Raw genomic sequence first — 112,916 nt, 5'->3', positions numbered from 1 at the left:
GCGGGCCCGGAACCAGATGAGCGGATCGAACGGCGCGAGCAGGGCCCGTCCGGTGACGCGTCGCGGCAGCCGGGCGTCGGGCGGGCGATAGGCCGGCGCAGGCCAGCCCTCGACGTCCACCCGCACCAGCTCGCCGGCGTCGACCAGCTCCGCGACCGCCGCCTGGCTCTCGGCGGGCGGCAGGCGGTGGTGGTCGCGCAGATCGGGCTCGGTGGCGACGCCCAGCGTCGTGGCGGCGCGGCGGATCAGGGCGCGCATCGACTCGTCGCGCTCCGGCCGGAGGGCGTGGACCTCCGGCGGGAGCACCCGCTCGGAGAGCTCGTAGGCCCGGCGGAAGCCGCGGCGCGTGCCCGTGGTGAGCACCCCGGTGGCGAAGAGGTGCTCGCAGGCCACCTTGACGTCCGAGCGCTGCCACCAGCCGCCGTGGGCGCGGGCCACGCGGTCGCCGGCGTCGCCGAGCACCCGTGCGACCTCGCTCGCCTCGAGCGGGCCGTGGGCCTCGATCACCTCGTGGACGGCGTCGAGGATGTCGGGCCGGTGGTCGAGCGCGTTGCCGAGCCAGCGGCTCTGCCGCTTCTCGTTGTCGCGCATCCGCCACCGGAACAGCGGCCAGTCCTCCACCGGCAGCAGGCTCGCCTCGTGGACCCAGTACTCGACCATCGTGCGGCGCCGTCGCTGCGCGGCCGTCTGCGGCCAGGCGAGCGCGTCGAGCGCGTCGCGGTCGTACGGGCCGAGCCGGGCGAACAGCGGCGCGTAGTGCGCGCGCACGGCGACGTTGACCGAGTCGAGCTGCAGCAGGCCGAGGTGGCGCGCCGTCGCCGCGAGGGTGGCGCGGCTCGGACGTCCCCTGCGGGTGGCGCCGCCGAAGCCCTGGGCGGCGACGGCCGCGCGCCGCGCCTGGGCGGCCGACATCTGCTCCACGTTCCCGATCCTGCACCAGCCCCCCGACAACCCCGGAATCAACCGGCCCGCACCGGCGTTGACCAGGGAAAAGAGTTCTGAGGAGGATCCATGGTCGGGGACCGTGTGGAGATCGTCGTCGACGCCGGTGGCACGACGAGGACGTGGGACGTGGAGGCGACGCGGGCCGGACGGCGCGTGGAGATCGCGCACGGCCGCGGGGTCGTGGAGGTCAGCGAGGTGACCCGCGGCGGGACGCCGGTGCGGACCGCCCGCTTCATGTCCTCGCGGGTGCTCGCCCTCGTCGAGCACCCGGCGCGGCAGGTCCGGCTGGTCGACGACGAGCCGCCCCCGTTACCGCTGCCGCGCCCGGCCTGACGCACCCGGCGTGACCGGCCGGTGCCGGACGGCGATCGTGCTGGTCAGGGCCGCCCCGGGGGCCCAGGATCTCCCCCGTGGCCTCCGTGACCGAGATGATCGCCGCCGCTCGGCGCCCCGCCGACGCCGTCCTCGAGCACGTCGGACCGGGGTCGCAGATCGTCGTCAACGGGTACAACGGCGAACCGGCGACGGTGCTCGACGCCCTCGAGGCGGCGGGCGACCGGCTGACCGACGTCCGCCTGCACCAGATGCTCGCGCCGCGCCCACGGCCCTCGATCGACGGCACGATCCCGGGACTGCGCCACGTCTCGTGGTTCCTGTCCCCCGCGACGCGCGAGGCGTTCCACGCCGGCCACTGCGATCTGGTGCCCAACAACTTCAGCGACGTGCCGCGCCTGTTGCGCCGCTCGGTGCGCCCGGACCTGGTCGTCGCGTCGGTGTCGCCGCCCGACCGGCACGGCTACTTCTCCCTGGGCACCGTCGCCACCTACGCCGCGGCCTTCATCGGTGAGCTCCCGTTCTTCGTCGAGGTCAACGCGCAGATGCCGCGCACCTACGGCGGCAACCAGCTCCACATCAGCGACATCGTCGGCTGGTGCGAGGCCGACCGACCGCTGGTCCTGGCCCCGCCTCCCGAACCCACCCCGCGCGACCGCACGATCGCCGCGCTCGTCGCCGACCGCATCCCCGACGGCGCCACCCTGCAGGCCGGGATCGGCGCGGTCCCGGACATGGTGCTCGCCGCCCTCGGCGACCACCGCGAGCTGGGTGTGCACAGCGAGGTGTTCGGCACCGGCTTCGTCGACCTCGTCGACCGGGGTGTCGTCACCGGCACCCGGAAGGCCACGCACCGAGGCAAGATCATCACGACGGCGGCGATGGGCGACGGGACCCTCCACGACTTCGTCGCCGACAACCCCGGGGTCGAGTTCCACCCCGTGGACTACACCAACGACCCGTGGGTGATCGCCCGCGAACCGCTGTTCCGTGCGGTGAACGCGGCGCTCGAGGTCGACTTCCTCGGGCAGTGCGCCTCGGAGTCGCTGGGCAGCCACTACTTCTCGTCGTCCGGTGGCCAGCCCGACTTCGCGCGCGGCGCGATCATGTCCGAGCACGGCGCGGCGTTCATCGTCCTGCACTCGGCCACCCACGACGACACGGTGTCGCGGATCGTCCCGCAGCTGCAGCCGGGCGCCGCGGTCACCACGTTCAAGAACATCGTCGACAACGTCGTCACCGAGTACGGGGTCGCCGAGCTGCGCGGCGCCACGATCGCCGAGCGCACCCGGCGCCTCATCGCGATCGCCCACCCGGACTTCCGCGACGAGCTGACCGCGCAGGCCCGCACGCTGGGGTACGTGTGAGCGCCCCGACGGAGCCGGAGTACGTGCCGCTGAGCGACGAGGACCGCGCCATCCTCGACCTCGAGTGCGCCACCGTCGTCGGGCACGTCCTGCACGGCGCGATGCTCGACGGCGCCCCGGTGGACGCCGCCGCGCTGCGCGCGCGGATCGCGGCCCGCCTGCCCGCTGCGCCCGAGCTGCGCTACCGCCTCGACGAGCGCGCCGGCGCGCCCGTGTGGGTGCCCGACGGCCGGCTCGACCTCGAGCACCACGTCGTCGACGCCCCCGACGGCCCGTACGACGACGAGGCCCTGCGCGCGCTGGTGGCCGACCGCTTCGCCCAGCACCTCGACCGGGCCCGACCGCTGTGGACGATCGACGTGGCGCCGCGGGCGGGCGGCGGTACCGCCCTGCTCTGGCGCGTCCACCACGCCCTCGCCGACGGCGCGACGATGACGCGCCTGTCGCACACCGTGCTCTACGACGAGGGTCCCGTCGACGACACCGGCCGCCCGGTCACCGGGACGGCGGTGTCCCCGCCCGCCACCGTGCGCGCCGACCACGAACGCCGTCGTGCCCACCTCGTGGGGGTCCTGCGGCGGGAGTTCACGATCGGGCCGGCACGGTCGCCGTTCGACGGTGCGATCTCGGCACGGCGCGACGTCGCGTTCCTCGACACCGACCTGGCGGCCCTGCACGCGTCCGCCCGCTCGGCCGGGGCGACGGTCAACGACGCCTTCCTCGCCGTGCTGGCGGGAGGGCTGCGACGCTGGGTCGACCACCACGCGGGCAGGGTCACCGACCTGCGTGTCCGCGTGCCGGTGAGCCTGCCCCGCGAGGACCCGTCCGCCGGCAACCGCGACTCGGCCTTCGACCTGCCGCTGCCGGTGCACGTCACCGACCCCCTCGAGCGCCTGCACGCGGTGCACGAGCTGACGACCCGCCGCAAGGACGCCGCCGACGCCGCGCTGCTCGACGACCTCCTGCACCGCCTGGCCGAGGTCTCCCCGCCGCTGCGCCACGTCGTCGACCGGCTGCGCGCGACCGCCCGTGCGTTCACGGTCAGCGTCTCCGACGTGCCCGGGCCCCGCACGCCCGTGGCGGTCCTGGGTCGTCGCGTCCACGCGACCTGGCCGCTGGCCGAGATCGGCTTCCACCACGCGCTGCGGGTCACCGCGGCGTCGATGGTCGACGTCCTGTCCTTCGGGGTGTGCGTCGACCCGGGCCTCGTCCCGGACGTCGACGTGCTCGCCGACGGCCTGCGCGCGGAGGCCGACCTGCTGGTGACGGCCTGTCAGACCAGGCCGGAGAGCCGCGCAGCGACCTCGCGGTAGCGGCTGACGGCGACGAGGTGGATGCCGTCGACGCCCGCGTCGCGCAGGGCCAGGGCGTGCTCGCAGGCGGCGTCGACGCCGGCCGTGTCGTCCTCCTCGAGCGCGCCGACGAGCCCGTCGGGGAGCTCGAGGTCCATCCCCTCGGCCACCCCCCGGGCCATGTCCGGCCCCGTGGGCACGAGCACGCCGGCCCGGACGGGCACGGTGAGGTCGCCGTGGCGCTCGCGCCACTCGGCAACCGCCGGGAGCGAGAACGTGGGCGTGAGCCACACGACGTCGGCGTCGCGCTTCCAGCCGGGCAGGTCGCGACCCGGGGCGGCGACGACGCCGACCGTCAGCGGGGCGTCGTGCTCCTCGGCCAGCGCCCGGGCCTCGCGCAACATCGTCCCGACCGTCAGTGGGCCGTCCTCGGCATCGGACTCCGGCGTGTCCCCCCGCAGCAGCAGCACCTCGTGCACCCCGAGCGCGAGCAGCCCGAGCAGGTCGCGGCGCAGGCCGAGGGTGTTGCGGTCGCGGGCGTTGAGCACGGCGACGGTCTCGTGATCGTGGCGCCGCACCTCGGCCGCGACCACCAGCCCCGCCACCGCGGCCCGCGCCGTCGCGTTGTCGGGGACGAGGAAGCGCGCCGCGACCGGCGCGAGCGCCTCGAGCTGGCGACCGACCGGCGCGAGGTCCGGGCGGTGGGGGACGTCGAGCTCGGCCGTCACGTCCAGCGTCATGACACCTCGGTCAGCGACCCGGTGTCGACGTCGTAGACGAACCCGCGGACGGCGTCGGTGTGCACGAGGAACGGGCAGTCGCGCACGGCGGCGAGGGAGTCGCGGACGTCCTGCTCGGTGTCCGGGAACGTGCCGGGGACCCAGGTGGGCCTCTGGCCGGTGTCGGCCTCGAGCTCGGCGACGAAGTCGTCGTCGGTGAACGTCGCCATCCCGCACTTCGTGTGGTGGATCAGCACGACCTCGCGGGTGGCGAGTTTGCGCTGGCTGACCGCGAGGGAGCGCAGCACGTCGTCGGTGACCACGCCGCCGGCGTTGCGGATGACGTGGGCCTCGCCGTTGCCGAGACCGAGTACCCGGTAGACGTCCAGCCGGGCGTCCATGCAGGCCACGACGGCGACGCCGCGCGAGGGGGGGCCGGGCAGACCGGGCGTCGAGAACCCCTCCGCGAAGGACTCGTTGGCGGTCAGCAGCTCGTCCGTCGTGCTCATGTGTCCTCCTGGGTGTCGCGGCGAGGCCACGCTGCCCGTCCGTCCTGTCCGGTTGCCGCCCGCATCCTGGCGGTCCCGCGCCGACGGTGCACCGCGTGGTGATCGGGACGACAGCGGGTCTCTAGGGTCGTGGGCATGGCGCTCGCCTCCGTCCGCCCCGCCACCGCCGCCGACGCGGACGCGGTGGCGCAGGTCCAGCGCACGGTGTGGACCTCGGCGTACGCCGAGCTGCTCCCGCCGGGGGCGGTGGACGGGTTCGACACCGACGCCGTCGCCCGGGCCTGGGCGGACCCGATCGCCGCGGGGGCGGTGCGGATCGCCGTCGAGAGCGACGCGGTGGTCGGCTTCTGCGCGGCGGGCCCGGCGTCGACCGAGGACCTCGCGGACGCCGCCGGTGCGGTGCCCGACGACGCGTCCTCGGTGGGCCTGGTCGCCGCGCTGCTCGTCGAACCGCGCTGGGGTCGCCGCGGGCACGGCGGGCGCCTGCTCGTCGAGACCGCCTCCGCCCTGCGCGCCGGGGGTGCGACGCGGGCGATCGCGTGGGTGCCCGAGCGGGACGTCGCCTCGCGCCGCTTCTACGAGCGCGCGGGCTGGGACCCCGACGGCACGGTGCGCACCCTCGACGCCGGCGGGCGCCCGCTGCGTGAGATCCGCGTCGGCGGCACCCTGGACCTGGAGTTCCGGCCCGAGCCGTCGCTCGACGACCTGGACCTGCCCCTGCTGCCCTGAAGTGAGCTGGGGGGCTTTTCTGACGTTGGACGTCAGCGTGGCCCCCAGGCTCGCACTCAGTCCAGGTCGAGGAGGGCGTCGAGGCCGACGGTGAGGCCGGGGTGGTCGGCGACGCCGCGGACGGCGAGCAGGACGCCCGGCATGAACGAGCTGCGGTGCAGGGAGTCGTGGCGGATCGTGAGGGTCTCGCCCTCCGAACCCAGCAGGACCTCCTGGTGCGCGACGAGCCCCGCCATCCGCACCGCGTGCACGGGGATGCCGTCCACCGTCGCGCCGCGGGCGCCGTCGGGGTCGTGCGTGGTGGCGTCCGGACCCGGTCCGACGCCGGCCTCCGCCCGGGCGGCAGCGATCATCTGCGCGGTCCGGGTGGCGGTGCCCGAGGGGGCGTCGGCCTTGCGCGGGTGGTGCAGCTCGACGACCTCGACGGAGTCGTAGAACCGGGCCGCCTGGGCGGCGAAGCGCATCATGAGCACCGCGCCGATGCCGAAGTTCGGGACGACGAGCACGCCCTGGCCGGGCTTCAGGCGGCCGCGGACGTCGTCGAGGAGCTCCTCCCCGACGCCGCTCGTGCCGACCACGACGTGCAGGCCGGCGTCGACGCACCAGCGCAGGTTGTCGGCCACCGCCGAGGGATGCGTGAAGTCGACGACGACGTCGGCGGCCTCCAGCGCCTCGCGCGCATCGCCCACGTCCACGCGGGCGACGAGCTCGAGGTCGTCGGCCCCGTCGACGGCGGCACAGGCCTCGGAGCCCATGCGTCCGGCGGCACCCAGCACCCCGACCTTGATCACGGCGACACCATCTCCCGCACCTCGTCCGGCAGCTCGTCGGCGTCACCGTAGGGGCCGACGACCGCGGCCGCGCGGGGCCCCGTGAGCAGCTCGGACGCGAGCGAGGCGACGTCGTCGGCGCCGACCCCGTCGATCCGGTCGAGGGTCGAGGCGAGGTCGGTGGCGCGGTCGAGACCGCCGTGGTCGAGCTCGCGGCGCCCGAGGCGGGTCATGCGGGACGAGGTCTCCTCGAGCCCGAGCACCAGCTCGCCGCGCAGCTGCCCGCGCGCCCGCGTCAGCTCCGCGTCGGTGATGCCGTGCGCCGCGAGGTCGCCCATCTCGTCGCGGACGACCGACGCCGCGGCACCGAGGCGCTCGGGCGCGCAGCCCACGTAGACCGCGAGGGTGCCGGCGTCGGTGTAGCCCGTCGTCGACGAGTACACGGAGTACGCGAGACCCCGCTGCTCGCGGACCTGCTGGAACAGCCGCGAGCTCATGCCGCCGCCGAGCACGGTGGACAGCACCTGCAGCGCCGGCCAACGGGGATCCGCCCGGCGCAGCGAGGGCACGCCGAGCATGAGGTGGGCCTGCTCGGTGTCCTCGTCGCGCACGGCGAGCCGCTCGTACGAGGTCGTCGGCGTCTCGCCGGCGGTCCGGTGCCACGGCTGCGCCGGGCCGTCGAGACGCGACCCGTAGGCCGCCTCGACCGCGGCGAGCACCTCGGCGTGCGCGACGTTGCCGGCCACCGCGAGCACGGAGCGCGCCGGGACGTAGTGGCGCGCGTGGAAGTCCGCGAGACGGTCGCGGGTCATGCCCGTGACCGTCTCCTCGGTGCCGATCACCGGCAGGCCGAGCGGGTGCGCGCCGAAGAGCAGCGCGTCGAAGTCGTCGGCCAGAAGGTCCTCGGGGTCCTCGTCGCGGCCAGCGATCTCGGAGAGCACGACGTCCCGTTCGAGCTCGACGTCGGGCGCGGCCATCACGGCGTCGAGCACCACGTCGCCGAGCACGTCGACCGCGAGCGGCATGTCGCGGTCGAGGACGTGCGCGTAGAAGCAGGTGCTCTCCTTGCCGGTGAACGCGTTGAGGTCGCCGCCGACGGCGTCGATCTCCTCCGCGATCGCCCGCGCCGAGCGGCGCCGCGTCCCCTTGAACAGCAGGTGCTCGAGGAAGTGCGCGGCGCCGTGCGCGCCGGTGCCGACGGCGGGCTCGTCGCGCGAGCCCACGTCGACCCAGAGCCCGACCGAGGCCGAACGGGCCCCGGCGACGTGCTCGGTGACCACCCGCAGGCCCCCGGGCAGCACGGTGCGTGCGACTCCGGGGGCCGGGTGTTCGGTCGCACCGGTTCCCGCGTGGGAGGTACCGAGAGCCGTCACTCCGGCGACGAACCCCCGATGGCGCCGGTGACGGCACCGGAGGTCGCGGCGGCCGGGGCCGACCCGGCCTCGGCCGGGGCCTCGGAGCCCGTGGCGTCGGACCCGCCGTCGCCGTTGGTGGCGGCGGCCGCGTCCTCCTCCTGGACCGGGATCAGGCTGATCTTGCCGCGGTTGTCGATGTCGGTGATCTCGACGCGCAGCTTGTCGCCGACGTTGACGACGTCCTCGACCTTGCCGATCCGCTTGCCGCCGCCGAGCTTCGAGATGTGCACCAGGCCGTCGCGGCCGGGCAGCAGCGAGACGAACGCGCCGAACGCGGCGGTCTTGACCACCGTGCCGAGGAAGCGCTCGCCGATCTTCGGCAGCTGCGGGTTGGCGATGGCGTTGATCCGGTCGATCGCGGCCTGGGCGCTGGGCCCGTCCGCCGCACCGACGTAGATCGTGCCGTCGTCCTCGATGGAGATGTCGGCGCCGGTCTCCTCGGTGATCGAGTTGATCATCTTGCCCTTCGGGCCGATGACCTCGCCGATCTTGTCGACGGGCACCTTCACCGTGGTGATGCGCGGGGCGAACTCGCTCATCTCGTCGGGCGCGTCGATGGCCTCGGCCATGACGTCGAGGATCGCGAGGCGGGCGCCGCGGGCCTGCGTCAGCGCCTTGCCCAGCACCTCGGAGGGGATGCCGTCGAGCTTGGTGTCGAGCTGGAGCGCGGTCACGAAGTCCTTCGTGCCGGCGACCTTGAAGTCCATGTCACCGAACGCGTCCTCGGCACCGAGGATGTCGGTCAGCGCGACGAACTTCTGCTCGCCGTCGACCTCGCCCGAGACGAGGCCCATGGCGATGCCGGCGACCGGGGCCTTCAGCGGCACACCGGCGTTGAGCAGCGACATCGTCGAGGCGCAGACCGAGCCCATCGAGGTGGACCCGTTGGAGCCCAGGGCCTCGGAGACCTGCCGGATCGCGTAGGGGAACTCCTCGCGGGTGGGCAGCACCGGCACGAGCGCCCGCTCGGCGAGCGCGCCGTGACCGATCTCGCGGCGCTTGGGCGAGCCCACGCGGCCGGTCTCGCCGGTGGAGAACGGCGGGAAGTTGTAGTGGTGCATGTACCGCTTGGTGGTCTCCGGGCCGAGCGAGTCGATGTTCTGCTCGAGCCGGAGCATGTTCAGCGTGGTGACGCCCAGGATCTGGGTCTCACCGCGCTCGAACAGCGCCGAGCCGTGGGCCCGCGGGATCACCTCGACCTCGGCGGCCAGCGGGCGGATGTCCGTGGTGCCGCGGCCGTCGATGCGGAAGCCGTCGGTGAGGATCCGCTTGCGGACCGTCGACTTGTTCAGCGAGCGGAACGCCTCGCCGATCTCCTTCTCGCGGCCCTCGAACTTGGGCCCGAGCTCGGTGACCAGGCGGTCCTTGAGGGCGTCCTGGGCGTCGTCACGCTCGTGCTTGCCGGCGATGGACATCGTCTTGTCGAGCTCGTCGCCGACCGCCGACGTGACCGCGGAGAGGACGTCGTCCTGGTACGCCGGGAAGGTCGGGTAGTCCTTCGTCGTCGTCCCGGTGACCCGGTAGAGCTCCTTCTGGGCCTCGCACAGGGTGCGGATGAACGGCTTCGCCGCCTCCATGCCCTGGGCGACGATCTCCTCGGTGGGCGCCGGGGCGCCCTCGCCGATGAGGCCGATGGCGTGGTCGGTGGCCTCGGCCTCGACCATCGCGATGGCGACGTCGCCGCCGTCGGCCGTGATCGAGCCGGCGATGACCATGTCGAACACGGCGCTCTTGAGCTGCTCCCAGGTCGGGAACGCGACCCACTGGCCGTTGATCAGGGCCACCCGGGTGGCGCCGATCGGGCCGTCGAACGGCAGGCCCGAGATCTGGGTCGACGCCGACGCGGCGTTGATCGCCAGGACGTCGTAGGGGTCCTTCGGGTCCAGGCTCTGGACCGTGATGACGACCTGGACCTCGTTGCGCAGGTTGCCGACGAAGGTCGGGCGCAACGGACGGTCGATGAGCCGGCAGGTGAGGATCGCGTCCGTGGACGGGCGGCCCTCGCGGCGGAAGAACGAGCCGGGGATCCGGCCCGCGGCGTACATGCGCTCCTCGACGTCGACCGTCAGCGGGAAGAAGTCGAAGTTGTCCTTCGGCCGCTTCGAGGCGGTCGTCGCGGAGAGCAGCATCGTGTCGTCGTCGAGGTAGGCGACGACGGCGCCGGCCGCCTGGCGGGCCAGGCGGCCCGTCTCGAAGCGGACGGTGCGGGTGCCGTAGGCACCGTTGTCCAGCACCGCGGTGGTCTCGTGGACTCCGTCGGTGGATGTTGCGGTCGTGGATGTTGCGGGCTGGGTCATGAGGGTTCCTCCTCGTGGCCCCACCACGTCCCGCCCCCGGCTCTCTCCGCGACGCGGTCGGCGAGCGAGCGGTCATCGATCGAAGCCCCCGGGCTCCGCCCCAGTACTGAGGACTGAGGACGATTCCGGGGGCCACTACCGAGGACCGGCCGACGCGCGGGCGTCCCGGATGCGCGGGCGGTGGTGGTCGGGCCGAGATGTGGTGCGCACGCCTGCGCGCCGACCGGCATCGTGGCCGGTCGGCGCGGAGCGGGCGCGGGATTCAGGGCAGCCTCGTCAGCGACGCAGCCCCAGCCGCTCGATCAGCGAGCGGTAGCGGGCGACGTCGACGGAGGCGACGTACTTGAGCAGGCGCCGGCGGCGGCCGACCAGCAGCAGCAGCCCGCGACGCGAGTGGTGGTCGTGCTTGTGCATCTTGAGGTGCTCGGTGAGCCGCACGATGCGCTGCGTCAGCAGCGCGACCTGCGCTTCGGGCGACCCGGTGTCGGTCTCGTGCACGCCGTACTCGGCGAGCGTCGACTTCTTCTGCTCGGTGGTCAGTGCCACGGGGGCGGTGCTCCTTCTGTGCCATCGGTGCCGTGACGATCGGCGGCATCCGCCACGACGAGCTCGTCGGGGGATGTCGCACGCTCTCGGGGGACGGGCACGCCCGGTCCACCCGCCGCCCGGCCACCACGGACCGCAGCCAGGCGAATCGTCATCGAGTGTACCGACGACCCCGACACCGGCTGCTGCGGGCCCGCCGCGCCCACGTCGCGGCCCGGCTCACCCGCCGGCGGCGGCCCGGCGGAGCAGCCCGGCCAGCGACGGGAAGCCGGGATCGAGCGTCGCTGCGGCGGCGGCGAGCTCCTCGGGTCCGGCGACGGTGCGCAGCAGGTCGTAGTCGTTGCGGAGCTCCGCCTCCCGGACCTCGGAGAGCAGTCGGGCGACCGCCTCCGGGCCGCTCCCCGCGTCGCCGGCGGCGACCCGCTGCTCGAGCAGGAGGAGCCGGCCCAGGACCGCGGGCGACCCGATCTTGACCCGCCGGCCGCTCATGAGCTGGGAGAGCATCGGGGAGCTCACCCCGAGCGCCGCGGCCAGCACCGCCTGGGAGACGTCGAGCGCGCCCAGGAGACGACGCAGGCGGTCGCCCAGCGGCTCGCCGTAGAAGCGGCGCTGCAGCTCCCGGTTGCGCCGCACGGCGTCCGTCCCGCCCACCTGCCCGCCCAACCCGCCACCCTCCGGCTCTCCCCTGCGCGGCGATGGTGACAGCCGGGCCGCGGCGGTGGGTGCCGTTCGGGGAAACCGGGCTCAGACGCCCAGGACCTCGCGGGTGCGCACGACGTCGCGGTCCATCGTGGCGATGAGCTCGTCGATCGAGTCGAAGCGGTCCATCCCCCGGATGCGCTCGACGAAGTCGACCGCGACGCGGGCCCCGTAGAGGTCCTCGTCGGTGTCGAGCACGAACGCCTCGACGGTGCGCTCACGGCCCGAGAACGTCGGGTTGGTGCCCACCGACGTCGCCGCCGCGCGCCTGCGCCCGCGATGGTGGAACCAGCACGCGTACACCCCGTCCGCGGGGATCGCGGCGTGCTCGCCGCAGTCGACGTTCGCGGTCGGGTAGCCCAGCTCGCGGCCCCGCTGGTCGCCGCGTACGACGACGCCCTCGAGGCGGTGCGGCCGGCCGAGCGCCTCGGCGGCGGCCCGGACGTCGCCGGCGCTGATGCAGGCGCGCACGTAGGTCGACGAGAACGTCACCGGCGACCCGGTCAGCGCGACCGAGGGGTCGGCGACGAGGTCGACGCCCTCGGCGGCGAAGCCGAAGCGCTGGCCCAGGCGCTCGAGCTCGGTGACGTCCCCCGCGGCGCGGTAGCCGTAGGTGAAGTTGCGTCCGACGACCACCATCGCCGCGTGCAGCCGGTCGACGAGCAGCTCGTGCACGAACTCGTCCGGCGCCACGCGGGCGAGGTCCGGCGTGAACGGCAGCACCCAGAAGGCGTCGATCCCGAGCTCGGCGACCAGCTCGGCGCGCCGGGCCAGCGACGTCAGCCGGGCCGGGTGGGTGCCGGGGCGCAGCACCGAGGCGGGGTGCGGGTCGAACGTGATCAGCACGGTCGGCAGGCCCAGCTCGCGTCCGTGGGCCACCGCGCGGGCGATGAGCTGCTGGTGGCCGCGGTGCACGCCGTCGAAGACGCCGATCGTCACCACGCATCGACCCCAGCCCGACGGCACACCGTCGAGTCCCCGCCAGCGTTGCACGGCGGCGAGCCTACGGGCGGGGCCCGCACGGGCGCCGTGTCGGGCGCGCGTCGGTGATCAGTCCCGGCGATCACGTCCCGGCGATCACGTCCCGGCGATCACGGCCCGGCGGTCACTCCCGGAGCTCACGTCCCGGCCGGCGCGAGCACCAGGACGGGGCGGGCGGCGCCGCGGTCGTCGGCGACGAGCCCGACGACGTGCCCGTCGGGGCCGAAGACCCCCACCGTCCCGGGCCTGCCCGCGGCCGCGAGCGGGCGGCCGTGCGCCAGGCTCGCGGCCTCCTCGGTGTCCGCGTCGCGGCGCGGGAAGGCCGTGGCGACGGCGGCGTCGAGGTCCAGCGACAGGGCCGCGCGGCCCTGCTGCTCCTCCTCGCCGGCCAGGGTCTCCAGGGTGCGGGCGTGGGCGAGCGTGAACGGGCCGACCCGCGTGCGCCGCAGCGCTGTGAGGTGCCCACCGACGCCGAGCCCGGCGCCCAGGTCGCGGGCCAGGGCGCGGACGTAGGTGCCCGACGAGCAGTCGACGAGGACGTCGAGGTCGCGGAACGGGCCCTCGGTGCGCGCCGCGAGCACGTCGAAGCGTCCGACCGTCACCGGCCGGGCGTCGAGGCGGACCTCCTCGCCGGCGCGGGCGCGCTCGTAGGCCCGACGACCGTCGACCTTGATCGCCGACACGCTGCTCGGCACCTGCTGGATCTCACCCGTCAGGGCCGCCACGCCCTCGGCCACCGCGTCGTCGCCGATCCCGGTGGCGTCGACCGGATGGCCGATCGGCTCACCCTCGGCGTCGTCGGTGTCGGTCGCCAGGCCGAGCCGGATCGTGGCGAGGTAGGTCTTGGTGTCGAGCGCCAGGTGCCCGAGGAGCTTGGTGGCCCTCTCGACGCCCAGCACCAGGACGCCGGTGGCCATGGGGTCGAGCGTGCCCGCGTGCCCGACCTTGCGCGTGCCCACCAGCCGCCGCGCCCGTCCCACGACGTCGTGGGACGTCCAGCCCGCCGGCTTGTCCACCACGAGCAGCCCCGGCGGCGGGGGCTCCCGTCGCTCACGGCGTTCTCGGGGCGCTCCCCCACCACGTCCGGACACGGCGGGCCATCATGCCCGTCGTCACGGGCGCCGATCAGGCCGCCCGGGAGTTCAGCAGGCATCCTGGAGCCGTGAGCACCCCGACGCGTACCGACGTCCTCGTCGTGGGCGCCGGTCCCGCCGGCTCGGCCGCCGCGGCCTGGGCGGCCGACGCCGGCCACGACGTCGTCCTCGCCGACGCCGCGGTCTTCCCGCGCGACAAGGCGTGCGGCGACGGCCTGACCCCGCGGGCCATCGCCGAGCTGGAGCACCTGGGCCTGGGCGACTGGGTGCGCGGGCGGGGCCAGAACCGCGGCCTGCGCGCCGCCGGGTTCGGGCAGCTGCTGACCCTGCCGTGGCCGGGCGGCTCGCTGCCGGCGCACGGCGGCGCGGTGGCGCGCACCGAGCTCGACGCCCGCATCCGGTCCGTGGCCCTGGAGCGGGGCGCGCAGCCGGTGGAGGGCGCCCGCGCGGTGGACGTCGAGCGCGACGGCGACCGGGTGTCCGGCGTGGTGTTCGACACCGCCGAGGGCCCGCGGACCATCGCGTGCCGCCGCCTCGTGGTGGCCGACGGCGCGCGGTCGACCCTCGGGCGGGTGCTCGGGCGGGTGTGGCACCGCGACACGGCCTACGGGGTCGCCGCCCGCGCCTACGTCCGCTCGGGCCGTCACGACGACGAGTGGATCTCGTCGCACCTGGAGCTGCGCGGCACCGACGACGAGGTGCTCTCCGGCTACGGCTGGGTGTTCCCGCTGCACGACGGGCACGTGAACATCGGCGTCGGGACCCTCGCCACCGAGGCCCGCCCCGCCAACGTGCGGCTGCGCTCGCTGATCGCGCACTACGCCGCCCAGCGCCGCGAGGACTGGCAGCTCGAGGGCGAGGTGCGCGACGTCGCGTCGGCCCTGCTGCCGATGGGTGGCGCCGTGTCCGGCGTCGCCGGCCCCAATTGGGCGCTGGTGGGCGACGCCGCCGGCCTGGTGAACCCGCTCAACGGGGAGGGCATCGACTACGGCCTGGAGAGCGGGCGGACCATCGCGGGCCTGCTCGGCGACGAGGGTGACGGCGGGGACCTCTCCCTCGCCTGGCCGGCGACGCTGCGCCGCCAGTACGGCTCGGCGTTCTCCATCGCCCGCCGCCTCGCCGGGCTGCTGACCGTGCCCCGCCTGCTCCCGCTCGCAGGCCCGGTGGGCATGCGCTCGCGGATGCTGATGACCGTGGCCCTGCGGGTCATGGGCAACCTCGTCACCGAGGAGGACGCCGACCTCGTCGCCCGCGCCTGGCGCGGCGCGGGCCGGGCGTCCCTGCGTGCCGACGAGCTGCCGCCCTTCCCCGCCGCCGACCTGCGCACCCCGCTCGCGGCGAGCTGAACCCCACGATCCGTCGTCAGGCACGGCCGGCCCCCGACCGCGGGACCACGACGATCGGCTCGCGCGGGCGCGGGACGTCGCCGGGCCCGTGGTGCCAGACCGGCGTGATCGCGAGCCACGGCGGCGAGCCGGGCGGACCCGCGTAGGGCACACCGAGCCAGCCCGCCGTCGTCCCGCCGACGGGGTCCCCTGCCCAGACCAGCACGAGGTGGCGCAGGCCCTCGGGGTCGTCCACGGCGCCCGGGACGAGGCCGGGCCACCACGTCTGGCCGTCTGGTGCTCGACGCACGGCTCGTACCGCCGCGCGTTGTCCTCCGCGGCGAGCCTGCGGACGTCGCTGGCGACGTCCCACCGGATGCCCGACCAGTCGTGCTCGTCGTCCTCCTCGGGGTGCAGCCGGCGGTCGGCGACCTTCATCAGCAGCACCCGGCGCACGCCGATCCGCAGGACGAGGGCCTGCTGCACCGAGGTGGCCACCACCCCGCGCGCGGCCCACCGCTCGTGGTCGACCCGCAGCAGCAGCGTGCGGATGTTCTCCGACGCCGTGATCCCGAGCGAGGTGGCGGTGTCGCCCGCGACGACGGGGTCGAACCGGTCGACGTTGCGCTCCCACACGTCGGCCACGGTGGTCTCGACGAGCTCCGCCAGCCCGGTGTCGCGGATCGCCGCGAGCACGTCGTCCAGCCACCCGCTCACCTGCGCGTCCCACCTCATGGGGACATGCCATCACCGACCCCTGACAGTGCTCCGGTGAAGGCGCCGGTGAAGTCTCCCGAGAATCTCCCGGGATCGTTCGGCGATCCTGTGTCGAGAACCGGGCGGTGGCTCCGTCCCAGGGGTACGAGCGGCCGAGGAGGGTCGCCACGACGAAGGAGAGCGACCGTGAAGTACCTGATGCTGAAGCACTACCGCGGCGGTCCGGCCCCGGCCGTGGACTCCCCGCCCATGGACCAGTGGACGCCGGAGGAGGTCGACGCCCACATGACGTACATGAGCGACTTCGCGAAGCGCCTGGTGGAGACCGGCGAGTTCGTCGACAGCCAGGCCCTCTCGGCCGAGGGCGCCTTCGTCCGCCACGACGGCGAGGGGCGCCCGCCGGTCACCGACGGCCCGTTCGCGGAGACCAAGGACCTCATCGCCGGCTGGATGATCATCGACGTGGAGTCCTGGGACCGCGCGCTCGAGCTCGCCGGCGAGCTGTCCGCCGCGCCCGGGGCCGGAGGCGAGCCGATCCACGAGTGGCTCGAGGTCCGGCCGTTCCTCACCGGCGTGCCGGGGAACACCGAATGATCGCGGACGGGCTGTGATCACCGACGGGCTCCGGGAGCTCGTCCCCGCGGTGATCGGCGTCCTCGTCCGGCGCGGAGCAGACTTCGCGTCGGCCGAGGACGCCGTCCAGGAGGCCCTGATCCGGGCGCTCGAGACCTGGCCCGACGACCCGCCGCGCGACCCGAAGGCGTGGCTCGTCGCCGCGTCGTGGCGCAAGTTCCTCGACGCGGTCCGGTCGGACTCGTCGCGCCAGGGACGGGAGCTCGCGGTCGACCTCGAGCCGCCCGCGGGCCCGGTGGCCGGCGCCGACGACACGCTGCGCCTGTACTTCCTGTGCGCGCACCCGACGCTGCCGCCGGCGTCGGCCGTCGCGCTGACGCTGCGCGCGGTCGGGGGCCTGACGACGCGGCAGATCGCGACCGCCTACCTGGTCCCCGAGGCGACGATGGCGCAGCGGATCAGCCGGGCGAAGAAGCGGATCGAGGGTCTGGCGCTCGACCGGCCCGGCGACCTCGGCACCGTGCTCCGGGTGCTCTACCTCGTGTTCAACGAGGGCTACGGCGCCGACGGCACCGAGCACACCGACCTGGCGGGTGAGGCGATCCGGATCGCCCGCCAGCTCGCCGCGCTCACCGACGACCCCGAGGTCGCGGGGCTGCTCGCGCTCATGCTGCTGCACCACGCGCGCCGCGCCACGCGCACCGGACCTGGCGGACGCCTGATCCCCCTCGCCGAGCAGGACCGGTCGCGCTGGGACACCGGCATGATCGCCGAGGGGGTGGCGATCCTGCAGGCGGCGCTGGCCCGCGACCGCCTCGGTGACTACCAGGCCCAGGCGGCGATCGCGGCGCTGCACGCGGACGCCCCGAGCACCGCGGAGACGGACTGGGTGCAGATCGTGGAGTGGTACGACGAGCTGCTGGCGCTCACCGACAGCCCCGTGGTGCGGCTCAACCGTGCGGTGGCGGTCGGCGAGGCCGACGGCGCCCGGGCCGGCCTCGCGGCGCTGGCCGACGTCGATCCCGGCCTGCCCCGCCGTGCCGCCGTGGCCGCGCACCTCCACGAGCGGGCCGGCGATCTCGCGCGCGCCGCCGAGCTCTACGCCGAGGCCTCCCGGACCGCCACGAGCGTGCCCGAGCGCGACCACCTCACCCGCGAGACGGCACGGGTGAGGCAGCTGCTGCGGCCGTGACCTGCGGCGATCGGGTGCCGCGCCCGCCGAGTGGTGTCCGGAGCTCGAGAACCTGATCGCTTCCACGACCTGACTCGGCCGGCCCTCGACGGTGCCGTCGATCACGAAGCCGCGGCCTCGAGCCGGGCGACCGTGACGGCCCGCGCGGCGACGGTGCGGTCACGACCGCCGAGACGGAGGTGCGCGGTGGCGCCCTCGAGGACGAGGAACAGCTCCTCGGTGACGATCGGGTCGGCGTCCGGGACGGCGTCGGCCACGAGCTCGGCGAGGCGCGCGAGGACGGCGTCCTTGTGCTCCCGCACCACGGTCATCCCGGGATGGTCGGCAGGCAGCTCGGCGGCGGCGTTGAGGAACGCGCAGCCGCGGCTGACGTCGAGGTCCGGGTGGTCGAGGTAGGCGTCGAAGAGGACCAGCGGTCCCGGCTCGGACGCCTGCGCGAGGCGCTGCTCGAGGTGTGACCACCACCGGTCGTGGCGGCGCCGCAGGTAGCTGACGATCAGGTTCGCCTTGGAGCCGAAGCAGTCGTAGAGGGTCTTCTTGGTGACGCCCGCGGTGTCGGCGATCAGGGCGACGCCGACGGTGTTGATGCCGTCGCGATAGAAGAGCTCGCTCGCCACGTCCAGTACCCGGGTGCCCGCCGGGGTCAGCGCCTTCTCGTTCCTCACCACCCCGACTATACCGACCGGTGGGTTGACATTCCACTCCGCCGGGCACACGGTAGCTATACCGGTCGGGTTACTAAAGGGGTGCGGACATGACGTGCGTGGAAGCGACGACGAGGCCGGCATCGGCACACGCGGGCGAGCGGGCCGGGACGGTGCCGCTGGCGCTGAGCGGCCTGCTGTTGATCGCGGTGTGCTACGGCCTGGCGCGGTTCGCCTACGGACTGTTCGTGCCGGTGTTCCGGACGGAGTTCGCGCTCGACGCCGCGACCGTCGGCGCCATCGCCTCGAGCAGCTACGTGGGCTACTGCGTCGCGATCGTCGCCTCGACCGCCGCAGCCGCGCGGTGGGGCGCGCGGGCAGTGGCGGTCGCCGCGGGTCTGTGCGCCGCCACCGGCACCGGGCTCATCGCGCTCGCCGCGAACACCACCGTGCTCACGATCGGCGTCGTGGTCGCCGGGTCGAGCACCGGTCTGGCGTCGCCGCCGCTGGCCCAGGCCATCGCCCACCGGGTCCCGGCCGGGCGTGCGGACCGGGTGCAGACGGTGGTCAACGCCGGCACCGGCCTCGGGGTCCTCGTCTCGGGGCCGGTCGCGCTGCTGCTGGCCGACACCTGGCGATGGGCGTGGGCGGCGTTCGGCCTCGCCGCCCTCGGTGTCACCGTCGCGGTCGCGGTCACGGTGCCGCGGGCGATCGCCTCACGGCCCGTCGGCGGTGGGACCTTGCCCGCACGTCCGCGGGCGTGGCGACGGCGCCTCGGCACCGCCCGGCTGCTCGCGGCCGCCGTGGTCCTCGGTGCCGGCAGCTCGGCGGTGTGGACCTTCGGCCGCGACGTCGTCAGCAGCGCCGGCGCGAGCGAGCTCGTCTCCACCGGCTCCTGGATCGTGCTCGGAGCCGCCGGCCTGCTCGGCGCTCTCGCCGGCGACGCCGTCGCCCGCCTCGGGCTCGCGCGGGCCTGGAGCGCGGCGATGCTGCTGGTCGCGGCGGCCACCCTCGCGCTCGGCCTGGCCGCCTCGACGACCGTGGCGGTCTTTGCCGGCGCAGCGGTCTTCGGCGGGGTCTACATCGCCCTGAGCGGCATGCTGCTGCTGTGGGGCACGCGCGTGTTCCCGGACCGCCCGGTGCTCGGGGTGGGCGCCGGCTTCCTGCTCCTCGCCCTGGGTCAGGCCCTCGGCGCCCCGCTGCTCGGCCTGCTGGCCGACCACCTCAGCCTCGCGGGCGCGTTCCTCGCCGCGACGGCCCTCCTCGTCCTGGGCGCGGCGGTGCGTCCCCGGCCCGAGCAGCGATGAGCCCCAGCACCGATGAACCGGGTGTCACGTCCCCGTCACCGCCCAGGCCTCGCCGCGGACCCGCAGCCCGACGGCCACGGCACGGGCGACGATGAACAGCGACAGGCCGGCCCAGATGCCGGCGAGCCCCCAGCCGAGCACCAGCGAGAGCCAGATCGTCGGCAGGAACGCGCCGAGCGCGGAGCCGACGGTGATCCGGCGCAGGAAGGCCGCGTCGCCGGCCCCGAGCAGCACCCCGTCGAGCGCGAAGACGTACGCGGCGATCGGCTGCAGCGCGACGAAGAACCACCAGGCCTGCGGCACGACGTCCCGCACCGCCGGGTCGGGGGTGAACACGCCCGGCAGCACCCCCGCCGTCGCCGCGAACACCAGACCGGCGACGACGCCCAGCACGAGGCCGTAACGGGTGACCCGCCCGCTCACGCGCCGCGCGACCCCCACCGACGCCGCCCCCAGCGCCGCCCCCACCAGCGACTGCGCCGCGATGGCCAGCGCGTCGAGCACGGTGACCATGAACGTCCAGAGCTGCAGCACGATCTGGTGGGCCGCCACCGACGGTGCCCCGAAACGCGCCGCCACGGCCGTCGCCGACAGGAAGCAGGCCTGGAACGCCGCGCTGCGCAGCAGAAGGTCGCGGCCGAGCCCGAACTGCGCCCGCATGTCGGCGACGTGCGGGCGCAGCGCGACGCGTTCGAGGACCAGCGCGCCGACGAACAACAGGCCCACCGTCGCCTGCGCCCCGACGTTCGCCCACGCCGAGCCCTCGAGCCCCAGAGCCGGGAAGGGGCCGATCCCGTACACCAGCAGCGGGCACAGCACCGCCGAGAGCCCGTTGCCGGCGAGCACCACGACGATGGGGCGGCGCGTGTACTGCACCCCGCGCATCCACCCGTGGCCGGCGAGCGCGACGAGGATGCCCGGCGCGCCCCACACCGCGATCCGCAGCCAGCCGGTGGCCGCGTCGCTCACCGCTCCCCCGCCGCCGAGCAGGTCGGCCACCCAGGGGGCCGCGAGCCAGACGACCGCCACCACCAGCAGCCCGACGAGCACCGCGATCCAGGTCGCCGCCACCCCCTCGGCGACGGCGGCGGCCCGGTTCCCGGCGCCGTGGTGGCGCGCGGCCCGGGCGGTGGTGCCGTAGGCGAGGAACGTGCCCAGGCTCGCCACCTGCGCCAGCACGACCCCGCCCACGGCGAGTCCCGCCAGCGGGACCGCGCCCAGGTGGCCGACGACGGCGGTGTCGACGAGCAGGTAGAGGGGCTCGGCGACCAGGACCACCAGCGCCGACGACGCCAGTGCGAGGACCCGCCGCGCCCCCGGGTCGGTGTCGGGAGGAGCTGTGGTCATCCCAGCAGGGGGGCGTCGGCGAGCGCGCGCCGGACGCGGTCGAGGATCGCGGGGGCGTCCCCGTCGAGGGTGAAGCCGGAGGCCACGCGGTGCCCGCCGCCCCCCAGCGCGGAGGCCGCGGCGGCGACGTCGATGCCGCCCTTGGAGCGCATGTTGGCCGTCCACCGCCGCTCGCCGACCTGCTTGAGCACGACGGCGACCTCGGCCTCGGCGGTGGTGCGCAGGACGTCGATGACGCTCTCGACCTCCTCCTGCCGGCCGAGGTCGACGTGCTCGCGCTCGACCAGGGCGTGCACGAGACCGAGCCCGCGCGCCTCACCGGCCTCGAGGCGGGCGGTGGCCAGGACCGCCGAGAGCATCGCGAGCCAGGAGAACGGGTGGGTGTCGAGCAGGGGACGTGTCACGGCCTCGGCGTCGACGCCCGCGACGAGCAGGCGGGCGGCCATCGCGTGGGTGTCCGGCGAGGCGGCCCGGAAGTTGCGGGTATCGGTGACCAGGCCCGCGTAGAGGCAGCGGGCGGTCGGCAGGTCGACGGGCGCCTCCATGGCGTCGAGCAGGTGCAGCACCATGACGGCGGTCGCCTCGGCCCGCGGGTCGACGTAGTAGTGGGTGCCGAAGCCCGAGTTGGACACGTGGTGGTCGATCACCAGGGTCGAGCCCGCGGTGGCGGCGCGATCGGCGAGCGGGCCGAGACGGTCGACGCTGCCGGTGTCGAGGACGACGAGCAGCTCGGGGGCCGCCACGACCTCGTCGGCGGTGACCACGAGCCCGTCCACGTCGAGGTCGCGCAACGACTCGGCGGGCCGTTCGGGCGCGCCGAACGACACCTGGACCTCGGTCCCGCGCCGGTGCAGCGCGAGCCCGAGGGCCAGCGCGCTGCCGAGCGCGTCGGCGTCCGGGTTGACGTGGGCGAGCAGCACCACCTGGCGGGCGGCGGTGAGCACGCCCACCGCCTCCTCGAGACGAACGGGCCGGCTCGCGCCGCCCTCGCGCGCGTCGTCGACCGCCACCATGGCCGGTGGATACCCCTTCGCGTCCCTGCCCGTCGCGTGCCCGGTCAGCCCGTCGGGCGGGACGGCTCCTCGTCGCCGACCGGGACGTCGTCGAGGTCGTCCTCGTCGTCGCCGTCCTCGCGGGGCTTGCGGTACGGGTCGGCCTCGCCGGCGTAGGAGGCGCCGACGGCGAGCGTCGCGACCTCGGCGTCGGCCTGGCGGACGCCCTCGAGCACCTCGTCGAGGCGGGCGGCGCCCTCGGGGATCACGTCGGGGACGAACTCCAGGGTCGGCGTGAACCGCACGCCGGTCTGGCGCCCGACGGCGCTGCGCACGACGCCCTTGGCGCTGGCCAGGGCGGCGGCCGACCCGGTGCGCTCCTGCTCACCGCCGTAGACGGTGTAGTACACCGTGGCGTCGCGGAGGTCCGGGGTGATGCGGGTGTCGGTGATCGTCACCATCGCCAGGCGCGGGTCCTTGACCTCGTGCTCCAGCGTGGAGGCGACGATCTGGGAGATCCGCTTGGCGAGCCTGCGGGCCCGTGGCGCGTCGGCCATGGCGTCCTCCAGGGGTGTCGTCGGGGGGTCACCGGGGCGGAGCCCCCGTGGGTGGGTCAGTCGTCGTGCGGGCCCAGCCAGCGGGTCCGCGCGGAGAGCACCTGGAACTCGGGGTGGGCGGCCACCAGGCGCTCGCAGTGGTCGAGCACGTCGGTGACGTGCCCGGGGTCGGCAGCCACCGCCGCGACCCCGATGAGGGCACGGCGGTGCAGGTCGAGATGGCCGGCCTCGGCGACCGAGACGGCATACCGCCGCTTGAGCTCCGCCACCACGGGCCGGACCACCGAGCGCTTCTGCTTGATCGAGCCGACCTCCCCGAGGAGCAGGTCGAGCTCGAGCGCACCCACGTACACCTTTGGCCTCCGGCCTTGTGAGTGGTTGTCCGTGCCGGGGCACGGACAACCACTCACGAGCGCTCAGCGCACCTACTCGCGGGGCTTCTCCCGCATCTCGTAGGTCATGATCTTGTCGTCGACCTTGATGTCGTTGAACGACCCGAGCGTGAGACCACACTCGTAGCCGTCGCGGACCTCGGTCGCGTCGTCCTTGAACCTCTTCAGCGAGCTGATGGTGAGGTTCTCGGCGATCACGGCACCGTCGCGCACCAGGCGGGCCTTGGCGTTGCGGCGGATGATCCCGTCGGTCACGAGGCAACCGGCGATCGTGCCCACCTTCGAGGAGCGGAAGACGTCGCGGATCTCCGCGGTGCCGAGCTCGACCTCCTCGTAGATCGGCTTGAGCATGCCCTTGAGGGCCTGCTCGATCTCGTCGATGGCCTGGTAGATGACCGAGTAGTAGCGGATGTCGACGCCCTCGCGGGTCGCCAGCTCCGTGGCCTTGCCCTCGGCCCGGACGTTGAAGCCCAGGACGATGACGTCGGAGGCGATCGCGAGGTTGATGTCGCCCTCGGTGATCGCACCGACGCCGCGGTGCAGCACCCGCAGCTGGACCTCCTCGCCCACGTCGATCTTCATGAGCGCGTCCTCGAGAGCCTCGACGGTTCCCGAGTTGTCACCCTTGATGATCAGGTTGAGCTCGTTGGTCTCCTTCAGCGCCGCATCGAGGTCCTCGAGGCTGACGCGCTTGCGACGGCTCGCCAGCTGCGCGTTGCGCTCGCGGGCACGACGACGGTCGGCGATCTGGCGCGCCACGCGGTCCTCGTCGACGACGAGGAACGTGTCGCCCGCGCCCGGCACCGACGTGAAGCCGATGACCTGCACCGGGCGGGAGGGCAGCGCCTCCTTCACGTCCGCGCCGAACTCGTCGAGCATCCGCCGCACGCGGCCCGAGGCGTCGCCGGCGACGACCGAGTCGCCGACGTGCAGCGTGCCGCGCTGGACCAGCACCGTGGCCACCGGGCCGCGGCCGCGGTCGAGGTGCGCCTCGATCGCGACACCCTGGGCCTCCATGTCCGGGTTGGCCCGGAGGTCCAGCGAGGCGTCCGCGGTGAGCAGCACGGCCTCGAGGAGGCCGTCGATGTTGATGTTCTGCCGCGCGGAGATGTCGACGAACATCGTGTCGCCACCGAACTCCTCGGCGACGAGGTTGTACTCGGTGAGCTGCTGCCGGATCTTGGCCGGGTTGGCACCCTCCTTGTCGATCTTGTTGACCGCCACCACGATCGGCACGTCGGCCGCCTGCGCGTGGTTGATCGCCTCGATCGTCTGGGGCATGACGCCGTCGTCGGCCGCGACCACGATCACCGCGATGTCCGTGGACTTCGCGCCCCGGGCACGCATGGCGGTGAACGCCTCGTGACCCGGGGTGTCGATGAAGGTGATCTTCCGCTCGACGCCCTCGAGCTCGGTGTCGACCTGGTACGCGCCGATGTGCTGGGTGATGCCACCCGCCTCGCCCTCGGCCACCTTCGTCTTGCGGATGGTGTCGAGGAGGCGCGTCTTGCCGTGGTCGACGTGACCCATGACCGTGACGACCGGCGGGCGGGCCTCGAGGTCCTCGTCGCCGCCGTCGTCCGACCCGTAGGTCAGCGAGAACGACTCGAGCAGCTCGCGGTCCTCCTCCTCGGGGGAGACGACCTGGACGTCGTAGTTCATCTCGCCGCCGAGCAGCTCGAGGACGTCGTCGGACACCGACTGGGTGGCCGTGACCATCTCACCGAGGTGGAACAGCACCTGCACGAGCGACGCCGGGTTCGCGTCGATCTTCTCCGCGAAGTCGGTCAGCGAGGCACCACGCGGGAGCCGGACCGTCTCGCCCTTGCCCTTCGGCAGGCGAACGCCGCCGACCGAGGGGGCCTGCATGTTGTCGAATTCCTGACGCTTCTGGCGCTTCGACTTGCGTCCACGACGGACCGGGCCACCGGCGCGCCCGAAGGCACCCGCGGCACCGCCGCCACGACCACGGCCGCCGGGACCACCCGGACGGCCACCGCCGCCACCGGGACGGAAACCGCCACCGGCCGGGGCACCTCCGCCACCGCCACCGGGACGGAAGCCACCGCCGCCACCACCGGGACCGCCGCGACCGGGCGGGCCACCGCGGCCGCCGCCGGGACCACCCGGACGGGCGCCGCCGGGGCCGCCACGGCCGGGAGGACCGGCCGGACGGGCCGGCATCATGCCGGGATTCGGGCGCGGGGGCATGTTGCCGGGCGTCGCACTGCCGCCACCGGGACGGGGCGGACGGTCGGCCGCGGCCGGACGCTCGCCGTCACGCGGGGGGCGCGGCGCGGGGGCGTCGCCGTCACGCGGCGGACGCGGACCCTGACCCTGACCCGGCGCCTGGCCGGGTGCCTGCCCCGGGGCCTGGCCGGGCTGCTGCTGACGCTGGGGGCGCGGCGGGGCACCGGAGCCCACGCCGAAGGGGTTGTTGCCGACGCGCGGCGACTTCGGGCCGGGCTTCGGCGCCGCCGGACGGGGCGGCACGGTCGACGCATCGCCGCCGGCCTGGCCCTCGGCCGCCGCGGCGGCCGGGCGCTGAGGCTGCGGGCCGGGACGGCCGCCCTGACGCTGATCGCCGCCGCCACCCTGACGGTCCGCACCGGGACGCGGGATGCCGCCCGGACGCGGCCGGTCGCCGCCCGTGGGACGGGGCGCGCTCTGCTCCGACGGGCCGGCCGTGCCGGTCGTGCCCGTGCTCGCCGCCGCGGCCGGAGCCGCGGGAGCGGAGGGCGCCGGCGTCTCCGCGGCCGCCGGAGCGGCCTCGGGCCGGGGGCCGGGGGTCGCGCCGGGGCGCGGCGCGGGAGGCCCGGGGCGCGGGCCGCCACCGTTGCCGCCCGAGGATCCGGCGCCGGGGCGCGGGCCGGGCGTGGCACCGGAACCCGCACCGGGGCGCGGTGCGCCGCCGGTCGACCCCGAGGAGTCGCCGCCGGACGGGCCGGGACGCGGTCCGCCACCGGGGCGGGGGCCGGGGGCGGCGCCCGGTCGGGGCCGACGGCTACCGCCGCCGTTGCCACCACCGGACATGGAGTCGCGCAGCTTGCGCGCGACCGGGGCCTCGACCGTCGAGGACGCCGACTTGACGAACTCGCCGAGAGACTCGAGCTGTGTGAGTACCTGCTTGCTGGTGACGCCGAGCTCCTTCGCGAGCTCGTGCACCCGGGCCTTGCCTGCCACTGATCTCCTCATCCTCGAGGTCAGCGGGGGCCCGCGACCTCGTGTCTACGCCTGTGCCTTCATCGGAAGGGCTTCACGGCTGGCTCATGGGGGTCGACCTGCTTCCTCATCCGCACGCGACGGTCGTCGCGGTGGTCCTGCAACCCGGTGGGAGTGGCGCCGGGGTCCTGGTCGAGCAGTGCGTGCAGTGCTCCGGTGTCGAGCGGCCCCGGGACGCGCAGCGCCCTGGGGAACGCCGACCGGCGCTCCGCGCGGTGCAGGCAGCTCGTCTCGGGGTGCACCCACGCACCTCGACCGGGCTTCCGACGCCGCGGGTCGGGATCGACGATCCCGTCCGCGGCCACCACTCGTAGGAGTTCCGACGCCGAGACCCGCTGACGACATCCGAGACAGGTACGCACCGGGCCGAGATCATCACCCCGACGATCACGATCCGGCGGCACCCCACGGCTGGGCTCGCGGGTTCGGGCCACCGGTCACTCTACCGCGCCACTCGAGGAGGACTCGACCCCGCCACCGGGGACACCGAGGGCGTCCCGCGGATCACCGGTCGGAGCAGCGTCGGGGGTGTCCACCGATCCGGGCGCCTCCTCGACCGACTCCTCCGGGGCCGTCGGCTCCGGCGGCGGCTCCGCGTCGGACCGGATGTCGATCCGCCATCCGGTGAGTCGCGCGGCCAACCGGGCGTTCTGTCCCTCCTTGCCGATGGCGAGGGAGAGCTGGAAGTCCGGGACGACGACCCGCGCGGTGCGCGCCTTCAGGTCGACCACCGTCACCGACACGACCTTCGACGGGGAGAGGGCGTTGCCGACGTACTCGGCCGGGTCCTCCGCCCAGTCGATGATGTCGATCTTCTCGCCGTTGAGCTCGCTCATCACGCCGCGCACCCGCGCGCCCATCGGGCCGATGCACGCGCCCTTCGCGCCGAGACCCGGCACGGTCGACCGCACGGCGATCTTGGAGCGGTGCCCGGCCTCGCGGGCCACCGAGACGATCTCCACGTGGCCGGCGGCGATCTCGGGCACCTCGAAGGCGAAGAGCCGGCGCACGAGGTTCGGGTGGGTGCGCGAGAGGGTCACCTGCACGCCCCGCGCCCCGCGGACGACGCCGACGACGTAGCACCGCAGGCGCGCACCGTGCTCGTAGCGCTCGCCGGGCACCTGCTCGGCAGCCGGCAGCACGCCTTCGATGGATCCGATCTCGACGACGACGACGCCGCGGGCGTTGGCCCGCGCGTCACGCTGGACGACGCCGGCGACGACCTCGCCCTCCTTGGCGGAGAACTCGCCGAACGTCCGCTCGTGCTCCGCGTCGCGCAGTCGCTGGACGACCACCTGGCGCGCGGTCGCCGCGGCGATCCGGCCGAAACCCTCGGGGGTGTCGTCGTACTCCGCGAGCGTCTCGCCGTCCTCGCCGGTCTCCGGGACGAGCACGCTCACCTCGCCGCTCTTGCGGTCCACCTCGACCCGGGCCTTCGGGTGCTCGCCGCCGTTCTGCTTGTAGGCGGTCAGCAGGGCGGTCTCGATCGCGGAGAGCACGGTCTCGAACGGGATCTCCTTGTCCCGCTCGATGGCGCGCAGCGCGGCGATGTCGACCTTCACGGCCGTCCTCCCTGTCCGTGCGTCTCCGCACCCTTTCCCGAACCCTGCTCCAGAGCGGCCGCCACCAGGGCGTCCACCTCGGACGAGGGCGCCGGCTTGAACTCGACCTCCACGACGGCCTGGCGGACCTCGGCCAGCGGGAGCCGGTGCAGGACCGGCCCGCGCGGCGTGCCCTCCGCCAGGGTCACCGTCCCCGTGGCCACGTCGCCCGGGTCCTCGCCGTCGGTCCCGTCGACCGGACCCACGCGCGCGGTGAGCGTGCCGCCGTCGGTGCGCGTCACCGCCACCCGGCGCAGCCACGCCCGCCGCCAGTGGTGCGGGCGGACCAGCGGTCGGTCGGTGCCCGGTGTCGTCACCTCGAGCGTGTACTCGCCCTCCGGGGCCTCGATCGTGCCGCTGCTCTCCGACTCGTCCAGGACCCGGGACAGCTCACGGCTGACCCCGGCGACGGCGTCGAGGTCCGGCCCGGGCGCCGGCGGGTCGTGCGGACCGGGCACCTCGGCGGTGTCCACCACGACGCGCACGACCTGGCGCCGCCCGGCCGGGCGCACCTCCAGGTCGTCGAGCACGAAGCCGGCGGCCTCGACCACGTCGACGACGGCCGGGCGCAGGCGCTCGGCGGCCTGCGCAGGGGACGTCCCAGGGGACAACGGGGCTCCTCACGGGCGGGGCCCGCCGCGGGCGCCGGTGGCACTCGTGCGCGGCGTGGGCGGGCGGGAACGGGACGGCGCCCGGGGAGCGGGCGCGCAGTGGTCCAGCCTAGCGCTCCCCCTCCGGGCCGCCCCCGGCCGCGGCGGCGCGGCGGGACGCGCGACGCGGGGCGGCTGGCAGACTGGCCCGTCGTGGTCGTCCCCGTCGTCACCGTCGCCCGAGCCCGTGCCGGGACACCCCGCCGTGCGGTGCTCCGGGGTGCGGGTGCGCTCGCCGGACTCGTCGCAGCCGGCTCGCTCGCCGCCGGGTGCGCTCGGCCGGAGGGCCCCGACCCCCTCGAGGAGCCGCTCGCCGCGGCGCGCGACGACGCCGTCTCGGCCGCCGCGGCCGCCGCCGCCCACCCCGAGCTCGCCAGCCGCCTCACCCCGCTGTCCCGGGCCCGCCGGGCCCACGCCGACGCCCTCGCCGCCGAGATCCGCCGCGCGCGCCCCGACCGGACGGCGACCGTCGACGCCGCCGCCGGCGCCACCCCCGCGCCGGCCCGCCCGGCCGAGAGCGCGGCCGCCGCGGTGACCGCGCTGCGGCGCTCGCTGGGGACCGCCCGCGACGGCGCCGGGGCCCTCGCCCTGGCCGCGGAGCCGTCCCGCTGCGGCCTGCTGACCTCCGTCGCGGCGAGCTGCGCGGGCTACGTGACGGTGCTGGGGTGACGGCTCGGATGACGCCCCCTCTCGACGACGGCGACCTCCGGGCGATGCTGCTCACCGCGCTGGGCACCGAGCACGCCGCGATCTGGGTGTACGGGCTGGTGTCGGCGTTCCTGCCCGCCTCGGCGGCGACGGGCCTGGCCGCCGCGTCGCTGGCCCATCGGGAACGCCGCGACGCGGTGGTCGCCCTGCTCGCCCGCGACGGGATCGCCGCGCCGCCCGCGGCCGCGGCCTACCGCCCGCCCTCGCCGGTCACCGACGCCGCGTCGGCGGCCGGGCTCGCGGCCGTGGCCGAGGACGACGTCGCGGCGGCCTGGCGGGCCGTCGCCGAGCGCACGGAGGCCGCGACCGGCGGCGAGCTGCGCCGGCTCGCGCTCGAGGCGGTGACGGCGGCCGCGACGGTGTCGGTCACCTGGCGCGGCCTGGCCGGGCGTACCCCGCTCGTCGCCCCGTTCCCCGGGGACGGCTCGGAGACCTGAGCCCACCCCGCTGGATCTGCTCAGCGCAGGGCGAGCCCCGCGCGGGAGATGCGGTCGAGGGCGTCGCCGTCGGTGAAGTCGGGGTCGATGCCGTCGGCCTCCGCCACCGCCACGCGGTCGCCCAGCTGGGCCGACGCGTAGCCCTGGCCGGTGAGCTGCTCAGGGGCGCCGGGGTAGCCGCGCTGCTCGCGCAGGAGGTCGCTGATGTTGCCCGTCCCGTTGCTGTCGACCAGTGAGCGGAACGCGCCCGCCGTCGTCGTGTCGGGCATCTGGACGGTCGCCACCGCCACGACGACCTCGCGGCCCTCGGCGTTCCCCGACCACAGGGAGCGGTCGAGGTGCAGGCACCCGCGCTCGCGCAGGAACGCCGCGGCCTGGCCGTAGGCGTGGCCCTCGCAGGACGTGTCGGTGGTCGCGACCTGGCGGGTGAAGGTGATGCCGTCCACGGTGCGCGTGGCCGCGGGGTCGGGCTCGCCGCCCCCGGTCGCCGCGCGGCCCACGAGGAACGCGAGCCCGAGCGCGACCAGGAAGGCGGCGACGGCGGCGAGGATGAGGCCGCGCCAGCCCCAGACCCAGTCGGGCAGCGCGCCGCCGTAGCGCCCGCGCGCCGCGCGGCCGGCGCGGCGCGGTCCGGCGAGCAGTCCGCCGATCGCGCCGCCCGGGCGCGGGCCGGACGAGCCGGAAACCGACGACTCGGAAGGGGCGACGGACGTCGCGGGCGACGACGCGAGCCGCCCGGTGGCCGGCAGCGGCGTCCGGGCCGCGGGGACCGGCGAGGACGCGTCGGCGGGGACGGGGACGGGCGTGGTCTCGGGCGAGGCGCCCGCCTGCAGGGCCGGCGTCTCGGGGGCGAGGAAGCCCACCTCGGCGAGGCGCGCGGTGTCGGGGACGTGGTCGCCCAGCCGGAACGCGAGGAGCAGCCGGCGCAGGTCCTCGACGTCGATCACCCGGAACGAGCCGACCGGCGCCTTGAGCGCCGCGCGGGCGGCGCCGGCCCCGGCGTCCACGTCGTCCTCGCCGAGCGTGCCGAGGACACGGCGCGGCGCGGTGCACGGGGGGTCGGGCAGACCCAGGAGGCGGTCGAGCTCGTCGGCGGCCTGACGGGCCGACGGCCCGGAGCCGGCGTCGATCGACGGCGCCGAGCCGGTGGGGTCGGCGCCGCGCGGCCCGCGCCCGCCGCCGGCGGCGACGGCCTCGCGGGCGTTCTCGCGCTCGCCCGCGCTCAGCGGGGCGAGGCCCAGCACGCCGTCGGGACGCAGCACCACGGCGTCGAGGACGCCGTCGGCCCCGCCGGGCAGCGCCACGACGAGACCGGGCACCCGCGCGCCCGGTGAGCCCTCCTCGAGCAGGGCGCGCACGCGCGAGACCCGCTCCGGAGCGATTCCGAGGCGCGGATCGGGGGCCAGCACCAGCATCCGATCCTCCACGTTCGGGGGACATGGACCGCGCTCAACGTAGCCGAGAGGGTCACGTTCCGATCACGACCCCTAGGTCGGCGCGTCGCTCACTGAGACGAACGGCCGTCAACGCGACAGACGGCGCCGCTCTCCCAGCCGAGCCACGAACGGGACAGCGACGCGCGCCATCCCCGGCAGCGCCGCCGAGGAACGCTGCAGGGCAGCGCGCCAGGCGGGAACGGTACGCAACGCCCGCCGGCCCCCGAGCATCCCCATCGCCGCATCCACGACCTCGTCGACCGACAGCAGGCGGGTGCCGGTGAACAGCAGCGCCGAGCTCGGCCGGTGCGCGACCCTGCTGACCAGCGAGGTGTCGACGACGTCGGGGCACAGCGCCCGCACCCGGACCGGTCGGCGCGCCGCGGCCAGCTCGATGTCGAGGGCCTGCGTGTAGCTCAGCGCCGCGGCCTTGCTCGCGCCGTAGGTGGCGAAGCCGGGCGTGGGCCCGAGCCCCGAGAGCGAGACGATGTTGAGGATGTCGCCGCGGCGCATGACGTCGACCGCCGCCCGCGAGCCGTGCACGGTGCCGAGGGTGTTGACCTCGAAGGTCGAGGTGACCTCGTCGTCGGTCGCCTCCCAGGCCGGGGCGGTCGAGAGCACGCCGGCGTTGTTCACCCAGACCGTGACGTCGCCCAGCCCCGCCGCGGCGAGGGCCACGGCGCGGTGGGCCGAGGCGTCGCGGACGTCGAGGGGCATCGCCGTCGCGGGGCCGTCGAGGGCCTCGGCGGTCGCCTGCGCCGCGGCCGCGTCCACGTCGGTGACGACGAGGTGGTGACCGCGCGCCGAGAGCGCCGCGGCGATCCCCGCCCCGATCCCGCGGCCCGCGCCGGTCACGACCGCGACGGCCACTCGTCCTTGTCCGGAATCGGGGTGCACGGCCGGCATTCTGGACCCTCCGCACGCGCGACCGGAGGCCCCTACCCTCGCCCGGGTGTACAGCGAGGAGATCGAGGTCCGGACCGGCGAGCGGGAGACCGTCCGCGACATCACCGGGGAGTGCCGCAGGTTCGTGGAGGGCGCCGGGTCGCCGGACGGTCTGCTGCACGTCTTCGTCCCCCACGCGACGGCCGGGGTGGCGATCATCGAGACCGGCGCGGGCAGCGACGGCGACCTCCTGACCCAGCTCCGGGAGCTGCTGCCCGCCGACGACCGCTGGTCGCACCGCCACGGCTCGCCCGGCCACGGTCGCGACCACGTGCTGCCCGCCCTGGTCGCGCCCTCGATGTCCGTGCCGGTGCTCGGCGGCGCGCTGGCGCTGGGCACGTGGCAGTCGGTGTGCCTGGTCGACACCAACACCGACAACCCCACCCGGAAGGTGCGCCTGAGCCTGCTGGCGGGTTGACCCTGATGTCAGCGGCGTGGCGTCGCAGACACCGGATGTCCGTATCGCCACGCACTCGCCGGGATCACGCCTCGCAGAACTCCGCCAGGCCCTCCGGACTCGTGGCGTGGTCGAGCGCCAGGGCCGCGGCGCCGCGCAGGGCCCCGTCGTCGCCGTGCACCGCGTCCAGCACGGGCACCGGGTCGGCGCGCCGGAACGCCATGAGCGCGCGCTCGTAGGCCTCGTCGAACGCCGACGACGCCCGGAGGCCGCGGGCCAGCCCGCCGAGCACGACGACGTCCGGATCGTGGACGTGCACCAGGCCGGCCACGCCCCGGGCCAGGTGGGCGGCCACGGCCCCGACGGCGGCCACCGCGTCCTCCTCGCCGCCCGCGGCCCGCATCAGCACCGCCTCGGCGTAGGAACGGGGGTCCGCGGGTGCCGGCGCGCCCAGGTGGCGGGCGAGCGCCCGACCGTCGACCTCCGGTCCCCAGCACCCCGTCGCCCCGCACGGGCAGGGCCGCGCCGGGTCGCCGAAGGGGAGGTGGCCGTACTCCCCCGCCGCACCGTGCGCCCCCAGGTGCGGGCGGCCGTCGAGCAGCAGCGCCCCGCCGAGCCCGACCTCGACGGTGAGGTAGAGCGCGGTGCCCGACCCCGCGGCGGCGCCGGTGCGGGCCTCGGCCACCCCGGCGAACGTCGCGTCGTTACCGACCTGCAGCGGCACCGGGTCGGGGCCGAGCGCGGCGGTGACCGAGCCGAGGTCGACGGCGTCCCAGGCCAGCTCGGTGGCCCGCACGAGGCCGTCGTCGGACACGGGCGCGGGGGCGGCGAGGCCGACGGCCACGACGCGGTGTCCCGCGGCGACCTCGGCGACGGCGGCCCGCACGGTGTCCGCCACGGCCGACGGGTCGCGGCCGTGGCGGGCGCCGACGACGTCGGTGACCTCGCCGTCGAGCCCCGCGAGACCCACCCGCCAGTCCTCGTGGCGCACGTCCACGGCGACCACGCGCGGACCGTCGGGGCAGGCGTCCAGGCAGGTCGTGGGCCGCCCGCGGCCCTGCACGGGCGCGCGGCACTCGGTGATCCAGCCGGCCTCCCGCAGGCGCGCCACGGTCTCGGTGACCGACGCGCTGGACAGCGACAGGCGGCGCGCGAGCTCGACGCGGGTCAGGCCTGGCGAGCGCCGGACCTCGGCGAGCACCTCCGCCTTGGTGCGCCACCGGTCGACGCGGGCGCGACCCGGCTCACGTCCGGTCTCCGTTGACGCCGTCATGGTGACGATTATGCTCGGAGAGCGAGAATATTCAACGTGCAGGAAGGAACCGCCGTGACGCTGCAGCCTGCGGTGCTCGACCGGCCGGCAGACGGGGCAGGCGGGACCGCCGAGACCTTCGCGGCCGTGCTGCTGGACATGGACGGCACCCTGGTCGACTCGGACGCCGCCGTCGAGCGCTCCTGGCGCACCTGGGCGCGCCGCTGGGGTGCCGACCCGGCTGCGGTGCTCGCCGTCATGACCGGTCACCCCGCCGAGAGCACGGTCCGCCGGGTCCGCCCCGACCTCGACGAGGCCCTGGTCGCCGCGGCCACCCGCGACCACCTCGAGCACGAGTACGTCGACCTCGCCGATGTCGTCGCCGCCCCCGGCGCGCACGAGCTGATCGACCGCCTCGAGGCCACGTTCACGCCCTGGGCGGTCGTGACCAGCGCCGACACCCGGCTCGCCCGGGGGCGCCTCGGCGCCGCCGGACTCCGGTTCCCGGTGCTCGTCCCCCGCGACATGGTGAGCAACGGCAAGCCGGACCCCGAGGGCTACCTGCGGGCCGCCGACTTCCTCGGCGTCGACATCACCGACTGCCTCGTCGTCGAGGACTCCGCCGTCGGAGTCCAGGCCGGCCGTGCTGCCGGCGCGACCGTCGCCGGCCTGCGCGGCGAGCCCGCCGACCTGGCCGTCGACACCCTCCACGACCTCCTGCCCCTGGTCCCCCGGGAGGTGACCGCGTGACCCCGCCCACCGCGACCGAGACGCCCACGACCGAGACGCCCACGACCGAGACGCAGGAGGAGCGCCCCACGCGGCTGTCCCGCGTCCCCGCCGGCGTCAGCCTGGCCGCGCTCGCGCTGGGCGGGCTCGCGATCGGCACCACCGAGTTCGCCAGCATGGGCGTGCTGCCCGGCTTCGCGTCCGACCTCGGGGTCTCGGTGCCCACCGCCGGCATCGCCATCAGCGCCTACGCGCTCGGTGTGGTCGTCGGCGCCCCGCTCATCACGCTCATCGGGGCCCGCTGGCCGCGCAAGCAGATGGTGGTGGTGCTGGCGGTCGCCCTCGTCGTCTTCAACGCCCTGTCGGCGATCGCGCCGTCGTTCCTGCCCTTCGTGGGCCTGCGCTTCCTCTCCGGGCTGCCGCACGGCGCCTACTTCGGCGCCGCCGCCGTCCTCGGGTCGGCCCTCGTGCCCCCGGCGAAGCGCGCCCGTGCCCTCGCGACCGTGATGCTCGGGCTGACGATCGCGAACATCATCGGCGTGCCCGCCGCGACGTGGCTGGGCGAGATGTTCGGCTGGCGCAGCGCCTACGTCGCCGTGACGGTCGTCGCCCTGATCACCGTGCTCGCCGTCGTCACCCTCGTGCCGAGCCCGGCCGGCGACCGCGGCGGGAGCCTGGGCGGCGAGCTCACCGCGCTGCGCAGGCCCCAGGTCTGGCTGACCCTCGGCGTCATCGCCGCCGGCTTCGGCGGCCTGTTCGCGGTGTACAGCTACATCAGCCCGATCCTGACCAACCAGGCCGGGGTCTCCCCGACGACCATCCCGCTGCTGCTCGGCGCCCTCGGTGTCGGCATGACGATCGGCAACATCGCCGGCGGCCGCTTCGCCGAGAAGGCCCCGCGGGCGACGATCGCGATCGCCCTCGTGGCCTACGCGGCCGTGCTGGTGGCCTTCACGGTGGCCGCGCACGACGCGGTCACCGCGACGATCGGGCTCTTCGCGCTGGGCTTCGTCGGGATGTCGGCCGGACCGGCCCTCATGGGCCGGCTCATCGACTTCGCCGCCGAGGGCCCGTCCCTGGCGGCCGCGAGCTTCCACTCGGCGTTCAACGTGGCCAACGCGGTGGGCGCGGCCCTGGGCGGCGTCGTGCTCGCGGCCGGGCTGGGCTACGACGCCCCGGCCGCGGTGGGCGCGGTGCTGCCGTTGATCGGTCTCGGCGTGCTCGCGGTGTCCGTCAGTCTGGAGCGACGCACAGCCGCTCGGTAGGCGCGCCCGTAGCGTGCCCGGGGTGGGTCACGGCGCCGTGCGGGAGTCCGTTGCGGTGTTCAGCGGCCTGCGGACCGAGCCCGGCGCCTGGAACAGCCTCGTCGTGCCGGAGGCCGTCCGGGTGTTCGGCTACCAGGACCGGGCGGTCACCGTGCTCCCGACGGGAACCCGGCTGCTGCGCTTCGAGGTGGAACGCTTCCTGCGGACCCGTCCGGGCTCGGTCGCCACGGTGCTCGACGGTGCCGGGCCGCGGACCCTGGGGCCGCTCCCGGCGGGGCCGACGCCGGCCGAGCGCATCGCGCTCTTCCGGCCTCTCGTCCCGCCCGGGACCCCCGGCTGCTGAGCGTCAGGCCCGCCCGGTGAGCCCGGCGAGCTCCGCGACGACGTCGTCGACCGGGACCTCACGCCGCTCGCCCGAGGCCCGGTCGGTGACCTCGACGACCCCGTTCGCGAGGCCCCGCCCGACGGTCAGGGTGGTCGGCATGCCGAGCAGCTCGGCGTCGGCGAACTTCACGCCCGGCGAGGCCTTGCGGTCGTCGAGCAACACCTCGAGGCCCGCGTCGGCGAGCCCGGTCGCGATCCGGTCGGCCGCCTCGGCCTGGGCCGGGTCCTTGCCGGCGATGACGAGGTGCACGGCGTACGGCGCGACCTCCGCGGGCCACACCAGGCCCTTGTCGTCGGCGTGCTGCTCGGTGATCGCCGCGACCGCGCGGGTCACGCCGACGCCGTAGGAGCCCATGGTGATCGTGGTCGGCTTGCCGTCGGCGCCCTGCACGGACAGCCCGAGCGCCTCGGCGTACTTGCGGCCGAGCTGGAAGATGTGGCCCATCTCGATGCCGCGCGCGGCGACCAGCGGGCCGCCGCCGTCGGGCGAGGGGTCACCCTCGCGCACCTCGGCGGCCTCGATCGTGCCGTCGGGGGTGAAGTCGCGGCCCGCGACGAGGTCGACGACGTGGCGCCCGGGCTCGTCGGCACCCGTGACCCACGCGGTGCCGGTGACGATCCGGGGGTCGACGAGGTAGCGCACGCCGTTCTTCGCGAGCCCGACCGGCCCGATGTAGCCCTTGGTGAGGAAGGGGTTCGCGGCGAAGTCCGCGTCCTCGAGCAGCGCGACCTCCGCCGGCGACACCGACGCCTCGAGGCGCTTCATGTCCACCTCGCGGTCGCCGGGGACGCCGACACCGAGCAGCGTCCACTCCGTCGACCCGGGCAGGCGCGTCTTGACCATGACGTTCTTGAGGGTGTCGGCGGCGGTGAAGGTCCGCCCCAGCCCCAGGCCGTTGACGTGCGCGACCAGCGTCTCGATGGTCGGCGTGTCCGGGGTGTCGTACACGACCGCCTCGGGCTTGTCCTCGGTCGACTGCTCCGGCGGCGCGGGGGTGGTCACGGCCTCGACGTTGGCGGCGTAGCCCGTGGCGGGCGCGCGCACGTAGGTGTCCTCGCCCGACGCACAGGGCGCGAGGAACTCCTCGGACGCCGAGCCGCCCATGGCCCCCGACATCGCCGACACGATCTGCACCTCGAGCCCGAGCCGGGCGAAGATGCGCTGGTAGGCCTCGCGGTGCGCGTCGTAGGACGCCTGCAGGGCCTCGTCGGAGAGGTCGAACGAGTACGAGTCCTTCATCGTGAACTCGCGCCCGCGCAGGATGCCGGCGCGCGGGCGCTCCTCGTCGCGGTACTTGGTCTGGACCTGGTAGAGGATCACCGGGAAGTCGCGGTAGGAGCTCGTCTCCCCCTTGACCATGAGGGTGAACATCTCCTCGTGCGTGGGACCGAGGAGGTAGTCGGCCTTCTTGCGGTCCTTGAGGCGGAAGAGCGCGTCGCCGTACTCGGTCCAGCGTCCGGTGGCCTCGTAGGGATCCTTCGGCAGCAGCGCCGGGAAGTGCACCTCCTGACCGCCGATCGCGTCCATCTCCTCGCGGATGATCGCCTCGACCCGGGCCAGCACCTTCATGCCCAACGGCAACCACGAGTAGATGCCCGGAGCGACGCGACGGACGTACCCGGCGCGCACGAGCAGCTTGTGGCTGATCACCTCGGCGTCGGCCGGGTCCTCGCGCAGCGTGTGCAGGAACAGACCCGACATTCGTGTGACGCCTCGTGCCATGGACCGAGCGTAACGACGCGCGGGAAGTGGGTTGCGCCCGGCGGTGACGGACGCGGGACGATCACGGCGTGGACCCCGAGGCCGCCCGGGTGCTGATCGCCGACGAGCCCCATGACGAGATCGCCTTCGGCGAGGGACGGGCGTGCTGGCTGTACGGGACGAACGTGCTGGGCTCCGACCGCGACCGCCACACCCGCTGGCACGGGGCACTCGCCGCGACGGCCTGGCGAGTGTGAGCTCGGCAGTCGCACCTCTTCTCGTCGCGATGCTTCGGTTTCCGAAGCGTCTTGCTGACGTGACGCGTGCTCCGGGACCGCGCCCGGCGGTCGAGGACCTGACGGGCGTGAGCTCGCGTCGCGACTCCGTCCGGAGATGCTTCGGTTTCCGAAGCATCTGTGGCGTCGGGGCCGCGACCGCTCCGGCGAGGAGCACCCGCGGCGCCCTGGGACGCGGTCAGCGGTAGAGGACGACGTCCGGGGCCGGGTCGGCGGCCAGCAGTTCGGTGGGCGACGCGCCACCCGGCGGGAGGACCACCCCGCGCGGCGCGGACCCCTGCTCCCCGTCGGTGGCGACGAGGGCGAGCTCGGACGGCGCGCCGGTCGCGGCGCCCGGGACGACGACGAGCTTCTGCGGCAGGTTGCCGGTGCGCACGAGGTCGGCGAGCCAGCCGATGACGGCCCCGAGCTCCTCGGGCGCGAGCGGCGGGGAGTCGAGGGCGAGGCCGACGTCGGGCTCGCGCAGCAGACGCTCCCAGGGCTCGAGGGTGTCCCGGACGGCGGTCGGTCCGGTGGGCACCGCGAGCACCAGGAGCTGGCGGTGGGCCCGCGTCAGCGCGAGCCGTTGCCACGCCGTCGGGGCGTCGGCGACGTCGCGCACCGGCAGCTCCAGGGCCGGCAGGACCTCGCGGTCGGCGGTGCCGAACGGGACGGCGACGGCGTCGAGACGGTCCGCGCTCGCCTCGCTCGGGCCGCTTCCCGGGGCCTCGCGCAGGGCGACCACCCGCTGTGCGGGCAGGATCGTCGACCCGCCCCGGGGGAGCTCGGCGAGCGGGCCGGCCACCGCGGCCACGGGCGCGGCCGCGACGTTCGGCGGGGGCTCCGGCGCAGGTCCGACCCCGAGCGCGCCGGCGAGCGCGAGCACCAGGGCGATGAGCCGCGGGATGATCCACACGGCCGCCACCGCGAGGGCCGCCACCAGGAAGATCGCGAGCACCCGACGGCGGCGACGCTTCCGGTTCGCCTTCGACGCCTCGCGCGCCGCGGCCTCGCGAGCCGCCGCCTCGCGCGCCAGGGGCGGCGGGACCGTCTCGGCACCGGGCAGCGTCGACACGAGGTCCTGCGCCGCGGTCTCCTCACGCTCGAGGCGCTCGCGTTCGGCCTGTTCACGGGCCTCGCGTTCGAGGCGCTCGCGCTCGGCCTGCTCGCGGGCGCGACGCTCGGCGGTCTCGCGCGCCTGGCGTTCGGCCTGCTCGCGCGCCTGACGCTCGGCGGTCTCGCGCGCCTGGCGTTCGGCCTGCTCACGGGCCTGACGCTCGGCGGTCTCGCGCGCCTCGCGTTCGGCCTGCTCCCGCGCCTCACGCTCCGCCTGCTCCCGCGCCTCACGCTCGGCGGTCTCCCGTGCCTCACGCTCGGCGGTCTCCCGCGCCTCACGCTCGGCGGTCTCCCGCGCCTCACGCTCGGCGGTCTCCCGCGCCTCACGCTCGGCGGTCTCCCGCGCCTCGCGCTCGGCGGTCTCCCGTGCCTCGCGGCGGTCGTCCTCGGTCGAGGTACGCGGGTCGGGGGCGACGGTCACGTCGTCCGGGCCACCCCACGCGTCGTTGTCCTCCTCGGACTCGACACGGCGCCACCAGCGGGTGCCGACACCCATGACGCCACCTCCCCTCCGCCGCCGGGGCCTCACGAGGCCTCCACCGGCGCGCGGACCCACGGTAGGTCGACACCCGGTCGGAGACGGCGCGCCGCGCCCGGACACGCGGGAGGTGTTCACCGGGACACGCTGGCGCGATCAGGCCAGACCGAGCACCGCGAGGGCCGCGCGGGCGGCCTCCCCGCCCTCGTCCTCGGCCACCGCGAGCGCGCCGGGCACGTCGAGGTCGTCGAGCAGGCGTTCCATCACGGCGTCCGCCGCCGCGACGCCCCGACCCTGCCGGGCGGCCGCGGCGTAGAGCCGCTCGAGACGCGCCGCGGCGGCGTCGAGCGCCCCCGGCTCGATGTCCCAGGCGCTCGCCCACGGCCGGTCGAGCAGCAGCAGGCGCACGGCCGCGGCCGGATGGGTCTCGAGCAGCTCGCCGACGAGCAGGAGGTTCCCGGCCGACTTCGCCATCTTCTCCCCGTCGACACGCACCGTCCCGACGTGCAGGCGCGCACGGGCGAAGGGCCGCACTTCGGTCAGCGCCTCGACCATCGCCGCCTGGTGGGTGTGGTGGGGATGGCGCAGGTCGGCGCCGCCGATGTGGAGGTCGACGGCCGGCCCGAGCATCGTCAGCGCCATCGCCGCACACTCCGCGTGCCAGCCCGGCCGACCGTCGCCCCAGGGGCTGGGCCAGGCCGCCTCACCCGGCGAGGCCGGCCGCCAGACCAGCGCGTCGGCGGGATCGTCGGCTCCCGGCCAGGGCGCCTCGCTCGACGTCTCGTCCGGGTCGGCGGGTACCTCGGGCGCCGGCACCTGACCGGCACGGAACAGCACGGCGCCGTCGCGCTCGTAGGCCGCGCCGCGCTCGAGCAGTGCGGTGGCGAGGGCGACGACCCCGTCGACGTGGTTGTGGGCGCGCGGCTCGTGGGTCGGCGGGCGCACCCCGAGGGCGGCCATGTCGCGGTCGAAGCGGAACTGGCCGACCGCGGCGAAGCTGTCGAACCGCGCGCCCGCCCGCTCGGCGGCGGCGTCGAGGACGTCGTCGACGTCGGTGACGTTGCGGCAGGTGATGAGCTCGACGCCGGTGCGACGCAGCACCCGGGACGCGACGTCGGCCCACACGAACGTGGCCGCGTGCCCGAGGTGCGTGGTGTCGTACGGGGTGATGCCGCAGACGTAGGCGCGGGCGCGGCCGACGAGCGGCAGCGGTGCCCCGGCGAGGCGCAGTGTCATGAGCGGACCCTTCCCGTGCGCTTGGCCGCGCGACGCCACTGCACCATCCGCCCGAGACCGGGGATCGCGAGCAGCAGCACCCCGGCGATCGCAGCGAAGAGCAGCCAGATCCCCAGCGGCAGGGTGGCCTCGAACCCCAGGAACGCCACGCGGGCGGGGTCGAGGTTCTGGAGGATGAAGACGAGCAGGAAGACCAGGACGACGGCGCCGAGGATCAACCCGATCCAGGCCCCGCCGACCCGCGTGCGTCCGGGGCTCGTCTGCACGCGCGGCCGCGCGGCGGCGGCGCCGTCCGGGATGGTGAGGGGCTCCGACGGCGGGGTCCGGCCGGTCGAGCCCGGGTCGACGGTGCCTGCCCCGGCCGCCTCGGCCCGCGAGACGGCGCCCGTGCCGGGGGTGGTGGGCCCGTCGGCGGGCGACGGCGCGCCGTACCGGGGCTGCTCGCTCATGGTCGTCATCCTCCCCCGTCACACGCGCGGGCGTCAGACCCGGTCGGCCGCGTCACGGTCACGAACCACCGGGATCACCACCCCCACCGGCCCGCGGTGCTCGCCTTCCTCGACGGTCGTGCGCGCCCTGGTGGACGGGGGCGCGCTGGGTCTCAGCGCGCCACCGCCACCGTGACGCCCCGGCCGCGCTGCTTGCCGACGACGAGCTCGCCCCCGCCCCGCTCGCGCGCGGCCAGCAGCGCGGCGGCCTCGGCGACGCTCCCGGTGCCGGTCAGCCGGCGCACGACCGGCGAGGGGTGCGGGACGTCGACGGCGTCGAGGACCGAGGCCGGGTAGGTGCGCAGGGCCCGGCCCGCCGCCAGCGTCGTCACCGCGGGCTCGCCCGCGCGGGTCTCGATGGTCGCGACGACGGCGACGTCCTCGACGAGCCCCAGGGCCGCCACCGCGTCGAGCAGGTGCTCCGGCGGCGTGCCCGGCTCGACGCCGACCCCGAGGACCAGCACGCCTACGGGGTCACCAGCGCGTCGAGGACGTCGGCGACGTGGTCCTGGATCGAGAGGTGCCCGACGCCCGGCAGGCGGTGGATCCGCGCGATCCCGGCGGGCAGGCGGGAGGCGATGTCCTCGGCGTGGTGCATCGGCACCATCCTGTCGTCCTCGCCCTGGAAGATCTCGACGGGCGCCGCCACCGCGTCCCAGTCGAGGTGCCAGGCGTTCGCCCAGAGCCGGTACTCGTCCATCACCCCGTGCGGTCCCTGGCGCAGGGACTCCACGAAGAAGGACATCTCCTCCTTCGCGGGGCGCCGGGCGAGGAAGTCCTTGTCGGGCTGCGCGAGCTCCGCGGAGATCTGGCCGACCGCGGCGCCCGGCACCAGCTGCGTGGCCCACTTCTGCACGCGCAGCGACATGGCCTCGCGGCGCGGGTTCTTCTCGAGGAGCTCGAGCATGTCGAGGTCGGACTTCGCGAGGCCCTCGCGGGCGCCGGGGCGGTCGTCGATCGGGCCGGCGCCGGCCATGAGCGCGGTCCCGGTGACGCGCGGGCCGCACCCCGCCGCGCAGGACAGCGCGAAGGGGCCGCCGGCGGAGTAGCCGATCGTCGCGAACCGCTCGATGCCGAGCACGTCGGCCAACGCGAGCACCTCGCCCGCGTAGCCCCTGATCGTCCGTTCCAGGAGGGGGTCGGAGCCGCCGATCCCACCGCGGTCGGGGCACAGGACGCGCAGCCCGCGCTCGCGCGCCGGGGCGTCGGTGAACTCCTTGCCCAGGCGGCTGTCGGGGGTGCCGTGGAAGAGGAAGACCGGGGCGCCGTCGGGGTCGCCGTGCTCGGCGAGGGCGACGGTGCGCCCGTCGACGGTGACGTTCATGAGGGCCTCCGGCCACGTGAGTGATCTGGGTCGTCAGGACGACCCATATCACTCACGTGGCGCAGCCATTGCGCCACGCCACCCGGACGGCCGACCGGGTGGGTGTGCAGGTAGGAGGCGTGGACGCCGCCGGTCACGAAGCCCTCGGGCTCCGCCCCGTCCCACCGCCAGGCCGCCGACATGCCGGCGCGGGGAGTCGCCACGGTGCGGTGGAACTCGTGCCCCGTCACCGTCTCCCCGGCGGCGGCGAGCGGGGAGTCCGCGCAGGCGGTGGCGGTGCGGTAGCCCAGGGCCAGGCGCGGGCCCATCGCGGCGTCGGCGTCGAGCACCCCGCACATCGGCGCGCCGTCCAACGACCGGGCGAGGTAGAGCAGCCCGCCGCACTCGGCGTGCACCGGGGCCCCGGACGCCGCGAACGCCCGGATCGCCGCGCGCAGCGGGGCGTTCGCGCTCAGGGTCTCGGCGTGCTCCTCGGGGAAGCCGCCGGGCAGCACCAGGCCGGCCGTCCCGGGCGGCAGCGCCTCGTCGCGCGCGGGGTCGACGGTGACCACGTCGGCGCCCCCGGCCGCCAGCATCTCGGCGTGCTCGGGGTAGCCGAACGTGAACGCGGCCCCGCCGGCGACGGCGACCACCGGCGCGCCGGGGACGCGCTCGCCGACCGCCGGGGCCCACGGCTCGACGGGTGTCGCGGGCGCGGAGCGCGCGAGGGCGACGACGGCGTCGAGGTCGACGTGTCCGGCGACCAGCGCGGCCATCGCGTCGACCGCCTCGCGCGCCGCGCTCCCATGCTCGGCGGCTGTCACCAGACCCAGGTGCCGCGATGGCACCGCCAGCTCCGCCCGCCGCGGCAGCACCCCGAGCACCGGGAGCCCGACCTCGGCGCACGCCGCGCGCAGGACCTCCTCGTGACGGTTCGACCCGACCCGGTTGAGGATCACGCCGCCGAGGCGCAGCCGCGGGTCGAAGTCCCGGAACCCCGCCAGCAGCGCGGCGACCGAGCGGGACTGGCCGCGCGCGTCGACCACCAGCACCACGGGCGCCTCGAGCAGCCGGGCGACGTGGGCGGTCGAGCCGTCGGCGTCGGGTTCGGCGGCGATCCGCCCGTCGAAGAGCCCCATGACGCCCTCGACCACGGCCAGGTCCGCGCCGCGCGCTCCGTGCGCCAGGAGCCCGGGCAGCGTCGCGGGGTCGACGAGCACCCCGTCCAGGTTGCGGCCGGGACGCCCGGCCGCGAGGGCGTGGTAGCCGGGGTCGACGTAGTCGGGGCCGACCTTCGCCGGGGCCACGGCCGTGCCGCGGGCGGCGAGGGCGCCGAGCAGGCCGGTGGCGACGGTGGTCTTGCCGCTGCCGGACGAGGGCGCCGCGACGACGACCCGGGGCGGCAGGACTACCACTCGATCCCCTTCTGCCCCTTCTGCCCGGCGTCCATCGGGTGCTTGATCTTGGTCATCTCCGTGACGAGGTCCGCGGCGTCGGTCAGCGCCGGCGGCGCGTCGCGCCCGGTGACGACGATGTGCTGGTAGCCGGGCCGGTGGGTGAACACCTCGACGACCTCGTCGACGTCGATCCACCCCCACTTCAGCGGGTAGGTGAACTCGTCGAGCACGTAGAAGTCGTGCGCGCCCGCCTCGAGCCTGCGCCGGATCTCCGCCCAGCCCTCGCGCGCGGCCTCGGCGTGGTCGGACTCGGTCCCCGCCTTACGGGACCACGACCAGCCCTCGCCCATCTTGTGCCACTCGACCGGCCCGCCCTGCCCGGTGTCGCGGTGCACGTCGCCGAGGGCGCGCAGCGCGGTCTCCTCGCCGACCCGCCACTTCGCCGACTTCACGAACTGGAACACCGCGATCGACGACCCGGCCGTCCACTGGCGCAGCGCCAGCCCGAACGCCGCCGTCGACTTCCCCTTGTTCGCCCCGGTGTGCACGAGCAGCAGCGGACGACGCCGGCGCTGGCGCGTCGTCAGCCCGTCGGCGGGAACGGTGCTCGGGACCCCCTGCGGCACGGCTGCCCTCCTTCCGTCTGTGAGTGATATTCACGGCTATAGCCGGGAATTTCGCTCACGAGGCTCGGAACTGCTCCACGACACCGGCGACGGACTCGCCGGTCAGCTCGTCCAGGGTGACGACGGTGCCGCCGGCGACGCGGGCGAGGCGCCCGGCGAGCCCCAGGCGCACCGGCCCCGACTCGCAGTCGACGACGACCGTGCTCACGCTCGCGCCCCGCCCACCGGCGCCGGCGTCGCGCGCGAGCCCCCGGGCCGCCTCCAGCGCGGCGTCGAGCCCGCCGGACGCCGTCGCGCGCCCGTCGGTGAGCACGACGAGCAGCCCGCGGCGCCGGGCGTCCCGGGTCCGCTCGGTGCGCAGCACCGCCCGCGCGGTGCGCAGCCCCTCGGCGAGCGGGGTGCGCCCGCCGGTGCGCAGGTCGTGCAGGCGTGCGTGGGCGGCGTGCACGGAGGTGGTCGGCGGCAGGGCGACGGTGGCGGCGCTTCCCCGGAAGGTCACGACGCCGACCCGGTCGCGGCGCTGGTACGCGTCGCGCAGGAGGGCGGCGACGGCCCCGGTCACCGCGGTCATCCGCTTGCGCGCCGCCATCGATCCCGAGGCGTCGACGCAGAAGAGCACGAGGTTGCCCTCGCGGCCCTCGCGCACGGCGTGCCGCAGGTCGGTCCGCGCGACACCGACGGCGCCCCGCCCGGCTGCGGCCAGCATCGTGGCGGGCACGTGCAGCGTGGTGTCGTCGCCGGCGTCGGGCACGGCGCGCACCACGCGACCCTGCTTGCCCCGCGCCCGCGAGCGCCGCCCCGGCGCGCCCTCGCCGGTGCCGCGCACCTCGAACCGGCGCGCCCTCAGTCTCGTGGACGCCGGCGCGCCGACCGGCACGCCGGCGGGCTCGGGCTCGTCGCGCCCGGCGCCGGGAGGCGGCTCGGACGTGGTCCCGTTCCCGGACGACGGCGGTGGGGACGACGAGGAGGACGACGAGGGCGGCGGCGCCCCGCCACCCGGACCGCTTCCCGGCCCCCCGCCCTCGGGCCCGGGATCGTCGGGCCCGGGATCGTCGGGCCCGGGATCGTCGGGCCCGGAGCCCTCGGGGCCGGGATCGTCGCGGCCGGAGTCGCCGGAGGAACCGCCCTCGGGAGGCGGCTCGCTCTCGTCCGCCGCCTCGTCCGCCTTCTGCATCGCCTCGTCGAGCTCGTCCTCGCCGAGGTGCGGCTCGTCGAACGGGTCGCGACGACGCCGGTGCGGCAGGGCCAGGCGGGCGGCGACGCGCACGTCGGAGGTGTCGACGGCCTCCGCCCCGCGCCACGCGGCGTGGGCGACGGCGGTGCGGGCGAGGACGACATCGGCGCGCATGCCGTCGACCTCCACCTCGGCGCACAGCGCGGAGATCCGCACGAGCTCGGCGTCGGGCAGGGCGACCGTCCCCAGCCGCCCGCGGGCCTCGACCAGCCGGGCCCGCAGGGCGTCCTCGTCGCCGGCGAAGCGCGCGGCGAAGGCGTCGGGGTCGGCGTCGTGGGCGAGGCGCCGGCGCACGACCTCGGTGCGCTCCGCGACGTCCCGGGACGCGGCCACCCGCACGGTGAGCCCGAAGCGGTCGAGCAGCTGCGGACGCAGCTCGCCCTCCTCCGGGTTCATGGTGCCGACCAGCAGGAACGCCGCCGGGTGGGTCAGCGAGACGCCGTCGCGCTCGACGTGCGCGCGCCCGGTGGCGGCGGCGTCGAGCAGGAGGTCGACGAGGTGGTCGTGGAGCAGGTTGACCTCGTCGACGTAGAGCACCCCGCGGTGCGCGGCGGCGAGCAGGCCGGGGCGCACGGAGGTCCGCCCGTGGGCGAGCACCTCCTCGAGGTCGAGCGACCCGGTGACGCGGTCCTCCGAGGCGCCGACCGGGAGCTCCACGAGGCGCACGGCCCGGCGCTCGCGGGGGGCGTCGGACGGGAACGGGCCGTCGGGGCTCTGCTCCCCGGCGTCGACGTCGACCGAGAACCGGTCCCCCGCGACGACCTCGACCGGCGGCAGCAGCGTCGCCAGCGCACGCACGATCGTCGTCTTCGCGGTGCCCTTCTCCCCCCGCACCAGGACGCCGCCGATCCCCGGGTCGACCGCGGTGAGCATGAGGGCGAGACGCAGGTCCTCGTGGCCGACGACGGCCGAGAACGGGAAGCCCAAGGGGTGTCCTCACGGATCGGGAGTCGAGGTTCGACGGACCCTAACCCACAACATCTGAGCGATCGCTGAGATGACCGCGACTCCGCGGAGCGGGACCCGGACCGGGGGCAGTGGTCCGGGTCCCGTCTCCGTCTCGCCGGACCGGCCTGCCCGCCGGTCCGTCGTCTCTCCCCCGTGAGCGAACTCGGGGCCTATAGCCCTGAAGTTCGCTCACGTGAGCTGGGAACGCAGCGCGTCGCGCAGGGTCGCGACGCGCACGTAGTAGCCGGGGCGCCCGGCGCGGGCGCAGCCGTCGCCGAAGGACGTGACCCCGATGAGCTTGCCGGCGGCGACGAGCGGGCCGCCCGAGTCGCCCTGGCACGAGTCGACGCCGCCCTGGTCGAAGCCCGCGCAGGTGAGCCGGCGGGCGTCGAAGGTGCGGTCGCCGGCGCGGCAGTAGTCGTCGCCGCGCACCGGCACCGTCGCGGTCAGGAGGTAGCGCGAGGGCGTGGCGCTCTCCGAGGTCGCGCCCCACCCGTAGACCTGGGCGGCGCGGCCGTCCTGGTACAGCGCCTCGTCGCCCGGCCCGGCGAGCGGCAGCGGCGTGCGGGTGCTGGGGGTCGCGAGCGTCAGGACCGCGAGGTCGGCGCCCTTGCCGACGCCCTCGAACTCGGGGCTGACCCACGCCGAGGTGACCGCCGAGGTGTCGCCGGTCGTCGACTGCTTGTCGTCGCGCCCCGCGACCACCATCACCTGCTGCGGCGACGTGGTGGCCATGCAGTGCGCGGCGGTGAGGACCTTGGTGGGAGCGACGAGCGTGCCCCCGCAGAACTGGAACCCCGCGCCATCGGTGAGGAACACCGCCCACGGGTGCTCGTCGGTGGTCGTGCGCGCCCCGCCGACGACACGGACGCCGGCGTCGACGACCACGCCCGAGCCGCCGTCCCCGGTGTCGTCCGCACCAGGGGTGGCCCCCTCGGAAGCCCACGCGCCCGCCGCTCCGGCGAGGACGATCAGGAGGGCCGTCCCGGCGAGCACGAGGATCCTCCGGACCGCGGTGATCCCGTCGCGCACGCCGTTCGTCATCCGTACTGCCCCTCCCGCTCAGGTCCGTTCGGCGCTCCACCGGGGACCGTTCGGCGCAGCGGTGGGGTGCCTTCGGGGGAAGAGACCAGCAGTCGTCTCGACCTCGGACAAGGCCGGGCGGGCAGAGTTAGCTCCGCCGGGCGACGACGAACGGTCGATTTCCGTCGACAAACGTCACCATGGAGTGGTCGCGCCGCGATGAGCGGTCAGTGAAAGCCGGTGAACGGCGACCTGGAACCGCTCGTCGTGGGACGGCGGCGCCGCGCTCCGTTCGGTCGCGCACTACCGTGGAGGCGTGCCCCACCACGACCTCGTCATCATCGGCACCGGCTCCGGGAACACGATCCCGGACGAACGGTTCGCGGACATGGACGTGGCGATCGTCGAGCACGGGGTGTTCGGCGGGACCTGCCTGAACGTCGGCTGCATCCCGACCAAGATGTACGTCTACGCCGCCGACGTCGCCGAGACGATCCGCCGGGCGGGCATCTACGGCGTGGACGCGAGCATCGACAAGATCCGCTGGACCGACATCCGCGACCGGGTGTTCTCGCGGATCGACCCGATCGCCGCCGGGGGGCAGCGCTACCGCCAGTTCGAGGCCCCGAACACCCCGGTCTACCTCGGCCACGCCCGCTTCACCGGCGAGCGGGCGCTCGAGGTGGCCCCGACCGACGGGTCGGAGCCGGTCACCCTCACCGGCGACCGCATCGTCGTCGCCGCCGGCGCGCGCCCCGCGATCCCGCACCTGATCGCCTCGAGCGGGGTCACCTTCCACACCTCCGACGACGTCATGCGCATCGACGAGGTCCCCCGCCGCCTGACGATCGTCGGCGGCGGCTACATCGCCGCGGAGTTCGCCCACGTGTTCTCGGCGCTCGGCGCCGAGGTCACCGTCGCCACCCGCGGGCCCGCGCTGCTGCGCGAGCAGGACGAGGACATCTCGAGCCGGTTCACCTCGCTGGCGGCCCAGCGCTGGACCCTCTACTGCGACGCCGCACCCACCGCCCCGCCCGAGCAGCGCGACGACGGCACGATCGTCCTGCACTGCCAGCACGGCGCCATCGAGAGCGACGCCCTGCTCGTGGCCGCCGGGCGCATCCCCAACTCCGACCGGCTCGACGCCGCCGCGGGCGGGCTCGCGCTGCACTCCGACGGGCGCATCGTCGTCGACCCCCAGCAGCGGACCTCGGTGCCCGGCGTCTACGCCCTCGGCGACATCAGCTCGGAGTTCCAGCTCAAGCACGTCGCCAACCACGAGGCCGCGATCGTGCGCCACAACCTGCTCTACCCCGACGACCCGCGGGAGACGAACAACCGGCACGTGCCGGCCGCGGTGTTCACCGACCCGCAGATCGCCTCGATCGGGCTCCGCGAGCAGGACTGCCGCGACCGCGGCATCCCCTACGTCACCAAGATCCAGAACTACGGCGATGTCGCCTTCGGCTGGGCGATGGAGGACACCACCGGCGTCGTCAAGCTCGTCGCCTCGCCGGACGGCACCCTGCTCGGCGCCCACCTCATGGGCCCGGAGGCCTCCTCGCTGATCCAGCCGATGATCCAGGCGATCACCTTCGGCCTGGACGCCCGCACGATGGCCGAGAAGCAGTACTGGATCCACCCGGCGCTGCCCGAGGTGCTGGAGAACGCCCTGCTCGGCCTCCCCCTCGACCCCGAGGTCTGAGCTCCGGGTCCGGCTCCGAGGGTCACTCCGTCCGCCGGAACCGCCACACCGCGAGGGACAGCAGCAGGACGCAGAACCCGATCGTCATGAGGATCTGCACGCCGACGGGCACCGTCCAGGTCCCCCAGACGATGCCCGGGTCGAAGCGCGCACGGGTCGCGGCGTCGACGTCGAGGTGGTCGAACACCACCGAGCGCAGGGGCTCGACGGCGTAGGTCATGGGGTTGACGTGCGTGAGCACGGCGAGCCACGTCGGCAGCCCCGAGAGCGGGAACAGCGCTCCGGACAGGAACATCAGGGGCGTGATCACGAGCTGGACGAGCGGCATCGCCGTCTGGATCTGCTTCACGCGCGCCGCCAGCACGAGGCCGAGCGACGTGATCATGAAGCCCATCAGGAAGATCAGCCCGATCATCGCCAGCAGCATCAGCGGGTCGTAGGGCACACCGACCAGGCCGGCGAGGGCCAGGAGGACGAGGCACTGCAGCGTCGCCACGGTGGCGCCGCCGAGGGCCTTCCCGATGAGGATCGAGGCGGTCGACACCGGCGCGACGAGCATCTCGCGCAGGAAGCCGAACTCCCGGTCCCAGACGATGGAGATGCCCGCGAAGGCCGCGGTGAAGAGCACCGAGATCGCCATGACGCCCGGGAACAGGAACGTCGTGAACGCGACGGACCCGGCGCCCTCACTGCTCCCGAGCAGCGAGCCCAGCCCGGTGCCCAGCACGAACAGGAACAGCAGCGGCTGGGCCAGCGACGACAGGATGCGCGAGCGGTCCTTGACGAAGCGGATCATCTCCCGCTGCCAGACGACCGCCGCGGCGCGCGCCTCGGTGGCGAGACTGTTCACGGGGACCCGCACGGCCTCCGGGGTCATCGTGGTGGTCATCAGCGTCCCCTCATCCGCATCGCCATGGGATGCATGCCCCGTGATGCTGCTGGCCCGGCCTCCGCGTCGCGGATCGTCGTGCCCGTGTAGGCCAGGAAGACGTCGTCGAGGCTGGGCCGGGTCACGGTGACCGAGCGGATGGCCACGCGGTGGTGGCCCAGACGGTCGAACAGGCGCGGCACGAAGCCTGCGCCGTCGGCCACGGCGATCGACACGGCGCCCTCGCGCACGGCGCCCTCGAGCCCGAATTCGGTGCGCAACGCGCGCAGGGCGGCCTCGTCGTCGTCCGTGGTGATCGTGACGCGGTCGGCGCCCACCTGGGCCTTGAGCGCGTCCGGGGTGTCGAGGGCGACGATCCGGCCCTCGTTCATGATCGCGATCCGGTCGCAGTGCTCGGCCTCGTCCATGTAGTGGGTGGTGACGAAGACGGTGATCCCTCCGTCCTCCTGGCTCTCGGCGTTGCGGTGCAGCTCCGCCACGTAGTCCCATATGGTGCCGCGGGTCTGCGGGTCGAGGCCGATCGTCGGCTCGTCGAGGAAGAGCACCTGGGGCGAGTGCAGCAGGCCCCGCGCGATCTCGAGCCGCCGCCGCATGCCGCCGGAGTACGTGGCGACGGGGTCGGCCCGGCGGTCCCAGAGGCCCACCATGCGCATCACCTCCTCGCGCCGGGCCGGCGCGCGCCGGCGGTCGACGCCGTAGAGCTCCTGGTGGAAGCGCAGGTTCTGCTCGCCCGACATCGGGGCGTCGAGCGTCGGGTCCTGGAACACCAGCCCGATGCGCCGGCGCACGGCGGCGCGCTCGCGCACGACGTCGAGCCCGACGACCTCGGCCTCGCCGTCGGTCGGCTCGACCAGGGTGCACAGGATGTTGATCGTGGTGGACTTCCCGGCCCCGTTCGGTCCGAGGAAGCCGAACGTCTCGCCGCGCGCCACCTCGAGGTCGATGCCGCGCACCGCCTCAATCGCGCCGTAGCGCTTCACCAGGCCGCGGACCGCGACCGCGGGTGTGTTCATGGCCCCCTCCTCTAACAGCGTTAGGGACGCTACCCTCACACCGTTCGAGAGGGCAAGGAGGACGCATGACGCTGACCCGCGACGCCGTCGTCGACGCCGCGGTGGACCTGCTCGGCGAGGTGGGACTCGAGGGCCTGTCGCTGCGGCGGCTGGCCCGCGACCTCGGGGTCAGCGCACCGACGCTCTACTGGCACGTCGCCGACAAGCGCACGCTGCTCGACCACGTCGCCGAGCGCCTGCTCGCCGACCAGTGGCGGGTGATCCCGCTCGCGCCGGGCGAGGACTGGGCGGACTGGCTGCGCGAGCGCGCGATCGCGCAGTTCCGGGCGCTCGTCGCCCACCGCGACGCCGCGCTGGTCGTCGCCGGCAATCGGCCGACGGAGGCGTCGCTGCCCGCGGTCGAGCAGGTGCTCGCCACCCTCATCGGCGCCGGCCTCGCCCCCGTCGACGCCTTCTCGACGGTCCAGGCCGTCGGCAACCTCGTGATCGGCTCGGCGATCGAGTACCACGCCGAGCGCGAGCGGCCGGCCTCCGACCACGGACGCCCGGCGCCGCCGGATCCCCAGGTCTACCCGCACCTGGCCGCGCTCCGGCCCGCGCTCGCCGAGCGCGCCGGCACGCCCGAGGACCACGAGGCCCTGTTCCGCCACGGACTCGATCTGATGATCGCGGGCCTGCGCGTCTCGCTGGCGACGCGCTGACCCCGCGCGTCAGCCCTCGCGGTGGCGGTACTCCTCACCGGGGATGGACGGGTTCTCGGCACGCGCCTGCTCGGCGTCGGCGTCACGCGCCGAGGCCCGCTCGCGCTGCTCGGCCTCGGGCAGCGAGTCGTCGCCGGACTCGGGCGTGGCGTGCCGGCCACGGCGCTCGGTGCTCGCGATGGAGGTGGCGGAGTCGGCGTCCGCGGCCTCCTCGTTCGCGCGCTCGCGCGCCACGGTCTCGGGGAGTGACGGCGGTTCCTCGCGGTGATCCTGGTCGGCCATCTGGTGCTCCCTTTCGGCGACGTCGACGCGGTCACCGTCCGCGCACAGGGCACTCGGCGTCAAGCATCCGGACGGTGTCATCCGCCCGGCGGACTCACCGGGACGGGAGCCCGACCGACGACGCAGCGGCGTCGGCGACGGCGTCGAGGAAGGCCGCGCGGTCGACGACGACGTTCTCGTACTGGCCGAAGAGCTCGAAGCCGACGGTGCCGAAGAGCTGGGTCCAGGCCGCGATCGCCGGCAGGACGAGCGGCCGGTCCACGCCGGGGAGCAGGCCGTCGCGCAGTATCCCGTCGCTCCCCCCCTCGTCGGTCGGCGCGACCCCGTGCTCGGCGACGATCGCCGCCAGGAGCAGGCCCACGCGACCGGCGGCCGGGATCGTCTCGGCGGGCGCCGCGTAGCCGGGCACCGGCGAGCCGTAGATCAGCGCGTACTCCGCGGGGTGCTCGAGACCCCAGGAGCGCACCGCCCGCCAGACGGCGCGCCACTGGGCGCGGGGCGGCGCGTCCGGGTCCCGGGCCGCCTCGGCGCGCTCCCCCACGGCGTCGTAGGCCTCGACGATGAGCCGCGTGAGCAGCTCGTCCCGGCTGGCGACGTACCGGTAGACCGCCGAGGACACCATGCCGACCTCGCGGGCCACGGAGCGCAGCGAGAGCGCCGCCGCGCCCTGCTCGGCGAGCTGACGGCGGGCCTCGTCGAGGATCGCTCGGGTGGTCTCGGCGCGCGCCCGTGCGCGGGTCCCGGGGGGCATGCGGCTCATCGTGCCACACGACGAGAGCAGTGCTCTTGACATCCTCCTCCAGGGCGAGAACAGTGCCTACTGCCGAGAGCAGTGCTCTCACCGCTGAGGAGGACACCGTGACCGCCAACCACTACCAGGCCCCCGGACGCATCACGCGCTCGATCATGAACCCGCTGGTCGCCGGGCTGACGCGGCTCGGGCTCCCGCTCGCCGGCTCCGCCGTCCTCGGTGTCCGTGGCCGCACGAGCGGCGAGGTCCGCACGACCCCGGTGAACCCGCTGCGCCTCGACGGCCGGCGCTACCTCGTCGCCGCCCGCGGGCACACGCAGTGGGTGCGCAACCTGCGCGTGGCGGGCGAGGCCGAGCTCCGCGTCGGGCGGCGCACCGAGACCGTGCGCGCCACGGAGCTCACGGGCGCCGACAAGGTGCCGGTGCTGCGCGCCTACCTGCGCGCCTGGGCGTGGGAGGTCGGCGCGTTCTTCGACGGCGTCGACGCCGACTCGTCCGACGACGAGCTCGCCGCGATCGCCGACCGGCACCCGATCTTCGTGATCACCCCCACGTGAGTGATGTTCGGTGTGATAGCCCCGAACTTCACTCACGGCCCTCGAGCCTGCTCGGGCCTCCGAGCGCCGCTATCGTGCCGCCATGTCCGGTGATCGCGAGCACGAGCTGGTCCTGTTCGGCGCCACGAGCTTCGTCGGCGAGCTGACCGCCGCCCACCTCGCGCGCCACGCGCCCGCCGGCACCCGGATCGCGCTGGCGGGCCGCTCGCGCGAGCGCCTGGAGAAGGTCCGCGAGCGCCTGCCCCCGCCCGGCGGGGACTGGCCGCTGATCGTCGCCGACACCACCGACCCCGACGCCCTCGCGCGCATGGCCGCCTCGACGACGGCGCTGCTCACCACCGTCGGCCCCTACGCCAAGTACGGCCTGCCCGTGGTCGAGGCCTGCGCCACGGCCGGCACGCACTACGCCGACCTCACCGGCGAGGTCCAGTTCGCCCGCGAGGCGATCGACCGCTTCGACGAGCCCGCCCGAGCGAGCGGCGCGCGGATCGTGCACTCCTGCGGCTACGACTCGATCCCCTCCGATCTGTCGGTGCTGCTGCTCCACAGCCGCGTCCAGGCCGACGGCGAGGGCGAGCTCACCGACGTCACCACCGTCGCCCGCATCCGCGGCGGCGTCTCGGGCGGCACGGTCGACTCCATGCGCGGGCTGGCCGACGGGGCGCGGGCCGACCGCTCACTCGCGAAGCTGATGCGCGATCCCTACGGCCTGAGCCCGGAGCGCGACGCCGAGCCCGACACCCGCCAGCCCAGCGACAACCCGGCGCCGCACCGCGTCGACGGCCGCTGGGTCGCGCCGTTCGTCATGGCCTCCTACAACACCCGTATCGTGCGGCGCTCGAACGCGATCGCGGGCTACGCGTACGGCAAGGGCCTGCGCTACGGCGAGGTGATGGGGACCGGGAAGGGCCCGCTCGGCGCGATCACGGCGGGCGTCGTCACGGGCGGGCTGGGCGCCCTGCTCGCGGGGTTCGTCACCCCCGGCGTCCGACAGGTGCTCGACCGCGTCCTGCCCAAGCCGGGCGAGGGGCCGAGCGAGAAGACCCGCAACGCCGGATGGTTCCGCCACGACATCGACGCGACGACCACCACCGGCGCCCGCTACACCGGGCGCGTCTCGGGCTCCGGCGACCCGGGCTACGCCGCCACCGCCGTGATGTTCGGCGAGACGGGGCTCTGCCTCGCCCTCGACGGCGACCGCCTGCCCGACCGCGCCGGCTCGCTCACCCCCGCCACGGCGATGGGCCCGGCGCTCGTGGAGCGCCTGCGCACCGCCGGGCACGTGTACGACGTCGCTCGGGCCTGACATCGGCCTGCCTCTCCCCGTACCAGCCTGGCGTCCACGCTGGCGTTCACCGCCAGGAAATCCGCCTCGATCATGAGGACGAGACGCGGACCTCGGGCAGTCCGGGCGGCGCGCCCTTCGCGATGAGGGCCTCGAGGGCGTCGGTGTCGAGGTGGGTCTCGACGAGGTCGCCGAGCAGGTCGAGCTGGGCGGCGCGCGTCGCCGCGTAGGACGTGGCCGGCGCCGGGGTGAAGTCACGACCCGCGGCCGCCGCGGCGCGCGCGAGCAGGCGCCGGCGCAGCGCGTCGTTCTCGAGCAGACCGTGGGCGTGGGTGCCGAGCACGTGCCCCCCGTCCGCCCCCTCGGGCGTCCCGTCGCCCAGGGTGACCAGCGGCGCCACCGCACCGCGCAGCTCCCGCCCGTGGTGAATCTCGTAGAACGCCACCGACTCCCCCAGCGCCGTGCCGGTCGGCGTCCCGAGGTGCTTGGCGACGTCGAAGGTCACCTCGACGTCGAGCAGACCGAGGCCCTCGGCGGTGCCCGGCGCGGCCTCGACGCCGTGCGGGTCGTGGATACGCCGGGCGAGCATCTGATAACCGCCGCAGACCCCGAGCACCGGCCGCCCGGCCCGGGCGTGGGCGAGGACCCCGTCGGCGAGCCCCTGCGCGCGCAGCCACGCGAGGTCGGCCACCGTCGCCTTGGAGCCGGGCAGGACGACGAGGTCCGCGTCGGCGAGGCGCGAGGGCTCGGTGACGTAGCGGACGGCGACCCCGGGCTCGGCGGCGAGCGCGTCGACGTCCGTGCCGTTGGACACCCGCGGCAGGCGCACCACCGCCACCCGCAGCCAGTCGCGCCCGACCGGCGTCGCGGGCCGTCCCACGACCCCGTCGGCGACGTGGCCGAGCGAGTCCTCCGCGTCGAGCCACAGCTCCGGTCTCCACGGCACGACGCCCAGCGTCGGGCGGCCGGTCAGCGCCCGGAGCTGCTCGAGGCCGGGCTCGAGCAGCGCCGGGTCGCCGCGGAACTTGTTCACCACCCAGCCCGCCACCAGCGCCTGATCGGCGGGCTCGAGGACGGCCAGGGTCCCGAACAGGTGCGCCAGCACGCCACCGCGGTCGATGTCGCCGACGACGATCACGGGCAGGTCGGCGGCGCGTGCGAGGCCCATGTTGGCGATGTCGGTGGACCGCAGGTTGATCTCCGCGGGCGATCCCGCGCCCTCGCAGATGACGACCTCGTGCTGCTCCCGCAGCGAGGCCAGCGACGACGTGACGACCTCGAGCAGCGCCGCCTTGCGCTCGCGGTAGCTCGCCGCCGACACCGTCCCGTCGACGACGCCGCGCACCACCACCTGTGAGGTCCGGTCGCTGCCCGGCTTCAGCAGCACGGGGTTGAACCCGACGCTGGGCGCCAGCCCGCACGCGGCGGCCTGCAGCGCCTGGGCGCGCCCGATCTCCCCGCCGTCGGCGCAGACGACGCTGTTGTTGCTCATGTTCTGCGCCTTGAACGGCGCCACGTCGACGCCGCGGCGGTGCAGCCACCGGCAGATCCCGGCGACCAGGACGCTCTTGCCGGCGTCCGACGTCGTCCCCGCGACGAGCAGCGCGCCGGCCGTCACCATCCCGGCAGGCCCGCGAGCCCGGGCAGGCCGTCGAGGGAGTGCTCGTTCTTCTCCGCGCGGTAGTTCCGCAGCCACTCGGGGCTGTGCCGCTCGGCCCACGAGTCGAGCAGCTCGCGGTCGGACTCGAGGGCCATCCGGGGCACCGCGTAGCCGCAGGCGTCGGCGACCCGGGTGACGTCGACGGTGATCACGCCGCGGGCCTCGGTGCGCCGCGACGCGAGCCCCATCGCGAACGGCGCGAGCGCCTCGTCGAACCCCTCCTCGCCGTGGGTGACGACGCGCCCTCGGCCGTGCAGCCGCACGACGTTGGGCGTGCCGTCGAAGGAACAGAACATGACGCAGATGCGCCCGTTCTCGCGCAGGTGGGCGGTGGTCTCGATGCCGCTCGCGGTCATGTCGACGTAGGCGAACGTGTGGTCGTCGAGCACGCCGAAGGTGCCGCGCAGGCCCTTCGGCGAGACGTTGACCAGCCCGTCGCCCGACAGCGGGGCGGTGCCGACGAAGAACACCGGCTGCTCGCCGATCCACCGGGCGAGCCGGGGCTCGATGCGCTCGTAGACTCCTGCCACACCTGGCAATCTCGCACGCCGGGCGCGCCCGGCGCAGCCACGTGGCTCACGTCGCGTCGAGCTCGACGTCGACCAGGACGCCGGTGGCGGCGTCGTCGACGGCCTTCGGCACCGCCGAGAGGTCCCGCGCGGCCAGGGCGACGCGCTCGTCGCGGACCGTCTCGGTGAGCAGGCGCAGGCGGTGGATGCGTCCAGTGGTGGGGAGCCCGTCGAGTGGGTCGACGACGAGGTCGCCGCGCAGCCGCACCGGCCCGGACACGTGCCGCGGGGCGTCCCAGAGCGCGCGGAAGCCCTCGCCGGCGAGCTCGGTGGACCAGGCGGTCGACCCCGGCCGTCCGACTGCGGGCACCGCCACCGCGTCGACGACGTCGGACCACCCGCGCGGCCGGTCGCCGGTCCCGGTGGCGTGCTCGACGAACCGCAGCCGCCAGGTGCGGATCTGCCGGATCGAGGCCAGCGGGCAGGCGCGGGCACGGATCACCGCGGCGGGCAGCAGGATCGGCAGCGAGCGCACGCCACCACGATGACCGACAGGGGCGTGATCGGCTCAGCGGTGGAGGTTGGGGCGGCGCGCGAGCTCCACGAACTCCGGGCGCTCGATCACCTCGACGCCCGCCTCGGCGAGCCGTGCCGCGCCCGAGGGCGTCCCGACGAACAGCGGGGGCTCGCGCCAGGCCATGACGACCCGGCCGACGCCGGCGTCGAGGATGTGCTGGGTGCAGGTCGTCGGGCGCGACGCGCGCTGACCGCAGGGCTCGAGCGAGGTGTAGATCGTGGCGCCGGGCAGCCGCGGGTCGGCGTGGTCGAGGTCGCGCAGGGCGACCTCCTCGGCGTGGTCGAGGACGTCGTCGCGGCGGCTGTGCCCGGTCGCGAGCACGGTGCCGTCGGCGGCGACCACCACGCAGCCCACCGAGAACGCCGACGCCGACGGCGGGCAGCGCTCGGCCAGCGAGCACGCCTCGGCGAGCCAGCGGGTGTCCGCGTCACCGAACCGGTAGCGCAGCAGCACGTCCTGCTCCACCCGGCGAGTCTCCACCAGGTGGCCCTGCAGGGGCACACCGGTGAACCGCGGCCCGGCGCCGACGAGCCGCGGCGCGATCGCCAGCTGCAGCTCGTCGACGGCATGGGCGGCGAGGAAGTCGCGGTGCACGCGCGCGCCGCCCTCGATCATGAGCCGCACGACGCCGTGGGCGGCGAGGCGGTCGAGCACCTCGTCGGGCGGGCCGCAGAGGACGACGGTGTCGGCGAGCTCGCGGCCTTCGGTCAGCACGCGGGCGTCCGGGGCGACGGGGCGCGACGAGAGCACGACCCGGAGCGGTGACGGCCTCAGCCCGCGCGCGAGCCGGTCGGCGCGGCGCTGCGGGGAGCGCACGAGCAGGCGCGGGTCGTCGGCGCGGACGGTGTCGCCGCCGACGAGGATCGCGTCGACGCCCGCGCGTTCGGCGTCGACGCGGTCGAGGTCGGCGGGCCCGGAGAGCACGAGCCGCTCAGGGGTGTCGTCGTCGAGGAAGCCGTCGATCGACACCGCGGCGGAGGCGAGCACGTGCGGGAGCCTCACGAGACCTCGCGGTGATCGTGGGGGCTTCCCTGACGTCGAGTGTCAGCGTGGCCCCCACGCTGACACCGGCAGGTGCTCACGGCAGCGTGAGGATCTCGCTGCCGGTGTCGGTGACGAGGATCGTGTGCTCGAACTGCGCGGTGCGCGACTTGTCCTTGGTCGTCACCGTCCAGCCGTCGTCCCAGAGATCGTAGTCGGCGGTGCCGCGGGTGATCATCGGCTCGATCGTGAACGTCATCCCCGGCTCGAGCATCTCGTGGCGGTCCGGGTCGTCGTAGTGGACGACGACGAGCCCGGAGTGGAACGCCCGCCCGATGCCGTGGCCGGTGAAGTCGCGGACGACGCCGTAGCCGAAACGGTTCGCGTAGGACTCGATCACCCGGCCGACGACGTTGAGCTCACGCCCCGGCTTGACCGCCTTGATCGCCCGCTTCGTCGCCTCGAGGGTCCGCTCGACGAGCAGGCGGTCCTCCTCGTCGACGTCCCCGGCGAGGAACGTCGCGTTGGTGTCGCCGTGCACGCCGCCGATGAAGGCGGTGACGTCGATGTTGACGATGTCGCCGTCGCTGATCACCGTCGAGTCCGGGATGCCGTGGCAGATGACCTCGTTGAGCGAGGTGCAGCACGACTTCGGGAAGCCGCGGTAGCCCAGCGTCGACGGGTAGGCGTCGTGGTCGACGAGGAACTCGTGCACGACGCGGTCGACCTCGTCGGTGGTGACACCCGGGCGGACGGCCTCGCCGCCGGCCTGCAGCGCCTGTGCGGCGATCGTCGAGGCCACCCGCATCGCCTCGATGACCTCGGGCGGCTGCACCCAGGGATCGGTGCTGCGCGCGGGCGCGGGCTTCCCGACGTACTCGGGGCGGGTGATGTGCGGGGGCACCGGGCGCAGCGGGGTCTGCTGCCCGGGCCGCAACGGGGCGCGGACCGGCATGCCCCCACCCTAGGCGCCCCGCTCGCGGGCCGCCGTCGTCTCGTGCCGTGGGCTCAGCGGTGCCGGTGTGTCGCCGATCGACGGAGCAGGCGGACGACGCCGCGCCACCCCAGCACCAGTGCGCCGAGCGCGACGGTGGCCACGATGGCGAACGACAGCGGCAGGCGCCCGGTGATCGCGGCGCGCACGGGCAGCCCGACCACCACCGCCCCTGCCCACACCGCGAGCCCCGCACGCCAGGCCAGCGGGTCGCGCCACGTCCGCGCGGCCAACGTCCCCACCGCGGCGCCGACGACGAAGGGCGCGGCGGTGAGCAGGGTGCCCGCGAGGTCCTCGGTGTGGCTCGCCCGGCCGATCGCCGCGAAGGCCAGCACCGCCGCGGCGTCGAGCACGATCCAGGAGGCGTGGCGGGTCGGCGTCGCGGTGGTCACGACCCGAGGTTAATCAGAACCGGGGCTCAGAACAGCACGGTGGCGAACGAGCCGACCTGCTCGAACCCGATGCGCTCGTAGGCGCGCCGGGCGGGGGTGTTGAACGCGTTGACGTAGAGGCTCGCGACCCGGCGCGCCCGCACGAGGTGGGCCACGACGGCGGCCGTCCCCGACTGCCCCAGCCCCCGGCCCCGCCACTCGGGGTGCACCCAGACGCCCTGGATCTGCCCGACCCGCGCCGACAGGGCGCCGATCTCGGCCTTGAACACGACCTCGCCCTGCTCGAAGCGCACGAACGCGCGCCCGGCACCGATCAGCTCCGCCACCCGGGCCCGATAGCCCGCGCCGCCGTCGCCGAGACGCGGGTCGACCCCGACCTCCTCGAGGAACATCGCGATCGCGGCGGGTAGGTAGCGCTCGATCTCGTCCGGGCGGGTCTGGCGCACCGCGGGGTCGGGCGTGACCGTCGGGGCGACCGCGGTGGCCATCAGCGGCTGGTCGGGACGCACCTCGCGGGCGCTGTCCCAGTGCTCGGAGAGCTCCTCCCACAGCGGCAGCACCAGCTCGCGCCGCCCGACCAGCGACGAGCACGAGCGCCGCTGACGACGGGCCCGGTCGGCGAAGTGACGCACCTCCGCGCGGTCGCCGCGCAGGGGGACGAGGTTGGCCCCCGAGAAGCACAGCCCGTCGAGCCGGCCGCCGACGCCCCACAGCTCGCCGCCGAGGCGCCACGGCTCGACCCCGACCGTCTCGACGCGCGAGGCGACCATGCAGGTGGCGACGGGATCGGCGTCGAGGGCGCTCCGCACCTTCGACCGGTCCCGGTCGTCGAGCAGCCGCGCACCGGCGGTACGGAGCACCTCCCAAGCGTGCCACGTCCACGGTTCGGTGGGGAGATCGCGTCCCTCCCTCAGACGAGGGCCGGCCGCTCCCAGGGACGGTGCAGGACGTGGTGGTCGAGGAACGCCCACACCGTGCGGTACCAGAGCTTCGCGTCCCCGGGCTGGAGCACCCAGTGGTTCTCGTCGGGGAAGTACAGGAACTGCGACTCCACCCCGGAGCGCTGCAGGTCGTACCAGAGCCGCAGGCCCTCGGAGATCGGCACGCGGTAGTCCTTGTCGCCGTGGATCACCAGCATCGGCGTGGCGATCGACCGCACGTGGCGGTGGGGCGAGTGGGCGTCGTAGCGCTCGCGCTCGTCGAGCGGGTCGCCCCACTCCCGACGCCAGTGGAACGAGGCGTCGGTGGTGCCGACGAAGCCGTCGAGGTGCCAGATGCTGGCGTGGGTGACGATCGCGGCGAAGCGGTCGGTGTGCCCGGCCATCCAGTTGGCCATGTAGCCGCCGAAGGACCCGCCCATCGCGGCGACGCGTGTGGCGTCGACGTCCTCGCGCGCCAGCGCGGCCTCGGTGGCCGTCATGAGGTCGGTGTAGGGCAGCTCGCCCCAGGCCCCGGTGGCGGGGTCGAGGAACTCCTGGCCGTAGCCGGTGGACAGGCGCGGGTCGGGTAGCAGCACCGCCCAGCCGCGCGCGGCCATCAGCCACGGGTTCCAGCGCCACGACCAGGCGTTCCAGCTCGACAGCGGCCCGCCGTGGATCCAGAGGACCAGCGGGGCCGGGGACGCCGCCGACGCGCCCCCGGGCAGCACCAGCCACGAACGCAGCGCCGTGCCGTCCGCGGCGGTGGCGTGCACCTCGGCGAGCGTCCCGGGCAGCGGGTCGAGCTGCGTCACCCCGCGCAGCGCCGTCGGCTCCTGGTCGGCGGCCTCGGGGTCGAGGCGCACCGGCGCCGGGGGCGCGTCGACGCCCGAGCGCAGCGCGTAGAGCGCCGAGCCGTCCTGGGCGGCGACGACGTCGGTGTAGGCCCCGGAGCGGGTCAGGCGGGTGACGGTGCCGTCGGTGATCGACACGCGCAGCACCGGCCCGTGCCCGGCCTCGTCGACGACGACGTACACGACGTCGCCGCCCGGGGCCCCGGTGACGCCGCGGACCTGGACGGCCTCCTCGGGCAGGACGTCGCGCTCGTAGCCAGATCCCGAAGCACCGTCGTCCAATGGGCGCGCCTTCAGCGTGTGCGCCATCCCGCGCCCCGGGCGGGGGTGCCGCTCGCGCACCCACAGCAGCCACCGGCCGTCCGGGGTGAAGGTGGGCGCCTCGTGGTCGGCACCCGGCTCGTCGCCGACGACGACACGCCCATCCTCGGTGTGCAGCTCGAGACGGCGACGCCACGACGCGGGGTCGGCGGGGTCGGGCACCTCCGCGACCACCGCGACGGTCCGCCCGTCGGGGCTGATCGCGCTCCCGCCGAAGCGGTGGTCGGCGCCGGGGGCGACGTGCTCGGGCTCGCCGTAGCCGGCGTCGGGGTCGGCCGGGTCCGGGGGCGCGCACCGCTGCAGGTGCGCGCGGCCCGGGCCGAGGTCGTGGTCCCAGAAGCGCACCGGGAAATGGGTGTGCAGCCGCGCCGCGACGCCCGCGGTCTCGCGCGCCTCCACCTGCTCGGCCGCGTCCCCCTCCACCGGCCTCGGGGTGACCAGGGCGAGCGTGCCGGAGTCCCGCGCCACGGCGAAACCGCTGACGCCGCCGGGGCGCTCGGCCACCGGCCGGGCCTCGCCGCCCCGCGCGGGCAGGAGCCACAGGGCGGTGCGGTCCTCGGTCGGCTTCTCCGCGATGGGGTCCGCGCGTCGCGACGTGAAAAGCAGGTCGCCGTCCGGGGTGAACGTGGCCGACGACTCGCCGGTCGACGAGCGCGTCAAGCGCCGCGGCGCCCGCTCACCGTCCGGGTCGAGCTCCCACAGCGAGGTGCCGTACTTCTTCCCGTCCGCGGAGAGCTCCGAGACGGTGGTGACGAGGCGCGTGCCGTCCGGGGACAGCGCGAGCCCGGCACAGCGGCGGGTGGCGACGAAGGCGTCGAGGTCGTCGAACGTGCTCACGCTCTCATCCGATCACGGAACCCTGACCCCCGGCGCGACCGACCGCACTCGCCGGTGATCGAAGTACCGATACGGACACTCAACGTCTGCGACGGCACTTCGCTGACACGGAAGTGGTCGACCTAGCCCACCGTCACGGTGGGGGTGCCGCCCGCGGTGCCGCCGGCCAGCTCCTCCTCGGAGCCGGCCTCCTCGGCGAGGCGCAGGGCCTCCTCGATGAGGGTCTCGACGATCTGGGCCTCGGGCACGGTCTTGATGACCTCGCCCTTGACGAAGATCTGGCCCTTGCCGTTGCCCGACGCCACGCCGAGGTCGGCGTCGCGGGCCTCGCCCGGGCCGTTGACGACGCAGCCCATGACGGCGACGCGCAGCGGGACCTCCATGCCCTCGAGCCCCGCGGTCACCTCGTCGGCGAGCTTGTAGACGTCGACCTGGGCGCGCCCGCAGGACGGGCAGGAGACGATCTCGAGCTTGCGCGGGCGCAGGTTCATCGACTCGAGGATCGAGAGCCCGACCCGGACCTCCTCGATCGGCGGGGCCGAGAGCGAGACGCGGATGGTGTCGCCGATGCCCCGGCTGAGCAGGGCGCCGAACGCCGTCGCGGACTTGATCGTCCCCTGGAACGTCGGCCCGGCCTCGGTGACGCCGAGGTGCAGCGGGTAGTCGCACTGCTCGGCGAGCAGCTCGTACGCGCGCACCATGGTCACCGGGTCGTGGTGCTTCACCGAGATCTTGATGTCGTGGAAGTCGTGCTCGGCGAAGAGGCTCGCCTCCCACAGCGCCGACTCGACGAGCGCCTCGGGCGTCGCCTTGCCGTACTTCGCCATGATCCCGGGCTCGAGCGAGCCTGCGTTGACGCCGATGCGGATCGGGGTGCCCGCGTCCTTGGCGGCGCGCGCGATCTCGCCGACCTTGTCGTCGAACTTCTTGATGTTGCCCGGGTTCACGCGGACGGCCGCGCAGCCGGCGTCGATCGCGGCGAACACGTACTTCGGCTGGAAGTGGATGTCGGCGATCACCGGGATGTTCGACTTCTTCGCGATGGCCGGCAGCGCCTCGGCGTCGTCGGCCGAGGGCACGGCGACGCGGACGATGTCGCAGCCGGCCGCGGTGAGCTCGGCGATCTGCTGGAGGGTGGCGTTGACGTCGGAGGTCAGCGTGGTGGTCATCGACTGGACCGACACCGGGTGGTCGCTGCCCACAGCGACGCCGCCCACGTCGAGCTGGCGGGTCCTGCGCCGGGGCGCGAGCACCGCGGGGGCTTCGGGCAGGCCGAGATCGATGGTCATCTCTCTCCCGTGCTGGAGGACCTGACCCGTCCAGTGTCCTACAGCGCGGCGGTGCCTGCCGGTGGGCCGCGCCACGCCGGGAGTGAGCTACAACCCCAGGTCGATCGGGTTGACGATGTCGGCCACGATCACCAGCAGGCCGTAGGCCATGATCACCGCCGCGAACCCGACGCCGATCGGCATCAGGCGGGCGAGGTCGACCGGGCCGGGGTCGGGGCGCCCCCGCAGCCGCGCGATGCGCTTCTTGACCGCCTCCCACAGGGCCGGCAGCACGTGCCCGCCGTCGAGCGGCAGGATCGGCAGCAGGTTGAGCAGGCACAGCGACAGGTTCACCGCGGCGAGCAGGTTGAGGAAGATCGAGATCTCGACCGCCACCGGGCGCTCCTGCTCGAGCACCTGGCCGCCCATGACCGACACGCCGACGAGGCTCACCGGGCCGTTGACCTCGCGCTCCTCGCCGAGGAACACGGCCCCGAACAGCGCCGGCACCTTCTCGGGCAGGCGCGCGATCGCGTAGACGGAGCCCTCGAGCATCTCCCCCATGCGCTCGGTGACCTGCCCCACGGTCTGGCGCATCACCGGCTGGATCGGCTCGAGGCCGAGGAACGACGCGGTGATGTAGCGCGGGTCGGCGCCGAGTGGGGTGTCCAGGTCGGGCACCTGGTTCTCGATCAGCGTCGGGTACAGCGTGAGCTCGGTGCCGTTGCGGTCGACGACCACGGGCACGGTGCCGCGCGCGTCGCGGATGGCGCGCTGCAGGCTCGGCCAGTCCGGGTAGGTCTGGCCGGCGAAGCTCACGATGCGGTCGCCGGGCAGGAAGCCCGCCTGCGCGGCGGGCGTCGGGGGCGCGCCCGGGGGGCAGCCGGGACCGGTCTGCGACGAGGCCGGGACGACGCACTCGCTCACGGCGTTGACCACCGGCTGCGGGGTCGCGACACCGAAGCCCATGAGCACGATCGCGAATAGGACGATCGCCAGGATCAGGTTCATGAACGGCCCGGCGAGCATGACGATGATCCGCTGCCAGGGCTTGCGGGTCCAGAACTGGCGGTCCTCGTCGCCGGGCTCGAAGTCGCGCACCGAGTCGGCGCGGACGTCGTCGACCATCCCCTGGAACGGCCCCGATCGGCGGCTGCGGCCGATGCGCTCGCCCGGGGCGGGCGGGATCATCCCGATCATCCGGATGTAGCCGCCGAGCGGGACGGCCTTCAGGCCGAAGCGGGTCTCGCCCTTCTTCACCGAGAGCACCGTGGGCCCGAACCCGACCATGAACTCGGGCACGCGGATGCCGAACCGCCGGGCCGCCGTGTAGTGGCCGAGCTCGTGCCACGCGATGGAGAACAGCAGACCCAGCGCGAAGAGCACGATCCCCAGGACGAGCATCACGGGTCAGGACGGTAGACGGCCGGGGATGTGCCCTGCGTGGGCGCCCCGGGTCGGGACGCCGTTCACGCCACCGCTCAGGGCACCGGCACGAGGCGCTCGCGGGCCCGGGTGCGGGCCCAGTCCTCCGCGGCGAGGACGTCGGCGACGGTGCCCGGGTCGACCACCCACTCCCCCGCGTCGTCGAGCACCGCGGCGAGCGTCTCGTCGATGCCGGTCCAGGCGCAGCGACCGGCGAGGAAGGCGGCGACGGCCTCCTCGTTCGCGGCGTTGTACACCGCGGGCAGGCATCCCCCGGCGCTGCCCGCGGCGCGGGCGAGGTCGAGGGCGGGGAACGTGTGGGCGTCGACGGGTTCGAAGGTCCAGCTCGTCGGGTCGGCGAACGTCTCGGGACGGCTCGCGCCGGCGAGACGCTCGGGCCAGGCGAGCGCGAGCGCGATCGGCATGTGCATGTCGGGCGGGCTGACCTGGGCGATCGTCGCGCCGTCCACGAACGTGACCATCGAGTGGATCATCGACTGCGGGTGGACGACGACGTCGATGCGCTCGTAGGGCACGCCGAACAGCAGGTGGGCCTCGATCAGCTCGAGCCCCTTGTTGACCAGCGTCGAGGAGTTCAGCGTCACCACCGGCCCCATCGCCCACGTGGGGTGGGCCAGCGCCTGGTCGACGGTGACGCCGGCGAGCTCGCCGCGGGATCGTCCGCGGAACGGGCCGCCCGAGGCGGTCAGCACCAGGCGCCCGACCTCCTCCGCGCGGCCTCCCCGCAGGCACTGCGCGAGCGCGGAGTGCTCGGAGTCCACCGGGACGAGCTGGCCGGGGGTCGCCGTGCGCGTCACCAGCGGCCCCCCGGCCACCAGCGACTCCTTGTTGGCAAGCGCGAGCGTCGAGCCCGCGGCGAGCGCGGCGAGCGTCGGGGCCAGGCCGCGCGAGCCGTCCATGGCGTTGAGCACGACGTCGGCGCCCGAGCCGGCCAGCTCGGCGGCCGCCTCCGGGCCGGCGAGGACGTCGGCACCCGTGCGCTCCCGCAGGTCCGGCGCGGCCGCCGGGTCGGCCACGGCGAGCGTCGGCACCCCGAACTCGGCGGCCTGCTGGGCGAGCAGGTCGGGACGGCCGCCACCGGCGGCGAGCCCGGTGACGACGAAGCGCTCGGGATGGGCCCGCACGATGTCGAGGGCCTGGGTGCCGATCGATCCGGTGGAGCCCAGGAGGACGAGCCTGCGAGGCTCGGAGGTGGACCCGGACGGTGTGCTCATCGCGGCTCATCATCACGGGCGCGGGCCCGGGACGGTAGGTTGGGCGCGCCCGGACGAGCGAGACGACAGGAGTGCGCCGTGGCCTCGAACAGCCCTGCCAAGCAGGAGCGCGGCGGCGGAGTCGCGCACCACGACCACGAGGCCGTGGTGGTCAACGGTGTGTCCTCGGACGACGAGCCCTCGGTGGAGTGGGGCTGGCACGGGCACTACCCGAAGCTGGCCCGGTTCGCGGGCTTCCTGGTCGCGGCGATCCTGCTCATCATGCTCTGGGGCAACCACGTGGGCGCCCAGGAGGACATCTGGCTGGTCGTCCTCGCGATCGGCTTCTTCGCGCTGTCGCTCGGCTCGATCATCCGCGCCCGGACGTCCTGGCGGCGGTGAGCGCCCCGCCGGCACCGCCGGAGCAGCGTCGGGAGCCGTCGTCCCTGCGACGATGGATGCTCGACGGCCTGGCCGACCGCAGCGCCCACTACTCCGGGCCCCACGCGCGGCCGCGGGAGACGTCCCACGGGAAGCCGTGGTGGCGCGTCATGTGCCTCACGGGCGTCGACTACTTCTCGACACTGGGCTACCAGCCGGCCGTCGCCGTCGTCGCCGCCGGGCTGATCTCGCCGATCGCGACACTCGTCCTCGTGGTGGTCACGCTCGCAGGGGCGCTGCCGGTCTACCGGCGCGTCGCCCGCGAGAGCCCGCACGGCGAGGGCTCGGTGGCCATGCTCGAGCGGCTGCTCTCGTACTGGTGGTCGAAGCTCCTGGTGCTCGTGCTGCTGGGCTTCGCGGTCACCGACTTCCTCATCACCATCACCCTCTCGACCGCCGACGCCACCGCACACATCGTCGAGAACCCCCTGGTCGGCAGCGCGCTGCACGGGTGGGAGGTGCCGCTGACCTGCGCGCTCGTCGTCCTGCTCGGCGTCGTCTTCCTCATGGGCTTCGCCGAGGCCGTCGGCATCGCCGTGGTCGTCGTGGCCACGTTCCTGCTGCTCAACCTCGTGGTGGTGTCCGGCGCGCTGTACCGGGTGTTCACCGAGCCGGTGGTCATCGCCGACTGGAGCGACGCCCTGCTCACCCAGCACGGCAACCCGCTGGTCGTCGTCGCGATCGCCCTCGTGGTGTTCCCCAAGCTCGCGCTGGGCCTGTCCGGGTTCGAGACCGGGGTCGCGGTCATGCCGCTGGTCAAGGGCGCCGAGGGCGACACGGAGAAGCACCCCGAGGGACGCATCGCCGGCGCCCGCAAGCTGCTCACCACCGCCGCCCTGATCATGAGCGGTTTCCTCATCACGTCGAGCTTCGTGACGACGCTGCTCATCCCGCTCGAGCAGTTCGGGCCCGACGGCCAGGCCAACGGGCGGGCGCTCGCATACCTGGCCCACGAGCAGTTCGGCGAGGTCATCGGCACGGCCTACGACCTGTCGACCATCACGATCCTGTGGTTCGCCGGGGCGTCGGCGATGGCGGGGTTGCTCAACCTCGTCCCCCGGTACCTGCCGCGCTACGGCATGGCGCCGAACTGGGCGCGCGCCGTGCGCCCGATGGTGCTGGTGTTCACGACCCTCGGCATCCTCATCACGGTCATCTTCGACGCGAGCGTCGACGCGCAGAGCGGCGCCTACGCCACCGGCGTCCTGGTGCTCATCACGTCGGCGTCGATCGCGGTGACCCTCTCGGCCCGGCACAAGGGCCAGAAGGCGGCGACGGTCGGCTTCGGGATCATCGCCGTCGTCTTCGTCTACACCACCGTGGCGAACATGATCGAGCGTCCCGAGGGCCTCAAGATCGGCCTGCTCTTCGTGGCGGCGATCTTCATCGTGTCCTTCGCCTCGCGGGCGCTGCGGAGCACCGAGCTCCGGATCACCGGGGTGCACCTCGACAAGACCGCCCGCCGGATCGTCCGCGAGGCCCACGAGGAGGACCCGGAGGCGACGATCCGGCTGGTGGCCAACGAGCCGGGCCGGCGCGACAAGCGGGAGTACGAGGAGAAGGAGCTCGAGGAGCGCGCCGACCACCACATCCCGTCCGGCGACGTGGTGATCTTCGTCGAGATCACCGTGGACGACCCCTCGAACTTCGAGTCCGAGCTGTACGTGCTCGGCGAGGAGCGCCACGGCTACCGGATCCTGCGCGCCCGCAGCGCCACGGTGCCCAACGCCATCGCGGCGCTCCTGCTGCACCTGCGCGACCTCACCGGACGCGTGCCGCACGTCTACTTCGAGTGGGACGAGGGCAGCCCGGCCACCAACATCGCCCGCTATCTGCTCTTCGGCGTCGGCGAGGTGGCCCCGGTGACGCGCGAGGTGCTCCGCGAGGCCGAGCCCGACCGCAACCAGCGCCCCGCGGTCCACGTCGGCTGATGGGGCTCACGAGGGCTTCGCCCGTCAGACCGGTGAGGCCGGGACGGCGGCCTGGACCTCCTTGGCGGCCTTGCGGGCAGCGACGAGAACGGCGTCCCAGACCGGCGAGAACGGCGGGGCGTAGGAGAGGTCCATGAACGTCATCTCCTCGACGGTCATGCCGTTCCAGATCGCCGTGGCGAAGACGTCGATCCGCTTCGCCGACCCCTCGCGGCCCACGATCTGGGCGCCCAGGAGCCGGCCGGTGCGCTGCTCGGCGAGCACCTTGACCGTCATCATCTCGGCGCCCGGCCAGTAGCCGGCCGTCGTCGTCGACTCGACGGTGGCGGTGACGTAGCCGAAGCCCGCGGCGTCCGCCTCGGACTCCCCGAGCCCGGTGCGCCCGATCTCCAGCGAACAGACCTTGCTGATCGCCGTCCCGATCACGCCGGGGAACGCGCCGTAGCCGCCGGCGACGTTCGTGCCGATGATCCGGCCGTGCTTGTTGGCGTGGGTGCCGAGCGCGATGTGGACGGGCTTGCCCGAGAGGCGGTGGTGGACCTCGACGCAGTCGCCGCCCGCCCACACGCCCGGCGCGGCCTGCATCCGCACATCGGTGGTGATGCCGCCCGAGGCGCCGATCGTCAGCCCCGCGTCGGCCGCGAGGGACGCGTTCGGCTTCACCCCGAGACCGATGATCACGATATCGGCGGGGAGCACGGTGTCGCCGGCACGCACCGCGCGCACCCGCCCGTCCTCGCCGACGTCGAAGCCGTCGACCGAGACGCCGGTGAGCACCGTGATGCCCATGCCCTCCATGGCCTCGTGGATCAGCGCGCCCATGTCGGGGTCGACCTGGGTGAACGGCTCGGGCGCCTGGTCGATGATCGTGGTCTCGAGCCCGCGGGTGACCATCGCCTCGGCCATCTCGACACCGATGTAGCCCGCACCGACGACCACGGCGCGCCGGCGGTCCCCGTCGCCCAGATCCTTCACGATCTGCTCGCCCTGCTCCAGCGACTGCACGCCGAAGATGCCCTCGGCCTCGGAGCCCTCCAGCGGCGGCACGGTCGGCACCGCGCCGGTGGCGATGACCAGCTCGTCGTACCCGAGCTCGTAGGTGTCGCCGTCGTCGACGCCGCGCACGCTCACCGACCGCTTGTCGAGGTCGATCGCCGTCGCCTCGGTGCGCATCCGCAGGTCGATCCCGGCCTCACGGTGCTGCTCGGGAGTGCGGGCGATCAGCTCGTCACGGCTGGCGACGTCCCCGGCGATCCAGTAGGGGATGCCGCACGCCGAGTACGAGGTGTAGTGACCCCGCTCGAGCACGACGACCTCGAGGGCGCCGTGACCGGCGTGGCGCAGCGCCGTGGACGCCGCCGACATGCCGGTGGCGTCCCCGCCGATCACCACGATGCGCTTGGTCATGAGCCTCCGTCCGCTCCGGGAGTATCGTGCCGCCGTGACCGAGGCCGCGGAGATCGAGGTCGACGGACGGACCGTGCGCCTCACCAACCCCGACAGGGTGTACTTCTCGGCGCGCGGAGAAACCAAACTCGATCTCGCCCGGTACTACCTCGCCGTCTCCGACGGCATCGTCCGGGCGCTGCGGGAACGGCCCTGCATGATGCACCGCTTCCCCACCGGCACCGACGGCGAGAAGGTCCACCAGAAGCGCCTCCCCAAGGGCGCCCCGGACTGGGTGCGCACCGTGCGCGTCCACTTCCCGCGCTACAACCGCACCGCCGACGAGCTGTGCGTCACCAGCCCCGCCGACGTGATCTGGGCCGTGCAGATGTCGACCGTGGAGTTCCATCCGTGGAACAGCCGCGCGACCGACGTCGAGTCCCCCGACGAGTGGCGCATCGACCTCGACCCCATGCCCGACGTCGAGTTCCCGACCGTGCGCCGCGTGGCCGCGGTCGCCCGGGAGGTGCTCGACGACCTCGGCGCCGTCGGGTTCCCGAAGACCTCGGGCGGCAAGGGCCTGCACATCTACGTGCGCATCCGCCCCGAGCACTCGTTCACCGAGGTGCGCCGGGCGGCGCTCGCGTTCGCCCGCGAGGTCGAGCGCCGCGCGCCGGACCTGGTGACGACCGCGTGGTGGCGCAAGGACCGCGAGCCCGGGACGGTCTTCCTCGACTGGAACCAGAACACCCGCGACCACACGATCGCCTCGGCCTACTCGGTGCGCGGGACGCCGGAGGCGCGGGTGTCGGCGCCGTTGCGCTGGGACGAGGTCCCCGACGCCGAGCCGGGCGACTTCACGATCGCGACGATGCCCGCCCGCTACACCGAGGTCGGCGACCTGACGGCCGGCATCGACGAGTCGGTGTTCGACCTGCGCGCCCTGCTCGAGTGGGCCGAGCGCGACGGGGGCGTGCCCGACGAGCCGCCCGAGGTCTGAGCTCTCCCGAGGAGACCCCGCCCTCTCAGCCCCGCGTGAGGTCCCCGGTCGCGACGACCCGGTCGCCGGCGAGGGTCTCGTAGGTGAACCGGTCCGGCCCGGCCTCGGTGGCGCGCACGACGCCCTCGGTGCACGGGCCCGCGACCGGCCGGGCCGCCATGTCGGTGGTGCCCTGGACGCTGAGGAGGACCAGGTCGAACCGGCAGTCGAAGACGGAGAACGACATCTCCCCCACGCGCTCGCCGACCGCCCCCGCCCTCAGGTCGACGCGGACCCCGAAGTCGCGTCCCGAGGCCGGCTCGTTCTGGGTGCCGTTCCACGTCCCGACGAGGCCGTCGGGCAGCCGGGCGGCGGCCGGCCCGGGAGGGGCGGCCTGGCCGGCGGGCAGGTAGTCCCGGGCGAGCAGGTAGCCCGTGCCGCCGAGCACGAGCAGCGCCAGCACGACCGCGGCGACCAGCCACAGCCGGGGCCGCCGGGACGGCGCGGAGGACGGTGGCGGTGCCTGCGTCCCCGGGGCCGTACCCGGCTTCGTCCCTGGCTTCGTCCCGGGCTTCGTGCCCGAGAGGGCCGGGCGCGCGAACTCGTCGGTCGAGTCCGACCGGTCGGGCACCGCAGCCGAGCCGGTCACCCCGCCGGGGCCGGCCACCCCGCCCGACCCACCCTTCCCGCCCGCTCCCGGGATCGTGGGCGAGCTCGGGGACCCCGGGATCACCGCCCCGACGCCCGAGATCGCCGCGCGCGCGGCGGCGGCGAGCTCGCCCGCGCGCTGGTAGCGCTGGTCGGGGTCCTTGGCCATGGCCGTGGCGACGACCTCGTCGAGCGCCTGCGGCAGACCGGCGCGCAAGCTGCCGGGTCGCGGCGCCGGCTCGTGGACGTGGGCGTGCATCAGCTGGTGGATGCTCCCGGACGGGAACGGCTGCTTGCCCACCAGCGTCTCGTGCAGCACGCAGCCCAGGGCGTAGACGTCGACGCGGTGGTCGCCGCCCGCCCCCGGCATGAACCGTTCGGGCGCCATGTAGGCGGCGGTGCCGATCAGCGTGCTCTGCTCGGTGAGGCGGGAGTCGCGCAGGCTCGCCGCGATCCCGAAGTCGATGAGATAGGCGAACTCGGGCCCCGACCCCTCCGGCTGCGCCAGCAGGATGTTCGAGGGCTTGACGTCGCGGTGGATCAGCGCGGCGCGGTGGGCGGCGTCGAGCGCCGCCGCGACCTGCTCGACGACCGCGACCGCCCGCTGCGGGTCGAGCGGCCCGGAGCCGGCGATCGCGCCACTGAGGTCGATGCCCTCGACGAGGCGCATGTCCAGGTAGAGCTGCCCGTCGATCTCGCCGTAGTCGTGGATCGGGATGACGTGCGGCTCGTGCAGCCGGGCGGTCATCTCGGCCTCGCGCCGGAAGCGTGTGGCGAACCCCTCGTCGCCGCTGTGGGCGACGGAGAGGCGCTTGAGCGCGACCGTGCGCTCCTTGCGCAGGTCGGTGGCCCGGTGCACCTCGCCCATCGAGCCGCGCCCGATCATCCCCTCGATCCGGTACGGGCCGAAGCGTTCGCTCGCCACAGCGGCGATCGTAGTCAGAAGCGGATGCCGTTCCAGGGCACGCCGGGCGCGGCGAAGAGCCGGGCGAGGCGGCCGGCGGCGCCGGGGCTGTGCTCGGAGAGCCGCCCGGCCCGGGCGAGGACCCGGGGATCGACGCCCCCGAGGTAGAGCGATCCGAGTGCCGCGGCGTCCATCTCGACGTCGGGCGTATCGGTCGTGGCGGTCACCGCCGGGGTGACCTGGTCGGTGGTGTCGAGCGCCCAGCAGCCCGAGGCGTGGCGGTCGGGGTCGTGCACGCGCAGCACGATCCGGTCGGTGACGGGGTAGCGGCGGGCCCCCAGCGCGGCCGGGACGTCGAGGACGCGCAGCCAGAGCATGTCGCGCGGCCCGCCGGAGCTCACCGCGCGGTGGTCGGTGAGCAGCCACGGGAGCGGTTCGTCGAGTGAGGCGTTCGCCCACCCCACCTCACCGACGAGGTCGAGCGAGGCCAGGTGTCGCCACAGCTCGCGGTAGGACTCCGGGGTCGTCGCCTGCAGGTCGTGCACGGCGAGCGTCGCGGAACCGGTGCCCCACCAGGACTCGGCCACTCCGTAGACGACGTAGCCGGCGGGCCGGCCGGTCGCGTCGGCCCAGGCGACCGCGGAGCGGGGCGAGCTGTCGTACACGCCCCCGGTGATCAGCGCGTGCCACGACGGGGCGGACCGGTCCATCGAGCCCGGGTGCCGACGCCGGGCACGGTCCTGGATGGGCCCGGCGACCGGGGCGAAGCCCGAGGGGTCGAGCATCCGGAGGCGGCCGGTCGGCGCCGCGTCGCGGAACCGGGCCGCGCGGGTGTCCAGCGTGAGCGACCGCGTCCAGGCGGCGAGCCCGAACCCGAAGCGCTCGTAGAGCGAGCCCTGCGTGGACGTGAGCGCCGCGACCGGGGTGCCGGCGCGCACCGCCTCGGCGAGGTCGTCGACGAGGAGCGCCCGCAGCAGGCCACGGCGGCGGTGCGTGGCGCGGACGCCGATCGAGCTGATCGCGTCGGCGGCCACCTCGCCGCCCGGCACCGTCATCGCCGTGTCCCACGAGCGCAGGGTGGCCACCGGGGACGTGTCGGCGGTCTCGTACACCCCGCGCAGCCGCTGCCCGGCGAACGACGCCGCGATTGTTGCCATCTCCTCGGGCCCGGGCCGGGGCCCGAGGAACGCCGCCATCATGGCCCGGATCCAGGTCGCGGTGTCCGCGTCCGGCGCGCCCTCCGCGAGTGCGGGCGCGAGCCGGTGGACCTGCCAGGTCACGCCGGACTCATGGCCGGACTCATGGCCGGACTCGCGGCCGGGCTCATGGCCGTGCGGTGGCCGCGAGCTGCCCGCAGGCGGCGGCGATCTCACGGCCGCGGGTGTCGCGCACCGTGCACGCCACGCCGCCCTCGCGCACGCGCCGCAGGAACTCCGCCTGCACCGGCGCGGGGCTCGCGTCCCACTTGCTGCCCGGCGTCGGATTGAGCGGGATGAGGTTGACGTGGACCAACCGGCCGAGGTGCTTCGACGCCAGCTTGGCCAGCAGGTCGGCGCGCCACGGCTGGTCGTTCACGTCGCGGATCAGCGCGTACTCGATGGAGACGCGGCGTCCGGTGACGTCGGCGTAGTGCCGGGCGGCGGCGAACACGTCGGCCACCGGCCAGCGGGTGTTGACCGGCACCAGGGTGTCGCGCAGCTCGTCGTCCGGGGTGTGCAGCGACACCGCCAGCGTCACCTGCAGGTTCTCCTCGGCGAGGCGGTGGATCGCCGGCACGAGACCCACCGTCGAGACGGTGACCGAGCGCTGCGAGAGCCCGAGCCCCGCGGGTGGGGCGTCGCAGAGGCGGTGCACGGCGTCGACGACGCGGCGGTAGTTCGCCAGCGGCTCGCCCATGCCCATGAAGACGACGTTCGACAGCCGGCTGAGGTTCGCGCCCAGCCCGCCGGAGCGCACGACGGCGGCCGCGGAGCGGACCTGTTCGACGATCTCGGCGGTCGACAGGTTGCGCTCCAGGCCGTTCTGGCCGGTGGCGCAGAACGGGCACGCCATGCCGCAGCCGGCCTGGCTGGAGATGCAGACGGTGGCGCGGTCCGTGTAGCCCATGAGCACGCTCTCGACGAGCGCCCCGTCGTTGGCGCGCCACAGCGTCTTGCGGGTGGTGCCGCCGTCACAGTCCTGCTCCCAGGTGGGGGTGAGCAGCGAGGGCAGCAGCGCAGGCCCGAGCGTCTCGCGCGCCGCGGCGGGCAGGTCGGTCATCGTCGCCGGGTCGCTCTCGAGGCGCGTGAAGTAGTGGCGCGAGAGCTGGTCGGCGCGGAAGGCCGGCATCCCCAGCTCGGCGACCGCGGCGCGGCGGCCCTCGGTGTCGAGGTCCGCGAGGTGCTGCGCGGGCCGCGTGCGGCGGGAGCCGCGCGGCGAGAGCGTGAGCACCGGCCCCGGAGCGGTCCCGGGGTCCGGGGTCTCCGGGGTGACGGCGGGCTCGGTCATCGGTCCCTCAACATCTCCACGAGGCCCACGCGGTCGGCCGCGGAGAGCAGGATGACGACGCCCGCGAGCAGCCCGAGCAGGCCCTGCGACACGAAGCCGCCGGCCGCCATCGTCGAGATCAGCGCCGAGAGCAGGCCCGCGCCGACGAGCAGGAAGCCCAGCCAGCGCGTGGGCCGCTGGCCGGTGGAGCGACTGAGCAGCACGAACGCCGCGCCGGTGAGCACCAGCGCCAGGCCCGGCAGGAGGTCCGAGGCGCTGAGCAGACCCAGCACGATGGACGCCACGATCACGATGACGACGACGCCGGCGGCGAGGCGCAGGACCTCGGTGGAGCGCGAGGTGTCGAACGGGCGCGGCCCCCGGCGGCGGTTCTCCACCCCGATGCCGATGGCGACGGCGATGCCGATCGCGAGGATCAGCGTGCCGACCCCGTCGGCCCCGAGGCCCAGGGTGCCCACCGCGAGCCACACGAGCCCGGCCGCGATCTCGACGAGCACGGGGTCGACGCGGACGGCCCGGCCGCCGCGTCGCGGCGGTGGAGAGCCCTGGCCACGCCCGGGCGGGCGGGGAGGCGGATACGCGGACACGACCTCCACGGTAACCCCGCCGACACCGCCACCTCGCGAGCGGCCCCGACCGCGATCGGGCCGACGGTCAGCGTCCGGATCGCCGCCGGATCTCGTCGACCACGGCCGGCAGCACCTCGTGCACGTCGCCGATCACCGCCCACGTCGCGCGCGTGACCATGGGCGCCTCGGGATCGGTGTTCACCGCCAGGATCGACCGGGCGTTCATGCAGCCGACCCAGTGCTGGGTGGCGCCGCTGATCCCGCAGGCGACGTAGAGGTCCGGGCTGATCCGGGTGCCGGTGAGCCCGACCTGGTCGGCGTGGGGGCGCCAGCCGTTGTTGGTGGCGACCCGCGAGCACCCGACGGCCCCGCCGACGAGACCGGCCAGCTCCTCGAGCACCGCGTAGCCCTCGGAGCTGCCGACCCCGCGCCCGCCCGCGACCACCACCGGGGCGGTGGTCAGCGTCATCCCGGCGGCGCGCTCCCGGCGCTCGACCAGCCGGGCCCGCGGCACCGAGGCCCGCAGCTCCGGCACGACGACGTGCACCGTCATCTCGTCGGCCGCGGCCGTCTCGCTCGGCGACGGGCTCCCGGGGCGCAGCGTGCACAGCCGGATCGGCGCGGTCAGGGCCGCGTCCTCGAGCAGGACCCCGCCCGCCCGCTCCCGGGTGACCTCCCAGGGGCCGTCGTCCCCGGGGCGGATCTCCGTGCATGCCGTGGCCAGCGGCATCCCCAGCTCCGCGGCGGCCCACGCCATCGCCTCGGTGCTCCGGTCGGTGCTCGGGGCGAGCACGGCCGCGGGGCGCAGGTCGGCCACGAGCCCGGCGAGCGCCTCCCCCAGACATGCCGGCGACCCGTCGGTGAGCAGCTCGTGTGCCAGGAGGTGGAGGCGCCCGACGCCCCGCTTGACGAGGTCGTCGGGGAGCTCCCCCGGCTCCCCCACCGCGACGGCCCCGACCGGGACGCCGAGGGACTCGGCGAGGTCCCGTGCGGCGGCGAGGACCTCGGCGGAGTCCTCGGTCAGCGTCCCGTCGCCGTCCCTCTCGACCACGACCAGCACCATCAGTGCACCATCTCCCTCAGGGCACGATCCCCAGCTCGGCGAGCACGTCCACGACCGCCGGTGCCGCCGCGGCCCCGTGGCCCAGCACCACGGTCCGCGCCCGCGCCTCGGGCCGGTGGCGCAGCCGCAGGGTCCGCAGCCCGCCGGTCGCTCCCGGGCCGTCCAGGACGCGGATCGGCGCCTTCTTCGCCCGCAACCGACCCTTGATCGTCGGATAACGGGGCAGGTTGAGCCCCTCCAGCACGGCGGCGACGGCCGGCAGCGGCGCCTCGTGCACCTCGACGCCCTCGGGCGACTCGCGGCGCAGGAGCACCCGGTCACCGTCGAGGTCGATCCCCTTCACCCCGCCGACGACCGGCCGCCGCAGCGCGCAGGCGACCCGGAACCCGACCTGCGCGTGCCCGGCGTCCGCCGAGGCCTCGCCGAACAGGACGAGGTCGTAGGGCGGCAGCTCGCCCAGCGCGCCCGTCACGGCCGCGGCGGTGGCCTCGGGATCCGGGTCGGTCTCGGGGGTGTCGACCCGGACGGCGTGGTCGGCACCCATCGACAGCGCGTAGCGCAGCTGCTCCTCGGTCTCGGGCGGACCGACGGTGAGCACGCCCGCCGAGCCTCCGGTGCGCTCGGCGATGCGCACCGCCTCCTCGACCGCGCACTCCTCGTGCGGCCCGATGGTGAAGCCGAGGTGGCGGGTGTCGATCGCCGTCCCGTCCGCGGTCAGCAGGATCTCCGCGCCGACCGCCGGGACGCGCTTCACGCAGACCAGGACGTCCATCCGCCGTCACCTCATCCGGGTGTCGTCGGGGTCGAACAGCGGCGTCCGGCCCGCCCGCGCGACCGTCACCGGGTAGCGCTCCCCCAGGTACTCGACGAGCAGACCGGTGCCCTCGACGGCGTGCCAGGGCGGCAGGTACGCCATCAGCAGGTACGTCCCGAGCGACGGGCCGGCGCCCGCGCTGGTGACGAACGACGGCCGGCCCCGGCGGTCGGTGATCCGGGCGCCGTCGGGCGTGAGGACCGGCTCGCCGCCCTGCGGGAAGCGTGGATGCCCCGCAGGATCGCCGGGGTCGAGCGTCAGCGTGCACAGCGTCGCCTCGGGCTCGCCCTCGCGGGCCTTGGTGTAGGCGGCCTTGCCGACGAAGTCCTGGGACTTCAGCCCGGGCAGAGCGAGCCCCGCCTCCACCGGCCCGTGCTCGGCGTCGAGCTCGTGGCCGACGAGCCGGTAGCCCTTCTCCATGCGCGCGGTGGTGCCGTAGACGCCGATGCCGGCCGGCACGAGACCGTGCGGCGCGCCCGCCTCGGCGACCGCGTCCCACAGGCGCAGCCCGCACTCGGTGGGTGCGTGCAGCTCCCAGCCGAGCTCGCCGACGTAGGACAGGCGTAGCGCGAGGACCGGGATCGACCCGATCGTGATCGTGCGCGCGGTGGCGAACGGGAAGGCGGCGTCGGACACGTCCTCGTCGGTGATCGCCGCGAGGACGTCGCGGGCCCGCGGGCCCCAGAGCCCGAGGGTGCAGACCGCCGAGGTGACGTCGGTCAGCGTCACCGACCCGTCGCGCGGCAGATGGCGGGTGAACCACGCCAGGTCCCGCGCGCCGTCGGAGCCGCCGGTGACCACCCGGAAGTGCCGATCGCCGAGCCGCACGACGGTCAGGTCGCTGCGGAAGCCGCCGTCCGGGGCGAGGACCGGCGTGTAGATCACCCGCCCGACGGGCCGGTCCATCTGCGCGACCGTGAGGTGCTGGACGTACGCGAGCGCCCCGGGGCCGCGGACGTCGAACTGGGAGAACGCGCTGAGGTCGATCATCGCCGCACTCCGGCGCATCGCCAGGTGCTCGGCGTCGATGATCGGCGACCACCAGCGCGCGTCCCACTCGTGCGGGCGGTCGGGCACGCCGAGCTCCGCCACCAGCGGCGCGTTCGACGCGTACCACTGCGGGCGCTCCCAGCCCGCCACCTCGAAGAACTCCGCGCCGAGGGCCACCTCGCGCTCGTGGAAGGGCGAGCGGCGCACCCCGCGGTCGGAGCTCCACTGCTCGCGCGGGTGCGTGATCCCGTAGGTCTTGTTGAAGCCCTCGCACGCGCGGGCGCGCACGTGGTGGCGGGTGCGCTCGTGCGGGGCGAAGCGGGCGATGTCGGAGGCGGCCGCGTCGATCTCGGGGGCGCCCTCGGTCATCCACTCGGCGATGAGCCGGCCGACACCGGGCCCCTCCTTGATCCACACCGCGGCGGCGGACCAGAGGCCACGCACCTCCGGGGTCTCCCCGAGCAGCGGGTGCCCGTCGGGCGTGAGGGAGAGCAGCCCGTTGATGGCGTGCCGGATGCCGGCGTCGGGGCGGTCGAGGACGGGGTGGAACAGCTCGAGCGCCGCTTCCATCTGCGGGTCGAAGTCGTCGGGGGTGAACGGCAGCTGCGTCGGCGAGAGCGCCGCAGCGGCCAGCGACGGGATGTCGTCGGGCTCGCAGAGGATCGGGCGGTGGGCGTACGACCCGATCTCCAGGTCGGCGCCGCTCTGCCGCTCGTACATCAGCGGGTCCATGTCGCGCACGATCGGGAACGCGATCTCCCGCCCGGTGGCCGCGAGCTCGGCGATCGGGCCGACGTCGATCATCTGGTGCACGGCGGGCGTGAGCGGGATCGTCGCGCCCGCCAGCGCCGCGATGCGCGGGCTCCACACGCCGCATGCGACGACGACGTACTCGGTGTCGACGTCGCCGCGGTCGGTGCGGACCCGGGTCACGCGCCCGTCGTCGGTGTCGACGGCCAGCACCTCGGTCATCGCCGACACCGTGAGCGCGCCCGCGGCCGTGGCCCGCTCGCGCATCAGCTCGCCGGCCCGCAGCGGGTCGACGACCGCCACCGACGGCGTCCAGAACCCCCGGAGCACGACCGTGGGGTCGAGGAACGGGACCTTCTCCGCCACCTCGGCCGGGGTGATCAGCTCCGCGTCGATGCCCCACGCGTGCGCCGACGACATGCGCCGGTGCAGCTCCTGGACGCGCTCCGGGGTGCGGGCCACCTCGATGCCGCCGCACGTCGTCAGGGTTCCGAGCTCGGCGTACTGCCGCGACGAGTCCGCGGTGAGCTGCGTGATCTCCCGCGAGTGGTCGACGGGGAACACGAAGTTCGACGCGTGGCCGGTCGAGCCGCCCGGGTCGGGCAGCGGGCCCTTGTCCACCAGCAGGATGTCGCGCCAACCCAGCCGCGCGAGGTGGTGCACCACGGAGTTGCCGACGATGCCGGCCCCGATCACGACGACCTGGGCACGGTCAGGGAACGGTGTCACGGCGGGTCCTTCCCAGCGCGGTGTCCAGCCTCAGGCGGCCGCGCGGCGGGCCTCGGTCAGCCACCGCACGGTCGGCTCGATCTGGTTGAACGTGAAGACGTGCAGCCCCGCGAGGTCGCTCCCGCCGGCGGCGAGGGCCTCGACGAGGTCGTCGGAACGGTGCGAGCGCGACCGCAGCAGGGACCCCGCGGTCCCGGGGTGCGCGCGGGCGAAGCGCACGGCGTCGGCGACGCCGATGCGGACGCTGACGCGCACCAGGCGCGCGGCGTCGACGACACCCGGGACGCCGGCGATCACGGGCAGACGGATCCCCCGCCCGCGGGCCTCGTCGACGAACGCCCCGACGACCTCGGCGTCGAAGCACAGCTGCGTGACGGTGTAGTCGGCGTGCGCTGCCTTGGCCGCCAGGTCGGTCCAGAGGACGCCGGTGGGGATCCGGTGGTGGCCGTCCGGGTACGACGGCACGCCCACGCGCGGCGGCCGTTGGCCCATTTCCTCCATCGCCCGGAGCACCGCGAGCCCGTCGGGGAACTCCCCGGCAGGCTCCCGGGCGTCGCCGCCCACGACGAACACGTCGCGGACGCCGGCCCCGGCGAGCCGGTCGAGGTGGAGGGCGAGCTCGCCGCGGTCGCGCAGGCTGCGCGCCGCGAGGTGCGGCACGGGGGCGAACCCGAGGGCCGCGAGCCCCTCGGCGACCGCCACCGTGGCGTCCGGACCCCGGCTCGGCGAGGCGGTGACGGCGACCGTCGCCCCCGCGGGGAGGTCGGCGGCCGCCGCGAGAACGCCCGCCACCGGCGCCACCTCGTAGCGCGGCCGGGCGAGCAGCGCGGCGAGGGATCCCGGCTCCATGACGGCCCCGCTCAGCCCTTGGGAGTCTGCTTGCGCGGGTCGACGAAGGGCTTCTCGACCACGACGGCCTCGCGGACGTCACGCCCCAGCATCCCGCCGTCCCCCGCGCCGGCGTCCACCACCAGCGCCGTCCCCAACGGCGTCGAGGGGGTGGCAACCATGGCCAGCCCGATGTTGCGCTCGAGCCGCGGCGACCAGCAGGCGCTGGTCACCGACCCGACCACGGCCCCCGCGCCGTCCCGCACCGTGAACGGCTCGATCATCGAGCCGTCGTTGAACGTGCCCAGCCGCGCCCCGCCGATCTCCACACCGACCAGCGAGCGGTCCAGGCCCCGCTGCTTGGCGCGGATCAGGGCGTCCTTGCCGACGAAGTCGGCCTCCTGGTCGAGGTCGACCATCCACGTGTAGTCGTAGCCGACCTCGAGCGGATTGGTGTCGAGCGTGATGTCGCAGCCGTAGGCGAGCATGCCGCCCTCGATGCGCCGGATGTGGCACGGGCCGATCGGGCGCAGGTCGTGCGGCCGGCCCGCCTCCCACACCCGGTCCCACAGCTTCCCCGCGTCGCGGATGGCCTGGTGCAGGTAGATCTCGTACCCGATCTCCGCGCTGTAGCCGGTACGGCTGATGACGACCTCCATGTCGTCCAGCACGGCGTGGCGCAGGTGGTAGTAGGGCATCTCGGCGACGTCGGCCCCGAAGAGGTCGGTGACCAGCGCCTTGGCCTTCGGGCCCTGGACCTGCACGGGAGCGACGTCGATCTCCCGGACCGACACGTCCCAGCCGCCGGCGTGGGCCAGCCCCGTCGCCCAGAGCCCGACGTCGGAGTCGGCGAGCGAGAGCCAGAAGCGATCCTCCTCGAGACGCAACAGGACCGGGTCGTTGATGATCCCGCCGTCCGGGGCGGTGATGAACACGTACTTGCACTGCCCCACGGCGCACTTCGTCAGGTCCCGGGGCACGAGCATGTTCGTGAACGCGAAGGCGTCCGGGCCGGTGATCTCGATCTGGCGCTCGACGCCGACGTCCCAGAGGGTCACGCCCTCGAGCAGCGCCCAGTACTCGGCGACCGGGTCGCCGTAGTGCCGGGGGTGATAGGTGTGGTTGTAGACGCTGTACATCGCCACGCCGTGCGCCCGTGACTTCCAGAAGTAGGGCGACTTCCGCAGGCGGGGGTACAGCAGGACCGCCGGTTCGGTGACCACCGTCGAGGCTGGTCCCGGCGCGATGTCGACCGCGGCCCGGCTGGGCAGGACGTCCGTCATCGGCACTCCACTTCATCGTGCGTCCGGGGGCACCTCCACCGAACCGCTCGGACGAGGTTGCGAGATACGCAACCGGTTGTCATTGACGCAACGAGTCTGCGGCCGTGAGCGAGATCACGTCAAGAGGTCGGGGGAACTGATATATCCGGACGCGCGTCAGGGCCGCAGGAGCCCGGCGGGCTCGCGACGCGTGTGCACGCGGTAGCCCACCGAGAGGGCGAGCCCGGGGGTGCCGTCGATGGCCTTCTGCGCGACGGCGGGGCTGAACTCGATGCGCAGGACGTCGGCGAGCGTCGTGCGGTCCGGGAAGCGCCACTGCGTGTCGACGCGGCGCACGGCGAAGCCCTGGTCGGCGAAGAAGCGCTCGGCGGCCGCGGGGTCGTAGCGGGGCACCGACGCGCGCATCCAGGCGCCGTAGGAGTGGCGGGTGGCGTCGAGGTCGACGATCACGAGCACCCCGCCCGGACGCAGGACACGCGAGGCCTCGGCGAGCCCCGGTTCGCAGCCGGGGCCGAAGAAGTAGGCGGTGCGCGCGTGGACGACGTCGGCGGAGTCGTCGGCCAGCGGCAGGGCGGCGGCGCTCCCCTGCGCGACCCGGCATGCGGGGTCGTCGGTCACGCGCTCGCGGGCCCGCGCCACGAGCGGGGCATGGGGCTCGACACCGACCACGGTGCGGGCGCGCTCGGCGAAGCGCGGCAGGTGGTAGCCGTCGCCGCAGCCGACGTCCACGACGTCCGCGCCGTCGTGCGGCGCCAGCTCGCACACCGCGTCCCAGAGTGCGCCCGTGGCGTCCTGCGCGGCGTTCTCGCGTTCGTAGACCTCGGGCCAGCGCCAGATGTTGGGGGACTCGACGACGTCCCCGCTCCGGTACCGGGTCACCCGTGGACTGGTACCAGGACGAGGAGGAGGAGCCAGGCCATCGGGGCCGAGGTGACCAGCGAGTCCAGGCGCTCCATCAGCCCGCCGTGGCCCGGGAGCACCGAGCCCATGTCCTTGATGCCGAGGTCGCGCTTGATCAGCGACTCGACGAGATCGCCCGTGACCGCCGTCGCGACGAGCAGCGGGCCGATGATCAGGCCGTACCACCAGCGGTCGTCGAGCAGGAACGCGACGGACAGGCAGGCGCCCGCCGAGCCCAGGACGATCGACCCGACGAGGCCCTCCCAGGACTTCTTCGGGCTGATCTTCGGCGCCATCGGGTGCTTGCCGAGCAGGGCACCCGCGGCGTACCCGCCGGTGTCCGAGCAGATGACGACGATGAGGAACGTCAGCACCCGCGCGGCGCCGTCGGTGGGGACGACGAGCATGGTCGCGAACGCCATGCACAGCGGGATCCAGCAGAGCACGAGCATCGAGGCGCCGACGTCGCGCACGTATCCGCCCGCGCCGAGACGCATGCGCCACAGGAAGCACCCGAGCACCGTGACCAGCAGCGCGCCGAGGATGCCCTCGGTGCCGAACGGCCACGCCAGCCAGATCATCGCCTGGCCCCCGATGAGCACCGGGACGCGCGAGAGACGGATACCGGCCCCCCGGTGCAGGGCACCGAAGAGCTCCCACGTCCCGATGACGGCGGTGACGGCGAGGATCCCGATCCAGGTCTGGCGCACCGTGAGCAGCGCGGTGAGGGCGACGGCGCCCATCGCGAGCCCGACCCCGATGGCGACGGGCAGGTTGCGGCCGGCGCGGGAGCTGCGCTTCGGGGCGTCCGCGGACTGGCCGCCCTCGGACTGGCCTGCCTCGGGCCGGCCTGTCTCGGGGCGGCCGGCGTCCTCGGGCTCGACTCCGTCGGTCGGGGTCGCGTCCGCCGGGGAGGCCGGGGACTCGGTGGGGGCGGGCCGTCGGGGCCGCGACGCGGAGGAGGGCACGTCAGACCTCGAGGAGCTCGGCTTCCTTGTTCTTCACCAGGTCGTCCACCGCCGCGACGTAGCGGGAGGTGACGGATTCGAGCTCCTTCTCCGCCCGCCCGGTCTCGTCCTCGCCGGCCTCGCCGTCCTTCACGATGCGCTGCAGCTCGGTCATCGCCGTGCGGCGCACGCTGCGGATCGAGACCTTGGCGTCCTCGCCCTTGCTGCGTGCGACCTTGACCATGTCCTTGCGCCGCTCCTCGGAGAGCTGCGGGAACACGACGCGGATGATCTGGCCGTCGTTGCTGGGGTTGACGCCGAGGTCGGAGTCGCGGATCGCGCGCTCCATGCTCTGCAGCTGGCTGGCGTCATAGGGCTTGATGACGGCCATGCGGGCCTCGGGGACCTGCACCGAGGCCAGCTGGTTGAGCGGGGTCCAGGCGCCGTAGTACTCGACCTGGATGCGGTTGAACATCGCCGGGCTGGCCCGGCCGGTGCGCACACCGCCGAGGTCGTCCTTGGCGACGCTGACCGCCTTCTCCATCTTCTCCTCGGCGTCGAGGAGCGTCTCGTCGATCATGTGGGCTCTCCTCAGGGACCGGAGGGGGTGTGGACCAGCGTCCCGATCCTCTCACCCCGCACCGCACGGGCGATGTTCCCCTCGACGAGCAGGTTGAACACCATGATCGGCATGTTGTTGTCCATGCAGAGGCTGAAGGCGGTCGCGTCGGCGACCTTCAGGCCCTTCTCCAGCACCTCGCGGTGGGAGATCTCGTGGTACATCGTCGCCGTCGGGTCGGTCTTCGGGTCGGCGGTGAACACGCCGTCCACGCCCTTGGCCAGCAGGACGACCTCGCACTCGATCTCGAGGGCACGCTGCGCCGCGGTGGTGTCGGTCGAGAAGTAGGGCATGCCCACGCCGGCGCCGAAGATGACGACGCGACCCTTCTCGAGGTGGCGCATCGCGCGGCGTGGGATGTAGGACTCGGCGACCTGGCCCATCGTGATGGCCGTCTGCACCCGGGTGTCGATGTGGTGCTCGCGCTCGAGGAAGTCCTGCAGGGCCAGGCAGTTCATGACCGTGCCGAGCATCCCCATGTAGTCGGCACGCTGGCGCTGCATCCCGTAGCGGTGCAGCTCCTCGCCGCGGAAGAAGTTGCCGCCGCCGATGACGACGGCGATCTCGACGCCGGAGGCCACGACGTCGGCGATCTGGCGAGCGACGGTCCGCACGACCACGGGGTCGACGCCGACGGCGCCGCCGCCGAACATCTCACCGCCGAGCTTGAGCAGGACCCGGCGATGACCGGGGCGGGCATCGGGACCGGCCTCGGACACGGTCTGGGGACTCGCCACGCTCTCCTCCACCACGGGGTTCCGGCGGTGCCGCCGTCACGGCGCCGGCGCCCGGTCACCCGGGCACCGGCGCCGTGAGCGGTTCGTCAGGGCTGGCCGACCTCGAAGCGCGCGAAGGTGCGGACGCTGACGCCCGCCTCCTCCAGCACCTTGCCGACCGACTTCTTGTCCACCGACACCGAGTCCTGCTCGAGGAGCACGGTGTCCTTGTAGTAGCCGTTGAGGCGACCCTCGACGATCTTCTCGAGGATCTTCTCGGGCTTGCCCTCCTCGCGGGCGGTGGCCTCGGCGATGCGGCGCTCGTTCTCCACCACGTCGCTCGGGACCTCGTCGCGCGTGGTGTAGAGCGGGCGCGCCGCCGCGACCTGCATGGCCGCGCCGCGGGCCGCCTCCGACGCGTCGTCCCCGTCGCCGGTGTAGGCGACGACCACGCCGATGGCCGGGGGCAGGTCCGAGGACCGCCGGTGCAGGTACGTCGCGGTGGGGCCGTCGAGCACGGCCACGCGACGCAGCTCGAGCTTCTCGCCGATGCGCGCCGAGAGCTCCTGGACCTTCTCGTCGACCGTGCCCTGCCCGAGGGTGGCGGCCTTGAGGGACTCCAGGTCCTTGGTGCTGTTCTCCAGCGCGACGCCGAGGATGTCCTCGGCGAGCTGCACGAAGTCGGCGTTCTTGGCCACGAAGTCGGTCTCGGAGTTGAGCTCGATCATCGCGCCGTCACGGGCCGCCACGATGCCGTTGGCGGTGGTGCGGCCGGCCCGCTTGCCCACGTCCTTCGCACCCTTGATGCGCAGCGCCTCGACGGCCGCGTCGAGGTCGCCCTCGGACTGCTCGAGGGCCTTCTTGCAGTCCATCATCCCGGACCCGGTGAGGTCCCGGAGCTTCTTCACGTCCGCAGCGGTGTAGTTCGCCATGGTGCGGCTCTCGTCCGTTCCTCGTCGTCGTTGTCGTGTCGCCTGCGGGCCTGTCAGCCCTGCGGCGTGCCGTTGACCTGACCGGCCTCCGGCGCCGCGGCGATCGCGTTGTCGTCGCTCTCCGAGTTGGCGTCGACCGTGCCGGCCGTCCGCTCGGGGCGGCTGACCGGCGTGGTGTCGTCCCCGGCGGCCGCGGCGGTGGCCTCGGCCTCGGGCGTCGCGACCGGCGAGTCGCCCGGCGCGTCGACCGCGGAGCTGGTGCTGCCCTGCTCCAGGCCGGTCGGCGCGCTCGCGCCGTCCCCGCCGGACGCCATGAGCTCCTGCTCCCACTCGGCCAGCGGCTCGTCCTCGCCGCGCTCGCCGTCGCCGCCGCCGTTGCGCTGGCCGCGGGCCTGGAGGCCGTCGGCGCAGGCCTGCGCGACCACGCGGGTCAGCAGGGCCGCCGAGCGGATCGCGTCGTCGTTGCCCGGGATCGGGTAGTCGACCTCGTCGGGGTCGCAGTTGGTGTCGAGGATGGCGACGACCGGGATGTTGAGCTTCCGGGCCTCACCGACCGCGATGTGCTCCTTCTTGGTGTCGACCACCCACACCGCGCTGGGCACGCGGCCCATGTCGCGGATGCCGCCGAGCGTCTTCTCGAGCTTGTCGTGCTCGCGGGTGAGCATGAGGATCTCCTTCTTGGTGCGACCCTCGAAGCCCCCGCTCTGCTCCATGGCCTCCAGCTCCTTGAGCCGCTGGAGGCGCTTGTGCACGGTCTGGAAGTTGGTGAGCATGCCGCCCAGCCAGCGCTGGTTGACGAACGGCATACCGACGCGACGCGCCTGCTCGTCGATGGCCTCCTGGGCCTGCTTCTTCGTGCCGACGAAGAGCACCGTGCCGCCGTGGGCGACGGTCTGCTTCACGAACTCGTAGGCGCGATCGACGTAGGACAGCGTCTGCTGCAGGTCGATGATGTAGATGCCGTTGCGCTCCGTGAAGATGAAGCGGCGCATCTTGGGGTTCCAGCGGCGGGTCTGGTGTCCGAAGTGGACACCCGAGTCCAGCAGCTGGCGCATCGTGACGACGGCCATGCGGTGGAACTACCTCTCTCGGTGGCCCGACACGTGCTCGGGCCCGGCGGTTTGCTGCGACGGTCCCGGGTCGGGCCGCCGCCCTGGTGCCCTCATGACCGATCCGGAACCCGCCTGTGGCGGGACCGCCCGGATGCGGTTGTGGCAGCGCCTGAGCGTGCGGGCGCTTGAGAGGGCACGCGAAGTCGGCCCGATCAGCTCCCCGCGGACGGGGAGAGGACGGACCGCTGGTCACGAGTCTACTCCCGGCCCACCCGCGCCCTCTGCGCGCCCTGCTGCGGGCGAACGGGGCGGCGCACGGGGTGTGCCAGCGTGGGGGCCACGCTGACCTTCAACGTCAGGAAATCCACCGGCTCGCGGCCCGAGGGAGCCGATGAGGGATCTGGTGCGTCGAACCGGATGTGACGACGACTCTCGCCCGCGGCCTGTCCCTGGCCGCACTGGTGGCGACGCTCCTGGCCACCGGCTCCCCCGCCGCCGGCGCGCCCGCTCCCCCGCCGGTGGTACCGGTCGGGGCCTACGGCTGGCCGCTGACGGGCGTGGGCGGCGACGGCGCGCCCGCCCGGGCCGGCGTGCCGGGCGCCGCGACGCGGCTGTTCGACCCGCCGCCGCACTACTACGGGCGCGGGCACCGCGGTGCCGACCTCGCCGGACGACCCGGGCTCACGGTGCTCGCCGCCGGTGACGGCGTCGTCGTCCACGCCGCCCGCCTGGCCGGGCGGGGCGTGGTCTCCGTGCAGCACGACGACGGCCTGCGCACGACCTACGAGCCGCTCACCGTCACCGTCGCGCCGGGCACACCGGTGCGGCGCGGCGACCCGCTGGGCGTCCTCGACCCCGGGCACCGCGGCTGCCCCGTCGCGGCGTGCCTGCACTGGGGCCTGCGCCGCCCGTCGACCACCGGCGCGGTGGGCGCCCTCGAGTACCTGGACCCCCTGCTGCTCCTGGGCCTCGGGCGTGTGCGGCTGCTGCCGACCGACCCGTGAACCGGCTCAGGCGTGCTGCAGCTCCGCGAGACGCCCGCGCAGGCGCATCACGGCGCGCGTGTGCAGCTGGCACACCCGGGACTCGGTGACCCCGAGGACCCGCCCGATCTCGGCGAGGGTGAGGTTCTCGAAGTAGTAGAGGCCCACCACGGTGCGGTCGCGCTCGGCGAGCTGCCCGACCGCCTCCGCGAGCAGGCGCCGCGTCTCGCGGTCCTCCATCGCGGCGAGGGGGTCCTCGGCGTCGGTGTCGGGCAGCGAGTCGGCCAGCGACGGCGCGGACCCGCCGTCGCCGCCGCCGCCGCCGGCGCGACCGGCGGCGACGAGCTCGTCGAGGGCGGCGACGCTGGTCATCGCGATCTGCCCGAACGTCGAACGCAGGTCCTCGGTCGACGTGTCGAGCTCCTGCGCGAGCTCGGAGTCGCTGCAGGACCGCTGCTCGCGGCCCTCGAGGCGCTCGATGGCCCGCTCGATCTCCCGCGCCCGCGAGCGCACCGACCGCGGCACCCAGTCCTGGGAGCGGAGCTCGTCGAGGATCGCGCCGCGGATGCGCTGCATCGCGTAGACCTCGAACTTGCGCCCGCGGTCCGGCTCGAAGCGCTCGATCGCGTCGACCAGCCCGAAGATCCCGCACTGGATCAGGTCGGCGACGTCGACGTGGGACGGCAGGCCGGTGCCCACGCGCCCCGCGACGTACTTGACGAGCGGCGCGTAGTGCAGGACCAGCCGGTCCTTGGTCGACTTGCGCGGGTCGGCCTCGAACGCCGCCCAGAGCTCGGCGATGCCGGCCTCGACCAGCGCCTCCTCGTCGGGGGCGCCGGCCGCGACGCGTCCGAGCGTGGCGGGCAGGGCGTGCACGGCCGCGTGGGCGGCGTCGCGCGACCCGTCGGCGGGTGCGGGCACCGGCGCGAGCGCGGTGGCACCGTCGGTGACCGGGCCCGCAGGCTCGCGTCGGGGCGCCCGGCGTGGGGTCCGGGCGGCCGCGCCTGCGGCACGGACGGCGGCGTCGGAGTCGATGCCCGGCAGGGCCGGCAGCGGACCGGTGGGCGGGGCCGCCGTGGTCGCCACCGACGCGCCGTCGCGCCGCGGTTCAGGCGCGGGGGTGGGCGGTGTCATGGATGGCCCTCAGTCGCTCGGCGGACACGTGGGTGTAGAGCTGGGTCGTCGCGGGTGACGCATGACCCAGCAGTTCCTGAACGCTCCTCAGATCCGCTCCCCCCTCGAGCAGGTGTGTGGCCGCCGAGTGCCGGAGACCGTGCGGCGCGATGTCGGGTGCCCCCGGCACCGCCCCCGCCGCGTCGTGCACGACCGTGCGCGCGATGCGCGGGTCGAGTCGTCCCCCGCGGGCGCCGAGCAGCAGCGCCGGCGGGGAGGTCGGGACCGCGAGTGCGGGCCGGCCGTCACGTCGCCAGGCCTCGAGGGCCGCGGCCGCGGGCACGCCGTAGACGACGGTCCGCTCCTTGCCTCCCTTGCCCAGGACGCGCAGCGTGCGACGGCCGTCGTCGACGTCGTCGACGTCGAGTCCGCAGAGCTCGGAGACGCGCACGCCGGTGGCGTAGAGCAGCTCGAGCAGCAGGTGGTCGCGCAGCGCCACCGGATCGCCCTCCGCTGCCCCCGACGCCGCGGCGCGCAGGGCGTCGGCCGCCTGGTCGGCGCGCAGCACCTCGGGCAGCCGCCGGTGCGCGCGGGGCGAGGCGAGGCGGGCGCCGGCGTCGCTGGGCGCCCGCCCGGTGCGCACCGCCCACGCCGTGAACGTGCGGGCCGCCGCCGCGCGACGGGCCAGCGTGGTCCGGCTCGCGCCGCGCGAACGCCCCGCGGCGAGCCAGGAGCGCAGCCCGGTCAGGTCGAGGCCTGCGAGGTCGAGCGGGGTGTCCCCCGCGGCGTCGGGGCCGTGGACCTGGAGGCGGAGGTGGTCGAGCAGCGTGGTGACGTCGCCCCGGTAGGCCCGGACCGTGTGGGGGGAGAGCGCCCGCTCGTACCGCAGGTGCGCCTCGTACGCCTCGAGGTGCGCGGCGGCGGGGACAACGGCGGGCACGGCAGCGGCCACCCCGGCGCGCACGGTCGAAGCCTCGACCGCCGATCCACCGACACGGGGCCCGGGGACCACCGACTGATCGTCACCGGCGGCGTCCATCGGAGCCCGACCCGCGGGGTCCGACGCGCCGTCGGCGTCCGTCTCGGTGAACGCGGAGCGTGACGACGTAACCGGGTCGAAGGGGAACCCACGAGAGCGCCCTCGACCGGGTGACCGGCGCGGCCCACGGGGGCCTCCGGTGGAGTCGTCGGGAGAGAACGTGCCGGTCATCGCGGTGAAGACTCTCGATCCGACAGGCCAGGGTCAAGCACCGACGCGTGTCGTGCGGTGACCGTGGGCCACCATCGAGGAGCGGATCCATTCGTCGCGCTCTGCAACCGTTCGTCGCTCTGTGCCTGTTCACCCCGGTCGACTCCATGGCCGCCGACAGCCCTCGCCGAGGAGTCGGCGCCCTCGAGATCGCTCGAGCGGGTGATCGGATCCGGGAGAACCGCGCCGCCACGATGGGCCGGACGTACCGCTGGGCGCGCCGTCCGGACCGGACCGCGTTCCGCGATCCGGAGGCGCCCGTGGTCCGACCGTTGGTCGGGGCCGGTGCGCCACCCGGTGGAGCGTCGGGGCGTCCCCCACAGGATCCCCACGCCGCGGGGGCCCCAGCCGGGTCGTCAGCCGGGTCGTCGACGCCATCGCCCGTTCTCCTCGACGACGAGCCCCCGCGCCGCGAGCACCCACAGATGGCCGACGACCTCCGCGGGATCCACACCGCTGTCGTGGGCGAGGCGTTCCGGGGTGCGTGCCGCGCGCAGCGGCAGGGCCTCACGCACGCGCAGGGCGCCGGCGTCGAGACCGTCGGTCGGCCGGTGCGGCGTCGTCGGCGGCGGGGCCAGGGCGTCCCCCACGGGCCCCACCTCCTCGAGGACGTGCGCGGCCCGGCCCGCGACCGACACGGCCGGGCGCCGAGCGAGCTCGTGGCACCCGAGGGAGAGCGCCGAGGTGACCGGCCCCGGCACCACCATGACGGCCCGTCCCAGCGCCTCGGCCACGAGCGCCGTGCGCATGGCCCCGGACCGGGCGGCCGCCTCGACGACGAGGGTGCCGGCGCTCAGGGCGGCGATCAGGCGGTTGCGCACGAGGAAGCGGTGTCGCGCGGGCGTCGCGCCCGGCGGGTACTCGGTGAGCACCAGGCCGGTGCGCGCGATGTGGTCGAGCAGCGTGGCGTGGGTGGGCGGGTAGGACCGGTCGATGCCGCACGCCAGGACCGCCACCGTCCGCCCGCCGACGGCGAGGGCGCCGCGGTGCGCGGCGCCGTCCACCCCGAGCGCGGCCCCCGAGACCACCGTGACGCCGCGGTCGGCGAGCTCCGCCGACCAGTCGCGCGCGACCCACAGCCCGTACTCGCCGGCCGCGCGGGCCCCGACCATGCCCACCCAGCGCCGGGGCGCGTCGTCGAGCCGCCCCGGGCCGCACGCCCACAGCGCGAGGGGCACCGCCGGGCCGTCGCGCACCGGGGCGCCCTCGAGCCCGACCGTCCCGTCCGGACCGGCGGCCACCCCGAGGCCCGCGAGCGCCGCCTCCGGCCACTCCGGGTCCTCGGGGACGATCAGCCGCCCGCCGCGGGCGGCGAGCAGCGCGAGGTCGGCCGCGGCGCGGTCGGTGCCCCGCCGGGCCGCGGTCTCGGCGGTCACGGCCGGGGGCAGCGCGTGGGGTCCGTGGGCGGTGCCCTCGCGGACCAGCTGCGCCGCGTCGACCGGACCGATCTCCTCGACGAGGGCGCCGAGAGCCGGTGCGGGCGGCTCCGCGACCCGGGACAGGTACGCGCGGGCCCGGAGCACCTCGGGCGGCACCGGAGGGAGCACCGCGGCGTCCGTCGCCGTCGTCGTGCTCATGCGACGGCCCACCCGCCCGGCTCGCCGTCGGGGTCGTTCACGAAGCCCTTGAACCCGATCGCCTCGACGACGTCGGACATCTCCGGCCCCGCCGCGGCACGCAGGTCGCTGATCGTCCAGGCGACCCGGAGCGCGCGGTCCGCCCCGCGCGCGGTCATCGCCCCGGAGCGCAGCTGGCGCTCGAGGACCGCGGTGGCGTCGTGCGGGAGCCGCCCGCGCCGGCGCAGCTCGGGCCCGGGCACCTCGGCGTTGGTGGGCCACCCCGCGTCCCGCCACCGTTCGCGGGCCGCCGCCCGGGCCGCGAGGACCCGCGCCCGGACGGCCGCGGTGTCCTCCGGCACCTCCTCGAGCCCCTCGGTGGGCCCGCCCGCCCAGGAGAGCCCCTCGACCGCCCGCAACGACACGCGCAGGTCGACGCGGTCGAGCATCGGACCCGACAGGCGCGCCACATAGCGGCGCTTCGTGAGGCTCGAGCAGGTGCAGTCGGTGTCCCGGGGCGGGGCGCACGGGCACGGGTTGGCTGCCATCACCAGCTGGAAGCGGGCCGGATAGCGGACGACGCCGTCGGTGCGCGCGAGGCGGACCTCGCCGTCCTCGAGCGGCGTGCGCAGCATCTCCAGCACGTGCGGAGCGAACTCGTAGATCTCGTCCAGGAAGAGGACGCCGCGGTGGGCTAGCGACACCGCGCCCGGCCGGGCCAGGCCGCTGCCCCCACCGACGAGCGCGGCCGAGGACACCGAGTGGTGCGGGGCGACGAAGGGCGGCGCGGCGGGCAGGGCCTCCTGGGGATCGAGCGCCCCCGCCAGCGAGCGCACCGCCGCCACCTGCAGCGCGGCGTCCACGTCGAGGTCGGGCAGGAGCCCCGTCATGCGGCGCGCCAACATCGTCTTGCCCGAGCCGGGCGGGCCGACCATCAGCAGGTGGTGGCCCCCGGCCGCCGCGATCTCCACCGCCCGGCGGGCCGCGAGCTGCCCGACGACGTCGGCGAGGTCGTCCGGCGGGGCGCCGCCGCGGGGACGCGCGCCGGCCCGGACCGCGCCCAGCGTCCCGTGCTTCCCGCGCAGCCAGGCCAGCACGTCGGACAGGTGCTCGGCCCCGAACACCTCCAGGCCCTCCACCAGGCCCGCCTCGACGGCCGCGGCCGCCGGCACCACCACGCGCTCCACCCCGAGCCGCCGGGCCGCGAGCAGGGCCGGCAGGACCCCGCGCACACCGCGCACCCGACCGTCGAGCGCCAGCTCGCCGAGCAGCACCACCCCCCGCAGGCGGGCGAGCGGCACCGCGCCCGCCGCGGCGAGCACCGAGCAGGCCAGCGCCAGGTCGTACCCGCTGCCCTGCTTCGGCAGCGTCGCCGGAGACAGGGCCAGCGTGATGCGGCGCGCCGGCCAGGTCTCTCCGGAGTTCACCACCGCCGCCCGCACCCGGTCGCGGGACTCCGCGAGCGCCGCGTCCGGCAGCCCCACCAGCGACACCCCGGGCAGTCCCTGCCCGATGTCCGCCTCGATCTCGACGACCTCGCCGTCGACCCCGCGCAGCCCGATCGACCACGCGCACGCGAGCGCCACGTCAGAACGCCCCCTCGTAGTGCTCGAGCTGCGGCGCCGCACCCGGCGCCAGGAGCACCGCGACGACGTCGAAGCGCACCTCGGCGAACCCGGAGCCGCCGGCGGCGTGCCGCTCGGCCAGCCAGCGCTGCGCGAGACGCCGGATGCGGGCGGCCTTGGCGTGCGTGACCGCCTCGGCCGTGCCGTAGCCCGTGCCCGAGCGCGTCTTCACCTCGGCGACGACGAGGCGGTCACCCGCTGCGGCGACGACGTCGAGCTCGCCCTCGCGGCAGCGCCAGTTGCGGTCGAGCACGACCAGCCCGCGGGCCGCGAGGTGGTCGGCCGCGAGATCCTCCCCGCGCCGCCCCAGCGTCTCCCGGTCGGGTCTCCCGCGAGTGGTGGCCATGGCCGGCTCCCTCGTCCACGCCGTCCGGGCGCTCCGGCGGCGGGATCGAGAGTGCTGGGCGCGACCGTCCGGGCGGGAGCCTCGGCGTCACGTCTGGGGACGACCGGTGGGGGTGTGGACGGAGTGCTGCGGTGCTGAGACCGATCATCGACCGGGCGGAGCAGCGTCAGCCGCTGAACGGCCCCTCGTCGAGGCGGAGGTCGGGCTTCTCCAGCTCCTCGACGTTGACGTCCTTGAACGTCACCACGCGCACGTTCTTGACGAAGCGCGCGGGCCGGTACATGTCCCACACCCAGGCGTCGGACATCGTGACCTCGAAGTACACCTCGCCGTCGGCGTTGCGCACCGCGACGTCGACCGTGTTCGCCAGGTAGAAGCGGCGCTCGGTCTCCACGACGTAGGAGAACTGCGCGACGATGTCGCGGTACTCGCGGTAGAGCGAGAGCTCCATGTCGGTCTCGTACTTCTCGAGATCCTCCGCGCTCATCGCGGCTCTCCCCCCTCCGGCACGGCCTCGTCCGCGACGTCCGGCTCGTCGTCGAGCGCGCGCGGCCCGCTGTCGAACTCCACGAGCTCGTCGGCCTCCCCGTTCTCGGCGGACGCCTCGTCCACGGTCACGGCCCCATTGTGTCGCACGCCGGCCGCGAGGCCGCCCGGGCTCCGGCCCCGCGCGGCGGCGGCGACGTTGACGAAGCTGAACCGGTGGTCGTCACTGGGCCCGTACTCCGCCAGCGCTGCGCTGTGCGTCGGCGTGCAGTAGCCCTTGTGCAGGTCGAAGCGGTACTCCGGACGGCGCTCGTGGAGGTCGGCCATCAGCCGGTCCCGCGTGACCTTGGCCAGGACCGAGGCGGCCGCCACGCACGCGGCCGCGAGGTCCCCCTTGGGCACGGCGAGCGCGGGCACACCGAAGCCGGAGACGGGGAACCCGTCGGTCAGCACGTAGCCGGGGCGCGTCTCGAGCCGGGCGACGGCCCGGCGCATCCCGTCGATGTTGGCGACGTGGACGCCCCGGCGGTCCACCTCGGGGGGGTCGATGAGCACGACGTGCCAGTCGACGGCGCGCCGCTTGATCACCCGTGCGAAGTGCTCCCGCTCCTCGTGGGTCAGGAGCTTCGAGTCGGTGAGCCCCTCGAACTTGCGCGCGTCGCCGGGACGCAGGATGCACGCGGCCACCGCCAGGGGGCCGGCGCACGCACCGCGTCCGGCCTCGTCCACCCCGACGACCGGACCGAGGCCGTGACGCTCGAGCGCCGACTGCAGCGCCCAGCTCTCGGTGCTGCGGCGCACGATCGCGCGGGGCGGCTGCACACCGGTCCGCGGGGGCAGCGCCGCCCGCCGACGGGCGGGACGCCGGCCGGTGCCCGCAGCGCGTCGACGGCCCGCGTCGTACCCGGCCGTCACCGGTCCGGGAGGCGGGGCGGTGGCGCCCGTCCCGGGACGTCGAGGGGTGGCTCGTCGGGGTCGGCCTGTCGGTGGCGCGACCGCAGCCGCCGGGACACCCACACCAGCGGCACCGCACCGAGCACCCCGGCCGCCAGGGGCGCCCCGGATGTCCAGGTCGGCGCGCCGAGGGCGGAGACCTGGGCCTGCGGGTCGGTGTCCGGCACCCCGCCCCAGCGGCCGACGGGCAGCACGATGACCCTGGCCTTGCCGATGACGTCGGTGACGCCGATCGGGCCGTGCACGCGGGCGTCCGCCGAGTTGTTGCGGTTGTCGCCCATGACCCACAGCTGCCCCTGCGGCACCTGCACGGGCGCGAAGTCGGCCTGGGTACGGCCGAGGTTCGGCTGGTAGTAGATGTACGGCTCGTCGAGCGGCTGCCCGTCGACGGTGACGCGGTTCTGCGGGTCGCAGCAGGCCACGGTCTGACCGCCGGTGGCGATGACGCGCTTGACGAAGTCCTTCTCGTCCGGCGGGGCCAGCCCGACCAGTGAGAGCCCGCTCTGCAGGCCCCGGACGAGGACGTTCTCGGAGCGCTGGCCGCTGCCGCCGCCCCCGGACTCGCCGTTGTCGCCCCAGGTCGGCGGCCCGCGGAACACGACGACGTCGCCGGGCGACGGCTCGGAGAAGCGGTAGGTGATCTTGTCGACGGCGACGCGGTCGTTGTTGCAGCCGTTGCAGCCGTGCAGCGTCCGCTCCATCGACGCCGACGGGATGACGTAGATGCGGGCCAGGAACGTCTGGATGACGAACGTCAGCACCACCGCGACCACGATCAGCAGCGGCAGCTCGCGCCAGAACGAGCCCTTGCGCTTGGGCTTCTTGCCCTTGCCCTTCGTGCCACCGGTGTCCGCGCCACGGCGGCCGGGGCCGCTGCCCGCGCCGTCCTCGCCGTCCTCGGGCTCGTCGCCGTCCCGACCGGGGCCCGTGCCCGCGCGGCGGTGGCGGCCGGGGCTGGCGCCCGCGCCACGCGTGGTCTCCGTCGTCGCCGTCGTGGCGGCCGTGCCGCGCAACGACGGGCGGGGCGGGCGGGAGGCGAAGCCGTCGGCACCGGCGAGGCCGTGGTCGGTGCCCGCGAGCCCGCTGTCGGCGGACGAGGAGGAGGTGGCCGGCGCACCCTCGGCGGGTGCGGAGGGAGCGGGTGCGGACGGCGCGGGTGCGGACGGAGCGGGCTCGGCGCCGGGCGAGGGGGCGCCCTGTGACGGCGCACCCGGGGACGGCGCACCCTGGGACGGGGCGCCCGGTGCGGGCGCGGGTCGGGGCGCGCCGGGGGGCGGCGACACGGGGCGGGCGCCGAAGCCGGGGGGCGGCGGCCCTCCCGCGGTGGGGCCGGGGGGGACCGGGGAGCGACCGTCCGGGGGCGGCGTGCCGTACGGCGCGTGCGACGGAGACGAGCCCCAGGAGGGCCCTGCCGGTCCGGGGGGCAGGGGCACACCCTGACCGGGAGCCCCGTGGGACCCGTTGCCGTGGGTCCCGTTGCCGTGGGTCCCGTTGCCGTAGGTCCCGTTGCCGTAGGTCCCGTTGCCGTGGGTCCCGTTGCCGTGGGTCCCGTTGCCGTAGGTCCCGTACGTGCCGAACGAGCCGTTGCCGTTCGCGACCGGCGGGCCGAGGGCGTCGCCGTTGCCGGAGGAGTTGCCGTACCCGTAGGACACCGACGACCCGTTGCCGCCGTAGCCGGGGTAGCCCTCAGGCCGCGGACCGAGCCCGTCGGCACCGGAGAAGCCGGAGGGACCGGACGCGTAGCTGTCCGATCCGCTCCACCCCGAGGAGCCGTAGGGCGCCTGGACACTCGACCCGGAGGACGAGGGCGGCGCCGGGACGTCGCCGTACGGGTCCTCGTGGTCGGCGGCGTCGTCAGGCCCCGCGTGCCGTCCGGCACGGGTCGTCTCGCCACCCGTGCCGGCGTTCCGGTACGGCGGGAGGGAGGGCTCCTGGGGGCGCACGCGACTCAGGTTAGGAGAGGAGAGGCGGCCGGCTCAGCCGGTCGGCGTCGTCTCGCGCTTCTCGCGGATCTTCGCGGCCTTGCCCCGGAGATCACGGAGGTAGTAGAGCTTCGCCCGGCGGACATCACCGCGGGTGACGACCTCGATGTGATCGATGTTCGGGGTGTGCACCGGGAAGGTGCGCTCCACCCCGACGCCGAAGGAGACCTTGCGGACGGTGAACGTCTCGCGCAGCCCGCCGCCGTGGCGGCGGATGACGACACCCTGGAAGACCTGTACACGAGAGCGTGAACCCTCGATGACCCGGACGTGCACCTTCACGGTGTCCCCGGCGCGGAAGTCCGGGATGTCGGAGCGCAGCGACTTGGCGTCGAGTTCGTCCAGGGCGTTCATCGTCAGCGTCCTCGCGGTCGTCTCACAGGCCGGCGCCGGAACCCGTGGGGCGGGTGTCCGTGCAGCCGAGGTGGATCGGTTCTCGGGCCGACGGCCGGCGGCTCACCGACCTCGATCAGGTCGTGCGCCGTCCGTGGCAACCTCCCCAGTCTGCCATGCCGCTGCTCGCGCGCCGTGGACCGGGTCGTAGCCGCAGGCCGTCAGCACCTCGCGGTCCCGGGCGTCGAACGCCGCGGGTCCGTCGCGGGCCAGCAGCGCGTCGAGCAGATCGGGGCGCGTCGCCGCCGTGCGCTCGAGCGAGCGGTCGCGACGCCACCGGGCCACGGCGCCGTGGTCGCCGCTGCGCAGCACCGGCGGGACCGGCAGGTCGCGCCATGTCTCCGGGCGGGTGTAGGCGGGGGCCTCGAGGAGACCGCCGGTACCTTCAGCGAAGCTGTCGAGCTCCGCCGACGCCGGGTTACCGAGCACGCCGGGCACCAGCCGGGACACGGCTTCGACGACGACCAGGGCCGCGACCTCCCCGCCGGCGAGGACGTAGTCGCCCAGCGAGACCTCCTCGACGGGCATCCGCCGGGCGGCATCGGTGAGCACACGGGCGTCGATCCCCTCGTAGCGGCCGCAGGCGATGACGAGCCACGGCTCGGCGGCCCATCCGGCGGCGCGGCGCTGGGTCAAGGGCTCGCCCGCCGGGGTCGGCACGAGCAGCCGAGGCACGCCGTCCCCGGAAGCGGTGACCTCGTCGAGCGCCGGCCCCCAGACCGGCGCGGTCATGAGCATCCCCGGGCCCCCGCCGTACGGGGAGTCGTCGACGGCCTGGTGCACGCCCGTGGCCCACCGGCGCAGGTCGTGCACCCGGACGTCGAGACGGCCCGCACGACGCGCCCGCCCGACGAGCGCCTCGTCGAGCGGGGCGAGGTAGCCCGGGAAGATCGTGACGACGTCGATGCGCATCGGGCACGATCCTGCCCCTGCCGGTCGCGAAGGGGGTGCCGAGGGGTGGAACAGTTCCTGTCGTACCCCGAGCAGTGGCGCCTGCTCGCCCCGCTCGGGCTCGCCGTCGTGCTCTGCACACTCATCGGCCTGGAGCGCGAGCTGGCGGCGAAGAGCGCCGGGCTGCGCACGCACACGCTGGTCGGAGTCGGGTCGGCCGCCTTCATGCTGATCTCGAAGTACGGCTTCGACGACCTGCTCTCCTCCCCCGACATCGCCCTCGACCCCTCACGGGTCGCGGCCCAGATCGTCTCCGGGATCGGGTTCATCGGCGGCGGCCTGATCTTCGTGCGCCGCGACGCCGTCCGCGGGCTGACGACGGCGGCGACGGTCTGGACGGCGGCCGCGGTGGGTACCGCCTGCGGCGCGGGCCTGCCGCTGCTCGCGGTGGCGGGCACGGCCGTGCACTACCTCGTGACCCGCGGCTACCGGCCGCTGGCGCGGCTGATCACGCGCTCGTCGACCGTGCCCCGCGACCTGCACCTCTCCTACGCCGACGGGCGCGGGGTGCTGCGCGCGGTGCTGTCGATCTGCACCGAGCGGGGGTTCGTGGTGGCGGGGATGCACGTCGACCGCGAGGACTCCACCGACGGTGTCGACGGAACGACCCGGGTCGCCTCGGTGACGCTGTCGCTCGCAGGGCGGGGCTCGCTCGCACCGCTGTCCGGCGAGCTCTCCGAACTCCCGGGCGTGCTCGCCGTCGGGGTGCCGACCGAGGAGGAGTGAGGCCCCTCCTCAGTCCTCGAGCAGGCCTTCGGGCGGATCGAGGACCAGCCGGCCGCCCGGCACGTCGACCTGGGTGACGATGGCGGCGACGAACGGGATCAGCACCTCGCCGCCGTCGGGGCGCCGCACGGCCAGCAGCTCGCCGCCCGCGCCGTGGAGCACGTCGGTGACGGTGCCGACGGCCGTGTCGTCGGCGAGCACCACGGCGAGGCCCTCGAGCTGGTGGTCGTGGAACTCGTCGGGGTCGTCGGGCTCCTCGGCCAGCGGCGGTGCGGTGAGCTCCGCGGTCCGCAGGGCCTCGGCGGTGTCGCGGTCGGTGATCTCCTCGACCGTGACCAGCAGCCGTTCGCCGTGGCGGCGGGCGGCGACGACCGTCAGCTGCCCGGCCCCGGAGACGCGTCGGCCCCGCACCGAGAGCACGACGCCGGGGGTGAACCGGGCGTCGACGTGATCGGTGCGGGGCTCGACGACGAGCTCACCGCGCAGGCCGTGGGCCTTGACGACCCGGCCGACGACACGGTCGTCGGACGCGGCGTCCCTCATCGTCTGCGCGTCAGCGATCGGTGTCGACCACGTCGACCCGCACACCACGGCCACCGATGCCGCTCACGACGGTGCGCAGCGCGGTGGCGGTCCGGCCGTTGCGGCCGATCACCTTGCCGAGGTCGTCGGGGTGGACCCGGACCTCGAGGGTGCGGCCACGGCGGTTGGTGACGAGGTCGACGGCGACGTCATCGGGGTGGGCGACGATCCCGCGCACGAGGTGCTCGAGCGCCTCGGCGAGCTCGCTCACTCCGCGGAGCCGGAAACCTTGGCCAGCTCCTCGTTGAAGCGGGCCTGCTTGTCGACCTTCTGCGGCTGCGGCTTCAGCTTGCCCTCGGCGCCGGGGAGGCCCTTGAACTTCTGCCAGTCGCCGGTGACCTTCAGCAGGCTGTGCACCGGCTCGGTGGGGATGGCGCCGACCCCGAGCCAGTACTGCGCGCGCTCAGAGTTGATCTTGATGTCGCTCGGCTCGCTCTTCGGGTGGTACTCACCGATCTGCTCGATGACGCGACCGTCCCGGCGGTTCTTGGCGTCCGCGACCACGATGCGGTAGTGGGGCTCGCGGATCTTGCCCATGCGGGCCAGCTTGATCTTGACAGCCACTGCTCTGAGTGCTCCTCGGTCGGTGATGCTCGGGGCCGCCCGGCCGGGGTGGGGACCTCGGGGACGGCGTGCCCGCTCGTGCATGAAGAGTGACCGCCTGCGCGAGGCGGCCACGGTGCCCTGTGAATTGTGCCAGACGGCCTCTCAGGCGAACGGCGCGAGGGTGACCCCGGCCTCGCGCAGGGCGTGGGCGACACGGCGGGCCGAGGCGACGGCGCCGGGGCTGTCGCCGTGCAGGCACAGCGACGCCGCGGCCATGGGCAGCTCGGTGCCGTCGACGGCGACGATCACGCCGTCGGCCGCCAGACGCCGGGCGCGCTCGACGACGGCGTCGGTGTCGGGCAGCAGCGCGCCGGGCTCGGAGCGGGGCACCAGCGTGCCGTCGGGGGTGTAGCCGCGGTCGCCGAACGCCTCGGCGTGCGTGGTGAGGCCCGCCTCCACCGCCAGCGCGAGCAGCCGCGATCCGGGCAGGCCCAGCACCGGGAGGCCGGCCTGGCGCGCCGCCTCCACGACGGCACGGGCCTGGGCGTCGTGGTGCACGACGGCGTTGTAGAGCGCGCCGTGCGGCTTGAGGTACGCGACCTCGCCCCCGGCGATCCGGGCGAACTCCCGCAGCGCGCCGACCTGGTAGAGCAGCTCGGCGGTCAGCTCCGCGGGGTCGGCGTCGACGAAGCGGCGCCCGAAACCCGCGAGGTCGCGGTAGGAGACCTGGGCGCCGATCACCACGCCCCGCTCCACCGCCTGCGCGCACACCCGGCGCATGGTCGCGGGTTCGCCGGCGTGGAACCCGCAGGCCACGTTCGCCGAGGTCACGACGTCGAGCAGGGCGTCGTCGTCGGTCAGCGACCAGATACCGAAGCCCTCGGCGAGGTCGGCGTTGAGGTCGAGGGTCGCGCTCACGCCGCGCAGCCTAGGACGGACCGTCCCTTGACCTGGAGCGTGATCGAGGGCGCAGGCTGTGTCCATGACCGATCCACGGCCCGCGACGGTCGTGCCGTCCCCGCCCGAGGGTGAGGACCCGCCGGTGCGCGTCGGCCTCCTGCTCGGGGTGCTGCTGGTCTCGGTCACGGTGGCCGTGCTCGCCAACAGCATGGTGCTCGTCCTGGTGCCCGAGATCGGCCGGGACTTCACGGCCTCCCCCGGCGGCCTCGCGTGGGTCGTGACGGCGTTCTCGCTGACGTTCGCGGTGACGACGCCGCTCTACGGCCGGGTCGCCGACGTCTTCGGGGTCCGCCGGGTGTTCGCGTTCGGGCTCGCGGTGTTCATCGCCGGCTCGCTGCTCGCCGGGCTCGCGCCCGACATCGGCTGGCACCTCGTCGGCCGCGTCCTGCAGGGCGGGGGCAGCGCGGCGGTGCCGGCGCTGGGCTCGGTGGCCATCGCCCGGGCGCTGCCGCCGGGACGCCGCGGGTTCGGCTTCGGGATCGTCGGCACCGGCGTCGGTGCCGGGCAGGCGCTCGGCCCGCCGCTCGCGGGGTTCGTCGCCGAGGTCGCCGGCTGGCGGTGGCCGTTCCTCGGTGCCGCGCTGCTGATCACGCCGCTGCTGTTCCTCGCGCCGCGGGTCCTGCCCGACGGGCGCCCGGACGCCGACGCCACGTGGCGTCAGATCGACCTGGTCGGCGGCGTCCTGCTCGGGGCGGCCGTGGGCCTCGGCCTCTTCGGTCTCACGCGCGGCCAGCAGGTGGGCTTCGGCGCGGTGTCGTCCTGGGGCGCGGCGCTCGCGGCCGTGCTGCTCGCGGCCGGGTTCGTCGTCCGCATCCGCCGCACGCCACGGCCGTTCGTGCCGCCGGGCCTGCTCACCCACGGTCCGTTCGTCAACGCCGTGGGCGTGGGGTTCCTCGCGATGTTCGGCTACCTCGGCACGATCCTGCTGGTGCCGCTGCTCGTCGCGACCGTCAACGGGCTCGGGGTCGGGCACGTGGGCCTCGTGCTGCTGCCCGGGGCGCTCGCCGTCGCCCTGCTCTCCTCGCCCGCCGGGCGGCTCTCCGACCGACTCGGCCCTCGTCGGCTGGTGGGCATCGGCCTGGGCATCCTCGCCGCGGCCGCACTGACGCTCTCGACGGCGGCCGGGGGGTCGGCGGTGGCCCTGTCGGCGGTGACGTTCGCTCTCGGCGTCGGCCTCGCGTCGATCACGTCGCCGCTGATCAACGCCGTGGCCGCCGTCGTGCCCTCCGAGCACGCGGGCGTCGGCCTCGGCCTCTACCAGGGCGCGTTCTTCCTCGGCGGTGGCACGGGCGCCGCGGTGCTCGGCACGGTGCTCGCGGCCCGCACCGGCGCGGGGAGCGGCTCGTGGAACCCGCTGCACGACGGCGCGGGCGCGGCGTTCTCCGACGCGCTGCTCGTCGTCGGCGGCGTCCTCGTCGTCGCGATCCTGCTGTCCCGCCGACTGCCCGGGCGCACCTGAGTCAGGACAGCCGGACCCCGGCCCGCAGGACCAACGACGGGGTGCGGAGGGCGTCGGTGTCGACGCGCGGGTCGCGGTCGACGACGACGAGGTCGGCGGCCGCACCGTCGGTGAGGCCGGGACGACGCAGCCAGTCGCGGGCCGCGCCGCAGGCCGCCTCGAGCGCGCGGGCGGGCCCGAGACCCACCTGCGCCAGGGCGGCGATCTCGTCGACGATGCGGCCGTGCACGATCCCGCCGCCGGCGTCGGTGCCGGCGAAGACGGGCACGCCGGCCTCGATCGCCGACGCGACGGTGGCCGAGGCGCGGGCGTGCAGCTCGCGCATGTGGGTGCCGTAGCGCGGGAACTTCTCGCCGGCCGCGTCGGCGAAGGCCGGGAAGTTCTCGACGTTGATCAGCGTCGGGACCAGCACCGTCCCGTGCTCGACCATCATCGCGATCGTCGTGTCGTCCAGGCCGGTGCCGTGCTCGATGCCGTCGATGCCCGCCCCGATGAGCCCGGGCAGCGCGTCCTCCCCGAACACGTGGGCCGTGACCCGCGCGCCCTCGGCGTGCGCGGCGTCCATGGCCGCCTTCAGCACGTCCTCGGGCCACAGCGGGGCGAGGTCGCCCTCCTCGCGCTCGATCCAGTCGCCGACGAGCTTCACCCACGGGTTGCTGCGGGCCTGCTCGGCGACCAGCGCCGGCAGTTCCTCCGGGGAGTCCGCCTCGATCGGCAGGCCACGGATGTAGCGCTTGGGCCGCGCGAGGTGACGCCCGGCCCGGACGATCTCGGGCATCCGCGGGTCGTCGTCCAGCGGGCGGGTGTCGATCGGGCTGCCGCAGTCGCGCAGGAGCAGCGCCCCGGACGCGGCGTCGGTGTGCCCCTGCTCGCGGGCCTCCTCGAGGTCGACGGGGCCGTCGGGCCCGATGCCGACGTGGCAGTGGGCGTCGACCAGACCCGGCAGGATCCAGGCCCCGTCGGCCACCGTCGTGGCGTCGGGCACCGGGTCGACGCTGATCCGACCCTCGGCGGTGACCCACAGCTCGCCCACACGCTCGCCCTCGGCGGTGCCGTCGAGCAGCACGCCGCGCAGGTGCAGGGGTCCCGGAGAGGTCGGCGACGACATGCCGGGGAGGGTAGCGACGCTCCGGCCGCCGCGTGGGTCGGCAGGGCGAGGGCGGCGTGCTGCGCCGTGTCGGGGCACGACCCCACGGCGCGCTGGGCACCATGGACGCCGTGACCGACTCCCCCGGCGTCGACGACGTGCACGCCCTGGCGCTGCGCATGCCCCACGTGACGGTGGTCGAGGGACCGAAGGGCAACGCCGTCTACCAGGTCGGCGGGAAGTCGTTCGTCTTCTTCCGGACGCCCCAGCCCGACGCCGCCGACCCCGTGACCGGCGAGAAGCACCCCGACGTGATCATGTTCTGGGTCGAGTCGGAGGAGGACAAGGACGCCCTCGTGCGCGACCCGTCCAGCCCGTTCTTCACCACGCCCCGCTTCGACGGGCACCTCTCGGTGCTGCTGCGGGCCGTGGACCTCCCGCGACTCTCGCGCGACGAACTCACCGAGATCGTCCAGGACGCCTGGCTGGCCCGTGCCTCGAACCGCCGCCGCGAGAAATGGCTCGCCCAGCAGTGACCTACTTGCGCTTCTTCTTGTTGCCCTTCTTCGAGCTCCGCGAGCCCTCACCGCCGCCCGCGCCGGGGAAGCTCAGCGCGCCCGGGTCGAAGCCCGGCGGGAGCTCGTTCATGCCGGCGAGGGCCGGCGGGAGCTGGTTGAGGCCCGGGGTCTGGTAGCTCCCGACCGAGCGCTCGCCGCGATCGGCGCTGCTCTCCGAGGCGATCCCGGCGATCGCGGGCATCGACTTCGGGCCCTTGCGGACCTGCTTGCCCGCCTTCGCCGCCTGGCGCTTGCCCTTGCGGCCACCGCCCATGCCGGGCAGGCCGAACTGGCCGGCCATGTTCTTCATCATCTTGCGGGCCTCGAAGAACCGCTCCACCAGCTGGTTGACGTCGGTGACGCCCACCCCGGAGCCGTTGGCGATGCGGAGCCGGCGCGACCCGTTGATGATCTTCGGATCGGCCCGCTCGGCCGGGGTCATGCCGCGGATGATCGCCTGGACACGGTCGAGGTGCTTCTCGTCGAGCCCGGAGAGCTGGTCCTTCATCTGCGCGGCGCCGGGGAGCATCCCCAGGACGTTCGCGATGGGTCCCATCTTGCGGACGGCCATCATCTGCTCGAGGAAGTCCTCGAGGGTGAGCTCACCGGAGCCCATCTTGGCGGCGGCGGCCTCGGCCTGGCCCTCCTCGAAGGCCTGCTCGGCCTGCTCGATGAGGGTGAGCACGTCACCCATGCCGAGGATGCGCGAGGCCATCCGGTCGGGGTGGAAGACGTCGAACTCGTCGAGCTTCTCGCCGTTGGAGGCGAAGAGGATCGGCTGGCCGGTGACCTCGCGGACCGAGAGCGCGGCGCCACCGCGGGCGTCACCGTCGAGCTTGGTGAGCACCACGCCGGAGAAGCCGACCCCGTCGCGGAAGGACTCGGCGGTGGTGACGGCGTCCTGACCGACCATCGCGTCGAGCACGAACAGCGTCTCGTCCGGGGTGACGGCGTCGCGGATGTCCGCGGCCTGACGCATCAGCTCCTCGTCGACGCCGAGGCGGCCCGCGGTGTCGACGACGAGCACGTCGTACTGGCGGCTCTTCGCGTCGGCGACGGCCCGGCGGGCGACGTCCACGGGGTCGCCGACGCCGTTGCCGGGCTCGGGGGCGAAGACCTCGACGCCGGCGCGCTCGCCGACGATCTGGAGCTGGTTCACCGCGTTCGGGCGCTGGAGGTCGCACGCCGCGAGCATCGGGGTGTGTCCCTGGCCCTTGAGCCAGTGCGCGAGCTTGCCGGCCAGCGTCGTCTTGCCCGAGCCCTGCAGGCCGGCGAGCATGATCACCGTCGGCGGGTTCTTGGCGAACCGCAGCCGGCGGGTCTCGCCGCCGAGGATGCCCACGAGCTCCTCGTTGACGATCTTGACGACCTGCTGGGCGGGGTTCAGCGCCTCGGAGACCTCCGCACCGAGCGCCCGCTCCTTGACCTTCCGGACGAACGCGCGCACCACCGGCAGGGCGACGTCGGCCTCGAGCAGCGCGATGCGGATCTCGCGTGACGTGGTGTCGATGTCGTTCTCGGAGAGCCGGCCCTTGCCGCGCAGGTCGGACAGGACCGACGTGAGACGGTCGGACAGGGTGTCGAACACGGTTGGACCCACTCCCGGAATCGCGCGCCGCGGCCCGTTGTGCGCCCCGGCGTCCTCGTCACAACCCTAACCGGCGGCTCGTGACGCTCCGACCGCTGCCAGCCGTTGTCGGGCTCAGCCCGCGGACGGCGCCGGGGTCGACGGCCCGGTCGCGGCGGCGGCCAGCACGACCTCCTCGACCGCCCGGCGGCGTGCCGGGTCGAGGCCGGAGTGCTCGGCGGTCTCCAGGCAGAAGGCGTCGAGCACCGAGCTGCCCAGCGTCGACACCCGCGCCCACCGGACGTCGAGCTCCTGCTCCTCGAGCGCCGCGGCCACCCGGTGCAGCAGGCCGATGCGGTCGCTCGTGCGCAGCTCGAGCACCACCGCCCCCGTCGCCTCGTCGTCGAACCACACCACCCGGCTCGGCGCGGGTGCGGGGCCGGGCCGGTCGTAGTCGCGCTCCTTGGCCTCGAGACGGGCGGGCAGGTCGAGCGAGCCCCGCAGCACGCGGACGAGGTCCTCGCGCAGCAGCGAAGCCTCCGGCAGGCGCCCGAAGCGCGGCGAGACGGTGAACGCGTCCACCGCGACCCCGTCGTGCTCGCCGAGGTCGGCGGTGTGCACCTGCAGGGAGTGCAGCGCCAGCACGCCCGCGGCACGGGAGAGCAGGCCGGGGCGGTCGGGCGCGGCGACCGTCATGGTGATCGTCGTCAGGTCGCCCTCCCCGGCGATCGAGACCTCCGGGCGCCCGCTCTCGGACACGGCGTGGGCCAGGGCGATCGCCTCGTCGGACAGCGGCGACGGGCCGGGCACCGGCCCCCCGGACATGACGACCCGGCAGCGGCGCACCAGGTCGCCCATCAGGGTCGCCCGCCACGAGGTCCAGACCCCGGGCCCGGTGCCGAGCGAGTCGGCCTCGGCGAGGGCGTGCAGCAGCTCGAGCAGGACCGGGTCCGTGCCGAGGGTCTCCACGACGCGCTCGACGGTCGCCGGGTCCTCCGGGTCGCGGCGCGACGCGGTGTGGGGCAGGAGCAGGTGGTGACGCACCATGGCGGCGAGCGTCTCCACGTCCGCGGGCCAGAGGCCGAGGCGTCGCCCGATGTGGCGGGCGAGGCGCTCGCCGACCTCGGAGTGGTCCTCGTCGCGGCCCTTGCCGATGTCGTGCACCAGCGCACCGAGCAGCAGGAGGTCGGGCCGCGACACCTGCGTCGTCAGCTCCGCGGCCCGGCGGGTGACCTCGACGAGGTGGCGGTCGACGGTCCAGACGTGCGAGCGGTCCCGCGGGGGCAGGTCGCGCACCGCGCCCCACTCGGGGAACAGCCGGCCCCAGAGGCCGGTGCGATCCAGGGCCTCGATGACGTCCACGGTGCCCGCGCCGGCGCCGAGCAGGGCCAGGAGCTCGCTGAGCGCGGCGCGCGGCCACGGCTCGCGCAGCTCGGGCGCGGCGTCGGCGAGGCGGTGCAGGGTGCCCGCGGCGATCGGCAGCTGGGTGCGCGCCGCCGTCGCGGCGAGGCGCAGCACCAGGGCCGGGTCGCGCGAGACCTGGGCGTCGCGGGCGAGCACCACCTCGCCCGCGTGCTCGACCACCCCGTCGTCGAGCGGCCGGCGCGCCGGCGGGCGACGCAGCGCGGCCAGGCCCCGGCGCGGCAGGGCGGAGCGCGCGGAGCGCAGGGCGGTGTCCGTGGCGAAGACGACCGTGCGCGCCGCCCCGGACAGGGCGCGCGCGAGGTCGAAGCGGTCGGTGACGCCGAGATCGGCCGCGGCGGCCGCCACGACCTCGTGGGCGTCCTCCGCCTGCATCACGTCGCGGGCCCGGCCGGCCCGGCGGTGCAGCTCCACGCGCAGGTCGAGCATCAGCCGGCGCGCGTCCTGGACGTCGACGGTGGGCCGGTCCACCAGCTGCGCCGCGGAGAGCGCGTCGAGCAGCTGGATGTCGCGCAGACCCCCGTGGCCGTTCTTGAGGTCGGGCTCGATGCGGTGCGCGACCTCGCCCGAGCGCTCCCAGCGCGTCGCCGTGGTGGCGAGGAGGTCGTCGAAGCGGTTCCGGATGCCCGCGCGCCACGCCTGGCGGGCCGTGGCGGCCAGGCGCTCGGCGAGGTCGGGGTCGCCGGCGAGGTGGCGGACCTCGAGCAGGCCCAGCGCCACCCGCAGGTCGGTGGTGGCGACCTCGATGGCCTCGCCCACCGTGCGCACCGAGTGGTCCAGCCCGATCCCGGCGTCCCACAGCGGGTACCAGAGCGCGTCCGCGACGCGGGAGATGCGTTCCTTGTCCCCCCGCCTGCCGCGCCCGTCGTGCACGAGCACGAGGTCGAGATCGGAGTGCGGCGCGAGCTCCCGGCGCCCGAGGGCACCGACCGCCACCAGCGCCGAGCCCTCCCCCACGCCCACCGTCGCGGCGCGCGACGAGAGCCAGAAGTCGTGCAGTTCCACGAACGCCTCGCGCAGCGCGCCCGGTCCCAGTCGCCGCGCGCCGGGCGGCGGGTCGAGCAGGGCGTCCCGCGCCCGGACCAGGTCCGAGGCGTCGCCGTGGCCGCTCGGGATGCCGGTCCGCGCGTCGGTCCCCGAGGGTCCGGTCCCGCTCCGCTGCGCGTCCGTCGCCATCCGCCCCCACGTCCTCTCCGGCGCGCTCGACGGCGGCCTTCGTTCCTGCCCCGCACCGGGAAACGGAGCGGGTCGCACCGAGCGCGCGGTGACGACGGCGCCGGGTCCCGTGGAAGGGGGCCCGGCGCCGTCGTCGTCTCCGGCGGTTACAGGGCGTCGGCCCCGCGCTCGCCGGTGCGCACGCGCACCACGGTCTCGACCGGGGTCACCCAGACCTTCCCGTCACCGATCTTGCCGGTGCGGGCGGTCTCGGCGATCGCGTCGACGACCTTCTCCGCGGCGGTGTCGTCGGTGACGACCTCGATGCGGACCTTCGGAACGAAGTCCACGGAGTACTCGGCACCCCGGTAGACCTCGGTGTGGCCCTTCTGGCGGCCGTAGCCCTGGACCTCGCTGACGGTCATGCCGAGGACCCCCAGCTGCTCGAGGGCTCCCTTGACGTCCTCCAGCACGAACGGCTTGATGATCGCCGTCACCATCTTCATCTCGTTCAGCCCTCCTTACCGGCAGTCGCGGTGACCTGCGTCGGGGCGGACAGTGTGGAGTGCGACGACCCGAAGCTGCCACCGCTGCGCAGGCTCGAGAAGTCGTAGCCCGACTCGGCGTGCTCGCCCTCGTCGACGCCCGTGGCCTCGCTGTCGTCGTCCACGCGCAGGCCCATGACCGCCTTGATGATCAGGGCGATGATCGCGGTGGCGATGCCCGAGTAGGCGATCACGGCGACCGCGGCGACGGCCTGGATGCCGAGCTGGCTCCAGCCTCCGCCGTAGAAGACGCCCGCGGCCGCGGCCGGCGAACCGTCCCAGGCGAAGAAGCCGATGAGCAGGGTGCCGAGCAGACCGCCGACGAGGTGGACGCCCACGACGTCGAACGAGTCGTCGAAGCCCAGCTTGTACTTCAGGCCGACGGCGTAGGCGCAGCCGATGCCCGCGATGAAGCCGATGGCCATGGCGCCGAGCGGTGTCACCGCGGCACAGGCCGGGGTGATCGCGACGAGGCCGGCGACGATGCCCGACGCGGCACCCAGCGAGGTGGCCTTGCCGTCGCGAATCTGCTCGATGATCAGCCAGCCGCAGATGGCGGTGCAGGTGGCGACCACGGTGTTCAGGAACGCGTAGGTGGCGGCGTAGTTCGCGACGGCGGCCGACCCGGCGTTGAACCCGAACCAGCCGAACCACAGCATGCCGGCGCCGAGCATGACCATCGTCAGGTTGTGCGGACGCATGGCCTCACGCGGCCAGCCGCGGCGCCTGCCCAACACGATGCAGAGCACCAGGGCGGCGGTACCGGCGTTGATGTGGACGGCCGTACCACCGGCGAAGTCCACCGCGCCGATGCCGTTGGCGATCCAGCCGGCGTCGAGGTCGAACACCCAGTGGGCGATCGGGAAGTAGACGATCGTCGCCCAGAGCAGCGAGAAGACCATCCACGAGTTGAACTTCATGCGGTCCGCGGCGGCACCGGCGATGAGGCCGACCGTCAGGATCGCGAACATGGCCTGGAAGGCCACGAAGGCGATGTCGGGAAGGCCGTCGGTCTGCACCGTCTCGGACAGCAGGCTCGAGAGCATGAAGTACTGGCCGGGGTTGCCGAGGAGGCCGCCACCCACGTCGTCGCCGAACGACATCGAGTAGCCGAAGATGACCCACAGCACGCCCACGGTGGCGAACGTGCTGAACACCATCATCATCATGTTGAGGACGCTCTTCGAGCGAGCCTGGCCGCCGTAGAACAGCGCCAGGCCCGGCGTCATGAGCAGGACCAGCGCCGTGCTGGTCAACATCCAGGCGATCGTTCCGCTGTCGAGTTCCACGGTCAGCAGATTCCCTTCGTCGCGGTGAGACCGGTTTCGAAGAGCGAGAATGAAGAGCGCGTGTTTCGCGCAGCGGCGCGTTCCGTTTCACCGCAGTTAACACGGGTCCGTGGGATGTGACGTTCATGTTTCCCGACCGGACGTTACGGGTCCCGGTGAGACCTCGGTCATGACGCTGAGCGATCGGGACGTCCCCGACCGGTCTACTGCGCGCTCCGGACGAGGCAGAACGGGTTGCCCTCGGGGTCGAGGAAGACCCGGAACGACTCCCCCGGCTGGTGCTCGTGCTTCGTCGCGCCCGCCTCGAGCACGGCCGCCTCGCCGGCGTCGAGATCGTCGACCTCGAGGTCGAGGTGGGCCTGGAGCGCGCCCTCCTGCGGCCACGCCGGGGCCGTCTTCGCCGGCGCGAGCTGGAAGGCGAGGGACGGCCCGCCGCCGCCGTCGAGCTCCACCCAGTCGTGGTCGGTCTCGGACTCGGCGACAGGGAGCCCCACGAGCCGCGAGTAGAAGCGCGCGAGCGCCATCGGCTCGGGGGTGTCGAGGACGGTCAGCTGCAGGCGTGCGATGCCGGTCATGGCCCCGGAGGCTAGGGGCGGGGACCGTCAGCGCAGGAGCGCGTCCACGAACGCCTCGGGCTCGAAGGGCGCGAGATCGTCCGGACCCTCGCCCAGGCCGACGAGCTTGACCGGGACGCCCAGCTCACGCTGTACCTGGAAGACGATGCCGCCCTTGGCCGTGCCGTCGAGCTTGGTCAGCACGACACCGGTGACGTCGACGACCTCGCCGAACACCCGCGCCTGGGTCAGGCCGTTCTGGCCGGTGGTCGCGTCGAGGACGAGCAGGACCTCGTCGACCTCGGCCTGGCGCTCGACCACCCGCTTGACCTTGCCCAGCTCGTCCATCAGCCCGGTCTTGGTGTGCAGGCGGCCCGCGGTGTCCAGCAGGACGGCGTCGACGCCGGAGTCGGTGCCGCGCTTGACGGCGTCGAAGGCGACGCTGGCGGGGTCGGCGCCCTCCTTGCCGCGCACGGTCTCCGCGCCGGCGCGCTCGCCCCAGGTCGCGAGCTGCTCGGCCGCGGCGGCACGGAACGTATCGGCGGCGCCCAGGAGCACGACGTGCCCGCTGGCGACCAGGACCCGGGCGAGCTTGCCGGTCGTCGTGGTCTTCCCGGTGCCGTTGACCCCGGCCACGAGGACCACGGCGGGCCGCCCGTCGTGGGACAGCGCGCGCACCGAGCGCTCCATGTTCGGGCCCAGGGACTCGATGAGGACCTCGCGGAGCAGCTCCCGGGCCTGGTCGGGGGTCCGGACGCCCCGCGACGCGATGCGCTCGCGCAGCTTGGCGACGATCTCCTGCGTGGTCGACGAGCCGAGGTCGGCCATGAGCAGGGTGTCCTCGACCTCCTCCCACGAGTCCTCGTCCAGGTCCCCCGCCCCGAGCAGACCGAGCAGGCCCTGCCCGAGCGTCGAGCGCGACCGGCCGAGCCGCCCGCGCAGGCGCTCCAGCCGGCCCTCGGCCGACGGGATCTCCTCGGTCGGCGCCGCCGGGGCGACCGTCGCCCCGGTGGACGGCGCGACCGTCTCGGTCGTGTCCTCGGTGGTGGTGGCCGGCTCGGCGGTCTCGGGCTCGGCGGTCTCGGGCTCGGCGACCTCGGGCTCGGCGACCTCGGGCTCGGCGACCTCGGGCTCG

General features: G+C 74.8%; 109 protein-coding genes and 2 pseudogenes (1 of these 111 running past the window's edge). 26 read left to right on the top strand and 85 right to left on the bottom strand.

Annotated features, from left to right (window positions below):
- On the bottom strand, positions 1 to 912 hold the 5' portion of the coding sequence (locus tag PH189_RS12665) for a winged helix-turn-helix domain-containing protein (RefSeq protein WP_274189321.1). 336 nt of this gene lie to the left of the window's left edge; only the first 912 of its 1,248 coding nucleotides appear in the window; the start codon lies at positions 910 to 912; its stop codon lies off the left edge, out of view.
- Positions 913 to 1,011: 99 nt separating this feature from the next.
- Here PH189_RS12665 and PH189_RS12660 point away from each other — a divergent pair, with 99 nt between their 5' ends.
- The 3 genes from PH189_RS12660 to PH189_RS12650 all read left to right on the top strand — a co-directional run bounded on the left by PH189_RS12660 (position 1,012) and on the right by PH189_RS12650 (position 3,958).
- Positions 1,012 to 1,278 carry a hypothetical protein gene (locus tag PH189_RS12660; RefSeq protein WP_274189149.1) on the top strand — a complete coding sequence of 89 codons (267 nt, stop codon included), beginning with the start codon at positions 1,012 to 1,014 and terminating at the stop codon, positions 1,276 to 1,278.
- 77 nt (positions 1,279 to 1,355) lie between these two features.
- Positions 1,356 to 2,645, top strand: a complete 1,290-nt coding sequence (locus PH189_RS12655; protein WP_274189148.1) for an acetyl-CoA hydrolase/transferase family protein — start codon at positions 1,356 to 1,358, stop codon at positions 2,643 to 2,645.
- Complete coding sequence (locus PH189_RS12650; RefSeq protein WP_274189147.1) at positions 2,642 to 3,958, top strand: WS/DGAT domain-containing protein; 1,317 nt, start codon at positions 2,642 to 2,644, stop codon at positions 3,956 to 3,958. Before PH189_RS12655 ends, PH189_RS12650 begins: the two co-directional genes overlap by 4 nt.
- Here the strand turns inward: PH189_RS12650 and PH189_RS12645 are convergent.
- Positions 3,919 to 4,677 (bottom strand): hypothetical protein, encoded by a 759-nt coding sequence (locus tag PH189_RS12645; RefSeq protein WP_274189146.1) that lies wholly within the window; start codon positions 4,675 to 4,677, stop codon positions 3,919 to 3,921. The two genes, PH189_RS12650 and PH189_RS12645, sit on opposite strands and share 40 nt — an antisense overlap.
- Positions 4,674 to 5,165, bottom strand: a complete 492-nt coding sequence (locus tag PH189_RS12640; RefSeq protein ID WP_274189145.1) for a beta-class carbonic anhydrase — start codon at positions 5,163 to 5,165, stop codon at positions 4,674 to 4,676. The genes PH189_RS12645 and PH189_RS12640 overlap by 4 nt, the downstream gene beginning before the upstream one ends.
- Positions 5,166 to 5,300: 135 nt before the next feature.
- Here PH189_RS12640 and PH189_RS12635 point away from each other — a divergent pair, with 135 nt between their 5' ends.
- A complete protein-coding gene (locus PH189_RS12635; RefSeq protein ID WP_274189144.1) occupies positions 5,301 to 5,894 on the top strand; it encodes a GNAT family N-acetyltransferase in 594 nt (197 codons plus the stop codon).
- Between the two features lie 56 nt (positions 5,895 to 5,950).
- Here the strand turns inward: PH189_RS12635 and dapB are convergent, their stop codons facing one another.
- From dapB to truB, 7 genes are all read right to left on the bottom strand, one after another.
- Positions 5,951 to 6,685 (bottom strand): 4-hydroxy-tetrahydrodipicolinate reductase, encoded by a 735-nt coding sequence (dapB, locus tag PH189_RS12630; protein WP_274189143.1) that lies wholly within the window; start codon positions 6,683 to 6,685, stop codon positions 5,951 to 5,953.
- On the bottom strand, positions 6,682 to 7,965 hold the full coding sequence (locus PH189_RS12625) for a M16 family metallopeptidase (RefSeq protein WP_274189142.1): 1,284 nt from the start codon (positions 7,963 to 7,965) through the stop codon (positions 6,682 to 6,684). Before PH189_RS12625 ends, dapB begins: the two co-directional genes overlap by 4 nt.
- Positions 7,966 to 8,033: 68 nt before the next feature.
- Positions 8,034 to 10,376 carry a polyribonucleotide nucleotidyltransferase gene (locus tag PH189_RS12620; protein WP_274189141.1) on the bottom strand — a complete coding sequence of 781 codons (2,343 nt, stop codon included), beginning with the start codon at positions 10,374 to 10,376 and terminating at the stop codon, positions 8,034 to 8,036.
- A 276-nt stretch (positions 10,377 to 10,652) separates the two neighbouring features.
- On the bottom strand, positions 10,653 to 10,922 hold the full coding sequence (rpsO, locus tag PH189_RS12615) for a 30S ribosomal protein S15 (RefSeq protein ID WP_274189140.1): 270 nt from the start codon (positions 10,920 to 10,922) through the stop codon (positions 10,653 to 10,655).
- A gap of 219 nt (positions 10,923 to 11,141) precedes the next feature.
- Positions 11,142 to 11,585, bottom strand: a complete 444-nt coding sequence (locus PH189_RS12610) for a helix-turn-helix domain-containing protein (RefSeq protein WP_274189139.1) — start codon at positions 11,583 to 11,585, stop codon at positions 11,142 to 11,144.
- Between the two features lie 81 nt (positions 11,586 to 11,666).
- Positions 11,667 to 12,614, bottom strand: a complete 948-nt coding sequence (locus tag PH189_RS12605) for a bifunctional riboflavin kinase/FAD synthetase (RefSeq protein WP_274189138.1) — start codon at positions 12,612 to 12,614, stop codon at positions 11,667 to 11,669.
- Between the two features lie 125 nt (positions 12,615 to 12,739).
- Positions 12,740 to 13,693 carry a tRNA pseudouridine(55) synthase TruB gene (gene truB / locus PH189_RS12600; RefSeq protein ID WP_274189137.1) on the bottom strand — a complete coding sequence of 318 codons (954 nt, stop codon included), beginning with the start codon at positions 13,691 to 13,693 and terminating at the stop codon, positions 12,740 to 12,742.
- Positions 13,694 to 13,764: 71 nt separating this feature from the next.
- Between truB and PH189_RS12595 the strand changes: the two genes are divergently transcribed.
- Positions 13,765 to 15,042 (top strand): geranylgeranyl reductase family protein, encoded by a 1,278-nt coding sequence (locus PH189_RS12595; protein WP_274189136.1) that lies wholly within the window; start codon positions 13,765 to 13,767, stop codon positions 15,040 to 15,042.
- A gap of 16 nt (positions 15,043 to 15,058) precedes the next feature.
- On the opposite strand, the gene PH189_RS12590 is transcribed toward PH189_RS12595, so the two are convergent.
- The gene (locus PH189_RS12590) at positions 15,059 to 15,331 is read right to left on the bottom strand and encodes a hypothetical protein (RefSeq protein ID WP_274189135.1); all 273 of its coding nucleotides are present in this window, start codon (positions 15,329 to 15,331) and stop codon (positions 15,059 to 15,061) included.
- 605 nt (positions 15,332 to 15,936) lie between these two features.
- On the opposite strand from PH189_RS12590, the gene PH189_RS12585 reads away from it, so the two are divergent.
- Complete coding sequence (locus tag PH189_RS12585; RefSeq protein ID WP_274189320.1) at positions 15,937 to 16,332, top strand: YciI family protein; 396 nt, start codon at positions 15,937 to 15,939, stop codon at positions 16,330 to 16,332.
- A gap of 13 nt (positions 16,333 to 16,345) precedes the next feature.
- Positions 16,346 to 17,503, top strand: coding sequence for an RNA polymerase sigma factor (locus PH189_RS12580; protein ID WP_274189134.1), 1,158 nt, complete (start codon positions 16,346 to 16,348; stop codon positions 17,501 to 17,503).
- Between the two features lie 101 nt (positions 17,504 to 17,604).
- Here PH189_RS12580 and PH189_RS12575 read toward each other — a convergent pair whose 3' ends face one another.
- Complete coding sequence (locus PH189_RS12575; RefSeq protein WP_378015047.1) at positions 17,605 to 18,168, bottom strand: TetR/AcrR family transcriptional regulator; 564 nt, start codon at positions 18,166 to 18,168, stop codon at positions 17,605 to 17,607.
- 89 nt (positions 18,169 to 18,257) lie between these two features.
- On the opposite strand from PH189_RS12575, the gene PH189_RS12570 reads away from it, so the two are divergent.
- Positions 18,258 to 19,454 (top strand): MFS transporter, encoded by a 1,197-nt coding sequence (locus PH189_RS12570; RefSeq protein WP_274189132.1) that lies wholly within the window; start codon positions 18,258 to 18,260, stop codon positions 19,452 to 19,454.
- A gap of 24 nt (positions 19,455 to 19,478) precedes the next feature.
- Here the strand turns inward: PH189_RS12570 and PH189_RS12565 are convergent, their stop codons facing one another.
- From PH189_RS12565 to rimP, 8 genes are all read right to left on the bottom strand, one after another.
- Positions 19,479 to 20,801: an MATE family efflux transporter gene (locus PH189_RS12565; protein WP_274189131.1), complete on the bottom strand. Its 1,323-nt coding sequence runs from the start codon at positions 20,799 to 20,801 to the stop codon at positions 19,479 to 19,481.
- The gene (locus PH189_RS12560; RefSeq protein WP_274189130.1) at positions 20,798 to 21,814 is read right to left on the bottom strand and encodes a DHH family phosphoesterase; all 1,017 of its coding nucleotides are present in this window, start codon (positions 21,812 to 21,814) and stop codon (positions 20,798 to 20,800) included. The genes PH189_RS12565 and PH189_RS12560 overlap by 4 nt, the downstream gene beginning before the upstream one ends.
- 44 nt (positions 21,815 to 21,858) lie before the next feature.
- Positions 21,859 to 22,350: a 30S ribosome-binding factor RbfA gene (gene rbfA / locus PH189_RS12555; protein WP_274189129.1), complete on the bottom strand. Its 492-nt coding sequence runs from the start codon at positions 22,348 to 22,350 to the stop codon at positions 21,859 to 21,861.
- 56 nt (positions 22,351 to 22,406) lie between these two features.
- The gene (locus PH189_RS12550) at positions 22,407 to 22,703 is read right to left on the bottom strand and encodes a DUF503 domain-containing protein (protein ID WP_274189128.1); all 297 of its coding nucleotides are present in this window, start codon (positions 22,701 to 22,703) and stop codon (positions 22,407 to 22,409) included.
- Positions 22,704 to 22,775: 72 nt separating this feature from the next.
- Positions 22,776 to 25,925: a translation initiation factor IF-2 gene (gene infB, locus PH189_RS12545; RefSeq protein WP_274189127.1), complete on the bottom strand. Its 3,150-nt coding sequence runs from the start codon at positions 25,923 to 25,925 to the stop codon at positions 22,776 to 22,778.
- Between the two features lie 59 nt (positions 25,926 to 25,984).
- The gene (locus PH189_RS12540; RefSeq protein WP_420791494.1) at positions 25,985 to 26,269 is read right to left on the bottom strand and encodes a YlxR family protein; all 285 of its coding nucleotides are present in this window, start codon (positions 26,267 to 26,269) and stop codon (positions 25,985 to 25,987) included.
- Between the two features lie 132 nt (positions 26,270 to 26,401).
- Entirely contained in the window at positions 26,402 to 27,526 is a 1,125-nt protein-coding gene (gene nusA / locus PH189_RS12535) for a transcription termination factor NusA (RefSeq protein ID WP_274189126.1), read from the bottom strand.
- Positions 27,523 to 28,176, bottom strand: a complete 654-nt coding sequence (rimP, locus tag PH189_RS12530) for a ribosome maturation factor RimP (RefSeq protein ID WP_274189125.1) — start codon at positions 28,174 to 28,176, stop codon at positions 27,523 to 27,525. The genes nusA and rimP overlap by 4 nt, the downstream gene beginning before the upstream one ends.
- Positions 28,177 to 28,368: 192 nt before the next feature.
- Between rimP and PH189_RS12525 the strand changes: the two genes are divergently transcribed.
- Together PH189_RS12525 and PH189_RS12520 are read left to right on the top strand one after the other, a co-directional pair.
- On the top strand, positions 28,369 to 28,884 hold the full coding sequence (locus PH189_RS12525; protein ID WP_274189124.1) for a hypothetical protein: 516 nt from the start codon (positions 28,369 to 28,371) through the stop codon (positions 28,882 to 28,884).
- A gap of 8 nt (positions 28,885 to 28,892) precedes the next feature.
- Entirely contained in the window at positions 28,893 to 29,360 is a 468-nt protein-coding gene (locus tag PH189_RS12520) for a DUF4439 domain-containing protein (RefSeq protein ID WP_274189123.1), read from the top strand.
- Between the two features lie 20 nt (positions 29,361 to 29,380).
- Here the strand turns inward: PH189_RS12520 and PH189_RS12515 are convergent, their stop codons facing one another.
- Positions 29,381 to 30,775 (bottom strand): hypothetical protein, encoded by a 1,395-nt coding sequence (locus PH189_RS12515; RefSeq protein ID WP_274189122.1) that lies wholly within the window; start codon positions 30,773 to 30,775, stop codon positions 29,381 to 29,383.
- Positions 30,776 to 30,883: 108 nt separating this feature from the next.
- On the bottom strand, positions 30,884 to 31,666 hold the full coding sequence (locus PH189_RS12510; RefSeq protein WP_274189121.1) for an SDR family NAD(P)-dependent oxidoreductase: 783 nt from the start codon (positions 31,664 to 31,666) through the stop codon (positions 30,884 to 30,886).
- An 82-nt stretch (positions 31,667 to 31,748) separates the two neighbouring features.
- Here PH189_RS12510 and PH189_RS12505 point away from each other — a divergent pair, with 82 nt between their 5' ends.
- Positions 31,749 to 32,159, top strand: coding sequence for a secondary thiamine-phosphate synthase enzyme YjbQ (locus tag PH189_RS12505; protein ID WP_274189120.1), 411 nt, complete (start codon positions 31,749 to 31,751; stop codon positions 32,157 to 32,159).
- A gap of 64 nt (positions 32,160 to 32,223) precedes the next feature.
- On the opposite strand, the gene PH189_RS12500 is transcribed toward PH189_RS12505, so the two are convergent.
- A complete protein-coding gene (locus tag PH189_RS12500) occupies positions 32,224 to 33,411 on the bottom strand; it encodes an ROK family transcriptional regulator (RefSeq protein ID WP_274189119.1) in 1,188 nt (395 codons plus the stop codon).
- 54 nt (positions 33,412 to 33,465) lie between these two features.
- On the opposite strand from PH189_RS12500, the gene PH189_RS12495 reads away from it, so the two are divergent.
- The 3 genes from PH189_RS12495 to PH189_RS12485 are packed head-to-tail and all read left to right on the top strand — an operon-like array spanning position 33,466 to position 35,727.
- Positions 33,466 to 34,140, top strand: a complete 675-nt coding sequence (locus PH189_RS12495; RefSeq protein ID WP_274189118.1) for an HAD-IA family hydrolase — start codon at positions 33,466 to 33,468, stop codon at positions 34,138 to 34,140.
- Positions 34,137 to 35,384 (top strand): MFS transporter, encoded by a 1,248-nt coding sequence (locus tag PH189_RS12490; RefSeq protein ID WP_274189117.1) that lies wholly within the window; start codon positions 34,137 to 34,139, stop codon positions 35,382 to 35,384. The genes PH189_RS12495 and PH189_RS12490 overlap by 4 nt, the downstream gene beginning before the upstream one ends.
- A 22-nt stretch (positions 35,385 to 35,406) precedes the next feature.
- Positions 35,407 to 35,727 carry a hypothetical protein gene (locus PH189_RS12485; protein WP_274189116.1) on the top strand — a complete coding sequence of 107 codons (321 nt, stop codon included), beginning with the start codon at positions 35,407 to 35,409 and terminating at the stop codon, positions 35,725 to 35,727.
- 3 nt (positions 35,728 to 35,730) lie between these two features.
- Here PH189_RS12485 and PH189_RS12480 read toward each other — a convergent pair whose 3' ends face one another.
- On the bottom strand, positions 35,731 to 37,491 hold the full coding sequence (locus PH189_RS12480; RefSeq protein WP_274189115.1) for a proline--tRNA ligase: 1,761 nt from the start codon (positions 37,489 to 37,491) through the stop codon (positions 35,731 to 35,733).
- A 68-nt stretch (positions 37,492 to 37,559) separates the two neighbouring features.
- On the opposite strand from PH189_RS12480, the gene PH189_RS12475 reads away from it, so the two are divergent.
- The gene (locus PH189_RS12475; RefSeq protein WP_274189114.1) at positions 37,560 to 37,727 is read left to right on the top strand and encodes a hypothetical protein; all 168 of its coding nucleotides are present in this window, start codon (positions 37,560 to 37,562) and stop codon (positions 37,725 to 37,727) included.
- A 217-nt stretch (positions 37,728 to 37,944) separates the two neighbouring features.
- Here the strand turns inward: PH189_RS12475 and PH189_RS12470 are convergent, their stop codons facing one another.
- From PH189_RS12470 to PH189_RS12430, 9 genes are all read right to left on the bottom strand, one after another.
- Positions 37,945 to 39,357, bottom strand: a complete 1,413-nt coding sequence (locus tag PH189_RS12470) for a cell envelope integrity protein TolA (RefSeq protein WP_274189113.1) — start codon at positions 39,355 to 39,357, stop codon at positions 37,945 to 37,947.
- Positions 39,358 to 39,495: 138 nt separating this feature from the next.
- Positions 39,496 to 40,575 (bottom strand): cysteine--tRNA ligase, encoded by a 1,080-nt coding sequence (locus tag PH189_RS12465; RefSeq protein ID WP_274189112.1) that lies wholly within the window; start codon positions 40,573 to 40,575, stop codon positions 39,496 to 39,498.
- Entirely contained in the window at positions 40,572 to 41,024 is a 453-nt protein-coding gene (locus PH189_RS12460; protein ID WP_274189111.1) for a LapA family protein, read from the bottom strand. Before PH189_RS12460 ends, PH189_RS12465 begins: the two co-directional genes overlap by 4 nt.
- 152 nt (positions 41,025 to 41,176) lie before the next feature.
- Positions 41,177 to 41,527 carry a cobalamin biosynthesis protein gene (locus PH189_RS12455; protein WP_274189110.1) on the bottom strand — a complete coding sequence of 117 codons (351 nt, stop codon included), beginning with the start codon at positions 41,525 to 41,527 and terminating at the stop codon, positions 41,177 to 41,179.
- 2 nt (positions 41,528 to 41,529) lie between these two features.
- Positions 41,530 to 42,387, bottom strand: coding sequence for an alpha/beta fold hydrolase (locus PH189_RS12450; RefSeq protein ID WP_274189109.1), 858 nt, complete (start codon positions 42,385 to 42,387; stop codon positions 41,530 to 41,532).
- Positions 42,384 to 43,772 (bottom strand): cobyrinic acid a,c-diamide synthase CobB, encoded by a 1,389-nt coding sequence (locus PH189_RS12445; RefSeq protein ID WP_274189318.1) that lies wholly within the window; start codon positions 43,770 to 43,772, stop codon positions 42,384 to 42,386. The genes PH189_RS12450 and PH189_RS12445 overlap by 4 nt, the downstream gene beginning before the upstream one ends.
- A 2-nt stretch (positions 43,773 to 43,774) precedes the next feature.
- Positions 43,775 to 44,389: a cob(I)yrinic acid a,c-diamide adenosyltransferase gene (gene cobO / locus PH189_RS12440; protein ID WP_274189108.1), complete on the bottom strand. Its 615-nt coding sequence runs from the start codon at positions 44,387 to 44,389 to the stop codon at positions 43,775 to 43,777.
- A gap of 55 nt (positions 44,390 to 44,444) precedes the next feature.
- Complete coding sequence (locus PH189_RS12435; RefSeq protein ID WP_274189317.1) at positions 44,445 to 46,496, bottom strand: VWA domain-containing protein; 2,052 nt, start codon at positions 46,494 to 46,496, stop codon at positions 44,445 to 44,447.
- A gap of 264 nt (positions 46,497 to 46,760) precedes the next feature.
- Positions 46,761 to 47,615, bottom strand: a complete 855-nt coding sequence (locus PH189_RS12430) for a S1 family peptidase (RefSeq protein WP_274189107.1) — start codon at positions 47,613 to 47,615, stop codon at positions 46,761 to 46,763.
- A 295-nt stretch (positions 47,616 to 47,910) separates the two neighbouring features.
- Between PH189_RS12430 and PH189_RS12425 the strand changes: the two genes are divergently transcribed.
- The gene (locus PH189_RS12425; RefSeq protein WP_274189106.1) at positions 47,911 to 49,299 is read left to right on the top strand and encodes a mycothione reductase; all 1,389 of its coding nucleotides are present in this window, start codon (positions 47,911 to 47,913) and stop codon (positions 49,297 to 49,299) included.
- A gap of 22 nt (positions 49,300 to 49,321) precedes the next feature.
- On the opposite strand, the gene PH189_RS12420 is transcribed toward PH189_RS12425, so the two are convergent.
- Together PH189_RS12420 and PH189_RS12415 are read right to left on the bottom strand one after the other, a co-directional pair.
- Positions 49,322 to 50,188 (bottom strand): ABC transporter permease, encoded by an 867-nt coding sequence (locus PH189_RS12420; protein ID WP_274189105.1) that lies wholly within the window; start codon positions 50,186 to 50,188, stop codon positions 49,322 to 49,324.
- The gene (locus tag PH189_RS12415) at positions 50,188 to 51,201 is read right to left on the bottom strand and encodes an ATP-binding cassette domain-containing protein (protein WP_274189104.1); all 1,014 of its coding nucleotides are present in this window, start codon (positions 51,199 to 51,201) and stop codon (positions 50,188 to 50,190) included. Before PH189_RS12415 ends, PH189_RS12420 begins: the two co-directional genes overlap by 1 nt.
- A gap of 65 nt (positions 51,202 to 51,266) precedes the next feature.
- Here PH189_RS12415 and PH189_RS12410 point away from each other — a divergent pair, with 65 nt between their 5' ends.
- Positions 51,267 to 51,902: a TetR/AcrR family transcriptional regulator C-terminal domain-containing protein gene (locus PH189_RS12410; RefSeq protein WP_274189103.1), complete on the top strand. Its 636-nt coding sequence runs from the start codon at positions 51,267 to 51,269 to the stop codon at positions 51,900 to 51,902.
- A 9-nt stretch (positions 51,903 to 51,911) separates the two neighbouring features.
- Here PH189_RS12410 and PH189_RS12405 read toward each other — a convergent pair whose 3' ends face one another.
- Together PH189_RS12405 and PH189_RS12400 are read right to left on the bottom strand one after the other, a co-directional pair.
- On the bottom strand, positions 51,912 to 52,184 hold the full coding sequence (locus PH189_RS12405) for a hypothetical protein (protein ID WP_274189102.1): 273 nt from the start codon (positions 52,182 to 52,184) through the stop codon (positions 51,912 to 51,914).
- A gap of 94 nt (positions 52,185 to 52,278) precedes the next feature.
- Complete coding sequence (locus tag PH189_RS12400; protein ID WP_274189101.1) at positions 52,279 to 52,935, bottom strand: TetR/AcrR family transcriptional regulator; 657 nt, start codon at positions 52,933 to 52,935, stop codon at positions 52,279 to 52,281.
- Positions 52,936 to 53,090: 155 nt separating this feature from the next.
- On the opposite strand from PH189_RS12400, the gene PH189_RS12395 reads away from it, so the two are divergent.
- Both PH189_RS12395 and PH189_RS12390 read left to right on the top strand, forming a co-directional pair.
- Entirely contained in the window at positions 53,091 to 53,492 is a 402-nt protein-coding gene (locus PH189_RS12395; protein ID WP_274189316.1) for a nitroreductase family deazaflavin-dependent oxidoreductase, read from the top strand.
- An 82-nt stretch (positions 53,493 to 53,574) separates the two neighbouring features.
- On the top strand, positions 53,575 to 54,798 hold the full coding sequence (locus PH189_RS12390) for a saccharopine dehydrogenase family protein (protein WP_274189100.1): 1,224 nt from the start codon (positions 53,575 to 53,577) through the stop codon (positions 54,796 to 54,798).
- A gap of 70 nt (positions 54,799 to 54,868) precedes the next feature.
- On the opposite strand, the gene PH189_RS12385 is transcribed toward PH189_RS12390, so the two are convergent.
- The 11 genes from PH189_RS12385 to dxr all read right to left on the bottom strand — a co-directional run bounded on the left by PH189_RS12385 (position 54,869) and on the right by dxr (position 66,747).
- Complete coding sequence (locus tag PH189_RS12385) at positions 54,869 to 56,398, bottom strand: cobyric acid synthase (protein WP_274189099.1); 1,530 nt, start codon at positions 56,396 to 56,398, stop codon at positions 54,869 to 54,871.
- The gene (locus PH189_RS12380) at positions 56,392 to 56,967 is read right to left on the bottom strand and encodes a pyridoxamine 5'-phosphate oxidase family protein (RefSeq protein ID WP_274189098.1); all 576 of its coding nucleotides are present in this window, start codon (positions 56,965 to 56,967) and stop codon (positions 56,392 to 56,394) included. Before PH189_RS12380 ends, PH189_RS12385 begins: the two co-directional genes overlap by 7 nt.
- Positions 56,968 to 57,013: 46 nt before the next feature.
- Entirely contained in the window at positions 57,014 to 57,481 is a 468-nt protein-coding gene (locus tag PH189_RS12375; protein ID WP_274189097.1) for a hypothetical protein, read from the bottom strand.
- A gap of 33 nt (positions 57,482 to 57,514) precedes the next feature.
- Positions 57,515 to 58,525, bottom strand: a complete 1,011-nt coding sequence (locus PH189_RS12370; protein WP_274189096.1) for a dihydrofolate reductase family protein — start codon at positions 58,523 to 58,525, stop codon at positions 57,515 to 57,517.
- Between the two features lie 76 nt (positions 58,526 to 58,601).
- Entirely contained in the window at positions 58,602 to 59,459 is an 858-nt protein-coding gene (gene map, locus PH189_RS12365) for a type I methionyl aminopeptidase (protein WP_274189095.1), read from the bottom strand.
- A 53-nt stretch (positions 59,460 to 59,512) separates the two neighbouring features.
- Positions 59,513 to 59,890 (bottom strand): DUF3054 domain-containing protein, encoded by a 378-nt coding sequence (locus PH189_RS12360; RefSeq protein WP_274189094.1) that lies wholly within the window; start codon positions 59,888 to 59,890, stop codon positions 59,513 to 59,515.
- Positions 59,891 to 59,916: 26 nt separating this feature from the next.
- A complete protein-coding gene (locus tag PH189_RS12355; protein ID WP_274189093.1) occupies positions 59,917 to 60,750 on the bottom strand; it encodes a GNAT family N-acetyltransferase in 834 nt (277 codons plus the stop codon).
- 50 nt (positions 60,751 to 60,800) lie between these two features.
- Positions 60,801 to 62,819 carry an alpha/beta hydrolase family protein gene (locus tag PH189_RS12350; RefSeq protein WP_274189092.1) on the bottom strand — a complete coding sequence of 673 codons (2,019 nt, stop codon included), beginning with the start codon at positions 62,817 to 62,819 and terminating at the stop codon, positions 60,801 to 60,803.
- A 122-nt stretch (positions 62,820 to 62,941) separates the two neighbouring features.
- Positions 62,942 to 64,108 carry a flavodoxin-dependent (E)-4-hydroxy-3-methylbut-2-enyl-diphosphate synthase gene (gene ispG / locus PH189_RS12345; RefSeq protein WP_274189091.1) on the bottom strand — a complete coding sequence of 389 codons (1,167 nt, stop codon included), beginning with the start codon at positions 64,106 to 64,108 and terminating at the stop codon, positions 62,942 to 62,944.
- A gap of 87 nt (positions 64,109 to 64,195) precedes the next feature.
- On the bottom strand, positions 64,196 to 65,491 hold the full coding sequence (locus PH189_RS12340; protein WP_274189315.1) for a M50 family metallopeptidase: 1,296 nt from the start codon (positions 65,489 to 65,491) through the stop codon (positions 64,196 to 64,198).
- Between the two features lie 77 nt (positions 65,492 to 65,568).
- Positions 65,569 to 66,747, bottom strand: coding sequence for a 1-deoxy-D-xylulose-5-phosphate reductoisomerase (gene dxr, locus PH189_RS12335; protein ID WP_274189090.1), 1,179 nt, complete (start codon positions 66,745 to 66,747; stop codon positions 65,569 to 65,571).
- Between the two features lie 78 nt (positions 66,748 to 66,825).
- Between dxr and PH189_RS12330 the strand changes: the two genes are divergently transcribed.
- Both PH189_RS12330 and PH189_RS12325 read left to right on the top strand, forming a co-directional pair.
- On the top strand, positions 66,826 to 67,128 hold the full coding sequence (locus PH189_RS12330) for a DUF2631 domain-containing protein (protein ID WP_274189089.1): 303 nt from the start codon (positions 66,826 to 66,828) through the stop codon (positions 67,126 to 67,128).
- Positions 67,125 to 69,098, top strand: coding sequence for an APC family permease (locus tag PH189_RS12325; RefSeq protein ID WP_274189088.1), 1,974 nt, complete (start codon positions 67,125 to 67,127; stop codon positions 69,096 to 69,098). Before PH189_RS12330 ends, PH189_RS12325 begins: the two co-directional genes overlap by 4 nt.
- A 24-nt stretch (positions 69,099 to 69,122) precedes the next feature.
- On the opposite strand, the gene PH189_RS12320 is transcribed toward PH189_RS12325, so the two are convergent.
- Positions 69,123 to 70,505: an FAD-dependent oxidoreductase gene (locus tag PH189_RS12320; protein WP_274189087.1), complete on the bottom strand. Its 1,383-nt coding sequence runs from the start codon at positions 70,503 to 70,505 to the stop codon at positions 69,123 to 69,125.
- Here PH189_RS12320 and ligD point away from each other — a divergent pair.
- A complete protein-coding gene (gene ligD / locus PH189_RS12315; protein WP_378015019.1) occupies positions 70,504 to 71,484 on the top strand; it encodes a non-homologous end-joining DNA ligase in 981 nt (326 codons plus the stop codon). The genes PH189_RS12320 and ligD overlap by 2 nt on opposite strands.
- Before the next feature lie 25 nt (positions 71,485 to 71,509).
- On the opposite strand, the gene PH189_RS12310 is transcribed toward ligD, so the two are convergent.
- From PH189_RS12310 to rpsB, 15 genes and pseudogenes are all read right to left on the bottom strand, one after another.
- Positions 71,510 to 73,036: a serine/threonine-protein kinase gene (locus PH189_RS12310; RefSeq protein WP_274189085.1), complete on the bottom strand. Its 1,527-nt coding sequence runs from the start codon at positions 73,034 to 73,036 to the stop codon at positions 71,510 to 71,512.
- 14 nt (positions 73,037 to 73,050) lie between these two features.
- A complete protein-coding gene (locus PH189_RS12305; protein WP_274189084.1) occupies positions 73,051 to 74,295 on the bottom strand; it encodes a GNAT family N-acetyltransferase in 1,245 nt (414 codons plus the stop codon).
- Between the two features lie 43 nt (positions 74,296 to 74,338).
- Complete coding sequence (gene rlmN, locus PH189_RS12300; RefSeq protein ID WP_274189083.1) at positions 74,339 to 75,502, bottom strand: dual-specificity RNA methyltransferase RlmN; 1,164 nt, start codon at positions 75,500 to 75,502, stop codon at positions 74,339 to 74,341.
- Positions 75,499 to 76,089, bottom strand: a complete 591-nt coding sequence (locus PH189_RS12295; RefSeq protein WP_274189082.1) for a hypothetical protein — start codon at positions 76,087 to 76,089, stop codon at positions 75,499 to 75,501. The genes rlmN and PH189_RS12295 overlap by 4 nt, the downstream gene beginning before the upstream one ends.
- Before the next feature lie 67 nt (positions 76,090 to 76,156).
- A complete protein-coding gene (locus PH189_RS12290) occupies positions 76,157 to 77,134 on the bottom strand; it encodes an electron transfer flavoprotein subunit alpha/FixB family protein (RefSeq protein ID WP_274189081.1) in 978 nt (325 codons plus the stop codon).
- Between the two features lie 16 nt (positions 77,135 to 77,150).
- Positions 77,151 to 77,906, bottom strand: a complete 756-nt coding sequence (locus tag PH189_RS12285) for an electron transfer flavoprotein subunit beta/FixA family protein (protein ID WP_274189080.1) — start codon at positions 77,904 to 77,906, stop codon at positions 77,151 to 77,153.
- Between the two features lie 6 nt (positions 77,907 to 77,912).
- A complete protein-coding gene (locus PH189_RS12280) occupies positions 77,913 to 80,417 on the bottom strand; it encodes a GcvT family protein (protein WP_274189079.1) in 2,505 nt (834 codons plus the stop codon).
- Between the two features lie 30 nt (positions 80,418 to 80,447).
- Positions 80,448 to 81,266 carry a methylenetetrahydrofolate reductase gene (locus tag PH189_RS12275; protein WP_274189078.1) on the bottom strand — a complete coding sequence of 273 codons (819 nt, stop codon included), beginning with the start codon at positions 81,264 to 81,266 and terminating at the stop codon, positions 80,448 to 80,450.
- Positions 81,267 to 81,277: 11 nt separating this feature from the next.
- Positions 81,278 to 82,528: a glycine cleavage T C-terminal barrel domain-containing protein gene (locus PH189_RS12270; RefSeq protein WP_274189077.1), complete on the bottom strand. Its 1,251-nt coding sequence runs from the start codon at positions 82,526 to 82,528 to the stop codon at positions 81,278 to 81,280.
- Positions 82,529 to 82,684: 156 nt separating this feature from the next.
- On the bottom strand, positions 82,685 to 83,407 hold the full coding sequence (locus PH189_RS12265) for a class I SAM-dependent methyltransferase (RefSeq protein WP_274189076.1): 723 nt from the start codon (positions 83,405 to 83,407) through the stop codon (positions 82,685 to 82,687).
- On the bottom strand, positions 83,404 to 84,396 hold the full coding sequence (locus PH189_RS12260; RefSeq protein WP_378015020.1) for a phosphatidate cytidylyltransferase: 993 nt from the start codon (positions 84,394 to 84,396) through the stop codon (positions 83,404 to 83,406). Before PH189_RS12260 ends, PH189_RS12265 begins: the two co-directional genes overlap by 4 nt.
- Before the next feature lies 1 nt (position 84,397).
- Positions 84,398 to 84,955 (bottom strand): ribosome recycling factor, encoded by a 558-nt coding sequence (gene frr / locus PH189_RS12255; RefSeq protein WP_274189075.1) that lies wholly within the window; start codon positions 84,953 to 84,955, stop codon positions 84,398 to 84,400.
- An 11-nt stretch (positions 84,956 to 84,966) separates the two neighbouring features.
- Positions 84,967 to 85,713, bottom strand: a complete 747-nt coding sequence (gene pyrH, locus PH189_RS12250; protein WP_274189313.1) for a UMP kinase — start codon at positions 85,711 to 85,713, stop codon at positions 84,967 to 84,969.
- A 104-nt stretch (positions 85,714 to 85,817) separates the two neighbouring features.
- Positions 85,818 to 86,642: a translation elongation factor Ts gene (gene tsf, locus PH189_RS12245; protein ID WP_274189074.1), complete on the bottom strand. Its 825-nt coding sequence runs from the start codon at positions 86,640 to 86,642 to the stop codon at positions 85,818 to 85,820.
- A gap of 307 nt (positions 86,643 to 86,949) precedes the next feature.
- Positions 86,950 to 87,712 (bottom strand): annotated as a pseudogene (rpsB, locus tag PH189_RS12240) (30S ribosomal protein S2); the annotation flags it as partial.
- Between the two features lie 401 nt (positions 87,713 to 88,113).
- Between rpsB and PH189_RS12235 the strand changes: the two are divergent.
- A complete protein-coding gene (locus tag PH189_RS12235) occupies positions 88,114 to 88,698 on the top strand; it encodes a M23 family metallopeptidase (RefSeq protein WP_274189072.1) in 585 nt (194 codons plus the stop codon).
- Positions 88,699 to 88,704: 6 nt separating this feature from the next.
- Here PH189_RS12235 and PH189_RS12230 read toward each other — a convergent pair whose 3' ends face one another.
- From PH189_RS12230 to trmD, 10 genes are all read right to left on the bottom strand, one after another.
- Positions 88,705 to 89,811 (bottom strand): FliA/WhiG family RNA polymerase sigma factor, encoded by a 1,107-nt coding sequence (locus tag PH189_RS12230; protein ID WP_274189071.1) that lies wholly within the window; start codon positions 89,809 to 89,811, stop codon positions 88,705 to 88,707.
- Positions 89,786 to 90,829: a tyrosine-type recombinase/integrase gene (locus PH189_RS12225; protein WP_420791493.1), complete on the bottom strand. Its 1,044-nt coding sequence runs from the start codon at positions 90,827 to 90,829 to the stop codon at positions 89,786 to 89,788. Before PH189_RS12225 ends, PH189_RS12230 begins: the two co-directional genes overlap by 26 nt.
- A 566-nt stretch (positions 90,830 to 91,395) precedes the next feature.
- A complete protein-coding gene (dprA, locus tag PH189_RS12220; protein WP_274189069.1) occupies positions 91,396 to 92,616 on the bottom strand; it encodes a DNA-processing protein DprA in 1,221 nt (406 codons plus the stop codon).
- A complete protein-coding gene (locus tag PH189_RS12215; protein WP_274189068.1) occupies positions 92,613 to 94,181 on the bottom strand; it encodes a YifB family Mg chelatase-like AAA ATPase in 1,569 nt (522 codons plus the stop codon). Before PH189_RS12215 ends, dprA begins: the two co-directional genes overlap by 4 nt.
- A 1-nt stretch (position 94,182) precedes the next feature.
- Complete coding sequence (locus tag PH189_RS12210) at positions 94,183 to 94,566, bottom strand: YraN family protein (protein WP_274189067.1); 384 nt, start codon at positions 94,564 to 94,566, stop codon at positions 94,183 to 94,185.
- Between the two features lie 166 nt (positions 94,567 to 94,732).
- Positions 94,733 to 95,053 carry a DUF2469 domain-containing protein gene (locus PH189_RS12205; protein WP_274189066.1) on the bottom strand — a complete coding sequence of 107 codons (321 nt, stop codon included), beginning with the start codon at positions 95,051 to 95,053 and terminating at the stop codon, positions 94,733 to 94,735.
- Entirely contained in the window at positions 95,050 to 95,874 is an 825-nt protein-coding gene (locus tag PH189_RS12200; protein ID WP_274189312.1) for a ribonuclease HII, read from the bottom strand. The genes PH189_RS12205 and PH189_RS12200 overlap by 4 nt, the downstream gene beginning before the upstream one ends.
- 89 nt (positions 95,875 to 95,963) lie before the next feature.
- Positions 95,964 to 97,019 carry a signal peptidase I gene (gene lepB, locus PH189_RS30475; protein ID WP_378015027.1) on the bottom strand — a complete coding sequence of 352 codons (1,056 nt, stop codon included), beginning with the start codon at positions 97,017 to 97,019 and terminating at the stop codon, positions 95,964 to 95,966.
- A 963-nt stretch (positions 97,020 to 97,982) separates the two neighbouring features.
- Complete coding sequence (gene rplS, locus PH189_RS12190) at positions 97,983 to 98,342, bottom strand: 50S ribosomal protein L19 (protein ID WP_274189065.1); 360 nt, start codon at positions 98,340 to 98,342, stop codon at positions 97,983 to 97,985.
- Positions 98,343 to 98,444: 102 nt separating this feature from the next.
- Positions 98,445 to 99,293, bottom strand: a complete 849-nt coding sequence (trmD, locus tag PH189_RS12185; protein ID WP_274189064.1) for a tRNA (guanosine(37)-N1)-methyltransferase TrmD — start codon at positions 99,291 to 99,293, stop codon at positions 98,445 to 98,447.
- Positions 99,294 to 99,338: 45 nt separating this feature from the next.
- On the opposite strand from trmD, the gene PH189_RS12180 reads away from it, so the two are divergent.
- A complete protein-coding gene (locus tag PH189_RS12180) occupies positions 99,339 to 100,058 on the top strand; it encodes an MgtC/SapB family protein (RefSeq protein WP_274189063.1) in 720 nt (239 codons plus the stop codon).
- A gap of 9 nt (positions 100,059 to 100,067) precedes the next feature.
- On the opposite strand, the gene rimM is transcribed toward PH189_RS12180, so the two are convergent.
- The 4 genes and pseudogenes from rimM to PH189_RS12160 form a co-directional block, all read right to left on the bottom strand.
- The gene (gene rimM, locus PH189_RS12175) at positions 100,068 to 100,601 is read right to left on the bottom strand and encodes a ribosome maturation factor RimM (RefSeq protein WP_274189062.1); all 534 of its coding nucleotides are present in this window, start codon (positions 100,599 to 100,601) and stop codon (positions 100,068 to 100,070) included.
- Positions 100,602 to 100,611: 10 nt separating this feature from the next.
- Entirely contained in the window at positions 100,612 to 100,851 is a 240-nt protein-coding gene (locus PH189_RS12170) for an RNA-binding protein (RefSeq protein ID WP_274189061.1), read from the bottom strand.
- A 20-nt stretch (positions 100,852 to 100,871) separates the two neighbouring features.
- Positions 100,872 to 101,204 (bottom strand): annotated as a pseudogene (gene rpsP / locus PH189_RS12165) (30S ribosomal protein S16); the annotation flags it as partial.
- A gap of 144 nt (positions 101,205 to 101,348) precedes the next feature.
- Complete coding sequence (locus PH189_RS12160; RefSeq protein WP_274189060.1) at positions 101,349 to 102,104, bottom strand: LamB/YcsF family protein; 756 nt, start codon at positions 102,102 to 102,104, stop codon at positions 101,349 to 101,351.
- Between the two features lie 64 nt (positions 102,105 to 102,168).
- On the opposite strand from PH189_RS12160, the gene PH189_RS12155 reads away from it, so the two are divergent.
- The gene (locus tag PH189_RS12155) at positions 102,169 to 103,605 is read left to right on the top strand and encodes an MFS transporter (RefSeq protein WP_274189059.1); all 1,437 of its coding nucleotides are present in this window, start codon (positions 102,169 to 102,171) and stop codon (positions 103,603 to 103,605) included.
- A 1-nt stretch (position 103,606) separates the two neighbouring features.
- Here PH189_RS12155 and PH189_RS12150 read toward each other — a convergent pair whose 3' ends face one another.
- Complete coding sequence (locus tag PH189_RS12150; protein ID WP_274189058.1) at positions 103,607 to 104,713, bottom strand: amidohydrolase family protein; 1,107 nt, start codon at positions 104,711 to 104,713, stop codon at positions 103,607 to 103,609.
- A 110-nt stretch (positions 104,714 to 104,823) separates the two neighbouring features.
- Here PH189_RS12150 and PH189_RS12145 point away from each other — a divergent pair, with 110 nt between their 5' ends.
- A complete protein-coding gene (locus tag PH189_RS12145) occupies positions 104,824 to 105,228 on the top strand; it encodes an MmcQ/YjbR family DNA-binding protein (protein ID WP_274189057.1) in 405 nt (134 codons plus the stop codon).
- 1 nt (position 105,229) lies between these two features.
- Here PH189_RS12145 and ffh read toward each other — a convergent pair whose 3' ends face one another.
- The 6 genes from ffh to ftsY all read right to left on the bottom strand — a co-directional run.
- Positions 105,230 to 106,837 (bottom strand): signal recognition particle protein, encoded by a 1,608-nt coding sequence (ffh, locus tag PH189_RS12140; protein WP_274189056.1) that lies wholly within the window; start codon positions 106,835 to 106,837, stop codon positions 105,230 to 105,232.
- 114 nt (positions 106,838 to 106,951) lie between these two features.
- On the bottom strand, positions 106,952 to 109,414 hold the full coding sequence (locus PH189_RS12135) for a [protein-PII] uridylyltransferase (RefSeq protein WP_274189055.1): 2,463 nt from the start codon (positions 109,412 to 109,414) through the stop codon (positions 106,952 to 106,954).
- A 146-nt stretch (positions 109,415 to 109,560) separates the two neighbouring features.
- Positions 109,561 to 109,899, bottom strand: a complete 339-nt coding sequence (locus PH189_RS12130; RefSeq protein WP_133824904.1) for a P-II family nitrogen regulator — start codon at positions 109,897 to 109,899, stop codon at positions 109,561 to 109,563.
- Between the two features lie 5 nt (positions 109,900 to 109,904).
- Positions 109,905 to 111,197 carry an ammonium transporter gene (locus PH189_RS12125; protein WP_274189054.1) on the bottom strand — a complete coding sequence of 431 codons (1,293 nt, stop codon included), beginning with the start codon at positions 111,195 to 111,197 and terminating at the stop codon, positions 109,905 to 109,907.
- Between the two features lie 233 nt (positions 111,198 to 111,430).
- On the bottom strand, positions 111,431 to 111,802 hold the full coding sequence (locus PH189_RS12120; RefSeq protein ID WP_274189053.1) for a VOC family protein: 372 nt from the start codon (positions 111,800 to 111,802) through the stop codon (positions 111,431 to 111,433).
- A 27-nt stretch (positions 111,803 to 111,829) separates the two neighbouring features.
- On the bottom strand, positions 111,830 to 112,916 hold a 1,087-nt coding region (ftsY, locus tag PH189_RS12115; protein WP_274189052.1), incomplete at its 5' end, for a signal recognition particle-docking protein FtsY.

Source organism: Actinomycetospora chibensis (assembly GCF_028737215.1).
GTDB lineage: Bacteria > Actinomycetota > Actinomycetes > Mycobacteriales > Pseudonocardiaceae > Actinomycetospora > Actinomycetospora chibensis.
Note: the sequence above shows the minus strand (reverse complement) of the source record. Positions and strands in the feature narration are given on the sequence as shown.

Bases quoted from the DNA above. Each gene is read 5' to 3' on its own strand.
- PH189_RS12520 (WP_274189123.1), top strand. From the start codon at position 28,893: ATGACGCCCCCTCTCGACGACGGCGACCTCCGGGCGATGCTGCTCACC.
- PH189_RS12585 (WP_274189320.1), top strand. From the start codon at position 15,937: ATGCTGAAGCACTACCGCGGCGGTCCGGCCCCGGCCGTGGACTCCCCG.
- PH189_RS12410 (WP_274189103.1), top strand. From the start codon at position 51,267: ATGACGCTGACCCGCGACGCCGTCGTCGACGCCGCGGTGGACCTGCTC.
- PH189_RS12460 (WP_274189111.1), bottom strand. From the start codon at position 41,024: ATGAGCGAGCAGCCCCGGTACGGCGCGCCGTCGCCCGCCGACGGGCCC.
- PH189_RS12155 (WP_274189059.1), top strand. From the start codon at position 102,169: ATGACCGATCCACGGCCCGCGACGGTCGTGCCGTCCCCGCCCGAGGGT.
- map (WP_274189095.1), bottom strand. From the start codon at position 59,459: ATGCCGGTCCGCGCCCCGTTGCGGCCCGGGCAGCAGACCCCGCTGCGC.
- PH189_RS12645 (WP_274189146.1), bottom strand. From the start codon at position 4,677: ATGACGCTGGACGTGACGGCCGAGCTCGACGTCCCCCACCGCCCGGAC.
- PH189_RS12420 (WP_274189105.1), bottom strand. From the start codon at position 50,188: ATGACCACCACGATGACCCCGGAGGCCGTGCGGGTCCCCGTGAACAGT.
- PH189_RS12150 (WP_274189058.1), bottom strand. From the start codon at position 104,713: ATGTCGTCGCCGACCTCTCCGGGACCCCTGCACCTGCGCGGCGTGCTG.
- PH189_RS12480 (WP_274189115.1), bottom strand. From the start codon at position 37,491: ATGGCACGAGGCGTCACACGAATGTCGGGTCTGTTCCTGCACACGCTG.
- PH189_RS12635 (WP_274189144.1), top strand. From the start codon at position 5,301: ATGGCGCTCGCCTCCGTCCGCCCCGCCACCGCCGCCGACGCGGACGCG.
- PH189_RS12640 (WP_274189145.1), bottom strand. From the start codon at position 5,165: ATGAGCACGACGGACGAGCTGCTGACCGCCAACGAGTCCTTCGCGGAG.
- PH189_RS12415 (WP_274189104.1), bottom strand. From the start codon at position 51,201: ATGAACACACCCGCGGTCGCGGTCCGCGGCCTGGTGAAGCGCTACGGC.
- PH189_RS12275 (WP_274189078.1), bottom strand. From the start codon at position 81,266: ATGGAGCCGGGATCCCTCGCCGCGCTGCTCGCCCGGCCGCGCTACGAG.
- PH189_RS12120 (WP_274189053.1), bottom strand. From the start codon at position 111,802: ATGACCGGCATCGCACGCCTGCAGCTGACCGTCCTCGACACCCCCGAG.
- dprA (WP_274189069.1), bottom strand. From the start codon at position 92,616: ATGAGCACGACGACGGCGACGGACGCCGCGGTGCTCCCTCCGGTGCCG.
- rimM (WP_274189062.1), bottom strand. From the start codon at position 100,601: ATGAGGGACGCCGCGTCCGACGACCGTGTCGTCGGCCGGGTCGTCAAG.
- PH189_RS12435 (WP_274189317.1), bottom strand. From the start codon at position 46,496: ATGCTCACCGCGGTCGACCCGGGGATCGGCGGCGTCCTGGTGCGGGGG.
- PH189_RS12290 (WP_274189081.1), bottom strand. From the start codon at position 77,134: ATGGTGCTGGTCGTGGTCGAGAGGGACGGCGACGGGACGCTGACCGAG.
- PH189_RS12465 (WP_274189112.1), bottom strand. From the start codon at position 40,575: ATGACACTGCGCCTCGCCGGGGCACCGCTGCCGCTCGTCGGCCGCGCC.
- PH189_RS12660 (WP_274189149.1), top strand. From the start codon at position 1,012: ATGGTCGGGGACCGTGTGGAGATCGTCGTCGACGCCGGTGGCACGACG.
- rplS (WP_274189065.1), bottom strand. From the start codon at position 98,342: ATGAACGCCCTGGACGAACTCGACGCCAAGTCGCTGCGCTCCGACATC.
- PH189_RS12400 (WP_274189101.1), bottom strand. From the start codon at position 52,935: ATGCCCCCCGGGACCCGCGCACGGGCGCGCGCCGAGACCACCCGAGCG.
- PH189_RS12470 (WP_274189113.1), bottom strand. From the start codon at position 39,357: ATGGGTGTCGGCACCCGCTGGTGGCGCCGTGTCGAGTCCGAGGAGGAC.
- PH189_RS12500 (WP_274189119.1), bottom strand. From the start codon at position 33,411: ATGACGGCGTCAACGGAGACCGGACGTGAGCCGGGTCGCGCCCGCGTC.
- PH189_RS12390 (WP_274189100.1), top strand. From the start codon at position 53,575: ATGTCCGGTGATCGCGAGCACGAGCTGGTCCTGTTCGGCGCCACGAGC.
- PH189_RS12395 (WP_274189316.1), top strand. From the start codon at position 53,091: ATGAACCCGCTGGTCGCCGGGCTGACGCGGCTCGGGCTCCCGCTCGCC.
- ispG (WP_274189091.1), bottom strand. From the start codon at position 64,108: ATGACCATCGATCTCGGCCTGCCCGAAGCCCCCGCGGTGCTCGCGCCC.
- PH189_RS12570 (WP_274189132.1), top strand. From the start codon at position 18,258: ATGACGTGCGTGGAAGCGACGACGAGGCCGGCATCGGCACACGCGGGC.
- PH189_RS12210 (WP_274189067.1), bottom strand. From the start codon at position 94,566: ATGGCCACCACTCGCGGGAGACCCGACCGGGAGACGCTGGGGCGGCGC.
- PH189_RS12450 (WP_274189109.1), bottom strand. From the start codon at position 42,387: ATGAACGTCACCGTCGACGGGCGCACCGTCGCCCTCGCCGAGCACGGC.
- PH189_RS12205 (WP_274189066.1), bottom strand. From the start codon at position 95,053: ATGAGCGCGGAGGATCTCGAGAAGTACGAGACCGACATGGAGCTCTCG.
- PH189_RS12130 (WP_133824904.1), bottom strand. From the start codon at position 109,899: ATGAAGATGGTGACGGCGATCATCAAGCCGTTCGTGCTGGAGGACGTC.
- rbfA (WP_274189129.1), bottom strand. From the start codon at position 22,350: ATGGCCGACGCGCCACGGGCCCGCAGGCTCGCCAAGCGGATCTCCCAG.
- tsf (WP_274189074.1), bottom strand. From the start codon at position 86,642: ATGGCGAACTACACCGCTGCGGACGTGAAGAAGCTCCGGGACCTCACC.
- PH189_RS12565 (WP_274189131.1), bottom strand. From the start codon at position 20,801: ATGACCACAGCTCCTCCCGACACCGACCCGGGGGCGCGGCGGGTCCTC.
- PH189_RS12515 (WP_274189122.1), bottom strand. From the start codon at position 30,775: ATGCTGGTGCTGGCCCCCGATCCGCGCCTCGGAATCGCTCCGGAGCGG.
- PH189_RS12230 (WP_274189071.1), bottom strand. From the start codon at position 89,811: ATGACACCGCCCACCCCCGCGCCTGAACCGCGGCGCGACGGCGCGTCG.
- ligD (WP_378015019.1), top strand. From the start codon at position 70,504: ATGAGCCTCCGTCCGCTCCGGGAGTATCGTGCCGCCGTGACCGAGGCC.
- PH189_RS12430 (WP_274189107.1), bottom strand. From the start codon at position 47,615: ATGACGAACGGCGTGCGCGACGGGATCACCGCGGTCCGGAGGATCCTC.
- trmD (WP_274189064.1), bottom strand. From the start codon at position 99,293: ATGCGCATCGACGTCGTCACGATCTTCCCGGGCTACCTCGCCCCGCTC.
- PH189_RS12560 (WP_274189130.1), bottom strand. From the start codon at position 21,814: ATGGTGGCGGTCGACGACGCGCGCGAGGGCGGCGCGAGCCGGCCCGTT.
- PH189_RS12285 (WP_274189080.1), bottom strand. From the start codon at position 77,906: ATGGACGTCCTGGTCTGCGTGAAGCGCGTCCCGGCGGTCGGCGCGGAG.
- PH189_RS12270 (WP_274189077.1), bottom strand. From the start codon at position 82,528: ATGACGGACGTCCTGCCCAGCCGGGCCGCGGTCGACATCGCGCCGGGA.
- PH189_RS12125 (WP_274189054.1), bottom strand. From the start codon at position 111,197: ATGTTGACCAGCACGGCGCTGGTCCTGCTCATGACGCCGGGCCTGGCG.
- PH189_RS12320 (WP_274189087.1), bottom strand. From the start codon at position 70,505: ATGACCAAGCGCATCGTGGTGATCGGCGGGGACGCCACCGGCATGTCG.
- PH189_RS12340 (WP_274189315.1), bottom strand. From the start codon at position 65,491: ATGCTCGTCCTGGGGATCGTGCTCTTCGCGCTGGGTCTGCTGTTCTCC.
- dxr (WP_274189090.1), bottom strand. From the start codon at position 66,747: ATGAGCACACCGTCCGGGTCCACCTCCGAGCCTCGCAGGCTCGTCCTC.
- PH189_RS12135 (WP_274189055.1), bottom strand. From the start codon at position 109,414: ATGGCGACGGACGCGCAGCGGAGCGGGACCGGACCCTCGGGGACCGAC.
- PH189_RS12225 (WP_420791493.1), bottom strand. From the start codon at position 90,829: ATGGACGCCGCCGGTGACGATCAGTCGGTGGTCCCCGGGCCCCGTGTC.
- PH189_RS12620 (WP_274189141.1), bottom strand. From the start codon at position 10,376: ATGACCCAGCCCGCAACATCCACGACCGCAACATCCACCGACGGAGTC.
- PH189_RS12405 (WP_274189102.1), bottom strand. From the start codon at position 52,184: ATGGCCGACCAGGATCACCGCGAGGAACCGCCGTCACTCCCCGAGACC.
- PH189_RS12385 (WP_274189099.1), bottom strand. From the start codon at position 56,398: ATGGTGACGGCCGGCGCGCTGCTCGTCGCGGGGACGACGTCGGACGCC.
- rlmN (WP_274189083.1), bottom strand. From the start codon at position 75,502: ATGACCGAGCCCGCCGTCACCCCGGAGACCCCGGACCCCGGGACCGCT.
- frr (WP_274189075.1), bottom strand. From the start codon at position 84,955: ATGATCGACGAGACGCTCCTCGACGCCGAGGAGAAGATGGAGAAGGCG.